Below are 106,790 nucleotides of genomic sequence, written 5' to 3'. Positions count from 1 at the left end.
CAGACGACGGACACTCGACGCCGCTCGGCCATCGACAGGCGAACGACGAGGTCCGCCGGATACGCCCTCAGCCAGCGGATACGGAAACGAATAGAAGAAGTCTGGGGCTGGATGAAGACGGTGGGCGGCTTCCGCAAGACGCGTTTCAAAGGCAGGGAGCGGACGGAGATGGCGGCCTACCTGGTGGGCGCCGCGTACAACCTGGTGCGGATGGCGCGGCTGGCTGCCGCATAGGCGCTCTTCGCCCTCCGCCTCCCCCCGATGACAAGGTTGAGAGCGGAGGACACGAGAAGCCCGGTCTCATGCCCACAAACCGGACTTCTTCAACAGCCTGCTAGAGGCGACAAGCTACTTGCGCTTGGGTTTCTTGAGGAAGCGGCTCAAGCGCACCTTCCCCAGGCCCCGGCCACCGAAGAGGTACCAGGTGATCGCCGCGCCGAAGAAGGCCGCCGCCACCGCGATGCCCACCACGCCGAGCACCGGCACGTTGCCGTACATCCACGGCTTGGGCGCGAAGGAGATGAACGCGCCCACGATGAACCCGCATGCGCACAGGCCCATGAAGGCAATCACCGCCGCGCCGCGCAGGTTCTCATTCAGCTTGTCGAACTGGTCCGCGCGCACCGTGACGGTGAACTTGCCGGACTCCATGTCCAGCAGGATCTGCGACAGCTGCGTGGGCAGGTCCTGCGCCATGGCCTGGAAGCGCAGCAGCGTGCGCATCAGTCCGCCCTGGAGCTGCATCGGATCGTAGCGCCCGGCGAGCAGCTCCTTGGCGTACGGGAGCGCCACCTCGATGATGTTCATCTCCGGGTACAGGCTGCGCAGCATGCCCTCCGTGGACACGGAGGCCCGGCTGAGCAGCGCGTACTCCTTGGGGATGCGGATGCGGTACTTCACCGCCAGGTCCAGCAAGTCCCTCAGCAGCGAGCGCGTGTCCACCTGGCCCAGCGTCGTGGCCAGGTGCTGGCCGAGCAGCGCCTCGATGTCATTGCGGAAGCCCACCAGGTTGGCGCGCGCGTCCGGCACGCCCACGCGGTAGAGGATGCGCGCCACGGATTCGCTGTCCTTGAGCGCCACCGCCAGGCACAGCATGACCAGCGTCTCCTGCATGGGGCGCGACAGCCGGCCCACCACGCCGAAGTCCAGCAGCGCCAGCCGGTGGTCCTCCAGCAGCAGCAGGTTGCCCGGGTGCGGATCGCCGTGGAACAGGCCGTCCTCGAAGAGCTGCCGGAAGGAGGCGTCCAGGATGTTCTGGGCAATGGCCTTGCGCTCGGGCTCGCTCAGCTCCGCGGGGTTGAGCTTCACGCCGCGGATGAACTCCATGGTCAGCACCGTGCGGCTGGACAGGCCGGAGTAGACGCGCGGAATCTTGAGGTAGGGCCGCTCGCGGTGGTTCTCCAGGAAGGCCCGGATGTTGGTGGCCTCGTTGATGAAGTCCAGCTCCTCGTGGATGGCCCGGTCGAACTCATCCACGATGCCGGTGGGCGTGTACACGCCCGTCTCCTCCACCACGGCCTCCAGCAGGCGCGCCAGGCTGCGCAGCACGCCCAGGTCGGAGTCGATGCGCTCGGCGATGCCCGGCCGCTGCACCTTCACCACCACCTCTTCACCCTCCAGCGTCATCGCGCGGTGCACCTGGGCGATGGACGCGGCGGCCAGCGGCGCCGGGTCGATGGTGGCGAAGAGGCTCTCCACGCTGGCCCCGAGCGAACCTTCAATCTGCGCGCGGACATCCTCCAGGGAGATGGGCTCCACGTGGTCCTGGAGCATCGCCAGCTCGTCGATGTATTCGGCGGGCAGCAGGTCGGCGCGGGTGGACAGCACCTGTCCCAGCTTGACGAAGGTGGGGCCCAGGTCGTTGAGCAGCATGCGGAAGCGCCGCGCGGTGGAGGCGCGCTGGGCCTCCGGGGAGATTTCCACCTTCTCCTTGCGGCCGAGGATGCGCCACAGCCCCGCGCGCTCCGCCAGCTCACCAAAGCCGTGGCGCGCCGCGATGACGGTGATTTGCCGCACGCGGTTGAGGTCTTGGAGAATCACGAGCGTTCCTGTCCTCTACGTTACGCCGGGACGGCCGGCTTCGCCACGAAGCGCAAGAGTGCGTAGCCCACCACCGCGGAAAGCAGCGAGCCCACCAGGATGCCCAGCTTGGCCTCCGTGAGCAGCTCCGGCTGGGTGGGGAAGGCCAGCCCCGCCACGAACAGGGCCACCGTGAAGCCAATGCCCGCCACCACCGCGACGCCGTGGAGCTGCGGCAGCGTCGCACCGCCGGGCCGGTCCGCCACGCCCAGCTTCAGCGAGCCCCAGGTGAACAGGAAGATGCCCACCTGCTTGCCCACGAAGAGGCCGGCGATGATGCCCAGCGGCAGCGGCCGGAGCAGGTCCGCCCAGCCCATGCCCTCCAGGGAGATGCCCGAGTTCGCCAGGGCGAAGAGGGGGACGATGCCGTACGCCACGGGCACGTGCCACAGGTGGACGAAGCGGTTGAGCGGCGGCTCCAGCTCCTCCAGGCGCTCCTCGAGGTAGAGAATCTGCGCGCCCCGCGTCGCCTCATCCATCGGCGTCTGGAGCGCCCGGTCCACGTAGAGGCGCAGCGCCTCCAGCACGTGGCGGCCCGGACGCAGGGGCCGTGCGGGCATGAACAGGCCCAGCACCACGCCCGACAGCGTGGCGTGGATGCCGCCGTGGTGCATCGTGTACCAGAGCGCCGCGCCCGCCAGCGCGTACGCCACGCCGTTGCGCACCTGGAAGTGGTTGAGGCACGCCAGCACGGCGAGCACGCCCAGGGCTCCCACGAGCCAGCTGACGTGGAGCCCCGAGCCGTAGAAGAGCGCGATGACGAGGATTCCGCCGATGTCATCGAAGATGGCCAGCGCCGTGAGGAACACGACCAGCCCGTGGCTCACGCGCGTCTTGACCAGCGTGAGGCAGCCAATGGAGAAGGCGATGTCGGTGGCCATGGGGATGGCCCAGCCCGCCTGGGCGGGCGTCCCCTGGTTGAAGGCGGCGTAGAGCGCGGCGGGGACAATCATGCCGCCCAACGCGGCGATGAGCGGCAGCACCGCGCGGGAGAAGGTGCGCAGCTCCCCCGAGCTCAGCTCGCGCTTGATTTCCATGCCGACGACGAAGAAGAACAGCGTCATCAGCCCGTCGTTGATGAACTCGCGGACGCTGAAGCCCGCGTGGACGCCCGCCAGCCCCACCGTCATGCGGGCGTCGAACACGGCGGAGTAGGTGGCGGCCCACGGCGAGTTGGCCCACGCCATGGCGGCCACGGCGCACAGCGCGAGCAGGATGCCGCTGGCCGCCTCCAGGCGGAAGAAGGCCTGGATGGGCGCCAGGGCCACGCGGAAGAGTGCGGGGACTGGAGGCCGGGGCCGGGCCTCTGAGGTAGGGGGTGTCTGCGCCATGCGGCGCGCACGATGCCCCGCGTCGCCGGGGCTGGCACCCGTTTTCAGCGGTGGGGTGGGTGGAATGTCGGCGGGGGGTGGTAAGGGAACTCGGCGGGTAGGGCGCCGGTTCGTTGATCCAGGGGTGGGGCCATGAGAGAAGGGCAGGGATGGCCGTGACGCAGCAGGCAAAGGCAGGCAGGACCGCAGCGGTGGATCTCCCCGGGGACATGACGCCCGAGGTGGGGCCGGTGAACGAGGGTGCGGGCGCCCGGGAGATTGCCTCCCTGACCCCCATGATGCGCCAGTACATGGAGGTGAAGGCGCTCCACCCGGACTCGCTGCTGTTCTTCCGGTTGGGTGACTTCTACGAGATGTTCTTCGAGGACGCGGTGAAGGCCTCGGAGATCCTCCAGATCACGCTCACCGCGAGGTCCAAGGGTGCGGACAAGGTGCCCATGTGCGGGGTGCCCTACCACGCCGCGCGGCGCTACATCGGCCGGCTCGTGTCGGAGGGCCTGAAGGTCGCCATCTGCGAACAGGTGGAGGAGCCGGGCAACGGGCCGGGCATCGTCCGCCGGGAAGTCACGCGGGTGATTACCCCGGGCATGGTGCTGGACGAAGAGGTGCTGGAGCCTCAGGCCAGCAACTTCCTGGCCGCCGTGTCCTGGAACGACAAGGGCTGGGGCGCGGCGCTGCTGGAGGCGTCCACCGGCGAGTTCATGGCCCTGGAGGCCCCAGGCATCGCGGAGCTGGCGGAGTCGCTGTCGCGCGTGGAGCCCCGTGAGCTGCTGGTGCCGGACGGGAAGCGGGACGCGCCGGAGGTGGTGCAACTGCTCGCCCGGCTGGTGCGCACGCCAGCGGTGGCGGAGGGCGAGGCCGCGTCGTTCGACCCCACGCGAGCGGCGGGCTACCTGCGCAGTCACTTCGCGGTGCAGTCGCTGTCCGCTTTCGGACTGGATGACGCGCCCCTGGCCGCGGGCGCCGCGGGCGCTGCGCTGCGCTACCTGAAGGACACGCAGAAGACGGCGGCGGCGCACGTGGACCGGCTGAGCCGGCAGGAGCGCGGCGGCAACCTCCTGATGGATGAGTCCTCCCGGGCCAACCTGGAGGTGCTGCGCTCGCTGCGGGACGGTGGGCGCAAGGGCTCGCTGCTGGGCGTGTTGGACAAGACGGTGACGAGCCTGGGCGCGCGCAAGCTGGCGCGGTGGCTGGCGTCTCCGCTGGGCTCCCTGCCGGAAATCCACGCGCGGCTGGACGCGGTGGAAGAGCTGTCCGGGCGCAGCGTGTGGCGCGAGGAACTGGCCGGCATCCTCAAGGAAGTGGGAGACCTGGAGCGGCTGTGCGGCCGGCTGTCGCTGGGCGCGGGCAATGCACGGGACTTGCGCGCGCTGGGCTTGTCGCTGGCGCAGCTTCCCCGGGTGGTGGCGGTGCTGGCGCGGTGTGAGTCCCCGCTGCTCAAATCCCTGTCGGGGCCCCTGTCCGCGCTGCCGGAGCTGGCGGAGCTGCTGTCGCGCGCCGTGGCGGAGGAGCCGCCGGTGACGCTGAAGGACGGCGGCATGATTCGCGCCGGCTTCCACGCGGAGCTGGACAAGCTGGTGGCGCTGTCCACGTCCGGAAAGGACCTGCTGCTCCAGATCGAGCAGCGGGAGAAGGAGCGCACTGGCATCTCCTCGCTGAAGGTCCGCTACAACAAGGTCTTCGGCTACTACCTGGAGGTGACGAAGTCGAACCTCGACCGGGTGCCCAAGGATTACATCCGCAAGCAGACCACGGTGAACTCCGAGCGCTTCGTCACCCCGGAGCTGAAGGAGTACGAGGAGCAGGTGCTCACCGCCGAGGAGCGGCGGTGCGCGCTGGAGATTCAGCTCTTCGAGGAGCTGCGCGCGCAGGTGGTGTCGGCGGCGCCGCGCATCCGGTCCGCCGCGGAGGCGGTGGCCACCGGGGACGCGCTGCTGTCCTTCGCGCGGTGCGCGGCGGAGTACGGCTACACGCGGCCGGAGGTGGACGCGTCCGTCGCGCTCAGCATCACCGCGGGGCGGCACCCGGTGGTGGAGCGCATGCTGGGGGCGGGGGATTCGTTCGTTCCCAACGACGTCCGCCTGGACCCGGCGGAGGACGCGCAGCTGATGGTGATTACCGGTCCGAACATGGCCGGCAAGAGCACGGTGATGCGGCAGGTGGCCCTGACGGCGCTGATGGCGCAGGCGGGCTCATTCGTCCCAGCGAAGGCGGCGCGCATCGGCCTGTGCGATCGCATCTTCACGCGCGTGGGCGCCGCGGACAACCTGGCGCGCGGTCAGTCCACCTTCATGGTGGAGATGACGGAGACCAGCCACATCCTCCATCACGCCACGAACAAGAGCCTCATCATCCTGGATGAGATTGGCCGTGGCACGTCCACCTTCGACGGGCTCTCCATTGCCTGGGCGGTGGCGGAGCACCTGCACGACACGGTGGGGGCGCGCGCGCTGTTCGCCACGCACTACCACGAGCTGGTGGACCTGGCCCGCGAGCGGCCTCGGGTGAAGAACCTGTGCGTCGCCGTGAAGGAGCAGAGCGGCAAGGTCATCTTCCTGCGCAAGCTGGTGCCGGGCGGGGCCAGCCGCTCCTATGGCATCGAGGTGGCGAAGCTGGCGGGCCTGCCTCCGGAGGTCGTGGGGCGCGCGCGTGAGCTGCTCCAGAACCTGGAGTCCGGGGAGCTGGATGACGCGGGCCGGCCCCGGGTGGCCGTGCGGCAGCCCCAGGGCGGCCGGCGCGGGGCTTCGACCGGGCAGCTGGGACTGTTCGGCATGGAGCCGGCGCAGGGCGGCGCCGGGGTGACGCCCGCGCAGCAGAAGGCGCTGGACGCGTTGAAGGGGGCGACCATCGACCGGATGACGCCCCTGGACGCGCTCAACCTGCTGGCGAAGCTCCAGCGCGAGCTGGAGTAGGGCGCGCCCGCCTGGGACGCCTGTGCTGTTCCTCGGTGAGGCCCTCGCTCGGGCGCAGGGCCTCGCCGCACCCGCGTATCCGGTCGTGTCCCGAGGGCACCGTCACCGCCCACATCGGAGTCCGTTGATGCGGCTCGGGTGGGAGGGAGGGTGCTCACGGCAGGGACTCGATGCTCGCGTCTACTACCGTGTATCACCCTATGACGGACCGGACGGTTGCAGGGCGCGACTCCCGTTGACGCGTCGGACCGGCGCTGACGTGTCAACGGACCGTCTGCCGTGTCAGTTCACAGCCTCACGGCGGATGCTCCCTGGGGACGGGCCACGTCTGACGTGTCAGTGACCTCTGTTGACGCGTCGGACGACATTTTGACGCGTCTGTCTTTGAGGTCTTGGGGTGTATGGATTTGATTGAATTTCTGTGTATGGTGTCTCACCTCATTTAAAAGGAGTCCTATGTCTGGACCTCTGCGTCGAGATGCCTCATGTCCTCCCCGTGCATTCCCCCGTGGCTCCAAGCTCGTGGCTGCACTCGCCCTCCTGTCGTCCTGCGCGGCGCCCATCGAGCGCGGCCCCGCAAGGCCTGGCGCCACCCTGTTTCTCGGGAAGGTGCTCACCATGGACGACAAGGGGACCATTGCCGAAGCCGTCCTGGTGGATGATCGAGGCCAGATCCTGAAGGTTGGCACCGCGCACGAGGTGCAGAAGGGCCTGGACACCTCGGTGCAAACCGTCCAGCTCGCGCCCGGGCAGGTCTTGATGCCGGGCTTCTTCGATCCGCACATGCACTTCCTGCCGACGCTCCTTCAGAGTGTGTTGGGCACGCATGACCTGGCGCCCTGCCTGCCTCCCCCGTACAGGGTGGACCCGTCCGCGGACTGCAGGCCCCGCAGGGATATCCTGAGCGCGCTCTCCTCGATGAAGGTGGAGGACGCGAGTGCCATCGGGAGCGACGTCTTCGTCCTGGGGATGAACCTGGATCCGTCGAGGCAGACGTTCGACAACACAACGGGCTGCGGCAAGGGCGGCCCTGCGAGCTTCATGACGAACCCGAAGTTCTACCTCGAAGCGTGTGTGCCCAAGGCCAAGGAACGGCCGGTGCTCATCGTGGACCAGTCGGGCCACCTGGCCTACGTGAACCAGAAGGCCTTCGAGGCTGTCTGTCCGAACGGAGTCGTCAAGGGCTGCAAGCCGCCTGAGTCCGTTGGCAAGGGCGGTGGCGAATGGGTCACGGATGCGGATGGCAACTTCACGGGCCTGCTTCGGGAGTCGTCCGCTTTCGGGCCGTTCATGAAGGCGATGCAGCAGAACCTCCCGATGACCCTGATGCACTCCGACCCGGTCAAGCTCGCGGAGCAGGGCGGCGCGGAGATTGATCGCGCCATCATGGCGCTGCGCAATGCAGGTGTCACCACCATCGCGGATGGTGGGCTCCAGAGCGTGGGGCAGATCAACGCCGTGAAGCGGTTCACCGAGCTGCCCGGGTTCCCCTTCCGCATCACGGGTGTCGTGGTGGCGGATGCCGCGATGGAAGCGGGGCTCAAGCCGACGGCCCCCGCCTGTGAGCCGAAGGCTGGCAATGACTGTGCGCTGCCGAAGTGGCTGGGCGCCGGTGGTATCAAGATCTGGGTGGATGGCTCCACGCAGGGCTGCACCGCGAAGCTCGATTCGCCGTATCAGTACCTGGAGGGTGGGCACTGCTCCGATGCAGGCGAGGGCCGGGCGGATTACGACAGCGCGCAGGCCATTGTCGACCAGTTGAGCCCGCTCTGGAATCAGGGGACGTGGCGGTTCAATCTCCACGCCAACGGCAATGGCGCGAACACGTGGGCGCTGGATGCGTTGTCGCGGCTCCAGCAGGCGAAGGAGAACCCCCGCCGCGTGCTCCTCATCCACAACACGGTGGGCCGGCCGGCGCTCTCCAAGCGCATTGGTGACCTGCGCAAGGGCGCGGGTGTCATGGATGGGAATCCGGTGTCGGCGCTCGACGTCCAGGTGACGCACCTGATTGGTCACGTGGCGTACTGGGGTGACGCCTTCGTGGGGATGCTGGGGCAGGAGGCAGCGAGCGAGATCGACCCCATCGCCTATGACCGTGAGAACGAAGTTCCGTTCTCGCTCCACAGTGATTCCATGGTGACCCCGACGCGTCCCCTCTGGTTCGTGGAGCAGGCCGTGACGCGGCGCACCTGGTCCTATCCGGACTTCACCAACACGTATGTGCTAGGGGCCCAGCATGCGGCGACCGTCGAGGAGGCGCTGCGCGCGATTACCATCGTGCCGGCCCGTCACCACGAGCTCGACAAGCTGATTGGCAGCATCGAGCCCGACAAGGTGGCTGACTTCGTCGTGCTGAGCGCCAACCCGCTCGATTTCGACCCGGCCAAGAAGGGCGACCCGACGAAGATCAGCCAGATTCAGGTGATCCAGACCTACCTCAACGGACGGCCCACCGGCAGCCAGCACTGAACGGCGCTCGAGCGCCCAGTCCAGACGCCTCCCACAGGGGACTCCTGTGGGAGGCGTTCGTCTTGGCGTCCGGTTTTGCGCCGCGAAATCTCCCGACATTTCCGAACAGCGAGCTGCCGAGGTGCGCCTCGCCTCAGGGCGCGCCTCAAAAGGGCTGAGCGATTGCGTCGCCGCGGGGCGGCAGGGATTGGCTCAGGCCGCCACCACCAACCACACGCCCACCAGGAGCATCCAGCCGAAAACCGTCGCCTCGATGAGGCGCTGAACAAGTCCTCGCACGGGCGATTCGAAGGACAGCACGAAGATTCCGGCGAGGACTCCCTTGCCCAGCGCGGCAGTGAGCATCGCAAGATTGGACAGCATCGCCGTGTCCTCGAAGGTGCGCCCAAGCTCGATCAACCCAGCGCCCGCGCCGAAGTAGCCGATGGCGGCGACGAGGTTGTGAATCTGGTTCCGCCAGGTCCCCCAGAATGGCGCCCCCGCGTCACACGGGAACACCGCGGCGCCGACGTAGCTCACGCCCAGCAACGATAGCAGGATGAGCCCCGTCGCAGCGTCCTCCGGTAGTCCCCCTCCGAGCAGCGCTACGAACACCCAGACCGCGAGGCCCAGGGGCGCAAAGGCGAGCCAAGCCACCCGGAGCGCATCGGGGGCCCCAGTCTCCCCGAGCTCGCTGATGGTGTTCCTCAGGTGGCTGTAACCAGGGCGTCGGCGCGCGAACCACCACGGTGGCACGGTGGCCAGCAACGCGGTGAGCACCGCCGCAACGACGATCCAGAAGCTCATTCCCCGGCATTAAGCGCGCGGCGCCCCTGGCGAAAACCCGTCCCGCGAGCGTGCCTCCTGACGCGATGGCTACTCCGTGATCTCTCGGATGACACGGCAGGGGTTCCCGGCGGCGAACACGCCGTCAGGAACGTCCCTCGTCACGACGCTGCCGGCACCGATGACTGCGCGCGAGCCGATTCGAACGCCCGGCAGGATGATCGCCCCGCCGCCCACCCAGACATCCGAGCCGATGGTGACGGGCTTGCCGTACTCCTCCTTCCGCCGCAGCTCCGCGTTGAACGGGTGCATGGGCGTGTAGATCTGCACCCCAGGCCCGAAGAGCGTGTAGTCGCCGATGTGCACCTTGCACACGTCCAGCACGACGCAGTTGAAGTTGAAGAATACGCGCTCCCCCAGCTCGATATTCGAGCCGTAGTCGCAGAAGAAAGGAGGCTGCATCCACACCGTTTCGCCGCCTGCGCCGACCAGCGCTTGGAGGATGCGCCGCCGCTCCTCCTGCTCGCCCTCGCGGGTGGCATTGAGCGATTGGCAGAGGTCCCGCGCGCGAATGCGAGCCGCTACCAGTTCCGCGTCAAACGGGTCGTAAAGCTCCCCATCCAGCATCTTCTGGCGCTCACTCTTCATGGGTGCTCCTCCTTCACGGGGCTCGTCGGCAGGGCGGAGCATCTCAGTCCCTCCGTTGGGTTGCGTCACGTGTTCCCGGCGCAGAACGTCCACATTTGTCAGGTCGCGCTCACGGGCCTGGAGCCGACGACCTGGCGGTGCTCACGCGCTTCCTGCATTGAGCCGCGGTAGCACAGGCTCCGTCTGACTTGGCGCGCTTGATGTCTGCAATTGCACGTCGGGACGGGCGGATCCTTCCCTCCATGCCAGGGGATGGTGTGTCGTCCGCGTGTTTCCTCACCAAGGAGGCATGATGGGCAAAGGCAACGGAAGCGGCGGTCAGGGTTCCGGTGGTGGCAAGGGCAATGGTGGAGGGCAGGGGGGCGGAGGTTCGGGCAAGGGAGGAGGAGGCGGCGGCGGTCATGGCAGGCCGGCCAATGCTCCGAGCACGACCGGGAACCCCTCTGGTGGAGGTCGCGGAAACAACCCTCCCAAGAAATGAAGGCTCAGGACGGCGCTGGCAACACATCACCTCTGGGGCCGGCACGGGGGTTCGTGTCGGCCCCACAGTCCCGGTGTCGCACAGCGCACAGTCTTCGCCACGGCACTCCCCACATGCGCTGCGCGTGACCAAGAGTGGGGCCATGAGGATGCTGCCTGTCTACATGGGAGTCCTGGTCTGTGGGTGCGCGGCGCACGGCGTGGGGGAGCGGCCAGACGCCGTGGCCGCCGCCTCCGTGGCGGGCCGCGAGGTGCTGCGCTTCGAGGGCATGTGTGATGCCTCCGGCGCGGTGGCGCTCGGCGGCAGCCTGTTCGTCGTGGGCGACGATGAGGACAACATCCTCCGTGTCTACGACGCGCGCCGGGGCGGCCCCCCCGTGCAGAGCGTGGACCTGTCCCCGGACCTGGAGCTGCCCGCGGCGAAGAAGAAGCCCCCGGAGGCGGACATCGAGGCGGCCACCGGGCTGGGCTCGCTGTCCTTCTGGCTGACGTCTCACGGCCGCAACAGCTCCGGGAAGAAGGCGCCCAGCCGGCTGCGCTTCTTCGCCACCGAGGAGACGGACGCGGGGCCCCGGTTGGTGGGCCGGCCGTACACGCAACTCCTGGATGACATGCTCGCGGCGCCGCAACTGGCGCGCTTCGGGCTGGATGGCGCGGAGGCGAAGGCGCCCAAGGCTCCGGGGGGGCTCAACATCGAGGGCATGACGGCCATGGCGGATGGGCGCACCATCCTCGTGGGCTTCCGCAGCCCCGTGCCCGACGGGAAGGCGCTGCTGGTGCCGCTGCTCAACCCGGTTGCGTTGGTGGAAGAGGGCGCTCGGGCCCAGCTGGGCGAGCCCGTGCAACTGGACCTGGGCGGCTTGGGCATCCGTTCGCTGTCCTGGTGGCGCGGCCGCTACGTCATCATCAGCGGTGGCACGGCGGGAGAGGGCACCTCGCGGCTGTTCACCTGGCGCGGCGGTGAGGAGGCCCCGGTCGCCGTGGAATCGGTGGACCTGGCGGGCCTGAACCCGGAGGCCTTCTTCACGCCAGAGGACGCCGAGGAAATCCTGCTGCTCAGCGACGACGGCGCCGCGCCCGTGGACGGCGTCGAGTGCAAGCGGCTGAAGGACCCGGCGCGCAAGCGCTTCCGGGGCGTCTGGGTGCGGCTGCCGGAATCGCCGTGAGGCGGCGGGTGCGTCCGTCCGCAGCGCTTGGGGTAGGCTGCGCGTCCATATGCAGCTGGCCATTCCGCATGCTCCCCGGCAGGTCCGACTGACGCAGGTGCCCGGCGCCGTGGGGCGCGTGGTGCGAGGCGTCCTCCTGGGACTGGTGGCCGTGGCGCTCCTGGGCACCGGCGCCGGCTGGGCGGGACGCTACTTCGTCGAAGAGCAGGGCTTCGCGGCGCGGGCGGAGGAAGTGGAGGGGCTGGTGGTGGCCTCCCGCCTTCCGCCCCTGGACGCCCGGGATGGCGCGGAAGCCGCCCTGGAGGTGCTCTATACCTTCGCGGAGGCGGAGCACTCCGTGTCCGGCGTCCGGACCTTCGCGGAGTACGCCGAGGGCCTGGGGCGGGGCGCGCGGGTGACACTGCTGGTGGACCCCGCCATGCCGGACCGGCCGCGCGAGGCCGGCTTCGCTCGCTCCCGGGCGATGCGCGTGGGGCTGCTCCCCTGGGGCATCGGCCTGGGCGTGCTGGTGGCCGTGGGGTACTTCGCGTGGGAGATGCGGCGGCTGTGGCGCTCAGAGGTGGAGCCGCTGCGGCTGGGCGCGCTGGTGTGGCTGACGCCGGACGGGCCCCTGCCGGAGGCCCGAGGCGAGGTGTCCTTTCCGGCCCACTATTTCCGGCAGGATGTGAAGCACGCGGTTCGCGCCCGGGTCCGGCCGGGGCGGGCGCCCGTGCGCAACGGGGAGAAGGTGCTGGCGGCGGTGGTGCCCCGGCAGCCTGGGTGGGCGCGCGTCATCGACCAGGACCTCGCGGGTGTGCTGGGGTGGCTGCGCTGAGGCAGATGGTGGGGGCCGAAAATTTGCCGGGGAGGTGGGGCTGTGTGACACACGCCTGTAGCTCGCGCCCACCCGGAGGAACCCCATGCACTCGCGCCTCGTCATCGTGCTGCCCGTGCTGCTGCTGCTCGTCCCGAGCGCGGTGGGGGCCGCCAAGCGAGACGAGGCCGAGGAGGCCTACCAGGGTGCTCGCAAGGTCTATTACGCGCTGAAGGACGACGCGGCCCGGCGCAAGCTGCGCCATCACTGGCTGAACGTGGTGGCGCGCTTCGAGTCCGTGGCCGCGCGCTTCCCGAAGTCGGACCGCGCGCCGGATGCCCTGTTCACGGCGGCGGAGATGCTCCAGGAGCTGAGCCGCATCTCCTTCGTGGAGGACGACCTCAAGGCCTCCATCACCGACTACACCAAGCTGTTGGAGGGCTACCCGAAGCACCGGCTGTCGGATGACGGTGCGCTGGCGCTCGCGAAGATTCACGTCCACCGGCTGGACCAGCCGGAGTCCGCGCGCAAGGTCCTGACGGAGACGCTGGCCGTCAACGGCAAGGGTGACCGGGCTCGGGAGATGCGGGAGCTGCTGGCCTCGCTGCCGTCGCCCAAGGCCCCGCCGCCGCCCCCACGCAAGGCCGCGCCCGCGGTGGCCAAGAACGATGCGCCCCCGCCGGGCAAGTCGGGCGCCTCCGGCAAGGGCGGCGCGTCCGCTGATTCGTCCGTTGCGGGCAAGGGTGCCGCGCCGGCCAAGGCCGTCGCCTCGGCCGATACGTCCTCCGCCGGGAAGACCTCCACGTCGGACGACGCGCCGGGGGCGGGCAAGGGCGGCGCGTCCAGCGACGCGTCCGGTCCCGCCAAGGCCGTTGCCTCGGTGGATGCGTCCAGCGAGGCGTCCGGCCCTGGAAAAGCCGTTGCCTCGGCCGACGCGCAGCAGGCTCCGGCCGTGGAGGCCTCGGCCCCCGCGGAGCGCCCTGCGGCCTCCCTGGTGGCCGCCATCGAGAAGATGGCGCGCGAGCCGTCGCCCACCATTCCCCAGAAGGAGCCGAGCGCGCCCGCGAAGGCGGACGCGCGCGAAGGCAGCCTGGACGCGGCCGTCGCCGCCGCCCTGGCCTCGAAGACTTCCCGCACCGAGCCGCCCGCGGCCGAGCCCCCGCGCCCCATCACCCGTCCGGTGGACGACAAGGTGGCGCAGGCCCGGCTGAAGGCCGTGGCCAAGCAGTCGCGCAGCATGGAGCTCACGCTGGCGGAGCAGCTCGGCCTGAAGGTGCGGCGCGTGGTCATCGACCCCGGCCACGGCGGTCACGACACGGGCGCCATCGGCAAGGGGGGGACGCGCGAGAAGGACGTGGCGCTGTCCATCTCCCTCAAGCTGGCGGAGGAGCTGCGCGAGAAGGGCCTGGAGGTGGTGCTCACCCGCGACGATGACCGGTTCATCCGCCTGGAGGACCGCGCCAAGTACGCCAACGCCGAGCACGGAGACCTGTTCATCTCCGTCCACTGCAACGCCGCGGAGAAGCGCACGCTGCGTGGCATCGAGACGTACACCCTCAACACGTCGGCGGACCGCTACTCCATCCGCCTGGCCGCGCGGGAGAACGCGTCCTCGGAGAAGGGCATCAGCGACCTCCAGTTCATCCTGGCAGACCTGGCCACCAAGGCGAACACCGAGGAGTCGACGCGGCTCGCCACCCAGGTGCAGCGCAGCCTCGTGGGGGGCCTCTCCCGCAAGTACAAGGGCATCCGTGACCTGGGCCACAAGGAAGCGCTCTTCTATGTGTTGTTGGGCGTGAAGATGCCGGCCATCCTGGTGGAGACATCGTTCCTCTCCAATCCAGACGAAGAGGCACGTCTCAAGTCCAATGCCTACCAGACCGAGGTCGCCAAGGCGATCGCCCAGGGCGTGGAGGAGTTCCTCGGAGACCGCCGCCGCGTGGCGAAGGTGGACTGAGCGCGTCCGGCGCTTCGCCAGAAGTGGGTAGCAAGGACGGACGTGCTGGGCAGTTCAGTTCCGTTCGCCTGGGGAACGCGCGTGTCACCGGGTAGACGCCGCCGGACACCCTCGCGCTTCTCGTTCCAGGGGTGGGTAGAGTCTTGCCCAGCGTGGGCAATGAACTTACGCCCCCTGGGTACATCCTGTCACACGATGCCACATGCCAAGGACCTGGCGCGGGCCGCGAAGCCTGTCCGTCCCTCCCTGAAGGGCTCCCTCCAGGGACATGTGTGCGTTTCGCCGTAAAAACAAACAAGAAACAACTTCCACGTATTGCCTGGAAGCGCACGCGAGGCGTTGGTGCGACATGCGCTGAAGGGAGGGGTCCGCTGGACCGCTCAGCGGACGGCGAGCGGGTTGCAATGCCCTGACGCAGCCGGAATCAACCGGCCGCTCGATGGAGCACGCAACTCAATGAATGCAATCAAGACTGCCGTTGCCGCTGTCACCGCCGCCGCGTCCCTCGTCGCCTTCTCGCCCGCTGAGGCCGCCACCTCCACCGCCAACCTGAACGTCACCGCCAACGTCGGTGGCTCCTGCTCCATTGGCGCCGGCGGCGGCGGCGGCACGCTGAACTTCGGCACGTACGACCCCATCATCGTCAACTCCGCGCTGGGCATCGACCTGTTCGGCACGGGCGCGCTGAGCGTGCAGTGCACCCTGCTCGGCACCGCGGTCATCACCCTGGGCCAGGGCCTGCACCCGGCCGCGGGCTCGACGGACGCGGCCCCGCTGCGCCGGATGCGCAACACGGCGTCGGCGGACTACCTGGCGTACAGCCTGTACCAGGACGTCACCCGCCTCATCGTGTGGGGCAACACCGCTGGCACGGGCCTCCCGTTCCTGGGCACGGGCCTGCCCGTCCCCGTGCTGGTCTACGGCACGGTTCCGCGCGGCCAGAACGTTCCCTCCGGCACGTACAACGACACCGTCGTCGCCACCATCACCTTCTGATTCGGGGCGATAACACATGCGTAACCGTCTTCTGTCTTGGACTGGCGGCCTGATGTGTGCGGCTGCCTTGGAATGGATTGCCATGGGGACCGCGAGCGCGGCTGAGCTCGATGTCAGTCCGGTTCGGCTTGAATTGGATTCAAGCGCCCGTGGCGTGGTGATGAACGTGAGGAACAAGAGCAGCGAAACCACACGCTTCCAAGCCTCTGTCTATTCCTGGGTTCAGGACGAAGAAGGGCGCATGTCGCTCGCGCCGACTCAGGATTTGTTCTTCTTCCCGTCCATGTTGACGTTGGAGCCCGGGGAGTCCCGCCCCATCCGGGTGGGGAGCTCCTCGGCTCCACAGGATACCGAACGCTCCTTCCGAATCGTCGTGGAGGAGCTTCCCCCGCTGCAACCGTCCACCCAGTCAACTGGGTTGAATGTCCTCACCCGAGTCTCAGTGCCTGTCTTTGTCGCCCCCAAGAAGAAGACCGTTCAAGGCCAGATCGCGGAAGCGGTGCTGCGCGAGTCGAAGTTCCACGTCCGGGTGCAGAACCCGGGCACGGTGAACTTCTTCATCCGGAACCTTCGGGTCCGGGGGCTCGACGCCAAGGGCAAGCGGCTGGTCGAGAAAGAGGAGCCCGGCTGGTACGTCCTCGCGGGCGACGCGCAGGTGTATGCCATGGAGATCGCTGGCAAGGCCTGCCGCAAGGTCCGCACGGTGGAAGTGGAGATGGAGACCGACCAGGGCGTGCTCCGTCAGACCTCCCCCGTGGATTCTCCCGCTCCCTGCGCTCGCTGACCGACGCACCATGGCCCCCTCTCGGCTTGCAGCAACCCGCGCGCCCTCATGCACGGTGCTGGCGTTATCCTTGTCGTTGGGGGCCTTGCCGGTGGCCGCGCAAGGTCCCGTGGCCGACAGCCCCTCCGCGCCGCCGATGCCCATCGTCGCGGACTTCACCCTGAACGGCGTCCCCCGCGGCGCCACCTTCCCCATGCTGCGGGGCAGTGACGTGCTGCTCCCCGCGGCCACGCTCGAGGCCCATGGTGTGGATCTGGTGGCGCTCGGGGGCCGCCAGGAAGTCATCGAAGGAAAGACATACATCTCCGCGCGGTCCCTGGAGCCCGAAGGGCGCTGCTCCCTGAACGAGCGGACCGTCAGCCTGGCGTGCGAGCTGCCCGCTACCGTCTTCGGACAGACGCGCATCAACCTGGGGCCGCAGGCGCCGTCGGACTACTCCGTCCGCGGCAGCCCCAGCGGCTTCATCAACTACGCGGCCCACGCCCGCAACACCTCGCTGACCTTCTTTGGAGAGGCCGGCGCGTCGGTGGGGCGGGGCCTGTTGACGACGCAGGCGCGATGGCGGCCCGGCTCCGTGCCCCTGCGGGGGCTCACGCAGCTGTCATTGGACTTCCCCAAGCACATGGTGCGCGCCATCGCGGGTGAGTCCACGGGCTTTGGCGGCGTGCTGGGAGGAGGCGCGGTGGTGGCCGGCTTCCACCTCATGCGCACCTTCGAGCTGAATCCGTACTTCGTGCGCAACCCGATGCAGGACTTCGCGGGCGACGTCACCACGCCGTCCACGTTGGAGGTCTACGTCAACAACCACCTGGTGAAGCGCACCGAGCTCCCGCCCGGTCCCTTCCGGCTGGAGAACCTCACGGTGCCCCGGGGCGAGGGCAACACGCGCTACGTCATCCGGGACGCGTTCGGCCGGGCGAGCGAGGTGAACACGTCCTACTATCTCAGCGGGCAGCAGCTCTCTCCGGGCGTGGTCGACTACCGGCTCTCCGCGGGCATCGAGCGGGAGTCCGTCAATCTCTACAACTTCGCCTTCGGCCGGCCCATGCTCCTGGGCAACTTCCGCATGGGCCTCACGTCGTGGCTGACGCCGGGCGTGCGGCTGGAGCTGGCGCCCAACGTCGTCAGCACCGGCGCCATGCAGCTCATCCAGTTGCCTTTCGGCGAATTGGAGCTGTCACAGGCGATCAGCCGCAGCGAGCGGCGAACGGGGCTGGCGGCGGGCATCGTGTACGCGCTCCAGCGCCGCTGGGTGGGCGGCTCCGTCTTCGGCCGGGGCATGAACGAGTCCTACACGCACACCAGCCTCGAGCTGGATGACGACCACCCCACCGTGGAGACGGGCGGCTCGCTGTTCCTGGCGCTGGGGGAGAGTGTCAGCGTGGGCGGGCAGGCGATGCTGTCACGCTACCAGCGGGACGGGTGGACGACGTGGCTGGGCGCCACCACCTCCGCGCGGCTGACGGACTGGTCGACGTTGTCCTTCTCTGCCAGCCGCAGCAACTCCGAGCGAGGCGGCTCCGCCATCGAGGGGATGGTGTACCTGAACGCCATCTTCGATTCCCGCACCACGGGCACGGTGGGGCACTCCCAGGCGCTGCGCGGGGAAGGCACCACGTCGGTGGACATCGCGCGCTCGGTGCCCATGGAGGGCGGCCTGGGCTACCAGGTGCAGGGCCGGGTGGGGGCAGTGGACCAGGCGATGGCGCGCGCCGACTTCGACTCCAACGTGGGCCGCGTCAGCGCGGGCGCGGAGTGGTTCGAAGGACGGATGGCGGGCATGGCCGAGGTCGCCGGCGGCCTGGTGCTGATTGGCGGACGCGTGCGCCCCACGCGCGCGGTGGACCAGGGCTACGCGCTGGTTCGCGTGAAGGGCGTGGAAGGCGTGGGCGTGCGGCTCAACAACCACGAAATCGGGCGCACGGACTCCAGCGGCGAGCTGGTGGTGACGCGGCTCCAGGCCTACAACGCCAACCGGCTCTCGCTGGCGGACCATCAGGTGCCGCTGGACGTCTACATCCCCTCCACGGAGCAGGTGGTGGCCACGTACCAGCGGGGCGGCGTGGTGCTGGACTTCAAGACGCAGACGATTCGCGCCTACCGGGGCAAGGTGACCATCGACTCGGCGGAGGACACGCGCTGGCTGTCCTACGGCGAGCTTCGCGTCGAGAAGGACGGAGAGAAGTGGAGTTCACCCATCGGGTGGAATGGTGAGTTCGAGCTGGTGGGCCTGCCCGAAGGGCGTCTGCCGGCGACAGTCGTCTACCCCAAGGGCCGTTGCGCGACCTCGCTGGAAGTTCCATCCCTCGAGGGCAAGGTCATTGACCTGGGAACGGTGAGGTGTGTCCATGACGAGGCGAAATAGGGCGGCCGCGTTCGCGGTGGCTGGCGTATGCGGGCTGCTGCCTGGACTGGCGGGGGCCGTCTGCCAGATACGCAGCACGATGGGGGTGAGCTTCGGCACCTACCTCACCACCGACCTGTTGCCCCGGGACTCCGCCGGGAGCATCACCTACCGGTGTGAAGGTCAGGTCACCCCGATCACCATCGACTTCAGCGCCGGTGGCTCCGGCACCCCCCTGGCGCGCAGCATGGCGGGGCCGGGCGCGCAGCGCTTGGAATACAACCTCTACGTGGACGCGACGCGCCTCATCGTCTGGGGTAACGGCACGTCGGGCACGGGGCGCTATGGGCCCGTCATCCCCTTGTTCGGCGTGGAGGTGACGGTGCCCATCTTCGGGCGCATCCCGGCCGGGCAGGCCATCCCCGCGGGGGCCTACGCGGACACCGTGGTGATGACGGTGACGTTCTGAGGGGCCGGGCCCTCCGTCACTGGAGCACCGCCAGCAGGTCTCCGCCCTGGACGGAGGCCTTGAGCACGGGGATGACCTCCGACACCGTGCCGGCGCGCGGGGCCCGCACCACCGTCTCCATCTTCATCGCCTCGAGGGTGACGAGGGGCGCGCCCGCCTCCACGGTGTCTCCCGGCCTGGCATGCAGGGCGATGACGGTGCCCGGCATGCTCGCCGCGACGTGGCTGGGATTGGCGCGGTCCGCCTGACGCCGCGCCTCCACGGTGGCGGCGCGGCTGCGGTCCCTCACGTGCACGGTGCGGGTGTGGCCGTTGAGGGCGAAGTAGACGGTGCGCACGCCTTCTTCATCCGGCTCGCCCACCGCGGACAGGCTGATGACCAGCGTCTTGCCCGGCTCCAGGTCCACCCAGACCTCCTGTCCCACCTCCATGCCGTAGAAGTAGTTCGGGGTGTCGAGGATGGACACGTCCTCGTAGCGCCCCAGGTCTTCCAGGTAGCCGGCCATGACGCGCGGATAGAGCGCGCTGGAGATGGCGTCCACGCGGGTGAGCGCCTGTCCTGTCTTCGCGGAGAGCTCCCGTTGGAGCGCGTCCAGGTCCAGCGGCGGCAGGCTGGCGGAGGGCCGTCCCTCCACGCGGGGCAGGCCCTTGAGCACGGCGGCGCGCAGGTCCTCGGGGAAGCCGTTGGGCGGCTGGCCCAGCTCACCCCGGAAGTAGCCCACCACGCTGGTGGGGAAGTCCAGGCGCGGCGCCTGTTCGATGAGCTTCTGACGCGTGAGCGCGGCTGCCTCCGCCAGCGTGGAGGCGCGCACCGTGAGGTCGTTCTTGAGCAGGAAGATGGCGAAGTCACCGACCATCTTCGACGACGGCGTCACCTTCGGGATGTCGCCCACCAGGACGTTCACGAGCGCGAAAGCGTCCTTCACGTCGTTCCACCGGGCCAGCAGGCCCAGCTCCGCCACCTGCGGCCGGAGGTTGGAGTACTGGCCGCCCGGAATCTCGTGGTAGTACACCTCGCTGGTGGTGCTCTTGAGGCCGGCCTCGAAGGGGGCGTAGTACTCGCGCACGTCCTCCCAGTAGTTGGCCAGCGGCTGAAGGCGCGCGTTGGCCAGACCCGTCTCACGGGGGTGACCGCGCAGCGCGCTGACCAGCGCGTTGAGGCTGGGCTGGCTCGTCAGGCCCGCCATGCTGCCCAGCGCCACGTCCACCACGTGCACGCCCTGCTCGATGGCTTCCAGGTAGCTGGCGATGCCATTGCCGGACGTGTCGTGCATGTGCAGGTGGATGGGCAGCCGCGTCACCTCGCGCAGGCGCCGCACCAGCATGGCCGCCGCGCGCGGGCGCAAGAGGCCCGCCATGTCCTTGATGCAGAGGAAGTGCGCGCCGGAGTCTTCAATCCGCTTCGCGAGGTCCGCGTAGTAGTCCAGCGTGTACTTCGTGCGCTTGGGGTTGGCGACGTCGCCCGTGTAGCAGATGGCCACCTCCGCCACCTTGCCCGTCGTCAGCACGCGGCGGATGGAGACCTCCATGCTGCTCAGATCATTGAGGCTGTCGAAGATGCGGAACACGTCCACGCCCGCCTCGGCCGCCTCGTCGATGAAGGCCTCCACCACGTTGTCCGGGTAGCTGGTGTAGCCCACGGCGTTGGCCCCGCGCAGGAGCATCTGCTGGAGCAGGTTGGGCGCGGCGGCCTTGAGCGCGCGCAGGCGGGCCCACGGGTCCTCGTTGAGGAAGCGGTAGGTGGTGTCGAAGGTGGCGCCGCCCCAGCTCTCCAGGCTGAACAGCTCGGAGGCCAGGTGCGCGGTGGCCGGGGCCACGCGGAGGATGTCCCGCGTGCGCATGCGCGTGGCCAGCAGGGACTGGTGCGCGTCCCGCATGGTGGTGTCCGTCAGCAGCACGCGCTTCTGGGCCAGCACCCAGTCCGCCAGTCCGCGCGGGCCCTTCTCCGCCAGGATGTGCGCGGTGCCACGGGGCACCGGGCCGGAAGGCGTCACCGGCAGCCGCGGCTCCAGGAACTGCGTGGGCTTGAGCCGCTGGTCCTTCTTGATGGTGGGGTGCCCGTTGACGATGACGTCGCCCAGGTACTGGAGCAGCTTGGTGGCCCTGTCCCTGCGGGGCTCCAACTGGAACAGCTCCGGCGTCTCGTCGATGAAGCGCGTGTACGTCTCTCCCTGCTGGAAGGCGGGGTGAGCGAGCACGTTCTCCAGGAAGGGCAGGTTCGTCTTCACGCCGCGGATGCGGAACTCGCGCAACGCGCGCTGGCCCTTCATCACCGCGCCCTGGAACGTGGGCGCGTAGGCGATGACCTTCACCAGCATGGAGTCGTAGTAGGGGGAGATGACGGCGTTGGTGTAGCCGTTGGAGCCGTCCAGCCGGATGCCGAAGCCCGTGGCCGCGCGCCAGGCGGTGATGACGCCCGCGTCGGGCATGAACTGGTTGGCGGGGTCCTCGGTGGTGACGCGCAGCTGCACCGCGTAGCCCCGGGGCACCACGTCCTCCTGCCGGGAGATGCCCACCTCCGGCGCGTCCAGCCGGTAGCCCTCCGCGATGCGAAGCTGGCTCTGCACCAGGTCCACGCCCGTCACCTGCTCGGTGACGGTGTGCTCCACCTGGAGGCGGGCATTGCACTCGATGAAGTAGAAGGCGTCGCCCGCCACCAGGAACTCGGCGGTGCCAGCGCTGGTGTAGCCGGCCTTGCGCGCCAGCCGCACCGCCGCGTCGCAGATGGCCTCCTTCACCGCCGGGGCCAGGTTGGGCGCGGGGGCAATCTCAATGACTTTCTGGTGGCGCCGTTGCACGGAGCAGTCCCGTTCGTGCAGGTGGACGATGTTGCCGTGCAAATCTCCCACCAGCTGCACCTCGATGTGGCGCACGTGCTCCAGGAAGCGCTCCAGGAACACCGACGACGAACCGAAGGCGCTCTTCGCCTCCGAACGCGCGGAGGCCAGCGCATCCTCCAGCGCCTTCGCCTCGCGCACCACGCGCATGCCTCGGCCGCCGCCGCCATGGGCCGCCTTCACCAGGATGGGGCCACCCTGCTTCGCGAAGAAGGCACGGGCCTGCTCCAGCACCTGCGCGTCGTCGCCCTCCAGGGTGATGCCGGGAACCACCGGGACGCCGCACGCTTCGGCCAGGTGCTTGGCGGCGACCTTGTCGCCCATGGCGCGGACCACGTCCGAGCGCGGGCCGATGAAGCGGATGCCACGCCGCTCACACGCCTCCGCGAAGGCGGCGTTCTCCGACAGGAAGCCGTAGCCGGGGTGGATGGCGTCCACGCCCGCCTTCACGGCCACGTCGAGGATTTCGTCGATGCCCAGGTAGGCCTCCACGGGCCGCTTGCCCCGGCCCACGAGGTACGCCTCGTCGGCCTTGTGGCGGTGCTCGTGGGTGCGGTCCTCGTCGCTGTAGATGGCGACGGTGCGGATGCCCAGCTCGTTGCACGCGCGGAAGACGCGAATGGCAATCTCACCGCGGTTGGCGCAGAGGACCTTCTGGATGGGACGCAGCGACACAGGTTCCATGTGCGCGCTGTATGCATCCGGTAGGCCCCGGAGCAACGGCTGCCGGGGCGAACGTCCGATTCAGGGCGCGGCGCCCACACGGCGCCGCGCCGTGCGTCAGGTGCCGGACTGCGAGGGCTGGGCGGCCGGCTGTGGGCCGGTCGCCGTCTCCTCGTAATCCAGGTCCCGGTGGAACGTCTCTTCCAGCCGGGTGAGGGCCAGCAGCGCCAGGCCGAAGCAGATGCTGCCGACGATGAGCGCCGCGGTGGACACCGACACCTCGCCCTTCAGGTAGGCGAAGCCGCTGGCCGCGAGCGCCGCCGAGCCACGCACGAAGTTGGGGACGGTGGTGGCCACGGTGCCGCGGATGTTGGTGCCGAACTGCTCGGCGGCCATGGTCACCAGCACGGCCCAGTAGCCCACGGTGATGCCAATCAGGAAGCTCAGCCCGTACACCATGGTGCTGGTGAGGCCCGGGGTGAGGCCGTAGACGAGCATCAGCACGAAGCCCGCGGTGAGGTTCATCGCCACCGCGCGCTTGCGGCTCTTGAGCCACTGGCTGAAGACACCCGCCAGCAAGTCACCCAGCGTCAGGCCGATGGAGCCATAGAGGATGGCGTTGCCGGCCGTCACGGTGCCCTGGACGTTGAGGCCGGCCGTCAGCTCGGGCGCGAAGGTGAAGAGGATGCCCGTGGTGAAGTAGATGGGCACGCCGATGAGGATGCAGCAGATGTACTTGAGGAACCGGCCCCCGGTGAGGAGCAGCAGCGGGTTGGCGCGCGCGGGGTCCATCTTCTTGGCGAACAGCTCCGACTCCGACACCTTGAAGCGCGCGAAGAGCAGCGCGAGGCCCATGAAGCCGCCGGTGAGGTAGGCCGTCTTCCAGTGCATGTGCTGGCCCAGGAAGGCCGCGGCGACGATGCCGAGCATGCCCAGCGTGGCGACGATGGTGGTCCCCAGGCCGCGCTTCTCCTTGGGCAGGGACTCCGCCACCAGGGTGATGGCCGCGCCCAGCTCACCCGCGAGCCCCACGCCTCCGAGGAAGCGGAGAACGGCGTAGCTGGTGACGTCCCAGGCGAAGGCGTTGGCCAGGTTCGCGAAGGAGTAGAGCAGGATGGAGCCGAACATCACCGACAGGCGTCCGCGCTTGTCGGCGAGCACGCCCCACAGCAGGCCACCCACCATCATGCCCACCATCTGCGCGTTGTAGATGAGCAGGCCGCTCTGGAGGATGTCGGCCGGGTCGGTGACGCCGATGTCCTTGAGCGATGCGACACGCACCACGCCGAACAGCGTGATGTCGAAGAGGTCGACGAAGTAGCCGAGCCCGGCCACCAGCACGGTCAGGTTGAGGACCGAGCGGAGCTCTCTCAGGAATTTCATACGCCCGATTAACGGACTTTGGCGCGCGAGGAGCAAGCGCCCCGCGAAGCGGCATGCATGACGCACTGCATGAACCTGAATTCACCTTCAGGCCATGGCCTGGGCGAGCGCCTGCTCGATCTGGGACAGGCCGTAGGGCTTGGGCAGGAGGACGGCGCCGGCGAGCGGCCCCTTGTCACCGGTGTCCACGTTGGTGCCGTGGCCGGACGCGATGATGACGCGAAGGCCGGGCACGTCCTGGACGGCCTGGTGGGCCAGCTCGATGCCGGACTTGCCGGGCAGGCTCACGTCGGTGAACAGGAGGTCGAACGCCTGTGCGCGCAAGAGGGGCGTGGCTTGTTCCGCGCAGGTGACGGCCGTCACGGTGTGGCCCATCGTCTCCAGCAGCTCGCAGGCGGGGAGGAGGATGTTCTCGTCGTCCTCCACCAGGAGGATGCGCAGCGCGGTCTGCTTCACGCGATGGGGGGCCGGCGTGGTGGCGCCGCCTCGGGTCGGCCGGGGGGCCTCGCGCTGGGCGATGCGTTGCTGCCGGGCGGCCAGGAGCTGGCGGATCTTCCGCGCCAGGTCCTCGCGGCGGTAGGGCTTGCTCAGCAGTTGGACACCCGGATCCAGCCGGCCGCCGTGGACAATGGCGTTCTCCGTGTAGCCAGACGTGAAGAGCACCTCCAGGTCCGGGGAGAGGGCCTTGGCCTGCCGCGCCAGTTCGGGGCTGCGGACCGGGCCGGGCATCACCACGTCGGTGAAGAGCAGGTCGATGGGGATGCCGCTCTGGATGACCGCGAGCGCGCTCTGCCCGTCAGAGGCCTTGAGCACGCGGTAGCCCAGCTCCGTCAGTATCTCCACCGCGGTGGCCCGCACCTCCGCGTCGTCCTCGACGACGAGCAGCGTCTCTGTGCCGCCTTCGACATGTTCGGAGATGACCTCGGCGCGAGGCATCTCCGCCTGGAGCGAACGGGGGAGGTAGATCTTGATGGTCGTCCCGTGGCCGACCTCGCTGTAGATCTTGACGTGGCCGCCCGTCTGCTTGACGAAGCCATACACCATGCTGAGCCCCAGGCCCGTGCCGCGGCCTTCGGGCTTGGTGGTGAAAAACGGCTCGAAGGCGCGCTCCAGCACTTCGGGCGGCATGCCGCAGCCGGTATCGGAGATGGCCAGCAACACGTGCTGGCCCGGCACGACGTCCGGGTGGAGCTGGGCGTAGTGGTCATCCAGCATGGCGTTGCCGGCCTCGACGGTGAGCTTGCCTTCGCCCGCCATGGCGTCACGCGCGTTGATGGCCAGGTTGAGGATGACGTTTTCGAGCTGGTTCGGATCGGCGAACGTGTTCCAAAGCCCGCCGCCGATGATGGTCTCCAGCGCCACGTCCTCGCCGAGCGCGCGCCGCAGCAGGTCGTCCATGTCGCGGACCATGCGGCCCAGGTTGATGACCGTGGGATTGAGCGGCTGCCGCCGGGCGAAGGCCAGCAACTGGGACGCGAGCCGGGCGCCGCGCTCCACCGCGCCCACCGCCGTGGTCAGCCGGCGCTGCGCCTGGGCGTTGTCGCCCACATCCCGGAACAGGAGCTGCAGGTTTCCGCTGATGACCTGGAGCAGGTTGTTGAAGTCGTGCGCCACGCCGCCGGTGAGCTTGCCCACCGCTTCCATCTTCTGGGCCTGCCGGAGGGCGGCCTCCGCTTGACGCCGTTCGGCCTCGCTCTCCTCCAATGCGCGGGTGCGCTCCCGGACGAGCTCCTCCAGGTGGTCCTTGTACTGGCGCAGCTCGTCCTGGGCGCGCTTCTGCTCCGTGATGTCGTGGCCCTGGACGAAGATGCCGGAGATGGACCCGTCCGGCTCGATGATGGGCTGATACACGAGGTCGACGTAGCTCTCCGCCAGCGTGTCATCGGGGGTTCGCTGGAGGGAGACTTTCATGCCCCGGCCGACGAATGCCTGCCCCGTGGTGAAGACGCGGTCCAGCAGCTCGAAGTACCCCTGGCCATCCAGTTCGGGAAGGGCGTCCCGGATGTGCTTGCCGAGGATGTCCCGGTGTCCGACGAGCTGCATGTAGGCCGTGTTCGCCAGCTCGAAGACATGGCCCTGGCCGCGAAGGAAGCACATGAAGCCGGGCGCCTGCTCGAACAGTCGACGGAGGTGGCGCCGCTCCTGGTCCAGGTTCTGGTTCGCTTCCTGGACCTGCAGCGCGCGCTGGAAGACGCCGGCTTCCAACTGCGACGGTGGAGGCTTGCTGGTGCCCGTGGAGCCGGTCGCGGTCTGGACGGCCTCCTGCAGCCGCTGGAGCTCCGTGACGTCCATGGTGTGCTGGAGGATGTAGGCCACCTCGCCCGAGGCATCGAGCAGGGGGATGTGGGTGGCGCTCCAGTACCGGTACGTCGGGACGACGCCCTGGTTCGTCAACTTGGGGACGCGGTAGGGAATCAGGGCCAGGATGTCCGGCGCCCGCTTTGTCAGGACGCGCAGGAAGGACTCCCGGAGCTGCCGGAGATTGGCGCTGTTCGGGTCCGAGGGGTCGTCCGGGAAGGCCTCGAAGACGCTTCGGCCAAGCAGCTCGTCCAGCTTGCTGGCCGTGACGTGCAGGTACGCCGGGTTGGCGGCGACGAAGCGCAGCTCGCGGTCGAGCAGCATGTACGGGTTGGGTGAGACGTCGAAGAGCGTCTTGAAGTCGATGGTGGGGTGCATCGTGCGAGGGCAGGGCGAGCTACCCTTGACTGGTCTGCCACCAGGACGCCATTGCCGCTGCCGCTGGGACGGTACCTCTGTCGCTCAGGCGACACACTGGGATGGCGACGACGCACGGCCTCAGGACGGATGTCCCCAGAACCTGAGGCACGGATGTGCCATGCCTACATGAACGAACCTTCAGGAAGTTTTCGCGGGTCCTGATGCCGGTCGCCCGCCTACCTGGCAGGTTTGCGCGCGGCCAGGCGCCGGAGGAAGACGTGTAATGCCTACATGAACACGTCATCAGTGGTTTTCAGGAGCCGCTGGCCTGCCTCCTCGCGAGGAAATGCGCCTCATCCGGGAGCGCAATGCCTACATGAAGTTCTTTTCAGTGGTTTTTGGCACCCTCCGGCAGGTGATGCGCGGACGGCAAGGGGCTTCGCCAATGACGGAGTCTGCCATTGCAAGTGCAAAACACAGACATAAAAGACTGCCTTTGTGTGTCTGTGTTTGATTGTCTGTGATTATTGACTGTGTTTCACGCGAGGCCCCGGTTGTCTCCGGGGCCTCGATCGGTACCGCAGGATTACGCGCCAGCGCGCTGGCGGTTCAGCCGGTCGTAGTGCCGGTAACCCAGCTTGTCGAGCGCGCTCGCGGGCGCAAGGCCGATGTCCACGAGCGTCTTGATGTCATACGTCCCCGCGAGCACGGGCGGCGCGTAGTTCCGGACGGCATCCGCGCTGCGGAACTTCTCCAGCGGGAAGAGCACGGTGTTCGTGTGCACGTGCATGAAGTGCGCGGCGGACTGGCGCTGCCAGCCCGGCACGCCCGGGGCGGTGATGACATGCGGCGTGGCGAGGAAGGTGCCACCCGTGAGGATCTCCAGTTGCTGGCCCACCTGCGCCACGATGCAACCCGCGGGCGCGGTTCCCCGCACCTTGAGTCCGTTGGGCGCATCGGGCGTCGCGCGGGTGCGGAGGTAGAGGCCGCTCTTGTTGTCGGGGCCGGGCGCGGGGCTGCCGTCCGGGTCCAGGAAGCGGCCGCCCGGGAGCAGGGTGAGCAGGTTGAAGTCGGTGTGCTCCTCGCCCCAGACGATGTCCGTGTTCACCTGCGCGTTGGTGAGCGGCAGGTACTGGAGCGCGCGGGTGACGTGGGCACCCCGGTCGCACAGGTCGGTGAACAGCGTCTCCGGCAGGCCCAGGGCCACCGCGGAGCCACGGAGCAGCTTCAGGCCGGCCTCATGGAGGGAGCGGCCCAGCGTCATGATGCCGTCCTCGAAGTAGGGCGGCGCGTTCTGGGGCCACACGTTCTCCGGGTACAGCTCCGGGAACTCGAGCGCGGACTGCGCGTCGTTGGGGTAGGGCGCGACGAAATAGCACTCCTTGAAGTCCGGCTGGCCATTGCTGGCGACCGCGACCTCGGTGTTCGGAGGCGTCCAACCGCGCTGGTACCAGATGTCCGCGCGGCCGTAGGGCTTCTTCTCCTCGGCGGGCCGGGCGATGAACGCCGCGAACGCGTCGTAGAACCGGTTCAGCGCCTGGGTGTCGACGCCGTGGTTCTTCAGGTACACGAGGCCAAAGACGCCAAAGGCCTCGCGGATCGCCGCGGCGGCGCGCTCGACGCGAGCGGAGTCATCCGACGCGAGGTCGGCGAGGTCGACAGTGGGGATGTTGAGCGAAGAGGTCTCGGCCATGATGGGGCCCAGGTGTACCGCTCCTCGGGAATAAATGGGAGGCCCTGTTGCTCTGTGGCGTCCCGCCGGGGCCGGTCGGACGCTGCAAAACCCGGATCCCGGGCGCGGGCACCCCTGGCGCAAATTCTGCGCTTCCCCCTGCGCGGCCTGGGGCCTGGGGTTATCGTCCGCCGCCCGCTGTCGAGAGGTCTCCCCCCGTGAAGAAGCTCGTCTCCGCCTGGTTCCGCATTCCCTTCTGGCAACGTGTCCTGGGGGCGTTCGTGCTCGGGGCCGTGGCCGGGTGGCTCGTGGGGGAGCCAGCGGGGCCCTGGTTCCAGCCGCTGGGCACGCTGTACGTCAACCTCATCAAGATGATCGCCACACCGCTGGTGTTCTTCGCGGTCATCAACGCGGTGGCGGCGCTTCACGGGCAGAAGAGCATGGCGGTGCTCGGCGGCAAGACGTTCCTCTGGTTCGGCGTCACCGCCGCGCTGGCGGTGGGGGTGGGCCTGGGCGTCGCCGCGCTGCTGCGTCCCGGGGAGGGCGTGGGCCAGCTCATGGCCACCGAAACCTACAAGCCACGGGACGTGCCGGGCCCCATCCAGGTGTTGCTGGACGTGGTGCCCACCAACCCGTTCGCGGCGCTCGCGAATGGGAAGATCCTCCAGGTCATCTTCTTCGCCGGTCTGCTGGGCTTCGCGCTGGTGAAGCTCGGCGCGAAGACGGCCCGGCTGCGCGAGCTGGTCCGCGAGGCCAGCGACGCGATGATTCAGGTCACCCGCTTCGTGCTGGAGCTCACGCCGCTGGGCACCTTCGGCCTCATCGCCGCGCTGGTGGGCACCTACGGCTTCGAGCGGCTGTTGCCGCTGGGGAAGCTGGTGCTGGCGCTGTACGTGGCGTGCGCGCTGCACATCGTCTTCGTGTACGGCGGCCTCCTGATGACGCACGGGCTCAATCCGCTGCGCTTCTTCCGGGGCGCCGCGCCCGGCATGCAGGTGGCCTTCGTCAGCTCGTCGAGCTTCGCGTCCATGCCGGTGGCCCTGCGCGCCGTGACGAACAACCTGGGCGTCAACAAGGACTACGCGGCCTTCGCCGTGCCGCTGGGGGCCAGCATCAAGATGGATGGGTGCGGTGCCATCTACCCGGCCATCGCGTCGCTCTTCGTCGCGCAGTACTTCAGCCTGGAGCTGTCCGCGTCGCAGTACTTCATCATCCTGCTGGCGTCGGTGCTGGGCAGCTTCGGCACCGCGGGCGTGCCCGGGACGGCGGTGGTCATGGCCACGGTGGTGCTCAGCTCCGCGGGCTTGCCGCTGGAGGGGCTGGGCTACCTGCTCGCCATCGACCGCGTCCTCGACATGATGCGCACGATGACCAACGTCACGGGCCAGATGCTGGTCCCGGTGCTGGTGGCGCGCGAAGAGGGCCTGCTGGATGCCGCCGTCTACAACGGTGCGGCCCCCGCCATCGCGCTGGAAGAGGACGCGGTGAAGGCGGACTGAGCTGCCTCCATCCAGAGGGCACGCGCGTGTGCGCTCTCCGACGGGCGTCCCTCCCTGGCTTGGAGTAACGGACACGCCGCGAGGTCCGCGCTACCGCCCCCAAACGCCGCTCCGCTAGGTGCGGGCCTCGTGCCTGACTGGGCGGTGTATGGGTCTCTTTCCACCGGCGACTGATGGAGTCCTGCGAGCCGTGCTCGGCCTGATGGCCGTGCTGCCGGTGGCCACGCCCGTGGCGTTGCTGCTGCTGGCCCGCAGTCCCCTGGGGACGGGGGCCTTCGAGCCCGTGCAGCAGCCGGTGCAGTTCGACCACCGCCACCACGCGTCGGACGAGGGCATTGGCTGCCGCTACTGCCATGACGGCGCGTGGCAGGGGCCTTCGGCGGGCATTCCACCCACCAGCCGGTGCATGGGCTGTCACGCGCAGATCTGGAACGAGAGCGCGCTGCTGGCGCCCGTGCGCCAGAGCTACTTCGAGGACCGGCCCATCCCGTGGAACAGGGTCCACCGGCTGCCGCAGTACGTCTTCTTCAACCACGCCATCCACGTCCACAAGGGCGTGGGGTGCGTGAGCTGCCACGGCCGCGTGGACCAGATGCCGCTGGTGGAGCAGGTCGCGCCGCTCACCATGGGCTGGTGCCTGGAGTGCCACCGCGACCCGGCGCCGCACCTGCGGCCCCCGGAGCACGTCGCGGACATGACGTGGAGCCCGCGGGGCCCAGCCCGCGACGTGGGGCTGGCGGTGATGCGGACCCTGGATGTCTCGCCCCGGACCGAGTGCTCCACATGCCACCGCTGACCGACCGATATCCGCTCCCCGTCCTGGAGGGAGCCGAGCCCTGGCGCAGCCTGGAGGCGAGACAGGGCGCCGCGCCCGCGCCGTCGCCGGGTGAGTTTCCCTTGGATGCCGATGCGCCACCTCGGGGGCTGTCCCGGCGCGTGTTGCTGGAGTTGGCCGCGTTCGGCACCGCCGCCGCGGGCCTGACGGGCTGTTTCCGCGCGCCGCCGGAGAAGGTCCTGCCGTATTCGCGGCCACCGCCAGACGTCACTCCAGGCATCCCGCTCCACTACGCCACGGGGCTTTCTTTGGACGGCTACGCGCGGGGCGTCCTGGTGCGCAGCCAGGAGGGGCGGCCCACGCTGGTGCAGGGCAATCCGTCCCACCCGGAGAGCCTGGGAGCGGCGGGCGCGCACGAACAGGCGTCGCTGCTGGGCCTGTATGACCCGCACCGTGCTCGGGCCGTACGCCACCGTGGCGCGCCCACCTCCCTGTCCCAGGTCTTCCAGATGGTGCGCCGTCGCGCCGCGCGCCAGGACGGAGGGGCGGGACTTCGCCTGCTGGTGGAGCCCACCGCGTCACCGCTGTGGACCCGGACCTTCGAGCGCATCCTGGCTCGCTTCCCGAAGGCCCGGGTGGTGCCCTTCAGCGCCACGCAGACGGGGAACGCGCACGAGGGCGCCCGCCTGGCGTGGGGCCGGCCCCTGCGCGCGATGCCGGATTGGGGCTCCGCGCGCGCCGTGGTGGTCCTGGATGACGACTTCCTGTCCACGCTGACGGGAGGACTGCGCGCGCCACGTGAATTCGTCTCCGCGCGCATGCCGCCGGCGCTCAATCGCCTCTGGGTGGTGGAGAGTCGCTTGAGCCTCACGGGCGCCTTCGCGGACGAGCGGCTCCGGGCGCGCCCGTCTCGTGTGCCGTGGATTGCCCGGGCGCTCGCGGCGGAGTTGGGGCGACTGCTGGGGCACGATGCGTTGAGGGGGATCGGGCGCGGGGTGCTGGAGCCCGCGGAGCATCGCTGGGTGGCAGGGGCCGCTCGGGACCTGGCGGAGCAGGGGGACGGGGCGCTCATCGTGGTAGGAGAATCCCAGCCCGCGGCGGTGCACGCGCTGGCGCACCTGCTCAACGCGACCTTGCACGGTGGAACGGTGCGGTGCGTGGACTCGCTCCTGGTGCCCGCGCCGGACGAGGCGGCGTTGCCGGCGCTCGTCGCGGACATCCGTGCGGGCGTGGTGGACACGCTGCTCATCACCGCGTGGAACCCCGTCTACCGCGCGCCCACGGACGTGCCCCTGGGGGAGGCGCTGGGGCTGGTGGAGGACGCCGTGTACTGCGCGCTCCACGACGATGAGACCGCCGCGCGGGTGTCCTGGTCCGTCCCCTCCACGCATCCGTTCGAGGCCTGGGACGATGGGCGCGCGGTGGATGGCACCGCGACCATCTTGCAGCCGCTCATCGCGCCGCTGGTGGAGAGCGCCGTGCCTCCGCTGGAGCTGCTGGCGGCCTTCGCCGGAGCGCTGGCGACCACGCCCTACGAGCGACTGCGGGCCCAGTGGCGCGAGCACGCCGCGGCATCGGGACGCTTCGAGGAGGAATGGGAACGCTGGCTCGCGGAGGGCGTCGTTCCTGGCACGCGGCTGCCGGTGCAACAGGCCGCCGTGGATGCCGCGTCGGTGCTCGCGGCGGTCCAGTCGCTGCCGCCCTCGGGGGACGGGCTGGAGCTGCACTTCGTCACGGACACCAAGGTCCATGACGGTCGCTACGGCGCCAATCCCTGGCTCCAGGAACTGCCGGACCCGGTGACGCAGCTCACCTGGGACAATGCCGTGTGGGTGAGTCCCGCCACGGCTTCGCGCCTGTCGCTGGTGCGAGGCGACCGCGTCCGCCTGGAGCTTCGCGGCCGTTCGATGGAAGCGCCCGTGCTGGTGGTTCCCGGGCAGGCCAATGACACGCTCACGCTGCCGCTGGGGTACGGCCAGCGCCTGGGCAGTCCGGTGGCGCGCGGCGTGGGCTTCGACGCCCAGGTGCTGCGCTTCCAGGACGCGCCCTGGTGGGCCTCCGGCGTGCGGCTCACGCGCGTGGAAGGCCACCACGACTTCGCGCTGACGCAGGAGCACTGGCACATGGAGGGCCGGCCCATCGCGCTCCAGACGACGGCCGCCCGCTTCGCGGCACAGGGCGATGTGCGGCTCCCCGCGCTCCAGGCATCGGAAGCACACCTGTATCCGCCTCGGCCGGTGTCAGACGCGCCGGGCCATCGTTGGGGCATGGCCATCGACCTGCACCGTTGCACGGGGTGCAGTGCGTGTGTGGTGGCGTGCCAGGCGGAGAACAACATCCCCGCCGTGGGGAAGGACCAGGTGCGGCGCGGGCGGGAGATGCACTGGCTGCGCATCGACCGCTACTTCATGGGGGACGCGGACAACCCCGCCGTCATCACCCAGCCGCTGATGTGCGTGCACTGTGAGTACGCGCCTTGCGAGTACGTGTGCCCCGTGGCCGCCACCGTCCACTCGGACGAGGGGCTCAACCAGATGGTCTACAACCGCTGCGTCGGCACGCGGTACTGCTCCAACAACTGCCCCTACAAGGTCCGGCGCTTCAACTACCTGGAATACAACCGCGGCGGGCCCCTGGACCGGATGTACCGCAACCCCCAGGTGACGGTGCGTTCGCGCGGGGTGATGGAGAAGTGCACGTACTGCGTGCAGCGCATCGAGGCCGCCCGCATCACCGCGCGCGTGGCTCATCGTGCCATCCGGCAAGGGGAGGTGCGCACCGCGTGTCAGCAGGCGTGTCCCACGGAGGCCATCGTCTTCGGTGACTTGAACCAACCGGAGGACCCCGTCACGCGGCTGCACCAGGACCCGCGCCACTACGCCTTGTTGAACCACCTGGGGACGCAGCCGCGCACCGTCCACCTGATCCGGCTGAAGAATCCAAGCGAGGCCACGGGATGAGCGAGCCCCTGCCCCTGGCTCCGGTGACGGCGGATCCGCTGGTCGTCCACCCGTTGCTCGAGGAGCGACGCCCGGACGCGCAGCTCGGCGAGGCACTGCTGCGGCCGGTGCTCACCGCGCCGGGCATGGGGTGGTGGGCGCTCGTCGGCGTGTGCGCGGCGCTGACGGTGCTGCTGGTGGTGGCCATCACCATCACCTTCGTCACGGGCGTGGGGATGTGGGGCAACAACATCCCGGTGGCGTGGGCATTCGGCATCATCAACTTCGTCTGGTGGATTGGCATTGGCCACGCCGGCACGCTCATCTCCGCCATCCTTCTGCTCTTCGGCATGAAGTGGCGCAGCTCCGTCAACCGCATGGCGGAGGCGATGACGCTGTTCGCCCTGGTGTGCGCGGCGCTGTTCCCCCTGCTGCACCTGGGCCGGCCCTGGAAGTTCTATTACCTGGTGCCATACCCCAGCTCGCTGCGCATGTGGCCGCAGTTCCGGTCACCCCTCACGTGGGACATCGTGGCCATCACCACATACCTCACCGTGTCGGTGCTGTTCTGGTACCTGGGCCTGTTGCCAGACCTGGCCACCGCGCGGGACACCGCGAAGCAGCCCTGGCGGCGGCGCGTCTGGGGCCTGCTGTCCCTGGGGTGGCGGGGGAGCGCCCGCCACTGGCGGCACTGGCGCACCGGGTACCTGCTGCTCGCGGGGTTGGCGACGCCGCTGGTCGTGTCGGTGCACACCATCGTCTCGTTCGACTTCGCCGTGGCGCAGCTTCCGGGCTGGCACAGCACCGTCTTTCCTCCGTACTTCGTGGCGGGCGCCATCTTCTCCGGGCTGGCCATGGTGCTCTCGCTGTTGATTCCCGCCCGACGGGCGCTCCACCTGCACGCCGTGGTGACGCAGGCGCACCTGGACGCGCTGGCGCGACTGCTGCTCGTCTCCGGTCTCTTCGTGGCCTACGGCTACGTTCAAGAGCACTTCTTCGGCTGGTACAGCGGAAACCCCTACGAGATGCACGCGATGAACATCCTGCGCACCGGCCCCTATGCGCCGGCGTTCTGGACCGTCTTCGCCTGCAACGTGCTGGTGCCACAGCTCTTCTGGGTCGCCCGGCTGCGCACCCAGCCGGTGGTCCTGTGGTGCGCGGCGCTGCTCGTCAACGTGGGCATGTGGCTGGAGCGCTTCATCATCATCGTGTCTCCGCTCAGCGAGGACTTCCTGCCTGCGAGCTGGCGGCACTACGCGCCCACCTGGGTGGACCTGAGCCTGCTGTCTGGAACCGTGGGGCTCTTCGGGCTGGGCTTCCTGCTGTTCCTTCGCTTCCTGCCGCCGGTTCCCATCAGCGAGGTGAAGGAGCTCCAACACGAGCTCGAGGCCTCCGAGGCCTTCGCCCACGACGTGTCGGCACGGGAGGGAGGCGCGCGATGAGCCGCTGGGTGCTGGGAGAGTTCCGCTCGCCGGAGCGGATGGTGGAGGCGGCCCGGGCGCTGCGGGCGTCGGGCTTCCTCCGGTTGGACGCGCATACCCCGTATCCGGTGGAGGACGTGGACGCCGTGCTGGGAGTGTCCGGTTCGAGGCTGCCGCTGCTGGCGTTGATTGCCGGGGTCGGCGGCGCGGCGGGCGCCTACGTCGTGCAGTGGTTCACGCAGGCCGTGGACTGGCCGCTGAACGTAGGCGGCCGTCCGCTGCACAGCGGCCCCGCCTTCATTCCCATCACCTTCGAGTCCGCGGTCCTGGCGGCGGCGGGTGCCATCTTCCTGGGGGTCATCGTGGCGTGTGGCCTGCCGCGCGTGACGCATCCGTTCTTCGACCTGGAGGCGTTCCGCAGCGCCAGCATCGACGGGTTCTGGCTCGCCGTCGCGGTGGACGGTTCGGAGGGCGTGGACGCGGTGGAAGGCGCCCTCCGCCAGCTCGGCGCCGCCGTCGTGCTCGCCGTGGAGGGCCGGCGATGAGGGTGCGTCTTGCACAGGTCGCCTTCGGGCTCACGGTGGTGGCCGGCTGCGAGGACCTGGACCCGATGCGGGTGCAGGCTCGCGACGGGGCCTTCGTCGCCAACCCGTACTTCGCGGACGCGCGAGCGATGCGGCCCCGCGTCCCCGGGACGGTCGCTCGCGAGTGGTACTTCCAGGAGGCCGCGTATGCCCGCCGGGGCTCTCCGGATGGCGGCTGGGTGGAGGTGGCGCGGCTCCCCGTGCCGTTCACGCGCGACACGCTGCGGGAGGGCCGTGCCCACTTCGAGACCTGGTGCGCGCCGTGCCACGGACTGCTCGGTGACGGGCAGAGCATCGTCGCCCAGAACATGGGCGAGCGGCCGCCTCCCTCGCTGTACGGCGAGGCGCATTCACATCCCGAACATGGAGGTGAGGGGCCGGTGGACGCAGGGGAGGGCGCCCGTCCGGTGCCACCTGGATGGGAGGCGCTGCCACACCCGCCGGGCTTCTATTATTCGGTCATCACCGGCGGCTACGGGTTGATGCCTTCCTACGCGGATGCGCTTACGCCCGAGGCGCGCTGGAAGGTCGTGGCCTGGCTACGGGTCCTGGCGTACAGCCAGCGCGCACCGCTGTCCGCCGCGCCCGAGGACGCACGCGATGAACTCATGCGGGCACCCGTGGAGGGTGCGCCATGACGGCCGCGGTGCTGACACGCCTGACGGAAGGCCGGCGCGTGGTCTGGGGCGCCGCCGCGGTGGGGAGCCTGGGGCTCCTGGCCACGCTGCTGGGGGGATGGACCGCGCCCCGGGAGGCCGCCCACGGCTACCTGTTCGCCTTCGCGTACTGGCTGTCACTCAGCCTGGGGGCGCTCATCATCCTGGCTGCGTTCCACGCGGCGCGCGCGCGGTGGCCCACCGTGCTGCGGCGGTCTCTGGAAATCATGGCCGCGAGCTGCCCGCTGTTCGCGTTGCTCTTCGTCCCCGTAGCCCTGACGATGCCACACCTGTTCCCCTGGGTGGCGCTTCCGTCCAGCTTGAGCGGGCATGACCTTCAGTTGCTGGCGCACAAGCAGCCGTACCTCAACGTGCCCTTCTTCCTGGGCCGGGCCCTTCTGTACTTCGCCGTCTGGGGCGCGGTGGGCGTCCTCCTGTTCCGCTGGTCGGTGCGACAGGACGCGGAGCCGGGAATTACCGAACGGGCGGTGCGCATCACCCTGTACCAGCGGCGGCTGGCCTCGGGTGCGCTGCCGCTGATGGTGCTGTGCCTGTCCTTCGCCAGCCTGGACTGGCTGATGTCGCTGGAGCCCCTGTGGCAGTCCACCGTGTACGCGCTCACGGTCGGGTGTGGCGCGGTTGTGGGCGCGCTCTCCACGGTGGCCCTCACCGCCGCGCTGGCGCGAGGCGCGGGACAGTTCGGCGCGTTGATGGGGCCGGCGCACTTCCTCCGGTTGGGAACGCTGCTGCTCGGCTTCATCTGCCTGTGGGCCTACTGCGGCTTCTCGCAGCTCCTGCTGATGTGGATTGCCTCGTTGCCGGAGGAGGTGACGTGGTACCGCGCCCGCCTGGACGGAGGCTGGCTGGCGGTGGCGGTGGCGCTGGCCGTGGGGCACTTCGGCGTGCCGTTCTTCCTGCTCCTGCTCCGTCGCGTGAAGCAGCACGCGGGCGCGCTCGCCGCGGTGGGCGCCTGGCTGCTGCTCATGCGGGCACTGGACGTGTACTGGCTGGTGTGGCCCGCGCTCTCTCCTGGGACGGCGACGTTCCACTGGACCAGCGCCACGGCGTGGGCCGGCGTGGGGGGATGGACGGTGGCCGCGTGGGTGCTGCTCGCGCGCGGTGGCTACACGGTGCCAGTGAGAGACCCCTTCCTGCCCCATTCGCTGCGGGTGCCCCGCTCATGAGCACCGGCTTCACGCCACCTCCGCCAGAGCACCGGCAGCTTCCAGGGCGGCGCCTCGCCGGGGTGGGGGCCGCGTGGCTCGCCCTGGTCGTGGGGGCGCTGCTCGTGGTCCGTTGGGGAGAGGACTGGTACGCGCCCGTGGCAAGCGCGGGGTTTCCCCCGTCCCTGGGGGCGCCCGAGGTCGCGGACGTCAACCAGCGGCCCTTCGCCCTGGAGGACGGCGCGCCTCGGCTGCGCGACGCACAGCAGGCGCGGTTGCAGACGTATGGCTGGGTGGACCGGGACGCGGGCGTCATCCACCTGCCGGTGGAGCGGGCCATGGAGCAGGTCCTCTCCGCAGAAGAGGGGGCGCGGCCATGAGTGACCTGATGCGACGAATCCTCTTCCTCCCGGAGGCGGCGTCGTCGCTGGCCCCGCGCGTGGACCGGATGCACTTCTTCATCATCGGCACCACCTTCGTGGTGGGCGCGGGCATCGGTCTCACCGGGCTCTTCTTCCTGGTGCGCTACCGCCGTGGGCGAGCCCCCGCGCAGGAGCCGGCGGTGGCCGCGCCCACCTGGATGGAGGCCGCGTTCGCCGGGGTGCCACTGGCCTTCTTCCTTCTCTGGGGCGCGCTGGGGTTCCAGGACTACGTGTGGGCGCGCACGCCGCCGCGCGACGCGCTGGACGTCTACGTCACCGGCAAGCAGTGGATGTGGAAGTTCGCGTACCCAGACGGGCCGGGCATGGTGGGCGTACTGCACGTTCCCACCGGCACGCCCGTGCGCCTGCTGATCACGTCGCGCGACGTCATCCACTCCTTCTACGTCCCCGCCTTCCGCTTGAAGATGGATGCGTTGCCTGGGCGCTACACGGAGCTCTGGTTCGAAGCCGTGAGGCCGGGCCGCTACCCGGTGTTTTGCGCGGAGTACTGCGGCCTGGACCACTCGCGCATGCGCGCGGAGGTGGTGGCGTTGGAGCCCGAGGCCTTCGAGTCCTGGCGGGCCCGGCAGTTGGCCCAACCCACCTGGGTGGCGGATGAATCCTCCGAGGAGGAGGGCGCCCGGGGACCGCTCGCGCGGCGAGGGGCGGTCGTCGCCACGCGGCAGGGCTGCTTCCAGTGCCACACCATCGACGGCTCGCCGCACATCGGTCCCTCCTGGCTGGGGCTGTATGGCCGCGAGGAGCCGCTGGCCTCGGGTGACAGCGTGCGAGCCGACGTCGCGTACCTCACCGAGTCGATGATGGACCCACTGGCGAAGGTGGTCGCGGGCTACGCGCCGGTGATGCCGTCCTTCCACGGGCGGCTGAGCGCTGGCGAGGTGGGCGCGCTCGTCGAGTACATCAAGTCCCTCCAGCCGGAGCGTCCGGAGCCGCCCCCCGCCCAGGAGCCCACGTATGGCCCCCTCCCACGCTGAGCCCTCCGTCGCCGGGCCCAGTTATCTGGACGTGGAGCGAGGGCTCTGGTCCTGGCTCACCACGCGCGACCACAAGCGCATTGGCGTGATGTTCCTGGCCGTGTTGCTGCTGATGTTCCTGCTGGGGGGCATCTTCGCCCTGGCCCTGCGCGTGGAGCTGCTGACGCCCGGTGAAACGGTGATGGGGCGGCTGGCCTACAACCGCGCCTTCACCGTGCACGGCGTCGTCATGGTGTGGCTGTTCCTCATCCCGTCCATTCCCACGTCCTTCGGCAACTTCCTGCTGCCGCTGATGATTGGCGCCCGGGACGTGGCCTTCCCCCGGCTCAACCTGGCCAGCTTCTACCTCTACGTGCTCGGCGCGGTGATGACGCTGTGGGGCGTGTTCCAGGGCGGCGTGGACACGGGGTGGACGTTCTACACGCCCTACAGCACCGCCACCGGGCGGGCGGTGATGCCCGTGCTCGTGGGCGTCTTCGTGGTGGGGTTCTCCACCATCATCACCGGCATCAACTTCATCACCACCGTGCACACCCTGCGGGCCCCCGGTGTGACGTGGATGAAGGTGCCCCTCTTCGTGTGGGCGCTCTACGGCACGTCCATCATCCAGGTGCTCGCGACGCCGGTGCTGGGCATGGTGCTGGTGCTCGTGGCGCTGGAGCGGGTGGCGGGCGCGGGGCTGTTCGACCCGAGCCGGGGAGGGGACCCGCTGCTCTTCCAGCACCTGTTCTGGTTCTACAGCCACCCGGCCGTCTACATCATGGTGCTGCCGGGCATGGGCGTCATCAGCGAGGCGGTGTGCGCCTTCAGCCGCAAGCGCCCCTTCAGCTACCGGGTGATTGTCTGGAGCACGGTGGGCATCTCCTTCGTGGGGTTCCTCACGTGGGGACACCACATGTTCGTCTCCGGCCAGTCCACCTTCGGGGCGGGCGCGTTCAGCGTGCTGTCCATGCTGGTGGCCATCTTCACGGCGATGAAGATCTTCACCTGGCTGGGCACCATGTACCGGGGGAGCCTGTGGGTCTCCACGCCGTTCACCTACGTGCTCGGCTTCATCTTCCTGCTCTTCTTCGGAGGCATGAGCGGGGTCGCCGTGGCCGTCACGTCCGCGGACCTGCACTGGCATGACACGTACTTCGTGGTGGCGCACTTCCACTTCATCATGGTGGGCGCGTCGCTGATGGCCTTCCTCGCGGCGCTGCATTACTGGTTCCCGAAGATGTCCGGCCGCATGTACCCGGAGGGCATGGGCATCGGGACGGCGGTGCTCATCATCTTCGGCTTCATCGCCACCTTCCTGCCTCAGTTCCTGCTGGGCAATCTGGGCATGCCCCGCCGGTACGCGGACTACCCGGAGGCGTTCCAGCCGCTGCACGTGGCGTCCACCGCTGGGGCGTCCCTGCTGGGCTTCGGCTTCCTCATCGTCGCCATCTACCTGGGCTGGTCGCTGCGGCATGGCCGGGCGGCGGGGCGGAACCCCTGGGGCAGCGAGGGGTATGAGTGGCTCAGCGACTCACCGCCCCCCGAATTCAATTTTCATGCGCCGCCGCGGTTTCCCAGGCCGCCGCACGACTACGCGAACCCTGGCGCCAACACGGAGGTGGAGCATGCGGCATGAGGCGAGCCCGCGCCCGGTGGAGCCTCGTGCCCTCCACTTTGGAGACGAGGCGTCCCGTCAGGACGCCGCGCACCTGGGCATGTGGATCTTCCTGGCCACGGAGGTGCTGCTCTTCTCGGTGTTGTTCACCGCGTATGCCCTGTACCGGCTGACGTATCCCGGTGTGTTCCAGCAGGCGCCCGCGCACATGGACGTGTTCCTGGGGACGCTGAACACCTTCGTGCTGGTGGTCAGCAGCATCCTCGTGGCGCTCGCGGTGGATGCCATCCGGAATGGACGCGACTTCGCCGCGGCGGCGTTGCTCGCGCTGTCGGTGCTGCTGGGCATCGCGTTCTTGTTCATCAAGGCCGCGGAGTACACGAAGCACGTGCATGACGGGGCGCTGCCCGGCGCCTGGTACGCCTATGAGGCGTTCGCCCTTCCCGGCGCCAACCTCTACTTCACGCTGTACTGGGTGATGACAGGCTTGCACGCGGTGCATGTGCTCGTGGGGGTGGGCGTGCTCGTCACGCTGGCGTTGCGGACGCTGGCGGGGGAGTTCGGGGCCCGCTTCCACACGCCCGTGGAGCTGGGTGGGATGTACTGGCACCTGGTGGACGTCGTCTGGTTGTTCCTCTGGCCACTGCTGTACCTGACGTGAGGAGGCGCGCATGCGGGGCGGGGTCCGGGTGCTGGCCGTCGGAGCCGTGTTGCTGGCGCTGGCCACGTTGTCTTTCGGGCTGTCGAGGCTGCACCTGGGGGCGTGGGCGGTGCCAGTCGCGCTGGGCATCGCGCTGTGCAAGGCCGTGCTGATTGCCTTCTTCTTCATGCACCTGGCGGAGCGGGCCGGCGGGCCCCGGCTCGTCATCGGCACCGCGGGTGTCTTCGTTGGCATCCTCGTGGGGCTGGTGTTGGCGGAAGCCGCGGCCCGGGCGTGGCCGACGCTGCCGCCAGGGCCCTTTCCCGTGTCGCGGTTGCCGGGCACCGAACGAAGCGGCCCCCCTCGCGTGGCGCCGCCCTGGCTGCCGCTGCCCTGATGCGCCCGAGCCGCGGGCTCAGTGCGGCGGTTCCGGGAGTGCCCGGACGCCACGGCGCTTCGCATCCAGAAGCAGCAAGGCCTTCCGGACAGGCGTCAGGACGCCCAGGCACGCGCCGAAGACCAGGTGCAGGAGCAGGAACGCGGCGATGGGCGGTCCCGCTCGCTCCAACGGTGGCGCGGCCCAGGGGACGACCAGCACGGGCATGACGGCCTGGAGCGTCAGGCCCGCGAGCAGGCCCAGCATCATGGCCGTCATTGCCGAGCCACCTCGAGGCACCAGCATCGCGAAGGCGGTGGCGAGCCCTCCCGCCGTCGCGAAATGCAGGGCGAAGCCGAGCACCACCGCCGCGGTCCCAACGGGCGCGTCCCTGAAGACCACGCCGCCCACCAGCCGTGGCGCGTACCAGAGGTCGCCCTGGGTGATACCGCCCAGCAGCAGGGCCAGCGCGGCCATGGCGCATGCGCCGAGCGTGCCCACCAGCCCTCCCGCGATGAGCACGTCCCGGACCAGGCTCCAGTGGGCCACGGCGTCCGCGTGTTCCGCCTGGAGCTCCCGCTGCCGCGTGCGGTCCATGGCGCCACCTTCCTTCTGATTCGTCCCGACCGATGACGGGATGGGCCTGGGCCTGGCGACAGTGTCGCTCGCGCTCGCGTGCCGCGCGTAGTGTCTCCCGGGCGCGTCGTTCGCGGCCTTGCGGGCATTGTGCCGGTCCAGGGGGCCGGTAGCCCCAGCGGCTGGGCGGAGCGGCCCGTCGTGGACCGGTGGCCCTGGGAGGCACGGCGTTCATTCCTCGCCGTCGGGCCCCAGGCGCGGCTCGTACGGACCTCCAGCGGGGTGGTGTTCCTCCAGGTCGTTCTGGTGCGTGCGCTCCCAGAGCGGGATGCCGGCGCGAAACGCGGCCTGCGCGATGAGCAGCGTGGCCACGGGCGTCATGACGAAGACGAAGGTGACGCCCAGCGCCGCGCGGGCCACCACGCTGACGTCTCCCAAGCCCAGCGCCGCCGCGCCCATCAGCAGGCCCACGCCCAGCGAGGACGCCTTCGCGGCCCCGTGGAGCCGCAGGAACAGGTCCGGCATCCGGAACAGGCCCAGCCCCGCCAGGAGCATCAGCAACGCCCCCAACACCAGCAACACCGCGGTGATGACTTCCTTCATGGCGTGCCCCTCTGCGCGCTGTAGAGGTACCTGGCGATGACGATGGTGCCCATGGACCCGATGACGGCCAGCACCAGGGCCACGTCCACCAGCTCGGGCTGTCCCATCCAAAGGGCGTAGACGGTGATGACCGCCGACGTCTGGAGCGAGAAGAGGTCCAGCGCCACCACCCGGTCCGTCAGCGACGGCCCCCGGAGCAGCCGGTGGAGCGAGAACAGCATCGAGACGGAGATGGCCCCGAGGGCCCCCTGGGTGATGCTCTGCAGCCAGTCGCTCATCGCAGTGCCCTCAACAGTGGAATCTCCACGCGCTCGCGGAGCTCCTGGCAGAACGCCTCCCGGGTGGTCGCGAACATGACGTGGACGTAGATGGCCTTGCGGTCCTCGGACACCTCCAGGGCCAGCGTGCCCGGCGCGAAGGTGACGATGAGCGTCAGCAGCGTGATCTCCGCGTCCGTGCGCGCCTCCATGTCGTAGCGGTAGATGGCGGGCCGGGTGAGGAGCTTGGGCGTCGCGATCTCGTAGGCCACCCGCACGTTGGCGACCAGCACGTCCCAGCCCACCCTCGCCACCAGCCGCACCACGTTCCACGCCTGCGTCCCATAGCGCGAGGGCCCATGCTGCGTGTCGATGAGGGCCAGCAGCACGAAGCCGATGACGAACCCCGTGAGGAGGTTCTCCGAAGTGACGTTCCCCAGCATCGCGGCCCAGAGGAGCGCCAGCATCAGGTTCCAGAGGAACGCGGTCATGGGCGTCCCCCCATCACCGCCCGCACGTACTCCTCCGGGTCCAGCAGCTGGCCCGCGGCGGCGTCCGCCAGCTCCAGCAGTGGCTCGGCGCCCAGGCCCAGGACGACCATGAACAGTGTCATCGCCATGCAGGGCCCGAGCACGCCGTCTCCCAGGCTCAGCGGCCGGGTGGGTTCCTGCGGCTGGTCCTCCGGCGGCGCCTTCCAGAAGGCCTCGCGCCAGATCTTCATCATGGAGAAGAGGGTGAGCAGGCCCACGACGACAGCCGTCCCCGCGATGATCCAGTTTTCGGCCCGCAGCGCCGCCTGGATGACGGCCAGCTTGGCGAAGAACCCGGAGAAGGGCGGCACGCCCGCGAGCGACAGCGCGGGGATGAAGAACAGCGCGGCCAGCAGGGGCTGGGTCCGGTACAGGTTGCCCATCTGGTGCAAGTCGTAGGTGCGGGTGACACGCGCGGTGGCCCCGCTCACCAGGAAGAGCGCCGACTTCGCGAAGATGTAGTGGATGAGGAAGGCGATGAGCGCCGTCAGCGCGCTCCGGGTGAGCAGCCCCAGGGCGGCGATGAGGTAGCCAATCTGGCTGATGATGTGGAAGGACAGCAGCCGGCGCATGTCGTACTGCGCCACCGCGCCCAGCACGCCCGTCACCATGGTGAGGCCGCCCATCACCAGCAGGAGGGTGCTGGTGAGCTGCGCGTCCTGCGTGAAGACCAGGGTGAACACGCGCGCCAGGGCGTAGACGCCGACCTTGGTGAGGAGCGCGGAGAAGAGCGTCGTCACCGCCGCCGGGGGCGTGTGGTACGAGGCCGGCAGCCAGAAGAAGAGGGGAAAGGCGCCCGCCTTCAGCGCGAAGGCCACCAGGAAGAACATGGACACGGCCGTCATCAGGTTCGGCGTGCCCAGGCCCGGCACCGTGACGGCCAGGTCCGCCAGGTTCAGCGTACCGGCCGCTCCGTACAGCAGGCCCACCGCGCACAGCAGCACCACCGAGCCCATGAGGCTCAGCGACATGTATTTGATGGACGCTTCGAGCTGCTCCTGTCGGGCCTCCAGCGCGAGCAGCACGAACGAGGCGCCCAGCATGACCTCGATCCACACGAAGAGGTTGAAGAGGTCTCCGGTCAGGAACGCGCCGCACACGCCGCCCACCAGCACCAGCACCAGCGGGTAGTAGGCGCCCGCCTCCTTCGACGCCGGGAGCGTGGCCGCGGAGTAGGAGACCACCGTCAGGCCCATCACCCCGGTGACGAGCACCAATAGAGCGCTCAGCAGGTCCGCGACCAGGGTGATGCCAAAGGGCGCCGCCCACCCGCCCACCTGCATGGACTGGATGCCTTCGCGGCGCACCGTCACCAGCAGCATCGCGCCCACCCCGGCGAGGGACACCATGGTCATCAGCGCCAGCCACCGGCGCGGCCACGCGCGTGACGGGGTGAGCAGCCCCGCGGCCGCGGCGCCCAGGCACAGGATCATGGGCAGGCTGAGCAGTGCGGAGGGCGTCATCGCTTGGAGTCCTTCAGCTCGGTGCGCAGGGCCCGCGTGTCATCGGTCCCCGTCTCCTGCGCGGCGCGGTGCACCAGCACCAGCAGCAGCGCGAGCAGGCCGAAGTTGATGACGATGGCGGTGAGGATGAAGGCCTGGGGCACCGGGTCCGCGAAGGGCGGGGAGAGGGCCTCCTGGCCTTCGGGCACCAGGGGCGCGAAGCCGCGCTGCAGCCCGTTGATGGTGAAGATCAGGAGGTTGGTGGCGCTGCCCAGCAGCACCAGCCCCAGCGCGATGCGGACGATGCTGTGGAGCATCAGGCAGTAGAACCCCGCCGCGAAGAGGCCGCCCACGGTGATCGCGAGGAACAGTTCCATGCCTAGCCCCCCATCTCCGGCGCCGTGGTGTCCTCGCCCCGGGCCATGCCCAGGATGAAGCACATGGCCGTCCCCAGGACGACCAGATAGATGCCCAGGTCGAAGAGCTGCGGGGTGCCCACCTTCAACCCATCCGTCCCCGGCACGGGCAACCGCCCCCAGATTCCAGACAGGAAGGGCCGGCCTTTCATCATCGGAGGGACGCCGCTGAAGAGCGCCACCAGCAGGCCCGCCGCGGCCAACCGGGTGGGGTGCACCCGCAATTGCTTGCGCGCCGCGGGCCGGCCAAACGCCACCATCAGCAACGCGAACGCCGTGGCCGCCATCAGTCCGCCGACGAAGCCGCCACCGGGGATGTCATGGCCACGCACGGCCAGCACCAGGGACACGAGCAGCAGCACCGGGGCCATCAGCCGCGCCACGGTGTGCATCACCACGGGGTTCATACCTGCCTCTTCTTTCGCTGCGAGCGCGTGCGGAACAGGAGAAAGACCCCCAGTCCGGACGTCGCCAGCACGGTGGCCTCTCCCAGGGTGTCGAACGCCCGGAAGTCCACCAGGATGACGTTGACGATGTTCAGCCCCTTTCCGGCGGGCACGCTCTGCGTTGCGTAGAAGTCCGCCAGCCGCGTGTGCGAGGGCGTCGAGGCCACGTGCAAGATGATCCAGGTGATGAGCCCGCCCACGGCCAGGGGCAGGGCCGCCGTCCACCAGCGGAAGCGGTGCTCATGCGGCTGCACCGGGAAGCGCGAGAAGACGAGCGCGAACAGGATGACGGTGAGCGTCTGCACCACGATCTGCGTCATCGCCAGGTCCGGCGCGCCGAAGAACACGTACAGCAGCGCCTCCGCCAGGCCCAGCGCGCCCAGCGCGAGGATGGACGTCAGCGCCGAGCGCGACACCACGGCCAGCACCGCCGCCGCCAGGATGCCCACCAGGACCACCACTTCATGAGACAGCACGTATTTGGAGACGCCCCGGGGCCATTCCCACAGCCGCAGGGCGACGGCCAGCGCCAGCAGTCCGCCGAACGTGGCCAGGGTGACGACGATGTACTGGTGCAGTGAGCCGTTCTGGATCACCCGTGTCATCGACGAGGACAGCTTGAGCAGGCCGCTCAGAGAGGCCTGGTAGAAGCGCTCCGGGCCGTGGTTGGACAGATTCAGGGCGCGCAGGCCCTTCAGCACCGGCTGGCGCAGCGCGAAGAGGCCCCCGCCGATGACGAGGCTCCCCACGCTCAACCCCAGGGCGGGCGTCACGCCGTGCCACAGCGTCAGCTCGAGGCCCCCCGCCTGGCTCCCCCCAATGTCCACCGCCGCCATGGCCAGCAGGGGCTGGATGGCCCAGGGAACCAGGCCCAACACCAGCCCCGCCGCGCCGAGCAGCGCGGGCCCCACCCACATGGCGGGAGGCGCTTCGTGGACCTTCGACTCCGGCTTGCTCGCGCGGAACGTCTTTCCCGCGAAGGGCTGCACGCCCACGCGCAGCGCCGCGGCCACCATGCCGCCGAAGCCCACCGTGGCCCCCATCGCCAGGGGCCAGCCCCCTGGGCCCTTCAGGCAGGCTTCGTAGATGAGCTCCTTGCCCACGAAGCCGAAGAGTGGGGGCAGGCCCATCATCGACAAGGAGGCGGCCGTGGAGGCCGCGGCCGTCATCGGCAGGCGCTTGCGCAGCCCGCTCAGGTGCGCCACGTCGCGCGTGCCCGTCTCGTGGTCCACCGACCCCGCCACCAGGAACAACGTGCCCTTGTAGAGCGCGTGCGCGGTGAGGAACGTCACCATGGCCTGGATGGAGGCCGCGGTGCCCTGACCCAGCAACATCACCAAGGCCCCCAGGACACTCACCGTCGCGTACGCGAGCACCAGCTTGAGGTCCGTGTGTCCCAGCGCCAGCAGGGCGCCCAGCACCATCGTCATCGTGCCCACGATGGTGAGGATGGTTTCCCATGGGGGCGTGCCTCCCAGGACGGGCGACAGCCTCGCCAGCAGGAAGACGCCAGCCTTCACCATGGTGGCGGAGTGGAGGTACGCGCTCACGGGCGTGGGCGCCGTCATCGCGCCCGGCAGCCAGGTGTGGAACGGCATCTGCGCTGATTTGGTGAAGGCGCCGCCCAGCACCAGCAGGAGGATGGCCAGGTAGCGGGGGCTGTCGCGCACGGTGTCCGCGGCGGCGATGGTGCCGGAGATGGACAGCGTGCCCACCACGTCGCCCAGCAGCAGCAGGCCCACCAGCAGGGACTGTCCGCCCAGCGCGGTGATGAGCAGGGCCCGCTGCGCGGATTCGCGGGCGGCGTCTTCCTTATGCTCGAAGCCGATGAGGATGAACGAGCTGAAGGTCGTCACCTCCCAGCAGACGAAGAGCAGGAGCGTGTTGTCGGCGAGGACGATGCCCAGCATCCCGCCCATGAAGAGCAGGAGCCAACCGTAGAAGCGGCCCAGCACCTCATGGTGGACCAGGTAGCGCCCCGCGTAGATGACCACGAGCGTGCCCAGGCCGGTGATGAGCAGCGCCATCAGCAGGGACAGGCCGTCCAGCCGCAGCGCGAAGTCGATGCCCAGGTCCGGCATCCACGGCAGCGTCAGCGAGGGCACCTCCCCCTGGACGCCGGCGGGAACCTGTGCGCCGAACCACACCGCCAGCCCCGCCGGAAAGAGGGCGAGCACCCAGCCTGCCCATGACTTGAACAGCCGGGTGATCAGCACGGCCAAAGCCGCGGCGATGAATGGAACGAAGAAGGCGATACCCAGAGCCATGACCGGGAGGCAGCAGGCCATTGCCCGGCTGCTGCCTCCAGGCTTCTTCCTTGCACGCTCCCCACGAGGGTCAGTGGTGGACACTCCCCCGCGGTCGCCCGGCCTCGAAGTGTCGATAAGTGCCCGGTCGCTGCCCCGGCCGCTGGACGGGCGGACGGGAGCTCCGCCGCAGGCGCCGGTGCCCGGGTGCCTAGCTTTGATGGCGTCCCCGAACCCGAGGAGCCGTCATGAGCGCCACCGTCTCCGACTACCTGCTCCACCGCCTGTCCCAGTGGGGCGTCCGCCGCATCTATGGCTATCCCGGTGACGGCATCAACGGCATCCTCGGTGCGCTCGGGCGCACGTCGGAGTTCCGCTTCGTGCAGACGCGCCATGAAGAGATGTCCGCGTTCATGGCCTGTGCGCACGCGAAGTTCACCGGCGAGCCGGGCGTGTGTCTGGCCACGTCGGGGCCCGGGGCCATCCACCTGCTCAACGGCCTCTATGACGCCAAGCTGGACCACCAGCCGGTGGTGGCCATCGTCGGACAACAGACGCGCGCCGCGCTGGGCGGCCACTTCCAGCAGGAGGTGGACCTGATGTCCCTCTTCAAGGACGTGGCCAGCGAATACCTCACCATGGTGACCAGCCCCTCCGCCATCCGCCACGCGGTGGACCGGGCGATGCGCGTCGCCATCTACGAGCGCACCGTGACGTGCGTCATCATCCCCAACGACGTCCAGGAAGAGGCCTACCAAAAGCCTCCGCACGCGCACGGCACGGTCCATTCGAGCGTGGGCTCCAGCGTGCCGCGGGTGCTGCCTCGCGAGCGGGACTTGCGGCGGGCGGCGGACGTGCTCAACGCCGGGAAGAAGGTGGCCATGCTGGTGGGCGCCGGAGCGCAGGCCGCGGCGGACGAGGTGATGCACGTGGCGGAGCTGCTGGGCGCGGGCGTGGCGAAGGCCCTGCTGGGCAAGGCGGTGCTGCCGGATGACCTGCCCTATGTCACGGGCTCCATCGGGCTGCTGGGCACCAAGGCGAGCTGGGACCTGATGTCGGACTGCGACACGTTGCTGATGGTGGGCACCAGCTTTCCGTACTCGGAGTTCCTCCCGAAGGAGGGACAGGCCCGGGGCGTTCAAATCGACCTCGACGGCCGGATGCTGGCCATCCGCTACCCCATGGAGGTGGCGCTGGTGGGGGACAGTCAGGAGACGCTGAAGGCGCTGATTCCCATGCTCGAGCACAAGAAGGACCGGAGCTGGCGCGACAGCGTGGTGAAGAGCGTGCGGCAGTGGGAGAAGACGGCGGAGGCGCTCGCGATGGACAGCGCGAATCCCGTCAACCCGCGGCGCGTGTTCTTCGAGCTGTCGTCACGGCTGCCGGAGGGCGTCATCCTGACGGCGGATTCGGGGTCGGGCACGAGCTGGTTCGCGCAGTACCTGAAGATGCGCAAGGGGATGATGGCCTCGCTGTCCGGGAACCTGGCCAGCATGGGCTGCGGCGTGCCCTATGCCATCGGCGCCAAGTTCGCCTTCCCGCACCGGCCCGTCATCGCGCTGGTGGGCGACGGCGCCATGCAGATGAATGGCAACGCGGAGCTCATCACCGTGGCCAAGTACTGGAAGGAGTGGAAGGACCCGCGCTTCATCGTCATGGTCCTCAACAACCGGGACCTCAACATGGTGACGTGGGAGCAGCGCGTGCTGGCCGGCGACCCGAAGCTGCCCGCGTCCCAGGACCTGCCGGACTTCCCGTACGCGGCCTATGCGGAGTCCCTGGGCTTCCTGGGCATTCGCGTGGACCGGCCGGAGTCGCTGGGCCGCGCGTGGGATGAGGCACTGAGCGCCAACCGGCCCGTCGTCTTCGAGGCCTACGTGGACCCGGACGTCCCACTGCTACCGCCCCACATCACCTTCGAGCAGGCGAAGCACTATGCCCAGGCGCTGGCGAAGGGCGACGTGGACACGGGCGGCATCCTGAAGCAGTCGCTCAAGGGCATGGTGGAGACACTGCTGCCCCGGGGCGGTGGCAAGTCCTGAGGCGAGGCGCCGTGCAGGTACGACGCGGTCGGCGCGGCGGTGCGTGGCCCCAGGGTGCGGCCGCGCTCCGGCATCGCTGTCTCGCCCCAGCGCCGTGGTGTCTCCCGCCTTCAGCCCCATCATCCGTTGCGTTAGATTTCCAGCATGGTGGTGAAGATTGCCTCGCGGCCGGAGCCTGTGCGTCACCCCGAGCCAGGCCGGCTGCGCGCGTGGCATCTCGTGTGCCCCTCCGAGGCGCTCCGGCCCGGGCAGGTGATGCGTTGGAGTACGGGCGCACGGGAGCTGGTCCTCTTCCGAGGACGGAGCGGCGCGGTCCACGCGCTCGCCGCCCATTGTCCCCACATGGGCGCGCACCTGGGGGGTGGCACCGTGGTGGGGGATTCGCTGCGGTGTCCGCTCCACCACTGGCAGTTCGACGGCAGTGGCGCCTGCCCAGGGAAGACGGCGCAGCGGGCGTTCCCCGTGGTGGAGCGGTACGGCGCCATTCTGGTCTTCAATGGCCCGGTGGTGCTCTTTCCTCCGCCAGAGGTGGGCAGCGGCGCGTTGCGCTGGGGCACGTCGGATCGCTTCGCGGTGCGTTGTGACTGGCTGCCCGTGGTGGCCAATGCCTTCGACCTGGAGCACCTGCGCACGGTGCATCATCGCGAGCTGCGGGACGCGCCGGTGGTGGAGCGCCCGGACCCGTTCACCTTGCGCGTGCGGTACACGTCCCGCGTCACGGGCAGCGGGCTCAGTGACCGGGTGATGAAGTTCCTGTCCGGCGATCGCATCGGTGTCACGCTCACGTTGCATGGCGGCACGCTCCTGTCCGTGGAGAGCGACCTGGGGCGCACGCGCAGCGCGTTGCTCGCGGGCCTTCATCAGCGCGAGGAGGGGTTGTTCGTGCGGCTGGCCTTCGCCGCGCGCCGCAGCCGGCTTCCGGGGGTGGACTGGTTGGCGCTCCAGGTGTCGCGGTGGCTGTTCACGTCGTTCCTGCGCCGCGACCTGTCCGTGCTCGACGGCATGCGTTTCAACCGGGCGGGGGCGGCGGCGGACCCGGTGCTGCGCCAGGTGCTCGACTTCACCGACAGCCTGCCGGAGGCGCCCGATGACGACCGCGGGTGAGGGCGAGGGAACCCCGATTCCAGCCGCGCTCAACGCCGTGCTCCTGGTCTGCGCCATGGCGGCCTGTGCCGGATGCTTGTGGCTGGCGTCACATGCGGAGCGGCTCGCGATCCAGGTACTGGCCGCCGTGGTTTTCTCCTTCGTCAACAACACCGTGTTCTCGCTACTGCATGAGGCCACGCACGGCGTGCTGCACCCCGTGCGGCGGGTGAACGACACGCTGGGCCGGGTCGCCGCGGCGTTCTTCCCCACGTCCTTCACGATGCAGCGTGCATTCCACCTGAACCACCACCGACACAACCGGACGCACCTGGAGCAGTTCGACTACTTCCGGCCCGGAGACAACCGCTTTCTGAAGCGGGCGCAGTGGTACTCCATCCTCACCGGGCTCTACTGGCTGTTCGTCCCGGTGGGGGCCGTGGTCTTCGCGCTCGTTCCCGGATTGCTGCACCGGCTGCGCGGCACGGGCACCCGGTACGGCGAGCAGACGGGCGCGGACGCGTACCTTGGACGCCTGGAAGCAGCGCCTGGAGGCGCGATCCGCGCGGAGGTGCTGCTGGCGGTCTGTGTGCAGGTCGGGCTCGTGGTGGCGCTGGATGTGTCAGCGACGGGGTGGGGGCTCTGCTACGCGGCCTTCGCCATCAACTGGAGCGCGCTCCAATACGCGGACCATGCGTGGTCACCGCTGCATGTCCGTGACGGCGCGTGGGACCTGCGCGTGGCCGCTCCGGTGCGGTGGCTGTTCCTCAACTACCACTATCACCGGGCCCATCACCGGCACCCGCACGTGCCCTGGCTCTACCTGGGGCGCTACGTGGACCCGGAGGTGGCGCGACCGTCCTTCCTGCGCATCTGGCTGTCCATGTGGCGAGGCCCTCGGCCACTGCCCGCCGCAGTGGAGGAGCGATGAGCCCGCGTCCCGCGTTGTTCGGGTGGCCTCGCAAGGAGGAGCTGGCCCTCACTGCCGCCATGGCCACGGGCTTCGCCCTGTTCTTCGTGGCGGTCTACGGCGGCGCGAGCTGGCTCACGGGCTTCTACACCGGGGGCCTCCGGGTGGAGCTGTCCTTCGAGCGCCACATCCCGTTCATGCCGTCCTGGGCGCTGGTCTACGTCAGCATGGACGTGCTGCTCCTGTTGTCCCTCTTCGTCTTCCGGACGTGGCGGGACATGGTGCCCTTCGCGCTGGCGCTGTGTGTGGAGACAGCGCTCGCGGCCGTGTGCTTCCTGCTCTTCCCGGTGGAGGTGGCCTGGCCGCCGCGCGCCGTGGAGGGGACCTGGGCGGGCGTCTTCCAACTGGCGGACACGCTGAACCTGGAGCGGAACTACCTGCCGTCCCTCCATGTGGCCTTCGCGTGCACGGCGGCCCTGGCCTACGCGGAGCGGGCGGGGGCGCTGGGGCGTATCCTCTTCGGCCTGTGGGCGCTGGCCATCGCGGCGTCGACGTTGCTCATCCACGAGCACCACGTGGTGGACGTGGTCGCGGGGGCGTTGCTGGCCTGGGGCACCTGGTCGTGGGTGGCTCCCCGGGCGCGCCGCACGGCGTTCCTCGATGCCCTGCGAGTCGAAGCCTTGTGCGCCCGGGAGTCCTATCGCTTCGCGCGGCGTCACCTGCGTTACGGGCTGATTGCCCTGGTGCTCTACCGCTACGCGGTGAGCCGGTGGTGGCGCGAGGCACGGGTGGCGCGGGTGGGCTTCTGTTTCCTCCAACTGGTGGACGACGTGCTGGATGGGGACCGCGCGGTGGACGGAGAGCCGCTCGACTGGGTGGACGCGCTCCTCTTGGAGCTGGAGTCCGGGCGAGGGGAGGACCCGGGGACGGCGGCCACGCTGGGGCGCGTGCTGCTCGGTCGGCTGGGAGACGACACGGCCCGCGCCCAGGTCTTCGCGCTGGTGCGGACGATGCGCAAGGACCGGGAGCGGGTGAAGGCCGGGCAGTGGTGGAGCGAGGAGGCGCTTCGCGCGCAGCAACGCGACACGTTCTGCTTGTCGGTGGATTTGATGCTGCACGTCGCCGGGGCGGGCGTCCGGGCCGAGGACGCGCCCTCGCTGATGGAGGCCTTCGGCTGGTGCTCGGTGATGCGGGACCTGCGAGAGGACCTCGCCCAGGGGCTCTACAACGTGCCGGAAGAGGTCGCGGCGGCTGTCCGTGGCGACGGCGCGGACCCGACGGACATTGACGCCCTGCTGGGAACAGAGGCGGGCCGCGCGTGGATGACGGCGGAGCACGTCCGGGCCAGGGCGTTGCTGGATGGCACGGCCGGCCAGCTGGCGGCGCTGGAGGGCCGTCCGGGGCTGGCGTTGCTGCGCCTGTTCCATCGCTCCATCGAGTCCTTCTGGCGCAAGCGCCTTCCCCGGCGCCATCCCTTCCTGGCCGAGGTGACGGCCCGCCAGCTTCAGGGCGCGTGAGGGGCGGGCCCGGGGCTTCGGCGCCGCAGCCTCCGGCCGATGGCCGCGCCCGCCACGAGCGCGCCAAGTCCGATGACCGTCGCTCCCGCGACCGCGAGGTGCTTCACCCGCGTGAGGAGGGGATTGTCGAAGACGTTGGTGGAGTAGTGGAACGCGGCGATCCGCCAGCGGTCGCCCTCCCGGACCAGGGTGCAGGTCCACCGGCCGTCGATGACGATGTCCGTGCCGTCCGTGAGGACGTAGTGGTCCCGCGACGAGCCGCGCGCAATGCCGGTGTCGCCGTACAGGCGGGTCAGGTCATCCACCTCGAACTTCGCCTGGATGCGGTCCACGACGCGATTCGGTCCGCGCATCATCTCGTCGTAGTACGCGCGGATGGATTCCTTCCCCACGCGCACGTCGTTGTTCATCGTGGTGAAGGAGACGTCCGGGTGCAGGTGGCTCAGCAGCCGGTCGATGTCCTGGGTATTGAGCGCGTCCTCCATCTCCTGCTTGAGGACGCGCAGGGCGTCATGGGTGGCGGCGTCGGCGGTGGGCTGCTGGGCCAGCACCACGGACGGCAGGACCGCGAACAGCAGCGCCACCACGCAACAGCCAGGCAAGCGGATCATCGAGGCTCCGGAGGGGTGAAGCCGCCCATCCTAGAGAGCCTTCCGGCCGGTGGTGCATGGAAGTTGCCGCCCGAGGTGCCCCGGGGGCCCGAGGGACGGTGGACAGGGGCCCACGCCCCGGGGTGATTCCCGCCGCACTGGCACGCCCCTATCCATCTGCGCCAGGTCCATTTCCCAGGAGGCGTGCCATGAAGGATCGTCCCGCAACGCTCGTACTGTCCGGCGGTGGGGCCAAGGGAGCCTTCCAGGTCGGCGCCGAGCGCGTCCTCCGGGAGGTCCACGGCTTCCGCTGGGAGCGCATCTTCGGCGTGTCCGTGGGTGCCCTGAACGCCGCGCTGCTGGCCCAGCACTCCTACCGGGCGCTGAACGACATCTGGTTGAACATCCGCGAAGCAGACCTCTACCGGAAGCTGCCGTGGCCGCTCGTGGCCCTGCGCGTGGGCCTGTTCCGCAAGCTGGGGCTGTACGACAACACGCCCATGCGGGAGCTGATCCAGCGGCACCTCGCCGGACACCGCTTTCGGGTGCCCGCCCACGTGGGGCGCGTGTCCCTGGTCTCTGGCAACTACGAGCTGGTGCCCAGCGACTCGAGGGACTTCCTGGACGCCGTCTGGCAGAGCTCGACGTTGCCCATCCTCTGGGAGCCGGTGGGCGCGACGGCCCTGGTCGACGGAGGACTGCGCAACGCCACACCCCTGGGGGATGCGCTGGAGTTCGGCCCGACGGAAATCGTCGTCATCGTCTGCTCACCCTCCCAGATCGAACGGGCGAAGCCGCCGGCCAATCTCCTGGAGGTGGCCACGCGCAGCCTGGCCGACATCACCCTCAACGAAATCCTTCTCAATGACGTGGATGCCTTCGTGCGCATCAATGACATCGTCCGTCAGGCCTATGACGCGGGGCTCACCGTGCGGCGTCCGGATGGGGTGCCCTACCGGTACTGCCGCATCACCGTCATCGAGCCCTCACGGCCCATGGGGGACATGTTGGACTTCGCGCCGGAGGTGATCCGGATGCGGCTGCGGCATGGTGAGGAGATGGCCCGGGCCGTCTCGCTGCCCACGGGCGTGGGCCCAGGCGAGCGCGTGCAGCGCCGCGTGGAGCTCTTCCCGGAACCCCCCATGCATGCCTAGAACGCCGCGGGCTTGGCCGTCGCTTCGGAATGACCGATGGGGCGTCGCGTGGGCGGCGGCGGCTCCGCGCGTGGCTTCGGCGCGTCTTCGTTGATCTCCTTGTAGAAACGCCGCCCGATGTAGCCGCCGAGCACCAGCGACACCACCAGGCCCGCGGCGGCGACCGCCGTCATCGTCGTGCGGCCCTGGGCCAGACCACTGCCGAGCTGCGCCGTGAGGAAGGTGCCTGGAAGGGTGCCAATCAAGACGCCGGCCAGCGTGGGCATCAGCCGCGCGCCGCTCGCCGCCGCCGCCGCCAGCATCACGTCGGTGGGGCACAGCGGATTGATGCAGGCGGTGAAGGCGAAGAGGAAGTCATGCCGCCTCGCCGCCCGCACCAGTGCGGGATACTTGCTGCCAGCCAGGCGCTTCATCAGCCCGGTGCCCAGCTTGCGCGCCGCCGCGAAAAGCAGCAGGCCCGACAGCAAGCCGCCCGTTAGTGAATAGAGGGTCGCTGCGAGCGTGCCAAACATCATCCCGCCCACGGCCGTCAGCAGCTGACCCGGAAGCAGTGTCACGGGCCGGATGGCAAGGAAGCCGATGTATGCAATGGGCGCCCACTTCCCGAAGGGCTCCAACCAACTGGCGAGGCGCTGCTGGTCGACGAAGTCCGGTCCGAGCAGCCGGAGTGCGACAAGCCCCCCCACTGAGACGAGCATCGGGGCCAACACCCGGAGCCAGGTCTTCACCGACTGCGCCACGCCGTACCTCCCCCGCGGCCCCACTTCCGCCGCGCCGTGGGCCTGAAAGTGAAGGTGGTTTCGGGAATCCGCAATGTGCAGTGGGGTGTTTCCAACATGAAAGCATCCGGCCGGGCAGCCCGCCGCCCGGTCCGAAAGCTCGGCAGGCGTTGCGAAACCCACGAAATCACAGGTGTTTTCGTGTGGCGTATCAGGCGTGAACGGCTGGCGGTGTACGGAGCTTGCTTGCATCGGGGCGCTTCCGTCCCAAGGTTTCAAGCAAGGGGCACCAAGGCGAGGGCTGGGGTAGTCACGAGAGGAGATAGGGAAATGTCGGACAAGGACAACAAGGGCAGCATGACGGTGGCCGAAGCGGGTCGGAAGGGTGGCGAGACGGTCCGGAACGAGCGCGGACGCGAGTTCTACGAGACGATCGGCCGCAAGGGCGGCGCCACGGTGAAGGCCGAGCGCGGTCGCTCCTTCTACGAGGAGATCGGCCGCAAGGGCGGCGAGACGGTGAAGGCCGAGCGCGGCGCCAAGTTCTACGAGGAGATCGGCAAGAAGGGTGGCGACCGGGTGAAGGCCACCCGAGGGCCGAACTTCTACGAGGAGATTGGCCGCAAGGGTGGGCAGAAGGTGAAGAAGCTCATCGAAGAGGGCAAGCGGGCCGCGCGGGCCGCCATGGCGGCGCAGGAGGGCGCGGCAGGTGCTCCGCCCCAGGAGGGTGCGGCGCCATCCACCCCCCCTTCTTCCGGAGAGCCGGCGGGGCCGGGTCAAAACGAGTAGCACCGCGAGCGTGGCGCCAGACTCGCGGACCGACTAAGAGGGCCGCGTGTACCTGGTCATCACGTTCCTTGAACAGTTGGAAGGAACCGAGCGGGCCATCCGCCGGCTCCGGGAGTTCGGTATCCCGGAGCCGTTGGTGGTGCGGGCTCGGAGCGCGGCGGCGGCGTTATCCGCCGAGGTCCCCGTGTTCGCGGGGCTCCGCAGTCTGGCGTTGGGCGCCGATGACGATCGCGTCATCCTGGTGAGCTTGTTGCCAGGCCTGCCCCCCGAGGAGATGGAACGGTTGGTGCAGCGCGTCCAATTGGAAATGGACGCGGACGAGCCGCCCATGGGACGGCTGGTCGCCATGCCAGTGATTTCCGCGCCCACGCATCGCCGGTCGTGACGGGAAGCGTCCCGTCGTTATAAGCACGGGCTGTGCAAGCGCTGCTCGTCTTCCTATCCATCGCGGCGCTGTCGCTGCTCGCCTCCAGCCGTGCGCTGGACCCGGGGCGCTTTCCGGCGCTGGCGAGACTGGCGGCCAGCGGCTTCCTCTTCGTTCTGCTCGGCATCTTCCTGGGGCCTTCCGTGGCGGGGGTGCTCACCGAGCGGCACCTGGAGGCCATGCGCCCGGTGATGGCGCTGGGGTTGGGCACCGCGGGCGTGCTGCTGGGGCTGAACCTGGAGCCTCGGCTGCTGCGCCTGTTGCCGCGGTCCGTCTACCTGTCGGGGCTGGCGCACTCCGGAACGGCCTTCTTCTTCGTCGCGCTGCCATTGCTGGTGCCGCTCGTCTTCACGTCCGCCCGGGGCCTGCTCGGCGCGGTGGGCGCGGCGGCGATGTTGGGGGCGGCGGCCAGCCTTTCTTCGGGGCACTCGGCCGTGCTCGCGTGGCGCGCGGGGCGCCTGGACCGGGCGCGCGGCCTGGGCGTGGCGCTGCTCACCATGCTGGATGACGCGGTGGGTCTGGGCGTGCTGGCGCTGGCGTTGATCATCGGCGCCGCCAGCAACGTGGGCGAAGGCCTGGGGCTGGTGTGTCTGGCCTTGCTGCTGGGCGTCATGTGTGGGGCGCTGCTGGCCTTCCTCACGCATTCGTTGAAGGACCTGGCGGAGCTGACCACGGTGACGCTGGGCGGCGTGGTGCTGGTGAGCGGCGCGGCGGCGTACCTGCGGGTGTCGCCCTTGCTGGCGGGCGTGGCGTGTGGGGCGACGCTGGCGGTGGTGGGAGGCCGCACCTCGGAGCGCGTGGCGCGCGCGCTGGGCCGGGTGGAGCGGCCCGTGTTCCTGGTGCTCGTGTTCCTGGTGGGCTGCGCGGTGCACGCGCGGGACTACTGGGCCTGGGTACTGATGCCCGCCTTCGTGGGCCTGCGCTTCCTGGGGAAGATGCTGGGCGGCCGGTTCGCGCGGCGGTTGGCGCAGCAGACGCTCGTGCTGCCACCCCGGCTGGGCTACGCGCTGATCGCCCAGGGCGGCCTGGCGCTGTGCCTGGTGGCGGAGTACGGGATGCTCGTGCCGGGAGGGCTGTCGCGGCGCGTGCTGGACGTGGTGGTGATGGGCGCGGTGGTGAACGAGCTGCTGGCGGGCCAGGCCTTCCAGTACGTGGTGGACCCGCCTCGCAGCATGTCCGAGACCCCGGCTGACAGCGACAAGGTGGCGGCATGAAGGGCGCGGTCATCCGACTGCTGCTGTTGATGGTGCTCCTGGCCATCATCAGCCGGGCACAGGTGCTCCGGGCGGACTCGGGGACTCCGGTGATGCTGGCGGCGGGCGCGCTGCTGTTGTGCGGCCTGTTCGCGGGAAAGGTGGCCAAGGGCCTGGGCCTGCCTCGCCTCACCGGTTACCTGCTGGTGGGCGTGGCGGTGGGGCCCTATGCGCTGGGCTTCATCCCGAACGCGGGCGTGAAGGGGCTGGAGCTGGTGAAGGGGCTGGCGGTGAGCCTCATCGCGCTGGTGGCCGGCACGGAGCTCCGGTTGGGGCTCATCCGCCGCGTGGGCGCGCGCGTGGCGTTGCTGTGCGCGGCCGTGTGCGGCGTCACCTTCCTGGTGTGCTTCGGGGCCACCTTCGCGCTCAAGCCCTTCCTGCCCTTCCTGGCGGACATGACGGTGCCCCAGGCGCTGGCGGTCAGCGCGCTGCTGTCCACGGTGGTGGTGTCGTTCTCACCCACCGTCACCATCGCCATCGTCCAGGAGACGAGCGCGCGCGGCGCCTTCACGGAGTTCCTGATGGCGCTGGTCATCATCGGCGACTTGCTGGTGATGGTGGCCTTCGCGCTGGCCGCGGGCCTGACGAAGGCGAGCTTCGGCGGCGGGCTGGACGTGACGGAGCTGCTGGGCGGGGTGGGGTGGGAGCTGTTCGGCTCGGTGGTGGTGGGGCTCGTGCTGGCCGTGGGCATGCTCATCTACATGCGCGGCGTGAAGCAGGAGCTGCCGCTGTTCCTGGTGGGCCTGTGCTTCGCCGCGGCGGAAGGGGGCACGCGCCTGCACCTGTCCCCGCTGCTGGTGTCGCTGGCGGCCGGGGCGCTCATCGCGAACCTGGACGAGCACGCGGGCGAGCGCATCCACAACGCCATCCAGCAGGCGGGGCTGCCCGTGTTCGCGCTCTTCTTCGCCGCGGCGGGCGCGGGGCTGAAGCTGGACTCCCTGCTGACGGTGGGGCCGGCGGCGATGTTGCTGGTCGCGCTGCGCGGCGTGGCCATCTGGCTCTCCTGCCGCCGCTTCGCCCCCGCGGACGACCCGCGGCTCAAGCGCTACCTGTGGATGGGACTCATCTCCCAGGCGGGCGTGACGTTTGGCCTGGCGGCCCTGGTGTCCAGGACATTTCCGACCTTTGGACCCCAGGTGGAGGTGCTCATCGTCGCCATGATTACCGCCCACGAGCTGGTGGGGCCGGTCCTCACCCGGCGCGCGTTGGCGGCCTCCGGGGAGATCCGCGCGGACGACGCGCAGGGAACGGCATAGGCTGTCAGGCATCCACACCTTCAGCAGCAGTCACAGGAGGCACGGAGGACATCATGGCCGCACCCATCCTCGAGGTGGACACGGAGCACCCTTCACCCCGCCACATCCAACGAGCGGTGGAGCTGCTGGGGCGCGGCGGCCTGCTGGCCTACCCGACGGACACGTACTTCGGGCTCGGCTGCGACTTGAGCTCCAAGAAGGGCATCGAGCGGCTGTACCAGCTCAAGGGACGCGACAAGAAGAAGCCCCTGTCCTTTCTCTGCCCCGACCTGTCGGACGTGGCCCGCTACGCGCACGTGAGCAACTTCGCGTACCGGACCATGAAGAGCCTCACTCCGGGTGCGTTCACCTTCATCCTGGAAGCGACGCGTCTGGTGCCGGACCTGATGATGTCCAAGCAGAAGCAGGTGGGCATCCGGGTGCCGGACTCGGCGCTCGTTCGCGAGCTGACCCGAGCCCTGGGCCGCCCTCTGGTGACGACCTCCGCGACCAATACGGAGGGTGAGCCCCTCACGGACGCAAAGGATATCAAGGAAGCGCTGGGCCACGGCCTGGACCTCATCCTTGACGGGGGCGTGACGCTCAATGAACCGTCGACCGTGATTTCACTCATCGGCGATTCACTTGAAATCCTCCGGCAGGGGAAGGGTAGGCTGGAGGACTAGAACCCGAGAATAGGGGGATTTCTTGGCACAGGGGGGAACACGGCCGAGCTCCGTGGATGCACCGGAGCAGGTCCCAGGGCTGCTCAAATTACTGCTGTTGCTCCTGTTCCGGCCGGTGGACCTGCACTACCGGCTGCGAGCCGCGGGCATCCGCGTTCCGGGCGCACGGCTGGGGACGTTGTGTCGCGAGCAGTCCGAGGGAGACCGGGCCACGGCCGTCTATGTCCGGCGCATGCTGCTGTTGCTGCTCGTCGGCGCGCCGGTGGTGACGCAGGTGCTGGGCCTGGCGCTCGTGACGGCGGGCCTGCCGCTGGAGCGAGGCTGGGTGTTGTCGGCGCTGTTCTGCTCGGCGGTGGGGCTGCTGGTGGCGCAGGTGTTGGGGCTGGCCGCGGGCGTTCTGCTGGGCTCGCTGTCCAGTCTGGCCACGCTGCTGGGGCTGCACGCCACGGCCGCGGATGCCTTCGGGCCGGAGCTGGGTGGGGTGGCGGGCATGGTGGTGGGGGTGTGCCTGGGGAGCGTGGCTGGGTTGGCGTGTGGGAGCATCAGCGGCATCGCCATTGGCCGGGGCCCCTCCGTGGTGCGGGTCCAGATGGCGGCCATCCTCGCCAGCCTGACGCCGATGCTGCTCTGGAGTGGGACGACGAATCCGTCCTACGCCGGCGCGGTGGCCGCCAGTGCGTTGGTGGCCTTCCTGGTGAGTGCGTTCCGGCTGCCGCTCTATGCGCTGGAGGTGCTGGCGTCCGCGGTGGCGTACGCCGTGGAGCGCTGGACGGGGCGGCCCACGCTGGGCTGGGTGCCGGTGCGTCACCACAACCTCAGCTATCTGCCGCATCCCTTCCTGGGGCGGCATCTGGCGCTGGCGGTGCGCTCGCGGCCGGCGGAGGTGCTGGCGGTGGCGGATGCCTGCCTGCGCTCGCCGGGGAACATCGTGGTGGGCTGGCCGTGGGTGGTTCAGGCGCTGGAGTCGGCGTCGCCGGAGGGGGCGAGGGAGCCCCGGGCCTGAGCCGCTGAGTTGCCTCGCCGCGCGCCTCCGGTAGCCTGCGCGGCGATGGAAGGAATGCTCGATGCGTTCATCGCCTTCATCCGCGCGGAGCGCGGACTGTCCGGCAAGACGGTGGACGCCTACGCCGCCGACATCAACGTGTACTTCGAGGACCTGCGCTCCCGCGGCGTCTCCGACGTGACGCAGGCGCGGCAGGAGGACGTGTCCGCGCACCTGGCCTCGCTGGGCAAGCGGGGCTTGGGCAAGCGCAGCCAGGCCCGTCACCTGGCGGCCCTGCGCGGCTTCCACCGGTTCCTCGTCGCCGAGCGCATGGCGGACAAGGACCCGACGGAGGACCTGGACACCCCCCGGTCGGCCCGGAAGCTGCCGTCGTTCCTCACCCTGGAAGAGGTCGAGCAGCTGCTGGCGGCCCCGGACGAGCGCACGTCCACGGGCGTGCGTGACAAGGCCATGCTGGAGGTGCTGTACGCCACCGGCCTCCGCGTGAGCGAGTTGTGTGGGCTGGGCATCAACGACGTGCAGCTCACGGCGGGCTATCTGGTGGCGAAGGGCAAGGGCGCCAAGGAGCGGCTCGTCCCGCTGGGGAGCGTGGCCATCGAGAAGGTCCAGGCGTACCTGGCGGACTCCCGGCCGGCGGTGCTGGGGCAGCGCAAGTCCCAGGCGTTGTTCGTCACGCCGCGAGGTTCTGGCTTCACGCGGCAGGGCTTCTGGAAGCTGCTCAAGCGGTACGCGCTGAAGGCGGGCATCGTGAAGCCGCTATCGCCCCACAAGCTGCGGCATTCGTTCGCCACGCACCTGGTGGAGCGCGGCGCGGACCTGCGCGCCGTCCAGCAGATGCTGGGGCACGCGGACCTCGCCACGACGCAAATCTATACCCACGTGAACGCCGCCCGGCTGCGGTCCGTGTACGACGAGTTCCACCCGCGCAGCGACGTCTTCGTCCCCAAGGCGAAGAAGACGCGGGCCGCCGCGCGGTAGGGGCGGTCCGGGGCCTCGGCGCCGTGGGCGGAACGTTCCGTCCGCTGGCGCTCAGCTCCCCACGCCGTGGATGGGGAGGCCGAACGGGTCCGTGTGGGCCCGCCGGGGCCCGCTCCCTGGCAGCGGGGCCACGCGAATCAGCCCGGACGCCATCAGCCGGTGTACGGAGCGGGACGCGGCGAGCTCGCCCATGGCCGCCGTGCGCAGGGCCTGCCGGATGCTCCGGCTGCCGCGCAGCTTCGAGTACAGGTACAGGTCATCCGCCGTCAGGTCGGGCGGGGTGGGGCGCGGAATCGGCTCGAACACCAGGCGCCCGTCGAGCGCGAAGAGCTCGTCACTGAGGGCCAGCGTCAGGCGGATCTCCGCCTCGCGGTACAGGGCGTGGGCTTCGGGGACGGGGCCTTGCTCCAGGATTTGCGCGGCCAGGGCGACGGCATGGTCATACTGGCCGGCTTCCAGGAAGCGCTTCACCAGGGTGAGCAGCTCCTCCAACTCGGCGGCTTCACCCAATCGGGGGCCGAGGGCCTTGCGCGGGGCCAGGGCCCCCCGCCGGTACAGGTGCAGCACCCAGCGCGCGGCGAAGAGTGGGGCCTCCCGGGCGCTCGCCAGCAGCTCTCCCAGCGTGGCGCCGCTCGCGGCCAGGTCCAGCAGGACGTCCTCCTCCTCCGAGTACGTCTCCACGGCGAACTCGCGGAAGACGCGGAACGTCGTGTCCATCCGAGGGAAGATGTCGCGGAACATGCTCCACTCGCGCTGCCGCGACACCGCGTCACGGTGCAGGGTGGACAGCGACAGCTTGAGCCCAATGGCCCGGGTTGAGGGCGGCAGGCCAGGGGTGAACCCCACCTCGCCGGACTCCCAGGCGTAGCAGTCGAACAGGGACTCGCGCGCCTTGTGCTCCAGGGCCTCAATGAGGCGGGGCAGCTCCACGAAGCAGCGCTGGACCAGGAAGGTGCCGTAGGGCATGCCCGCCCCCTCGGCCGCTTCGAAGGCCGCCGCGGCGCGGGGGGCGTCCAGGATGCGGAGGTTCACCAGGATTTGGGCCAGGTGCTCGCGTGGGTCGTTGGAGCTCTCGCCCACCAGGTAGCCGTCCTTGACGTGGAAGCAGCGCCGCACCGCGCCACGTTCCACGCTCAGCACCCCTTCAACCCCGGGCGCGCTGAACAGCGGCGGCATCACCAACTGCAAGCGATAGTTGGCGAGACTTCCGTTGAATGGCTCCATGCAGGTGCTTCCTCCAAGGTGGGTTGGCCCGCGTGAGGAACCCCAAGGGTACCGGCGCACCCCACTGTGATTCAATTGCAAGTGCCTGAATTTGCTCGGGATTTCCTGGCGGGACGCAAAGTTCCAGGGAGAGTCCGTCTTGACTTCGGATACTGAACGGGCGCAGGACACGGGCAACGGACGGTTGCAGGGCCGCGTCGGGTGTGCGAACGAGCCCCGTCCGATTCCCGATTCCGCCCAACCGAATCAGAGCGAGTCCATGCGAATTCTTTCAGGAGTGCAGTCGTCCGGCAGGCTGCACATCGGCAACTACTACGGCGCGCTCCGCCAGTTCGTGCAGCTCCAGGATGAAGGCGAGGGGTACTACTTCATCGCCAACCTGCACGCGCTCACCACCGTGAGGGATCCCAAGGCCGCGCTGGCGCTGACGCGCGAGGCCGCCATGGCCTACCTGTCGCTGGGGTTGGATCCGAAGAAGGCCGTGCTCTTCCGGCAGAGCGACGTGCGTGAGGTGCTGGAGCTGTACTGGATTCTGGGCACCGTGACGCCGCACGCGCACCTGGAGCGGGCCCACAGCTACAAGGACAAGGTGGCCAAGGGCATCAGCCCGGACTTCGGCCTCTTCGCCTACCCGGTGCTGATGGCCGCCGACATCCTGCTCTACAGCGCGGACTTCGTCCCGGTGGGCAAGGACCAGATTCAGCACATCGAGTTCGCGCGCGACTGGGCGGTGAAGTTCAACACCCAGTACGTGCCCGGCTACGACCCGGCCGACCCGGAAGGCAAGGAGCGGGGCCATGCGCCCGGCATCCTCAAGCTGCCCGCGGCGCGCATCCAGGAGACCACCCAGACGGTGCCCGGCGTCGACGGACAGAAGATGTCCAAGTCCTACGGGAACACCATCGAGCTGTTCGGGGACGAGAAGGAAATCAAGAAGCGCATCATGTCCATCAAGACGGACTCGACGCCGGTGGACGCGCCCAAGCCGCTGCCCACGCAGTCGCCGCCGCCCGGGCTCGTCAGCGATGCGCCGCTCTACGACTTGCTGAAGCTGATGCTTCCCGAGTCCGAGTTCGCCGAGGTGGACGCCACCTGGAGGGCGGGCGGGAAGGGCTACGGCGACTACAAGAAGAAGCTCCTGGAGGCCTACCATGCGGCCTTTGGCCCGGCCCGTCAGCGGTACGCCGAGCTGGCGGCCGACCCGGGCGAGGTGGAGCGCATCCTCCAGGACGGCGCCAGCCGGGCCAGGGCCGAGGCGAGCCGCCTCATGGACCAGGTCCGCAAGGCCGTGGGAGTCCCATGAGTCCGTGTGCCTGAACGGGCTTTCACTGCCGATTGTTTGACCCTCCTGGGGGCCACTGGTATGGGTGTGTGTCCTCCAGGCTCGTGCCCGCTGCCTAAGAAAGTCGGGCCCTTACGCGATGACGCGCCCCCACCCACACCGTTGACGCCATCCAGGACATCCGGTGAGTGAGGACCGTCGCTCGCCGACCGATGAGGCCCCTCGTGAAGGGGAGTTGCCGCGGAGTCCTGGCGACAACTTCCGCATCGCGTTGCCCAATTTCGAAGGTCCGCTGGACCTGCTGCTCCATCTCATCAAGGAGCATCGGGTCGACATCTTCGACATTCCGCTGGCGCTGATTACGGAGAAGTACCTCGAGCACCTGGAGCGGATGCGGGAGATCAACCTCGACATCGCCGGGGAGTTCCTGGTGATGGCCTCCACCCTGGCGCACCTCAAGAGCCGCATGCTGCTGCCCCGGCAGGACGTCGTCTCGGCGCAGGAGGGGGCGGAGGTGCTCGCGGTCGCCGAGGAGACCGAGGACCCGCGCGCGGAATTGGTGCGGCGCCTGCTGGAGTACCAGAAGTACAAGGACGCCGCTGAACAGCTCGCCACGCAGGACCTGCTCGGCCGCGACGTCTTCGCCCGCAACGTCCCGGTGGAGGCGGTGCCCATCCCCGAGGAGGAGGTGGGTCTCCAGGAGTTCAGCGTCCTCAAGCTGGTGGAGGCGCTCGACCGGGTGCTGGAGCGGTTGCAGCCCAAACTGCAGCACGAGGTGGTCCGGGAGCGCGTGACGCTGTCCGAGGCCATCCTCCGCGTAGTAGAGCGCCTGCGCCCGCATGGACAGGTTCTGTTCGAGAGCTTGTTCACGGAAGAGGAAACCCCGTCGCGACAGGAGGTGGTCATCACCTTCCTGGCCATCCTGGAGATGGTGAAGCGGCGGCTCATCCGGGTGGTGCAGGACGAGCCGCTGGGGCCCATCCTGCTGCTGCCCAACGGGGACGCGCTGGAGAAGCTGGCTCCCACGGAGGTCGACGACAGTGACTACCGGTAGCAACGGACCGCAGGACGAGACTCCCGAACCGGGCACGCCCGGTGGCCCTGGCCCGTTCTCCGAAGAGGAAATCGCTGCTGTCACGGGCCCCGGCCCGGCGGATGAGCTGGACGAGCTGGAAGCGGCCTCCATCGAGGAGGACTCGGACGAGGCGCCTCCGGACCTGGAGACGTCCTTTGAGAAGCTCCTCTCCAAGAGCCGCAAGCTGTCCACGGACCGCATCCGCACCGTCATCGAGAGCGTGCTCTTCGTGGCGGAGCGTCCGCTGTCAGTGGACGAGCTGTACATGGCCACCGGCATCGAGCGGGAGCTCATCGCCGAGGCCCTCAACCAGCTCTCCGGCATCCACCGCGACGGCATCAGCGGCATCGTGCTGTACGAGGTTGCGGGCGGGTGGCAGTTCCGGACGGACCCGCATTCGGGTGAATATGTCCGGCGTTACCTGCGGGTGAAGCCACAGCGGCTGACCCGGGCGGCGGTGGAGACGCTGGCCATCATCGCGTACCGGCAGCCGGTGACCCGGCCAGAAATCGAGGACATCCGCGGCGTGGACTGCGGCGCGGTCATCAAGGCGTTGATGGACCGCAAGCTGGTGAAGATCCTGGGCAAGCGTGAAGAAGTGGGGCGGCCCATCCTCTATGGAACGTCGCGCGAGTTCCTGGAGTTCTTCGCACTGAAGGACCTGTCTGCCCTGCCCACGCTGCGTGAGTTCCACGAGCTGACGCAGGAGCACCGGGAGATCGTCGAGAAGGAAGACAAGCCGGCGCCCCCGGCTGCGGGGACGGTGGAAGCGCTGTCGGACCCGGCATTCACGAAGCGGATGGAGAAGAGCGCGGCGGCCAGTGAAGCCGCGCTAGAGGACCTGGAAGAGGCCATGGCGGCCGCGGACCGGACACAAAAGGTCAGCTCCAGCGTCCTGGACACGACGCCCCCGAAACCCGAGACGGGTGATACGACGGGGCCCAAGCCCGAGTGACGGGCAGCATGGAAGAAGGATGGTATGGCGGCCGAACGACTACAGAAGTACCTGGCCCGCGCGGGAGTTGCTTCGCGCCGGCATGCAGAAGAGCTGATTACCGCGGGCCGCGTCGCGGTGAACAACAAGACGGTGACGGAGCTGGGCAGCCGGGTGGAGCCCGGTACCGACCTGGTGACGGTGGACGGGACGCTCGTCACGCCTCCGGATGAATCCTCCTACTTCCTGCTCTACAAGCCCGTGGGCGTCGTGACGACGCTGTCGGACCCGCAGGGCCGGCCCACGGTGGCCAACTACGTGGAAGAGACGGGCAAGCGCCTGTTCCCGGTGGGCCGGCTGGACTACGACGCCGAAGGCGCGCTGCTGTTCACGGATGATGGGGCGCTGGCGCACAAGCTGACGCACCCCAGCTTCCAGGTGCCGCGCACCTACCTGGCGAAGGTGAAGGGCGCTCCGGACACGGCCACGCTGGACAAGCTGCGCGGCGGCGTGCGGCTCGAGGACGGCATGGCCACGCCGGTGTCGGTGAGCGTGTTCGAGGCGGCGGAGCGGAACACCTGGCTGAAGATTGTCGTGGCGGAAGGACGCCCGCACCTCATCAAGCGGCTGTGCGCGGCGGTGGGGCACCCGGTGGTGCGCCTGTTCCGTCCGTCCTACGCCGGCGTGGGCGTGGAAGGCCTGCGCCCCGGTGAGCTGCGCCCGCTCAAGACGAGCGAGGTGGAGCTGCTGAACGCGGTGTCGGATGGCAAGGCCGCGCCGCCGACGGGGGAGCTGCGGCTGCCTCCGCGCCGGCATGGCCGGGCGGCTCCGGGCTTCGACTCGGACGATGAGGCGGAGCTGTCCATGGATGATGATGCGCCCGTGGCCGCCAAGCCCGCGCGCAAGGCGCCGGCCCGTGCGGCCAAGGCCGCGTCCGCGGGTGGTTCGAGCCTGGCGCGTTTCGGTCGGCCCAAGGCGGGTTCGGCCGAGGGCAAGCCCGCGCGCCGTTCGTTCGGTGGCGATGAGGGCGCGCCGCGTGGCCGTTCCTTCGGCGGTGACAAGGCTGGCGCGCCGCGTGGCCGCTCATTCGGTGGTGACGAGGGTAGGCCCGCGCGCCGCTCCTTCGGCGGTGACGAGGGCAAGCCCGCGCGTCGTTCCTTCGGCGGTGATGAGGGCAGGCCCGCGCGCCGTTCCTTCGGTGGTGACGAGGGCAAGCCCGCGCGCCGTTCCTTCGGCGGTGACGAGGGCAGGCCCGCGCGCCGTTCCTTCGGTGGTGACGAGGGCAAGCCCGCGCGCCGTTCCTTCGGCGGTGATGAGGGCAGGCCCGCGCGCCGTTCCTTCGGTGGTGACGAGGGCAAGCCCGCACGCCGCTCCTTCGGCAGTGACGAGGGCAGGCCCGCGCGCCGTTCCTTTGGTGGTGACGAGGGCAAGCCCGCGCGCCGCTCCTTTGGTGGTGACGAGGGCAAGCCCGCGCGCCGCTCCTTCGGCGGTGACGAGGGCAGGCCCGCACGCCGTTCGTTCGGTGGCGATGAGGGCGCACCGCGCGGCCGTTCCTTCGGCGGTGACAAGGCAGGCGCTCCTCGGAGCCGTGGTCCGGGCCGCTCCTTCGGCGGCGATGCGGGCAGCGGTCCGCGGAGCCGTGACACGGGCGCTCGCGGTGCGGGGCGCGCATTCGGTGGTGCCGGCGGCGCCCGTCGCTCCTTTGGCGGTGACGAGGGCGGAGCCCCCAAGAGCCGTGGCGCGGGTCGTCCGGAGCGCCGTGAGTGGAGCGCGGGCGGAGACGCCGCGCCGCGGACTCGCGCACCGCGCGCGGGTGGCGAAGGCCGTCCGGAGCGCAAGTCGTGGGGGGCTGGCGGCGGCGCCAGCCGTGCCCCGCGGGGTGAAGGCCGTCCGTACTCGCCCCGTTCCGGAGGCGCGGGTGCGGGCCGCCCGGAGCGCCGTGAGTGGAAGCCTCGCGCCGAAGGGGCAGACGCTCCGCGTGGCCGAGGTGGTCCTCGCCGTGAGGGCTCCGAGGGCGGACGCCCCGCACGCAGCACCTGGACGCCCACCGACGAAAGCGGGAATCCCCGTGAACGCGTCGTCCGGGCCGGGGCTCGCAAGGGTCCTCCCGCCGAGAAGTCCGGCGGATTCCAGGACTGGGGCAAGAAGAAGGAGCGGGCAAGCGCCCCGAGCTGGAGCAATGAGCGTCCCCGAGGCGGCGCGGGCCGGCCGCCTCCCCGGGGGCCTCGCCGTCCGCGTTGATACATGACGCGGTGGATTGGGCGGGAATCGAGGGGGATTGATATAACCGGCGCCAACTCCTACACCGTTTCCCTCACCGGAGACCGATGCGAACCGGCGCACGCCCCCTCATTCTCGCACTTGCCCTGCTCCTCGGCTGCAACGGCAGCAGGGACCAGCTTCTCGCGGACCTTCAGAGTCCTCGTCCGGAGGTCCGCGCTCTCGCGGTGAAGAAGCTGGCCGGGCAGGGCAACCCGGATGACCTCGTCCTCTTCACCCGCGCGGCGAAGGACTTCGCCGCCATCGTCCGGGCCGAGGCCGCCGTGGCGCTGGGAGAGAGCCAGGACGCCCGCGTCGTGGACCTCCTGGGCGAATTGCTCGAGGACCAGGACGAAGAGGTCCAGGGCCGCGCCGCCATGGCGCTGTCCAAGGTGAACAACGAAAAGGCCAAGGCGTACCTCACGCTCCAGTACGGACGGCGGGGCCGGGCCACGCGTCAGGTCATCGTCCAGGCCCTGAAGAACGCCAACGTTCCGGGGGCCATGGCGGAGGTGGTCGCCGCCGAGGCCCGCTCCCAGTGGGACCGCAACCAGCTCGCGTTGACCGAAGGCGCGTTGCCCGAGCGCGTGGGCGCCGCCGAGGAGCTGGGCAAGAGCGGCCGTCCCGACGCCGTCAACCGGCTGCTGCCCTTGGTTCGCGACAGCCAGGTCATCCTCGCCGCCGCCGCCGTGCGCGGGCTGGGTGACGCCGGCGACAAGCGCGCGGTGAGCCCCATCGCGCTGCTGCTGGAGGAGAACTTCCCCGAGCTGCGCGAGTCCGCCATCCACGCCCTGATGAAGCTTCAGGATCCGGTGGCCACGCAGCGCCTCCAGTTGGTGGCGGTGGAGAAGAGCGCCGTCAGCCCGCTGGCCATCGACGCCATCGTGTCCTTCCCCCGAACGCCGCAGACGGATGCTGCGCTGTGCGCCATCGTCATGGAGGGCGCACCGGCGGAGGCGCTCGTCGCGGGCCGGAGCATGCGCTCACGCGGCGGCTGTCCGGTGGACGCCATTGGCGAGCGGCTGGCACGTCCGGCCACGGCCGCCAGTGGCCTCCAGGCCGTCGAGGGGCTGGGACCCGCGGCGCTGCCGCTGCTCGGCAAGGTGGTGCCGTGGCTGAGCCATCCCGACGCCACGCTGCGCCTGCTCGCGGTGGAGGCCGTGGCGGAGGTGGGGGATGCCTCCGTGGTGCCCGCGTTGCAGAAGCTCTACGAGCAGGAGGTCAAGGGACTGGAAGCGCTGCGCGCCGACTGGGTGACCCAAGCGCTCCCAGAGAAGTTCGGCGTGGGGTTCGACCCTTCGACCATGCCGCCCCCCCCGTCGACGCCTGGCCTGAAGGATGATCGGCCGTCGCGGCACGCGGACCTGCTGGGGCGGGTGAAGGAGCTCAATGCTGCCCGGGTGCGTGAGTCCGGGCGGGACGTGGTGCGGCACCGCGTGCCCACCGAGCTGTACGACGACGTGGCGCCGGAGCGGCTGGTGCCGCTGGCGACGCTGCTGCGAGCGTTGGGGGCGCTGAAGGCGCCCGGCGCCCTGGAGCTGCTCACCGGCTACACCCAGGATTCCAGCGCCGCGCTGCGCGTGGCGGCCCTGGTGGGACTGGCGCGGCTGGGCCCCGAGGGCGTCAACGTGGCCAAGGCCGGGCTCGTCGAGCCGGACCGCGACCTGCAAAAGGCCCTGGCCCAGGCGCTGGCGGAGGCCGGCGAGGCGGGGCAGGCCGCGCTCATCGAAGTGCTGCCGAAGATGGGGAGCGAGAAGCTGCTGGTGTTGGATGCGCTCACGCGCGCCGGCGCGGTGCCGGGCTCCGCTTCCGCGCAGCTCCAGGCCGTGGTGCGCGAAGGTGGACCGGAAGCGGCGCTCGCGGCAGCCCTGCTGGGACGGATTCAGGCGAAGGACGCCGTGCCCACGCTGGTGAAGGCGCTGGACGAGCCCAACAGCGTGGCCCGCCGCGACGTGCTGCTGGCGCTGGGGAGCATCGGCGACGCGCAGGCGGCGGACGCGGTGGCCAAGGACCTGTTCCACGACCTGCCCGAGATTCGCGCCGCGGCGGCCTCGTCGCTCCGGAAGCTGGGCAGCGCCGAGCACGCGGACCAGCTGGAGGCCCTCAAGGCGGACTACTTCCGGACGGTGCGTGAGGCCGCGGGCGCCGCACCGGCGTCCGCGAGCACCGCGTCGGAGGGTGCTCGCTGATGGAGTTGCGCAAGCTCAAGGACAAGGCGTCCGAGGCATTCACCAAGGGACGCTTTTCCAAGGCGGCGGAGCTCTACGAGGACTACTGCCGGGCCGAGCCCAAGGACCATCAGTCACGCCTGCGCTCCGGGGATGCCTGGGTGAAGGCGGGGCAGCGGGACCGGGCCATCTCGGCGTATCAATCCGCCGCGGAAGGCTTCGCGCGCGAGGGGTTCCTTCCGCGCGCCATCGCCGCGAGCAAGCTCATCCTCGAGCTGGACCCCGCGCACCGTGGCGTGCAGCAGATGCTCGCGGACCTGTACGCGCGCCGGGGAACGCCCATGGGCGCACGGGCCCGGGGGCCGATGAGCAGCGCGTCGTCCGTGACGGTGAAGGCGTCCTCCGAGCCTGCTGGGGCGTCGCGCCTGCCCGAGACAGTGCGCGCGTCCGGCGCCGCCATTGATGTGGGGGAGGCAGAGGACACTGCTTCGCCAGCCCCGTTGGAGGCCGGCGGTCCCGCGGTGGACCTGTCCGCGGAGCTGCCTCCAGAGCTGTTGTTGTCCACCGAGGCGTCCACGCGTGGCACCGAAGAAGTCGTCCACTCAGTCGAGGTAGGACTGGCGTCGGAAGAGGGGACCGCTGGCGTGGAGTTGACGCTGGACCTGGAGCCCGTCGTGGCGGCCTCAATCCCGCCCGCGATGGCCATCCGTGAGCCAGAAGCGCCGCCGCTCGCGACCCGGATTCCCGCTGTTCAACCCGGAGGTGCGCGTCCGGCGACGAGCGCGTTGCCGCCAGGACTGGCACCCCGCGCGTCGCAGCGGCTGCCCGCGGTGGGCGCTGCTCGCGCGCCCGAACCCGCGCCGTCCGCACCGCCACGGTCCGTCTCGAACAGCGGCCGCTGGCAAGCCCTGTCGTCGCCCATCACCGCGCAGGCCGCGCCCGCCGGTGCTGAAGCCGCGGCCTCCTCCGCGCCCCCAGGACTGCGGTCGCGCCGTGCCGACCCACCGGTCCCCGCGGGCGCCACCGCGCTCCCGGGCCACGACCTGTCACCCGCGCTGGGCGCCTCCTTCCGGACGGCGACGCGTCCGTCCTCCTTCACCGAGTTGGAGCTGGAAGCCGACTCCCTGTTGCACGCGGTGGAGCTGGCCGCGCAGGCGGGCTTGGATCGACAAGGCCTGAGGGGCACGTCCATCAGCGACGGCCTCGAGGATGAGATCTACAGCCTGACCGAGGAAGTCCCTCCCGAAGCGGGTTCCCTGGACGCGCTGCCCACGATCCCGCTCTTCTCGGATCTGCCTCGCGACGCCTTCATCGAGCTGTTCGAGCGCTGCCCGCTGCGCCGCTTCGGCCCGGGCGAGCGAATCATCGAGCAGGGAAGCCACGGAGATGCCTTCTACGTCATCTGCGAGGGCGCGGTGCGCGTCTTCCGGACGGAGGAGGGCCAGCGCCAGGACATCGCGACGCTCGAAGGAGGCACCTTCTTCGGAGAGATGGCCCTGCTGTCCGGCGCGGCGCGCACGGCCTCGGTGGAGTCCGCGTCCGACGACACCCAGCTCCTGGAGATCTCCGCCAGCGTGCTCGGCGAGCTCTCGGGAAGCCACCCGCAGGTGGCCCAGGCCCTGAAGAAGTTCTGCCGGCAGCGCATGCTGACGAACGTGATGAACACGTCGGAGCTGTTCCGCCTCTTCGGGCGGAAGGACCGGCGCGCGCTCGTGGAGCGCTTCCGCTCCCGGGACGTGGAGCGTGACACCGTCATCATCCGTGACGGCGACGCGACGGACGGCCTCTACGTGGTCCTGTCCGGCGAGGTGGAGGTTCGCAAGGACGGCCACCTGCTGACGCAGCTCCGGGAAGGGGACGTGTTCGGAGAGATTTCCCTGCTCCAGAAGACGCCTGCCACCGCGACCGTCACCGCCACCCGGCACACCACGCTGCTGCGGTTGCCGCGCGCCGACTTCGACGCGCTCATCTCCAGCCATCCGCAGATCCTGGCCCTGATCTCCGACCTGAGCGACGAACGGCTCCGGCGCACGCAGCGCGTGCTGACCGAAGCCGGCGTCGAGGAAGACCTCATCCTCGTCTGAGGTCAGCGCACCTTGGCGAGGTAGTCGTCTCGCGTCACCAGGCCGCGCGTCTCCAGGAGCTCCAGCATGGCCCGCAGCGAGCGGGCCTGCTGGGCCACCATCCGCTCCAGCCCCGCCACCTGCTGCGTCAGCTCCTCCACGCGCTGGGTGAGCTCCGTCTCACGGCCGGGCTGCGCCAGGGTCGCCGAGGCCGCGCGCACGGCCATCGACACGGGAGCGCTTTCGGCCGGGGGCGCCAGCTCGAAGGTGGGCTCGTCCATGCCGAAGGACAGCGGGGTCGCCGTCGTGGAGGTGACCTCCCCGTGGTAGTGGCGGCGGATGGCGCGCTCGATGGACGAGGCGCTCGAGACGACCACCTGGATGCGCTGGCCACAGTGGAAGGCCAGCTCCTGGAACGCCTCCACGTTGGTGGGGTCGGCGGTGGCGACGGTGAGCGTCTTCGTCGCCGGATCCGCGGCGATGGGGAAGACGGTGTAGCGCTCGGCGATGTCCGCCCGGAGCGCCTGCAACGCCACCGCGGACGCAGTGTGCTGCTCCAGATCCACCGTGGGAATGGCGAGCTGCCGCGACAGGGCGTGGACCATGGAGCTTTCGTCCACGTACCCCATCTGCACCAGGGTGAGGCCCAGCTTGCCGCCCCATTTGCGTTGTTCCGCGAGGGCGGAGCGGAGCTGGGTTTCCGAGAGGAGCCCGGCGTCCATGAGAATCTCCCCAAGCCGGCGTTTGCGGCCAGGGAGCGAGACAGAGGGTGTGACAGGCGGCTGTTTCACAGCTGTGAAGCATAGCAGCCAGTCAGGCACGACCGCAGACCCGCCAACACCCAGGAGGCCGGGGAGGAGCGTGAGGGACGGGAATGGGGTAGAACAGTCCCTCCATGACGCAACGGATACTGCCGTTTCTCGCACTGCTGCTGGCTTCGGGCTGTGCGTCGCAGCGCCTGGCTGGCGCGGACCTGGACCGCGTCCAGCGTCCGGCCTTCATCTCTCGCATCGAGGACGGGGCCGGTCCCAAGAGCCACGTGTTCCGCGACGACTCGGCGTACCGGAACAAGCTCAAGAAGCTGGAGCCGGTGGAGGCGGACCGGCGGCTGACGGTGAAGTTGCTTCAAGCCGTCACGCGCTTCGAGATCTCCGAGCGCCTCCGGGTCACCACGTTGTCGCAACTGCCGCGTGAGTTCCCGTGGACGCACGTGGTGGACCCCGCGCGGGTGGCCTCGGTGCTGGAGAGCTTCCTGGTGGAGGAGGTGCCGGCCAACGCGCCGGACTACGACCTGGTGGCGTCGCTGGGCGCGGACACCATCGTCGAGTTCGTCATCCAGGACTACGGCATGCGCAGCGAAGACGGCCGAGCGGGCGCGTACCTGCGAGGCTATGGCCGCATGTTCACCCTGGACGGGCGCACGGAGGTGTGGCGTCGCCCGTTCGCCATGGACCAGGTGGCCGAGGGCAAGGAGCACCTGGACCCGTTCAAGGTGGGCAAGGACCCGTCACTCTTCCGCGCGGCGATGACGTCCATGCTGGACGAGGTGGCGCGAATGTTCGTGAAGGACCTGACGCCCACCGACCGCGGTGGCGCGCCGCCGCCCCGGGCTTCCGCGGCGGCTTCGGACGTGGTGCCCGGCAAGGCGGGCGCCTCGGCTCCGGCACCCGAGGCGACGAAGCCTCCGGAAGACGAGCTGGCGCCCGGCGAGCTGCCGGACCCCGACCCCTGAGTCACACGGCCTGCTTCAGAACAGCGCGTGCTCCACCAGGAGCACGCTCAGCCCGACGACGAAGCTGACGAGCGTCACCGGGAGGCCCACGCGGAGGAAGCGGAGGAAGCTCATGTTGACCTTCCCGCGCGCGGCCTCGAACACGATGAGGTTGGCCACGCTCCCTACCAGCGTGAGGTTCCCCGCCAGCGTGGAGCCCAGCGCGAGCACGTGCCAGCCCAGCTCCACGTCGTGCAGCGTGGGCACCCACGTCCGCGCCAGCATGACGAAGGGCACGTTGCTGAACAGGTTGGACGCCACCAGCGTCAGCCCCGCGAAGCCCAGCGTCTCCCGCAGGGGCGGGCCCGCCATGAGGGGCTCGAACAGGAAGCGGATGTCCTCCGCGTAGCCGTGCTTGTTCACGCCATAGACGACCACGAACAGGCTGGCGAAGAAGAGCAGCAGCACCCAGTCCACGCGCTCCAGCGCCTCGCGGGGCTCGCGGCGGGCCAGGGCCATCACCAGGGCCGCGCCGGCCAGGGCGCTCCAGCTCATGGGCAGCCCGGCGAAGAAGGCCACGACAACCCCGGACAGCACCGTCAAGGTGAGCACCATCATGCCCCGGTCCACGGGCGGAGGCGGAGGGTTGGGCTCGAATTGCTTCACAGGCAGGTCATGCCGGAACAGGTATAGGAGTCCGGCGGCGACCACCGCAGTGGAGAGCAGGGCAGGCAGGGCCATGTACGCCGCGAAGCTGGCGTAGGACAGCCCGGAGGCCCCCTGGATGAGCATGTTCTGCGGGTTGCCGGTGAAGGTCGCCACCGAGCCGCTGTTGCTGCCCATGCACACCGCGAGCAGGTACGGAGCTGGTGGCAGGCGCGCGTCCTCCACGGTGGCCAGCACCAGGGGCGTGAGCATCAAGCACACGGTGTCATTCACCAGGAACGCGGACAGCGCGGCCGAGATGAACGTCACGGCGAGCAGCAACCGCCGGGGCGTGTGCGCCCTGCGCACGGCCCACGCGCCCGCGGTGCGGAAGAAGGACGCCTGGGACATGTACGCCGCCAGCAGCATCATCCCCAGCAGGAGGACGATGGTGTCCGCGTCGATGGCGTGACGGTTCGCGTCGGCGCTGTGGTTGTAGACCTCGGCGGGAGTGACGACGCCGAAGACGACCATCAGCACGGCGCCCAGCAGCGCGCCCCCGGGGCGGTCCAGCTTCAGGTACGGAAGGCGCGCACCGGCGATGAAGACGTAGGTGAACAGGAAGATGGCGAGGGCCACGGCGCGGCACACTAGTGGAGTGCCCGCACGTCCGCCTCTGTGCGTATTGGCTGGAGCTCAAACCAATGAGGTGCGCTCCCGCGTTGTTTGCCTCGGTATACGTCTGTACAGTGCCCGGCCCATGAAGCCAGAGAAGGAACCGGGCGCTTTCGGAGGGGCCCGTCGCACGCCGTGGAACGCGCCTCGCGGGTTGGACTCCGTGCTGGAGGGGTGGCGGTCGGACCGGCAGCTCCGCTCCTGCTTCGTCCTGGATGAGGCCACCCCCGCGCGGGCGGGCGTCTTCGCGCCCATTCCGGAAGAGGTGGCGCCCCAGGTGCGCGACGCGCTGGAGAAGCGGGGCATCCAGCAGCTCTTCTCGCACCAGGCGGAGGCGTACCGGCTGGCGCGGGCGGGCCAGAGCCTGGTCATCGCCACGCCCACCGCGTCCGGCAAGAGCCTTTGTTACAACCTGCCGCTGCTGGACCGCTTCGCGCGGGAGCCCCAGGCGCGGGCGCTGTACCTGTTTCCCACCAAGGCCCTGTCCAGAGATCAGGAAGAGTCCCTGCGCGCGCTGATGCGCGAGGCGGGCCTGTCCCACGGCGCCATCACCTTCGATGGTGACACGCCGGCGGATGCGCGCCGGGCCGCGCGGGAGCGCAGCGGTGTGCTGCTCACCAACCCGGACATGCTGCACACGGGCATCCTCCCGCACCATGCGAGCTGGGCGCGCCTGTTCTCCAATCTGCGCTACGTCGTCATCGACGAGCTGCACACGTACCGGGGTGTCTTCGGCTCTCACCTGGCCAACGTGCTGCGCAGGCTCCAGCGCGTGGCACGCTTCCACGGCGCGGACCCGGTGTTCGTCGCGGCGTCGGCCACCATTGGCAATCCAGAAGCCCACGCGCGGCGGATGCTCGGGCGGGACGTGACGCTGGTGTCGGAGAGCGGAGCGCCTTCCGGCGAGCGCCGCGTCATGGTGTTCAACCCGCCCGTGGTGAACGCGGAGCTGGGCATCCGGGCCAGCTATCTCAAGACGGCGGTGCGGCTGACGGCCGACCTGGTGCGCGCGGGCGTGTCGACGCTGCTCTTCGGGCAGTCGCGCAACAACATCGAGGTGATGCTCAAGTACCTCCGCGACCGCTTCGTCGAGGAGAAGTTGGACCCGTCCCTCATCCAGGGCTACCGCGGTGGGTATCTGCCGGGCACGCGGCGCGCCACGGAGGCGGCGCTGCGTGCGGGTGAAGTGCGCTGCGTGGTGGCCACCAACGCGCTGGAGCTGGGCATCGACATCGGCTCGCTGGACGCGGTGGTGTGCGCGGGCTACCCGGGTTCGGTGGCGGCGCTGATGCAGCGATTCGGCCGGGCAGGGCGGCGCGGAGAGGGGAGCCTGGCCCTGCTGGTGACGTCGAGCGCGCCGCTGGACCAGTACCTCGCCGGCGACCCGCGCTTCCTCGTGGGCTCGCCGGTGGAGCACGCGCGCATCGACCCGGACAACGTGGAGATTCTGGTCCAGCACCTCAAGTGCGCGTCCTTCGAATTGCCGTTCGAGGAGGGAGAGCCCTTCGGGGACGTGCCGCCGGAGTCCACCACGGAGGCGCTCGGGTTCCTCGCGCAGCACGAGGTGGTGCACCCCACCGTGGGCGAGGCGGGCCGTCGCGTGTTCCACTGGTCCACGGATGCGTATCCGGCCAACCACGTGTCACTGCGCAGCGTGGGCTGGGACAACGTGGTCATCATCGAGAAGGGGACGGACCGGACGCTGGCGGAGATGGACTTCCGTTCGGCGCACACGATGCTGCACGAGCAGGCCATCTACCAACACGAGGCCGAGCAGTATCAGGTCGAGCGCTTCGACTACGAGAACCACAAGGCCTTCGTGCGGAAGGTGGCGCCGGACTACTTCACCGACGCGATGACCTACGTGCGCGTGCACGTCATCCAGGAGGACCAGGCCGCGCCCATGGGCCCGGACCTTCAGGCGGGCATGGGCGAGGTGAGCGTCATCGAGAAGGTCGTGGGGTACAAGAAGATCAAGTACCACACGCATGAGAACGTCGGTTACGGCGACGTGGCGCTGCCGGAGATGCAGATGCACACCACGGCGCTCTGGCTGACGGTGCCGGAGACGGTGGTGCGCGCCATGAAAGCGCCGCGACCGGCGGTCATCGACGCGCTTCGCGGCCTGACCACGGCGCTGCGCACGGTGGCGTGCGTGGGGTTGATGATCGACCCTCGGGATATCGGCAAGACACTGGGGAGCCGGGATGACGCGGAGGGACCGCCCCGCAAGGATGGTGGCGTGGGCTTCGACCCGACGCTGTTCTTGTACGACAACGTGCCCGGCGGCGTGGGGCTGGCGGCGCGGCTGTATGACCAGCGGGACGAGCTGCTGAACCGCGCGCGCCGGCTGCTGGAGTCGTGCACGTGCGAGGATGGCTGTCCGGCGTGTATCGGCCCTGCCGCGGGGGCGATGCCGGGGCAGGCGCCCGTGGACCCGCATCCGCGCAAGCGACTGGCGCTCGAAGTGCTATCGGCGCTGGGCGTCGCGGGAATGCAGTAACCGGGAGGCGCGGCCGTGGACCTCAAGCGCAAGCTGGCGCGCCTGACGAGCGTGGGCCCCGGGGGCAAGTCACCCCCGAAGCCCCCCGTGGCGGAGCCACAGGCCGAGCCCGCCGCGCGCGCGGATTCCATGCCCGCGCCTGGGGCCGAAGCGGGCGTGCCCGACGCGCTCGCCGCGCAGTTGGCGAAGCTGGTGCAAGCCCGGCGCATGGAGGCGCCGTCCACGCCCGCCGACGCGGAATCGCAGGTCGCCCGCGCGGAGGGCACGGTGGAGGCCCCGGCAGCACGCCCCGTCACGGCCTCGACTCCACCCGCCCCCCGAGATCCCCGCGTCGACAGCCTGCGCCGGATGCTGTCGGACTGGTCGGAGCGTCAGGGCCTGGCCGCCGCGCGCCGGGGCACGCCACCGCCAGCGCCCCCTGGCCCGCTGCCCGTGGAGTCCCGTGCCACGGCCCACGGCACGGTCCACATCTCCGAGCGCATCCTCTCCCCGGAACACCACCACGGCTCCGCGCCTCTCGCCGCGGCCCTGGACGTGGAAGGCCCCCTGGTCGCCAGCCTCGCGCTGCACGCGGACCTGGCCGGCGTGGACTTCCAGCGGATGCTCTTCCTGGACACGGAGACCACCGGGCTCGCCGGAGGAACGGGCACCGTGCCATTCCTCGTGGGGCTGGCGTGGTTCGAGGGCCGCTCGCTCAAGGTGCACCAGCTCTTCCTGCGGCGCCTGGGAGAAGAGGCCCCCATGTTGCGCTCGCTCGCCGAGCGCATGGCCGCGTCCTCCTGCCTCGTCACCTTCAACGGCAAGAGCTTCGACTGGCCGCTCCTGCGGACGCGCTTCGTCCTCAACCGAGTCCCCGCGCCCGTGGAGCTGCCCCACCTGGACCTGCTCCACTGCGCCCGCCGCGTCTTCAAGCACCGGGGCGCCGGCACGCGACTGGTCCACCTGGAAGACCAGGTCCTCGGCTTCCGGCGCGTCGACGACGTGGACGGCTCGCTGATTCCCGACCTGTACTTCCGCTACCTGCGCGGCGGAGACGGCTCGGCGCTGACGCCCGTGCTGGAGCACAACGTCAACGACCTCCTCCTCCTGGCGGCCCTGCTCGGTGAGCTGGTCCGCCGCTTCCGAGCAGGGGGCGCAGGCGCCTCCGTGCCCCGGGACGCGGACCCTCGCGACCTGCTCGGCTTCGCGGGCGTGGCGCTCCGGGCCCGCGACTACGAGCGCGCCCAGGCCTTCGCCCGGGCCGCGGCGGCGGGGGACACCGGCGCCGTGGGCATCGAAGCCCTGGCCCTGGCCTCCCGGCTGTCACGCAAGGCGGGTGACGCCTCGGCCGCTGCGGCGCACCTGCACCAGGCACTGCAGACCGCCCAGGGCTTCCAGGCCGCGACGCTGCACCTCCAGCTCACCAAGCTGTACGAGCATGGCCTCAAGGACCTCGCGCGGGCGCTGCACCACGCGAAGCTGGCCTCGGCGGCGGAGCTGCCCGTGGACCACCACCGCCGAATCCTTCGCCTGGAGACGCGCCTGGCCCGGAGCACCCGGGCGGCCTCGCTGGACCTGGGAATGGGGAGCCCGCGCTCGGGAACCTGACGCTTCTGGGCTTCCGCACCACTGGAATCGGACAGTCGATCCAGGCGGGACGCTCGCCTCATTGTCAGACAGGCACATGATTGAGGCACACGCCACGGCCGTGCGCTATGAGGGCCCCATGAAAATTACCAAGGACAGCGTCGTCTCCATCGATTTCCGCCTCCACCTCGGCGACGGCAAGGCCGTGGACGAGAGCGAGCCGGGGGAGCCGCTCGTCTATCTGCAGGGGCACGAGGAAATCGTCCCGGGCCTGGAGAAGGCGCTCGAGGGCAAGTCGCGCGGTGACACCCTCCAGGTGACGGTGGGTCCCGACGAGGGCTACGGCGACTACGACCCGGAAGGCATCGAGGAAGTCCCGAAGACGGAGTTCCCGGAGGGCCTGGAGCTGGTGGCGGGCGGCGTGCTCAGCGCCACCGACCCGGACGGGGACGAGGTGGACTTCTTCATCAAGGAAGTGAAGGCCGACTCCGTGCTGGTGGACTTCAACCACCCGCTGGCCGGCAAGACGCTGCACTTTGAGGTCACCGTGCGGGACGTCCGCGCCGCGACGGCCGAGGAGCTGGAGCACGGCCACGCCCACGGACCCCACGACGAGCACTGATTCGGACGGGCGCCTTCGCGGGCCCCTCCTTGCTTCGATGCCGGGCGTCCCCAAGACAGGACGCCCGGCGGAAGTCCTCCGCCTAGCCGCCCAGGAAGTCGGACGTGAAGGCGAAGGCGCCCATCATGTAGGGCAGGGCGCCGCCACGGTTCGGGTGGTTCAGGTACCACGCGAAGTTCAGCAGGATCGTCGGCCGGTTGAACGACGAGCCCTCGCGCGTGTTCAGGGCGTACGCCAGCATGGGGCCGATGCGCGTGTGGCTGTTGTCCACGTTCTGCGCGCCACCCGAGCCATCCTGGTAGCGCGGCCACACACCGCTGAAGCGGGCCCCCAGCGTGAGCTGCGGCGTCGTCAGCATCATCAGGTCGGTGTCATTGGTGAACACCCAGCCCCGGCCGGGGATGAGCGTGTCCAGCAGCGCGTCGTAGAAGGACGCGCCGTTGCCCTCGCGCAGCGCCACGTTCCAGTACTCGATGGACGCCTTGCTCCGCACCACGAACGAGCCGAAGCGCGCCTGGAGCGTGGGCTCCACCATGTAGTGGTGACCCGAGGTGCTGTACGCGGCGTCCTCCGTCAGGTCGCGCGCGTCGTCGGAGAAGTCCAGCATCGGGTTGTTGTACGACTGGAGGAACCCGAAGGTGCCGAAGTACCGGACGTACTCATAGGTCGCCCGCAGGTTGAAGATGGCCAGCGGCTGAATCTCGAAGACGGGGCCAATCTTCACCGAGGCGGGGTTGGCCTTGATGGCGAACGCGCCGTTGACGAAGTTGTCGCGCGTCAACATGGACTCGCCGTCGAACATCCGCTTCTGGAGGATGATCCGGTTCTGGGTCTCCATGCCCAGCGGGTTCCAACGCAGGAAGTTGATGTTGGCGAAGTACAGACGGGTGTCGGGCCCCAGCGGCGGGAGCGTGGGGGCCGTGGGGGCGTCCGTGGGCTTGGGGGCTGTCTGCGGAGTCGACGGCAGGGCAGCGGCTTCGGGCTCTTCGGCGGCGGCTGGTGCGGAGAATCCCAGGCAAAGTGACAGGGAAAGCACGGACAGCGGTCGACGCAGCGTCATCGAGACACCTTCTCGGGAAGTGACGTGGGGGTGCGGTGTACAGCGGGGTCCTGCTCATCCGCGTAGCGCCGGCTGACATAGAAGCCGAAGGCCGCCGCGGTGAAGTACATGATGAGGCTGTAGATGGCCGGGGGAATGGCCATGGTCGAGTTCGCCAGCAGCGTCGGGCTGAGCGCGATGGCAATCGCAAGCATTCCGTTGTGAATGCCAATCTCCATGCCAATGGCAACCGCTTGCCGCCGGGGCAGGCGCAGCAGGATGGGCACGAAGTAGCCCACCGCGAGGCTCACCAGGTTGAAGGCCAGCGCCGCCGGGCCCACCTGGCGGAAGAAGCTCAGCGCATTCGCGCGCTCCGTGTACACGGACGCTGCAATCACCGCGACGAGGAAGAGGGTGGACAGGATGCGAATGGGCTTGTCCATGCGCTGCGCCACGGCCGCGCTGCGCGAGCGGATGAACATGCCCAGGCTCACCGGCCCCAGCACGATGAGCACCACCTGCACGATCTTCGCGAACTGCATGGGGACCGCGCGGCCCTCGTCCATGAAGTGCGCCAGCGACAGGTTGATGATGAGCGGCAGCGTGACGAGCGACAGCGCACTGTTCACCGCCGTCAGCGTGATGTTGAGCGCCACGTCACCGCGGGCCAGGTGGCTGAAGAGGTTCGCCGTCGCGCCGCCAGGGGACGCCGCCAGCAGCATCAGCCCCACCGCCAGCTCCGGCGGCAGACTGAAAGCGTGGGCGATGAGCAGGCACGCCACCGGCAACACCAACATCTGGCAGCCGAGGCCCACCAGGATGGCGCGCGGATAGACAATGACCCGCTTGAAGTCCGCCAGCGTCAGCGTCAGGCCAAGCCCGAGCATGATGACGGCCAGCGCCAGCGGCATGAGGACCGCCGTGAAGACATTCGACTGCATTCGCCCCCCGGATGGAGTGTCCAGCGTTGAGCATTAGCGTCGCGCAAGAGTGCGGGGCGCTTCAAGCGTCTCCGCTCTCAAAGGTTGCTAAAAGTGGAGGCTACCCATGACGCCGTATGTCATTGATGCACTGCGGCGCTGCGCATGAGCCGTCTATTCTCATCGTGAACCGACACGGCTTCGCGGTCGGGCGGGACCCGGCATGGGACCAGGGACGGGGCGCCGCTTCCCGAGACACCGGTGCCCTGGTCGATTACGACAGGGGCCATGAGCCGAGTCCTGGATGAGCTGTTGTCGCTCCTTAAACTGGAGAAAATCGAGGAAAATCTGTTTCGTGGCCGGAGTCAAGACCTGGGGTTCCGCCAGCTCTTCGGCGGCCAGGTGCTGGGGCAGGCGCTGTCCGCGGGCAGCCAGACGGTGCCCGCCGGCCGGCATGTCCACTCTCTGCACGGCTACTTCCTGCGCCCGGGCGACGCGACGCTTCCCGTCGTCTACACGGTGGACCGGGTGCGGGACGGCGGCAGCATCACCACGCGTCGCGTCGTGGCCGTGCAGAAGGGCGAGCCCATCCTGACGATGATCGCCTCCTTCCACGGGGACGAAGAGGGCTTTTCCCACCAGGCGCCCATGCCGGAGGTGCCAGGCCCGGAGGCGCTGGCCTCGGAGCAGGAGCTGCTGAGCCGCTTGTCTGCCCGCATCCCGGAAGCCCTGCGAGAGAAGTTCCTGGGGGAGAAGCCGATTGAGATCCGGCCCGTGGCGCCGGTGGATCCGTTCAACCCGGAGGCGAAGGCGCCCATCAAGCACGTGTGGTTTCGCGCCAACGGCGACCTGCCGGAGGATCCGCAGGTGCACCGGTACGTGCTGGCCTACGCGTCCGACTTCAACCTCATCAGCACCGCGCTCCTGCCCCACGCGGCCAGCTTCTTCCAGCCCCGCATCCTGGGCGCCAGCCTGGACCATGCCCTGTGGTTCCACGGAGACCTGAAGGTGAGCGACTGGCTGCTGTACTCCATGGACAGCCCGTGGGCGGGCAACGCGCGCGGCCTGTCGCGCGGCAGCGTCTACACGCGTGACGGCCGGCTGGTGGCCTCGGTGGCCCAGGAAGGGCTGCTGCGCATCCGCAAGCCCAAGGCCTGAGAAACGGGGACGACACCCCACACCGGCGTGTGGGGGCGAGCCCCCCACCGCGCCCTCGGGAATCCACGAGGGCTGCAACTCTCCGGAATTCCTTCTGATGTGCGACCTCATCGATCAGGCCTGGGCCCGAGACGGCGCCGCCAGCGCCGGAGGTGGCACCGTTCGCATCGAGGCCGAGTCCGCCAGCGCCACCACCGGTGCCAGCGAGCAGAACGGCACCGTGTGGAACCTGTGGTCCAACGGCGACCTCTCCGCCACCTTCACCTTCGCGCAGGCCGGCGAGTACCAGCTCTCCGTGCGCGCGTGGGGCACGCAGGCGCCGCCCGACCCGGTGCGGATGCAGTGGCTGCTGGATGGCATCGTGGTGGCGTCGCTCGACGTGCCGGCCACCACGCCCACGGTGTACACGCAGCCGGTGCGGGTGGACTCGCCGGGACAGAAGCGCTTCACGGTGCGCTTCACCAACGACACCTACGACCCGGCCACGTTCACGGTCCGCAACCTCCTGCTGGATTGGATGGAGGCCCGCTCGCCCGCGCCCACGTCGGTGGCCACCCAGCGCCACCTGCGCGTGTGCGAACCGGCCACCACCGGGGAAGAAGCCTGTGCCCGGCAGATGGTGGAGTCGCTGGCGAACCGCGCCTGGCGGCGTCCCGCGAAGCCGGACGAGGTCGCGGAGTTGATGAGCGTCTACACGCTCGTGCGGGAGTCGGGGGACGGCTTCGAGCTGGCGGCGAAGTTCGCGCTCCGTTCGGTGCTGCTGTCGCCGCACTTCCTCTTCCAGGTGGTGGAGACGGAGGCGCCTGGGACGGGCAAGAGCGAGCTGTCCGCGCGCGAGCTGGCCCGGTGCCGGCCGCGGAGTAGAACGACGCACGGACCGTGAATACGGCGTTCGGACGGCCGTCGGGAGCAAGCGGGCATCCTCCGCTTGCTCCCGAAAGGTGTTTCGATGCGTACCCGTCTCTGGCCCGCTGTCCTTGCCCTGCTCGCGCTGGGAAGCAGCGCCTGTGTCATGGCGCCCCTTCAGCCCGGGTACACCGAGTGCGGGGACTTCATGGGCGATGACCCCTGCCAGCCGGGGCAGTACTGCGCGGACGCCACGCTCAGCTATTGCGAGCCCGGCTGTACCAGCGACGTGAACTGCGCCTCCAACCAGGAATGTGTGAAGGAGTACAGAGAGCAGGTGGGGACCTGCCTCAACATCTGCACGTCCTGCGAATACGATTGAGCCGGTGGGCAGGGCGCCCGCGGCTTGGGAGGTGACGTCGATGCGCGCGGTGGTGTTCCAGCACGAGGAGCACGAAGGGCCCGGCCTGCTGGGGCCGGTGTTGCAGGCGGCGGGCTTCACGCTGGTGAACCGCTTCCGCGCCGTGCGCCGGGAGGACGTGGACGCGGAGCTGCTGGTCGTCATGGGCGGCCGCATGGCCGTCTACGAATCCGAGCAGCATCCCTTCCTGCGGCAGGAGCTGGGCATCCTCATGGAGCGGCTCGCCTACGAGCGCCCATGCCTGGGCATCTGCCTGGGCGCCCAGATGCTCGCGGCGGCGGCGGGCGCGGACGTGTTCCCCGGGAAGAATGGCTTCGAGGTGGGCGTGGGCCCGGTGCGATGGACGCCGGAGGCGCAGAAGGACCCCGTGGTGTCCGGGGCCCGTCCGCGCACGGTGGTGGCACACTGGCACGGTGACTCCTATGCGCCCGTCCCGGACGCCACGCTGCTGGCGTCCACGGACCGGTACACCCAGCAGGCCTTCCGGCTGGGCACGTCCTACGGCTTCCAGTTCCACCTGGAGCTGACCGCCAGCGAGCTGGGGCGATGGATTGAACTCGAGGCGGACAGCCTCCAACAGCGCGGGAAGAACCTCCAGGAGCTGAAGGCGCAGCTGCCCAAGCTCAAGGCGGCGGAGGCTGACAACACGGAGGTGCTGCACCGCCTCGCGCACCACTTCGCGCGCGTGGCGGCAGGCCGCTGACGTGCTCGAGGGCTCGGACTAACGGAGCCCCTTGGGGCGGCGGGCCGCGCTCGCGGACGGTGACTCCATCTGGGAGGTGATGTCCGCGTCGCTGCCATCACCCCCTGGGACACCGTCCGCGCCATACGACAGGATGACAGGGCTGCCGCCCTCATTCATGTACACGTAGTCGCGGTTCCACGGGTCCTGGGGCAGTCGCTCCAGCGAGCGCGCCTGGAGGAGTTCTTCCAGACCAGCCTGGGTCTCCGGAAAGCTGCCGGTCTTCATGTAGTGGAGCTTGAGCCCCGTCTCCAATGTCTTGATGTCCAGGGCGGCGGTCTTCTGCTTGGCCTCCTCCAGGTTCGACATCACGGAGACGCCCACCGCCGCGGCGATGAGCCCGAGGATGGTGATGACGACCATGATTTCAATCAGCGTAAATCCGCGAACGTGACGACGCCGAGCGTTCAGCTTCTGCTGGGTTGGATTCATCTTTGAGTTGTGACCTCGTGTGACGTTGTGTCCGGCGCGTGCGTGGCCGACGTGTCGTCATGTCTGCCGGTGCAAGGGCGTTGCACATGCCGCGGGTTGCGTGCGCCTGGAGCAGGACTTCGGCGCCAGGCGCGGACGTTCGCCAGTGCAGTCGCCGTGCCTGGATGGAGCGCCGCGCTCTCTGCCCGCGCCGCGTGAACGACTGTCGCTTTCCGCCCGCGGAGTGCCACTCCTGCGCAGGTAGATGCGGGTACGCATGACTCTCACCCTCCGGATTCGGCGCGGATGGACCGCGCCTTCAACGGAGGCCGTCATGAAGCCCCATCTTCCATTGCTCATTCTCCTGGGCGCCGCGGGTTGTGGCACCGAAGTCGATGATGCTGACGCCACGAGCGATGCCGACTTCACGAGTCAGGAGTCCGCCCTGAGTCAGAAGTGGGAGCTGTGCGGGAAGGAGGCCGTTCGATTGGCGGACATCCACCCTGGCCCCGTGGGGTCCAATCCGGCCGATCTGATCCACGGCGACCGAGTCCTCTTCTTCACGGCGGACGACGGGGTGCATGGACGCGAGTTGTGGCGAAGCAGCGGAACGGAAGGAAGCGGCACGTCGCTGGTGAAGGACATCTACCCAGGGCTGGCGGGGTCGGAGATCTCGAATCTCACTCGGGTGGGGAACCGGGTGTTCTTCGCCGCGGATGACGGCGTCCACGGCTACGAGTTGTGGGTGACCGACGGGACGTCGGGCGGCACGTCGATGGTGAAGGACATCTACCCGGGGCCGGAGGATGGGATTCGCCGTCCGTCCCCCTTCATCAGGCGGAGCGAGCCCCTTCTGGTTGAGTTCGGTGGTGTCCTGTACTTCGGTGCGAACGACGGCGTGCACGGAAACGAAGTGTGGCGCAGTGATGGAACAGACGCGGGGACGTACCTCTTCGAGGACATCGAGCCCGGACCCGCCAGCTCCTTCCCGCGAAGCTTTGTTCGCGTGGGCAACGACGCCTTCTACTTCGTCGCGGGCAAGGACGGGCCCATGAGCGAGGAGGTTCATCTCTGGCGTAGCACCGGAGTGCCAGGCGCCATTCCCGTCCTCACCCGGGCGGGCGACAACGTTCTCTTCAATTTCCTGGCCGTGAAGTCACGCCTCTACTTCCTCGTGGACAACGACGAGGGCGAGGCCAGCCTGTGGAAGACGGATGGGGCCGCCTCGAACACGCACCAGTTGCGGTACTTCCTCGGAGAGTATCCGCACGACCTGGTCGCGCTGGGCTCGCGTGTCGTCTTCAGCGCCGGGGCAGGTGAGCCAGAGGGTGACGAGCTCTGGAGCAGCAACGGCACAACCTCAAGCACGAAGCTGGTGAAGGACATCTGGCCAGGGCCCATGAGCTCCTCACCGAGCGCTCTGGCGGTTCTGAAGTCGCGAGTCTTCTTCGCTGCGAATGATGGCTCCGGGGAGGGACGTGAACTCTGGGTGAGCAACGGCACCGGTTCGGGGACCAGACTCTTCAAGGATCTGGCGCCCGGTGGTGGCTCATCGGATCCCGAAGCGCTGGCCTCCATTGAAGGCACGCTGTTCTTCTCCGCGAGCGATGGGGTGCATGGGAACGAGCCCTGGGTGAGCGATGGCACCCGTTCGGGAACCAAGGCGCTGCGAGGTCTGGCGCACGGGAGCGCTTCCTCATGGCCGCGCGACTTCGTGCGCTCAGGCTGGGACGTGTTCTTCTCGGCGGATGACGGGAAGACTGGACGCGAGCTGTGGGCCTTGCCGTTCCGTCCGAAGGGGGAGTGCAAGCAACACCACGCCTACTGAGCTTCAGCGCCCACGCCCAGCCCCTCTTGGTAACAACGATTCCAAGGGGTTGGGTTCCCCGGATGGGTGGAGGTCGAAGGATCAGACCCTCGTGCGTTAATAAAGTGTCAGTTGAAACCTGCCGCGGGGACAGGTCTCGACGAGGGGGAACATGGCGCCGACGTACGACGCGCTGGTCATTGGCACCGGCTTTGGGGGAGCGGTGGCGGCGTGCCGGCTGGCACAGGCGGGCCTGACCGTGCGCGTCCTGGAGCGGGGCCTGCGCTACCCGAAGGGGAGCTTTCCCCGCAACTGGAGCAACCCGCTCAATGGCTGGCTGTGGCGGTACGGCCAGGGCCTCTTCGACGTGAAGCTGCTACCGGGGATGAGCATTGTCCAGGCCGCGGGCTACGGCGGCGGCTCGCTCATCTACGCCAACGTCCACCTGCGCCCGCCCGCGGAGACCTTCGACACCGACTGGCCGGAGGGCTACAGCCGCGCCGCGCTGGAGCCGTACTACGACCTGGTCGCGTACATGCTGGACCTCCAGCCCATCACCGCGTCCGCGCGTGGCCTGCCCACCAAGGCGAAGCGGATGCGGGAGGTCGCGCGCAAACTCGGCCGCGAGCAGCAGTTCTTCTACCCGGACCTCGCCGTGCGCTTCGCCCCCGCTGGCGAGCCGATGGCCAACAAGTTCGGCGTCGCCCAGGAGGGCTGCAACTACTGCGGTGAATGCGACATCGGCTGCAACGTCCGCGCGAAGAACACGCTGGACCTGAACTACCTGGCCGTCGCTGAACAGCAGGGCGCGGAGATGACCACCCAGGCGGAGGCCACGCGAATCGAGCCGCTGTCTCCCGCGGGCTATCGCGTCACCTATACCGACCATGCCGCGGGCGGCGCCGAGCGCACCGTGGAGGCTCGCCGCGTGTTCCTGTGCGCCGGCACGGTGAACACCACGGAGCTGCTGCTGCGCTGCCGCGACCAGTGGGGCACGCTCCCTCGCATCAGCGACCGGCTGGGGTGCCGCTATTCGGCCAACGGCGACTTCCTGGCCTTCGCCTTCGAGACGCGCGAGGTGTGGGAGCCGTCCGAGGGCCCCACCATCACCACCAGCCTGGTGGTGGACCAGGGGCAGGGCGCGGACAAGACGTGGTTCCTCTTCCAGGAGGGCGGGCACCCCGGGCAGGCAGCAGGGCTGCTTCAGGTGCTGGACATGGGCCGGGACTTCCGTGTCCCCGCGGACCTGCTCCAGAAGCAACTGGTCCGCGCCCTGCGCCGGCGCTCCCAGCCTGAAACCGTCATGGGCAAGGAGCGCGGACGCTTCCAGGCCGTGTTCCTGGCCATGGGGAGGGATCGCGCCAACGGGCGGCTCGCGCTGCGGCCTTTGACTCGGGACATGGAGGTGCGCTGGGACGTGCCTTCCAACCTGCCGCTGTACCGGACGCAGGAGCAGCTCTGCCAGGACATCGCTCGGGCGCTCGGGGCGCGCGCCGTCTTCAACCCCCTATGGGATCGGCTTCACATCCCCGTGTCCGTCCACAACCTGGGCGGCTGCACCATGGCGGAGGAGCCGGCCTACGGTGTGCTGAACCCGGACGGTGAGGTGCACGGCCACCCCGGGCTGTACGTGCTGGATGGCGCCGCGCTGCCCGCGAGCACCGGGGTGAACCCGTCATCCACCATCGCCGCGGTGGCGGAGCGCAACGTCGAGGCCGCCATCCGGCAGGTGCTGGGGAACCCCACCTGGACCGCCCCTGAGCGGGCCGGAACGGCTTCGGGCCGGGCGGCGGCGGAACCGTTCCGCGCGTCGATGCGGATGAGCACGAGTGTGGCACCCACGCGGGTGGTGCCAAGAGAGGATCCGATGCGGAGCGTGGTGATTCCAGAGGGAGGCACGGTGTTGTCGCCAACGCCGGTGGTGGGGCTGCGCTTCACCGAGCGGATGCGCGGCTTCATCAACCACGGCCACCTGCCGGACACGGATTACGCGGGCGCCGAGGAGGAGGGCAAGTCAGAGGGCAGGGTGGCCGAGTTCATCCTCACCATCACCTTGCCCAACCTGGACCGCTTCCTCGCGGAGAAGGCCCACTCCGGCATCGCGCAAGGCACCGTCCACGTCCACGGCCTCACGCCTCCTGGCGGAGCGAAGGTGGACCACGGCGTCTTCAACCTCTTCGTGGACACGGACAGCTACTACGAGCGGCGGATGCTCTACCTGTTGCCCTTCACCGGCATGGACGGCCAGCAGTACCTGCTGGATGGCTACAAGCATGTCCGGGACGACGACGGCTTCGACATGTGGTCGGACACGTCCACGCTCTACACCGTCATCCGCCGGGGCAGCGACCGGCACGCGCCCGCGGTGGCCAGCGGCATCATCCGTCTGGGCATGCCGGACTTCCTCCAGCAGCTCACGACCTTCGCCGTGCTGGGAACGACATCACCGCTGGCGAAGGCCCAGGCCCTGAAGCGTTTTGGGAGCATGTTCATGGGCAACCTCTGGGACGTCTTCGCGCGAACCAAGCTGGAATAAGAGAGGCGCATCGTGGCGAAGGCATCGCGGTACGACGTGGTCGTCGTGGGCTCCGGCTTTGGGGGTTCCATCAATGCGCTGCGCCTGGCGCAGGCGGGCAAGTCCGTGCTGGTCCTGGAGCGCGGCAAGCGCTACCGGCCCGGTGACTTTCCCAGGGACGTGACGCGAACGGACGAGGTGCTCTGGCGCCATGCCACGCGGCGCAAGGCGCAGGGCCTCTATGACGTGCGCTTCCTGTCCGGCATCGGCACGGTGACGGCCAGCGGCGTCGGCGGCGGCTCGCTCATCTACGCCAACGTCCACGTGCGGCCGGACGCCGAGGTGTTCGAGGATCCGCGCTGGCCCCGGGCGTACCGTCGGGACTCGCTGGAGCCTTACTTCGACAAGGTGGCGCGGGAGCTGCGGTTGAATCCGGTGCCGCCCTCGATGCCGCTGCGCAAGCGCGACCTCTTCCAGCGCGCGGCCCGGGGCATGGGGCGCGAGACGTTCGATCCGCCCGTGGCCGTGGCCTTCTCGGAGCCGCCGGGACCGGGCCGGCGCGTGTGCCAGCTCTGCGCCGAGTGCGAATTCGGCTGCCAGCACGGCGCGAAGAACACCATGGACCTGACGTACCTGGCGCGGGCGGAGGCGCTGGGGGCGCTGGTCCTCGCCCGTACGCTCGTCTCCCACGTGGAGCCGGTGCGGGATGGGTACCGCGTCCACTGCCAGGACCTGGTGTCGGGGGAGCGGCACACCGTGGAGGGCTCGCGGGTGGTGCTGGCCGCGGGGACGCTGGGCACGGTGGAGATATTGCTGCGCAGCCGGGACGTCGCGCGGACGCTGCCTCGGGTGAGCCGGCGGCTGGGCCATGGCTATTCGGGCAATGGGGACTTCCTGGCGTCGATGCAGGGCGCGCGCGAGGACATCCAGCCCTGGGTGGGCCCCGACGTGTCCACCGTGATGCGCTTCACCGACCGGCAGCCGCGCTTCACGCTGGTGACGGCCACGTTCAACCAGCCCGCCACGGAAGTCCTCGCGGGCCTGGGGCAGCCGAACCTCGGACGGCTCCAGGGCCTGGGGGCACCGCTGTGGACCTGCCTGGGTCCAGCCGTTCACGCGGCGCTCAAGAAGGGGCTGATGAGCCGGCCCCTGCGTACCAACGTGGATGCGGCTCGCACGTCCAACCTGTTCGGCATCGGCCAGGACAACGCCAATGGCCGGATGCACCTCGATGACGGGCAGCTCGACGTGTCGTGGGATTTCGCCGGGGAGAACGCGGAATTGGTGCGGCGGATGACGGACGCGATGCGGGACCTGGCGGCCCAGTACGGTGCCACCTTCGCGCCGCTGATCACCTGGCAGCTCTTCAAGCGGCCTTTCACGGTGCATTCGCTTGGCGGTGCCCATCTGGCGGAAGCTCCCGAGCGCGGCGTGGTGTCCACCGAGGGAGAGGTCTTCCACTATCCCGGGCTGCACGTGGCGGACGGCTCCGTCATCCCGACAGCCATCGGCTTCCACCCGGTGATGACTATCAGCGCGGTGGCCGAGCGCATCGCCGAGGCCGTGGTGCACGGATTCTCATCCCATTCGAGGAGCGCTTCATGAACACGCTTCCTTCCGCCGAGAGGCACGACTTTCCCGCGGGCGACGGCGTCCCGTTGCAGCTCACGCGTTACCAGGGCGGCGCGAAGGGGCCCGTCCTCCTCGTCCATGGCGCGGGGGTGTGGAGCGGCATGTTCATGCTGCCCACGGTGCGGGAGAACTTCGTGCAGCACCTGGTGCGCCACGGCTACGACACCTGGCTTTTGGACTGGCGCGCCAGCGTGGAGTTGCCGCTGCGGCAGTTCACGCTGGATGACGCCGCCCGCCACGACATGCCCGCTGCCGTCCGGTGGGTCCTCGAGCGCACCGGCGCGGACTCCGTGCAGGCGGTGGTGCACTGCGCGGGCTCCGCGACGTTCTTCATGGCGATGGCGGCGGGGCTGCTGCCGGACGTCCAGAGCGTGGTCGCCTCGCAGGTCGCGCTGCATCACATCGTCCCGCCTTCGACGCAGCTCAAGGCAATGCTGCGGTTGCCGGACGTGCTGGACATCACCCGCGACTATCTGACGCCGGATGAGGACCCGAGCAGCCCCTTGTTCCAGGCCGCCTTCGGCGCCTTCGTGGACCTGTGGCGTCATGAATGCGACAGCACCGTCTGCCGCCGTCTGACGTTCATGTACGGGCAGCTCTTCCGGCACGCGCGCATCAATCGGGAGACGCATGACCGGCTCGACGAGCAGTTCGGCCCCTGCAACATGCTGACGTTCCGTCACCTGGCGCAGATGGCCCGCTCGGGCTACGCGGTGGGCTTCGACCATGGCCGGGAGGAGAACCTCCGGCGCTACGGCCGTGAGCGGCCGCCGTCGTACCTGCGCGCGGAGCACCTCAAGCGTCCCATCACCTTCGTGTCCGGAGAACAGAATGGCACCTACATGCCCGCGTCCACGGAGCTCACCTACGAGTGGCTGCGCGAAGAGAACGGTGCGTCGTATTACCGGCGGAAGGTTCTGGCGGGGTACGGCCACCTGGACACCTTCATGGGGAGCACTGCATCGCAGGATACGTACCCCGTGATACGCGACGCGCTGGAGGCCATGGCCTGAGCGGGTGAGGCGCCCTGCGCACTCGCGCCGCTACGCGCCTTTGGCCACCGCGGGCGGTGCCTCGCCCGGTGCCTCCGAGACTGACGTCTCATCCCACCCGATGTAGCGCACGCCCTCCAGGGGCTCGGGCGCGTGGAACTCCAGGGCGCCCACGGTGGACGTGAGCCGTCCGTCCGGTCTCCACGCCGCGAAGGGATGGGGGCGGGTGAAGCGCTCCAACTCACAGGTGGCCACGTCGCTCTGGGCCACGTGGACGTCCCAGCCCGTCGGGTCCCGGTAGACGTAGCCCACCAGTGTCTTGGGATCGCACCACGCGCGGCCCTTCACGGCCACGGTGGCCGAGCGGGCCTGGAAGCACAGCTCCCCCGGCTGCGGCGACTGCAGGCGTGTGAGCAGCATGTCCGGGGCCTCATGGAACCGGTGTTCCCGCCGCGCGGTGCGCAGGTAGATGGGCGACAGCCGGGGACTGAGCGGATGCTGGCGGGAGCGCACGGACAGCACCTCCAGGCGGGCCTCTGGGTCCTCCTGGAAGCGTGGCACGTAGAGCCACGTCAGCTCCTCCAACCGGCGGTGTCCCCACAGGTGCTTCTGGAGCCCCGGCGCGCCCTGGACGTCATACCGGTGCCCGTCCACGGTGACGGCGCCGGTGAAGGCGATGTCGTCATGGGCATGGGCCACGTGCGTCGTGAGTGGAAGCAGGTCGGCGCCCCGAGGAGCACGCCGCACCGCCTCCGCGGTCTCCGGCGTGTAGCGCAAATCCCATTCGATGGAGTGGCCTCCCGAGGCGACGCGACCATGGCACCGGCCCGGCGCGAGCTCCGCGTCACCAATCCGGATGCCGAAGCGGCCCGGGGCCTCGGTGGAGAAGTGGGAGAGGGGATGGATGGCCTTCAGCCCCAGCGCGGGCGTGGCGGTGGCGCAGTCGAAGGCCGCCGCCCATAGCAGGGCGCGAGGCTCACCAGGTGCTCCCGGCGCGGGGGTGAAGATCGTGTAGCGGAACCACCAGGCGCGCTCGCCCCCAGGGTCGAGCACACACAGGAACCAGATTTCGAAGAAGCCTTGCTGCCCCTTCCAGCGCGGAAGATTGGCGCGCTCGCTCGACGGCATATCGTCCCCCCCTCACCAACGGCGCCAGAGCGCCATCGCGGGACTACCGTCGCAGAGGCGCGGCCCCCAGGGCAAGCCGCCTCAGCGGCCCGAGTCCTTCCAGGAGACGCGGTACGTGACGCAGTGTTCGTCGAAGGAGCGGACGTCCACCGACGCGGCCACGCCACCGGCGGCCCGGGACATGGCGAGCATGACGCCCTGCTTGAAGTAGCGCAGCATTCCGGGCTCGTTGAGCCAGACCTCGGCCTCCGTTGGGCCCGTCTCCGTGATGCGGACCTCGGTGTAGTTGTTGCTCGTCCGGAATCCGTGCTGTGCCTTCGACAGCATCCGCCAGGGCCCCAGCAGCTTCATCACCCCGAGCAGGGCGCGGCCCATCAGCGTGTCGCGGTATCCGTCAATCATCCGCTCGCCGAGCATCCGCCACGCCACCTCGTCGGGCTCCTGGGGGTGCAGCGCCTTCGCTGTCAGCGTGACGCAGCGAATCCACGACTCCAGGGAGTAGGCGGGGAGGAGTGGCCGGTCCAGGTCCAGTCCCTCGCTTCGCAACTGCTCTTTGAGCAGGGGCGTCACCCGCCCGGAGAGCCCCCGGACGAAGAGCCCTTCCACGATGGGCGGGAAGACGAGTCGTTCGGCCATGGCGTGCATTCCAGCCCGGGCTGTACCGGCTGGGTCAAGCCAGGCCCCTGACGTTCTGTGCGGCTCTGACATACGTGGTTTGCGCACCTATCACAGTGCCGGTCCGCCGGGGATGCGCACCGGGGCCTACGCGGCAGGTTGTCCCGCCGGGCGCTTCGCGTAGCGTTCCGCCAGGAGCGAGCACACGAGGAGTTGGGCCTGATGATAGAACATCAACGGTAGGACGATGAGACCCAGGGCGGGATTGGCGCCGAAGAGCAGCCGCGCCATGGGCACCCCTGAGGCCAGTGTCTTCTTCGACCCACAGAAGACCACCGTGATTTCGTCCTCCTTGGAGAAGCCCAGCGCCCGAGCCGTCCGCGTGGTCAGCATCAGCACGATGGCCAGGATGATCATCGCGCCCACGAAGGCCACGCCCAGCACCGCCGCGCCGTAGTCGGAGAACAGGCCCGAGGTGATCGAGTCACAGAACGACGAATAGACGAGGAGCAGGATCACGACCCGGTCGAAGGCATTCGTGTAAGGCCGGTAGCGGGCGAACCAGCCGCCCACCAGCGGGCGCAGCAATTGCCCCAGCGCCAGGGGGAGCAGCAGGAGGAGCGACAGCTTGAGGATGGCCTGGCCCATGGGCAGGGAGTGCCCGGTGGCGCTGGCGAACAGGCCGATGATGAGCGGCGTCAACACGATGCCCAGCAGGCTGGACAAGCTGGCGTTGAAGATGGCGGCGGGCACATTGCCTCGAGCGACGCCCGTCATCGCGACCGAGGAGGAGATGGTCGACGGTACCGCGCAGAGATAGAGCAGCCCCAGCGACAGGTCCGCTGGCATCCAGCGCCCCACCAGCACGTCGCCCAGCCACCACAGCAGTGGAAACACCACGAACGTGAAGACCTGAACCACCACGTGGACCCGCCACGTCACCACGCCCGCGCGGAGCTGGGCCGCGGGCAGGCCCAGGCCGTGGAGCAGGAACACCGCGAAGATGCCCACGTCGGCGACGACGTCCGCGTGCATCGGTCCGCCCGACGTACCGAACTCCGGGAAGAGCGCGGCCAGGATGACGGCGCCGAACATCCCCAGCAGGAACCAGTCCCGGGCAAGTCGTTTCACGAGGCGAAGGGGCATGTTTGCCCCCCTTACTCCGGGCAGCGGCGGACCTCTACCGCGGAGTGCGCGAGGCGGGTAGGTGGAGACATTGCCGGCGCCAGCGCCGTGCTCCACCATTCCGACATGAACATGACGCCGCATTCATGTTGGTGCCCCCTGGTTACGGGTGCGGCTCACGGAAGCGGCCTCGCGGTGACGGAAGCCCTCACGGCGCAAGGAGTGGGCACCAGCGGCCTGTCTGGCGTGCCCAGGGCCGGCTGCACGCCAACGTGTCTGGCCGGCTGCTTGCGGCGACGCGCGACTGCGTTACCTGAAATACATGACCGAAGTGAACGCAAGCTCGCGTGACTACACGCTTCCCGAGGGGTGCCCCGTCTGCGCGGCGGACCTGCCCGTGCGCGTCACCGCCTCCGGTCCCAGCGCCGTGTGCCGCCATTGTGGCTGGCTGGGCCGCCCCCTCATCACCGTGACCCATCGAGGCCTGCGCGTCAGCTACGACGGCGCGCAGGCTTGAGCATCGCGGGCCATCAACTCGCGGGCGCCGCTGGAGGCTCCTTCGTCTGCGCGAAGGACTCCAGGCGGTCCACCCGCCGCAGCTCGGGGAAGGCCCACGCCCAGAGCGCGACCACCGCCAGCGTACCCACCGCGCCCGCGACCACCGCGGGTACGGCGCCCACGTACTCGGCGAACCCGCCCGCGCGGAACTCGCCCAGTTCGTTGGAGGCGCCAATGGCCATCATGTTCACCGCGCCCACGCGGCCGCGCATGTCGTCCGGGGTGGCCATCAACTCCAGCGTGTGGCGGACCACGACGCTGATCATGTCCGCGGCGCCTGCGATCGTCAGCGCCGCCAGCGACAGGGGCAACGAGCGGCTCATCCCGAAGACGAGCGTGGCCGCGCCGAAGATGGCGACCGCGATGAACATCTTCCGGCCGGTGTTGCCGCCCATGGGCCGCATGGCCAGGAAGACGGCCACCACCGCTGCGCCGAACGCGGGCGCACAGCGCAGCAGCCCCAGTCCCCATGGCCCTGTGTGCAGGATGTCCCGCGCGTAGATGGGCAGGAGCGCCACCGCGCCACCGAAGAGCACGGCGAACAGGTCCAGGGTGATGCTGCCCAGCAGCAGGCGCTGCCGTCGAACGAAGCCGAGTCCCGCGACCAGGGTCGACAGGGAGAGGGGCTCGGCGGACGCGCGCCCGGTCCGCACCGTGAGGGTGAGAATCCAGATGACGGAGAGGGCGCACAGCGTCGCGGAGGCCGTGTAGGCCCCCGCGGCGCCGATCCAGCCATAAAGGATGCCGCCCACGGCCGGGCCGCCAATGGTGGCCACCTGCCACGTGGTGGAGTTGATGGCCACGGCGCGAGTCAGGTGCTCGGGCGGCACCAGATGCGGGGTGAGCGCGGAGCCCGCCGGGGCATGGAACGCGCGCGCCGCGCCGAAGAGCACCAGGACGCCATAGACGAATCGCACGTCGCGGATATGGCCCAAGGTGAACGCGAGCAGCAGCAGACTGCAGATCAGCATCACCGTCTGACACACCGCCAGGATGGTCCGCCGATCCACGCGGTCCGCCACCTGGCCGCCCACCAGACACAGCGACAGGAACGGCAGGAACTGCGCCAGCCCCGTATATCCGAGCGCGAGCGCGCTGCCCGTGAGCTCGTAGACCTGCCAGCCAATGGCCACCGACTCAATCTGGACGGCCAGCACCGCGCACAGGCGCGCCAGCAGATAGAAGCGGAAGTCTCGATGTTGGAAGATGGAGAGCCCGGAAGCCGCAGCCTGATGAGTCATGCTGGCGGCGCTGTAATCCACGGGCCCGTCGCGCGCCACCGTCTGCCTGTGTCGGCGCCCAAGGCGGCAGGGGCATGGGTACGCCAAGGTCGCCGTGATACCTTCCTTTCCCGATGAACAAGGACGCGAAGGACGGGGTGAACCAGGTCTCCACGCCACGCTCGGCGCCACGCCTCCTGGGACGCGTCATCGCCGTGATGCTGCTGACGGTCCTGGGCGGCTGCCGCAAGTCCGATGCGGAGCGAGCCGCACAGGAGCGGGAGGAAATCGAAGCGCGCATTCGCGACGCCTACTCGCTGGTCCCGTACCGGGCGCTCAAGCTGACGATGCGCGCGGAGGGTCAGCCGAACGCTCCCGCCGAGATCGCCGCGCTCTGGCAGACGCTGGAGGACACGCGGGAGCTGCCGGCGAAGGCTGCCTCAGAGGAAGAAGCGCTCCGCGTGGCGAAGGCGTACCTGGACCTGGGCGTCGCGTTCTACAAGGCCAAGAAGACGCTGGAGCAGCGCGACGAGGACGAGTTCCCCCTCCTATGGAACCGCTTTCAGCCGGACCAGCCGCCTCCGCTGCCGGGCTACGACGCGGGCCAGGAGCACGCGTTCCTCTCCGCGCTGTGGTTCGTGCTGGACGCGGCGGACTCGGGCAACCGTGTCCCCGCGACCGACCTGGTGCTCTACGAGCTGTCACGCGCCACGCCTCAGCCCGCGTGGCCGCCAGGGCTGCGCGTGTCGGTTCGCGGCAGCCGGGGGATGGCCTTCTGCGGCGCGGGCTATCACTACGCGGCCGAGGAGGAGCTGAATGCGTTCCTGTCCGAAGCCGAGGCGCTGCCCGCCAGCGACTTTCCAGCGATGCGGAATGCCACGCCTGCACAGGTCCGCGAGACGCTGCTCGCCACGGGCTACTTCCTGCGGGCCTGGAACCGCATGGGGCTCAAGCGCGAACGTGCAGCGGAGGACGACCTCGAGCGGGGCCTGGGCTCCCTGGAGAAGCTTGGCATCGAGAATGAGCTGACGTGGTGGGGCTGGGCCTTCATCCACTTCCGCCGGGAGCGCTACGACGAATCCGCGCGCTACCTCGACACCCTGGCGAAGAGTCCGTACCTGGGCGAGACCGAGCGGCGTGACCTCCAGGCCAGCGCGGACGCGATGCGCAAGCACGGCGAACGGCTGCCCATCTTCCTCCAGGCGCGGGCCGCCGCCATCCTGGGACAGGCGCTCGTGGCGAGGGCAGGGGGCCCGGAGAAGATCCTCGTCACGCTCCTGGGACCGGAGCGGGCAGGGCAGGTCCTGGCGCCCGTCCTATGGATGGACCGGGTCCGTCAAGGCCTCGCGCAGCGCTCCATGGACGACTTCGCCCGAGAGGCGGGGGATTCCTTCGAGGGCGTGCGGGCCGCCGGTAGCAAGGGCCTGAGCGCATTGAAGGAGAAGCTGCTGGGCGGCGGGGGAGACACGAAGACGGCGGCGGAGAGTCCTCCGTAGGTTGTTGGCGGGGCGCTGGCGGCTCGTGCTATCCGCTGATGCCACCATGAGTCCAACGAAGAAGGCCGCCGCGAAGAAGGCGCCCGCCGCTGAGCTCCCGACGATTGCCTTCGCGTCGCCCGCGGAATGGGCGTCCTGGCTCGAAGCGAACCATGCCTTGTCGCGCGGCCTCTGGCTGAAGCTGGCGAAGAAGGGCTCGGGCATTGAATCCGTCACCTACGCCGAGGCGCTCGACGTCGCGCTCGCGTGGGGCTGGATTGACGGTCAGAAGAACGCCTTCGACGACACCGCGTGGCTCCAGAAGTTCACCCCCCGGGGCGCGAAGAGCGTCTGGTCCAAGATCAACTGCGAGAAGGTGGAAGCGCTCATCGCCGCGGGCCGGATGAAGCCGTCGGGCATGGAGGTCGTGGAGCTCGCCAAGAAGGATGGCCGCTGGGACGCCGCCTACGCGTCGCAGAGCAAGGCCACTGTGCCCGAGGACCTGGCCCGCGCCCTGGCCGCGAATGCGAAGGCGGCCGCGTTCTTCGCCACGCTCAACGCGGCGAACCGGTACGCCATCCTGTGGCGCGTCCACTCCGCGAAGAAGGCGGAGACGCGGGCTCGGCGAATCGAACAGTTCATCGAGATGCTGGCCCGGCACGAATCGCTGCACGCCTGAACGGGGACGAGCCCCGGCAAGTCCCATGCCGCTACCCGGCACCGCCCGTGTGCCGGAGGGCCGTGCGACGGACCTGCCGGAAATCCGGCACCCTGCCGGAACCCCGGCGGTGACCCGACCCCTCGGGGTGGTTTCCCGCGCACGTCACCTCCGCGCTTGCCTCACGCAACTTCATCCTTTTTCACGAAAGTGCGCCTGGAGCCCATGGCACGGTGCGTTTCGCCGCTTCCTCGCGAAGTGGCGCGCCCCGGTGAATGGCCGGACAGCCGGTGGCATCACCATTGCTCCAGGCCGGATGCGTTTCAGCGTCCACGCATCCGCCAAGGGGAAGTCAATCCATGTTGCTCGACATGTACCTGTACTTCGGCTTGCCACTGCGGCCCGCGCCGCGCCGCGCTGCGTCCCAGGCCAGCCAACCCCGCACTTCCTCCACCGAGCGCTCGGTGACGGGAGGGCAGAGCGTGTCCGGGGCCCGCGCCCCGGAGCGAAAGGCGGCGCCCCAGTTGACGGTCATTGAGGGGGGCGCGGCTGACATACGATGAGCGGGGAGGCGTGAGCGGGAGAGGCCCCATGGACTCGCGGACCCAGCGCTACTTCGAGGACATCCAGCTCAAGCACTTCGGGCGCCTGTTCGGCCGGCTCGTTCGTGTCCGCCTGTTCCTGTCGCTGTTGCTGCTGCTGTCCGCCGTGTGTGTCGCCGTCATCGACGGCGCACCCTGGCGATGCGTGTTCATGAGCGTGGTGGGGGTGGGCGCCTTCACTTACTTCTTCCATGAGTTCCGCCGCTTCCAGCGCGACGGCGTTGACGCGCGCAGCGTGCCGCTCAATCTGTGGATGGGGCAGATCATCCTGACGAGCATCATCGTGGGGACAGGCGGCATCGCCAGCCCCGTGCTGCCCGCCGCGCTGCCCCTGGGCTTCTTGTCGAGCCTGGCAGCGACGCCCCGGGATCGCTCGCGGCTGTTGATGGCGCAGCTGTCCACGCTGATGGCCGTCTCCTTCGTCCAGATTTCCGGGCTGGTTCAGGGGCTGCCCCTGTGGTTCCTCGGCGCGCCGTCGTCCGTCCTGCTCGTCGCGGGCGCCCTCGTCACCGCCATCATGCTCTGCGTGTGCAGCGCGGCGGGCGGCGCCATCCGGACGACCTTCGACAACATGCTGAGCGAAGCGCTCGCCAGCCGCGACGAACTGCTGGCCACGCATCGCTCGTATGCGGGCGCCCTGGAGGCCATGTCCGGAGAGATTGCCCACGAGCTGAAGAACCCGCTGGCCACGGTGAAGGGCCTCACCCAGCTCATGGCGCGCGAAGCAGGTCGCGCCCAGCCCGCCGAACGCCTGCAGGTGCTGTCGGGCGAGGTGGTGCGGATGCAGGGCATCCTGGAGGAGTTCCTCAACTTCACCCGGCCGCTGGTGCCTTTGACGGTGAGCCCCGTGGACCTGGGCGCGCTGTGCGACGAAGCCCTGGTGCTGCACGAAGGACTGGCGGCGGGCCACGGCGTGCGGCTGGAGCGCAAGGGCACGGAGGGCGTGGAGGCCGTGTGTGACTCGCGCAAGGTGAAGCAGGTGTTGATGAACCTGCTGCACAACGCCATCGAGGCCTGTCCCACGGGCGGGCGTGTCACCGTGGAGGTCCGCGCGCTGCCCGTGGGCGAGGCCCGCGTCTTCGTGCGCGACTCAGGGCCCGGACTGGCCTCCGAGCTCGAGGCCCGTGTGTTCGACGCGGGCGTGACGACCAAGGCCAGGGGCTCCGGCTTGGGCCTGACGGTGGCACGCGCCCTGGCGAGACAGCACGGCGGAGACGTCACGCTGACGAATACGGTAGGAGGCGGATGCGAGGCGGCGTTGACGCTTCCGCGAGAGCTGCCAGCGGAGATCCTGCGGCCACTGCACGGAGTCGCGAATGTGGGATGAGGCCAGGGAGGGTGGCACCACGCGCGTCCTGGTGGTGGATGACGACGCGGGCGTTCGCTTCACGCTGCGGGAGATGCTCAAGAGCCTCTCCGGTGTCGAGGTGGATGAAGCCGTGGATGGCGAGGATGCGCTGGAGAAGCTGTCGGCGCGGCCCTACGAGCTGGTCATCTCTGACCTGCGCATGCCTCGGATGGACGGCATGGCGCTGGTTCGCCGGCTGAGTACGTTCCCCCGGTCGCCTCGCGTCATCGTCATCACCGCGCATGGTTCCGAGCGCTTCGCGGTGGAGGCCATGAAGGCGGGGGCCTACGACTACTTCCGCAAGCCCTTCGAGGTGGATGAGCTGCTGGCGGTCGTCTCCCGCGCGCTGGAGTCGGTGCGGCTCCGCGAGGAGAACGCGCGGCTTTCGGGTGAGCTGAACCTGTCCCGCTCGCTGGTGTTCGTCTCGGAGCCCATGGCCCGGCTCGCGCAGCTCGTGCAACTGGCGGGCTCCCGGGACGTGACGGTGCTCATCACCGGGGAGAGCGGCACGGGGAAGGAGCGGGTGGCGGACGCGCTCGTCCGGGCCTCGCCGCGCGCGAACCGGCCCTTCCTGCGCTTCAACTGCGCGGCACTCACCGAGGAGCTGGCGGAGGCCGAGCTGTTCGGCCACGCCCGGGGCGCCTTCACTGGAGCCCACCGCGCGCGGCCCGGACTCTTCCGTGAGGCGGATGGCGGCACGCTGCTGCTGGACGAGGTGGGCGAGCTGGCGCCCACGCTCCAGGCCCGGCTCCTTCGCGTGATTCAGGAGGGCGAGGTTCGCCCGGTGGGGGAGGACCGGCCGGTGACGGTGGATGTGCGCATCATCGCCGCCACCCACAGGGACTTGCGGCGCCTGGCCCTGGAGGGCGCGTTCCGCGAGGACCTCTACTACCGGCTCAACGTCGTCCAGCTCCGGGTGCCGCCGCTGCGCGAGCGCCCCGAGGACATCCCCGTGCTGGCGCGGGTGTTCCTGGACCGCTTCATCGACCGGTTCCACACGGGCCCGCTGAAAATCCCCGACGGCTTCTTCGAACAGCTCCGTGCCTTCCCGTGGCCGGGTAACGTGCGCGAGCTGGAGAACACGCTGGAGAGCCTGGTCGCGCTGTCCAGCGAGGGGCGGCTGGACCTGGGCCAGTTGCCTTCCGCCGAACCGGCAGGCGCGGATAGTGGATTCCCGGGGGCGTCACTGGACCCGGTCCGTCCAGGGCCGCAGGACGAGGCTCCCGGCGCGGGGCTCAAGGAGCGAGTGGAGGCGTACGAGCGCGGCCTGGTCCTGGACGCGCTGCGCATGGCGGGCGGAAACCGCAGTGAAGCGGCGCGGCGGCTGGGCATTGGCCGGGCCACCCTGCATGACAAGCTGCGCAAGTACGGGCTGGACGACGGCGGGGAAGAGCGGACCTGATTCCGGGAACAAGCGGGCCGCTCGCGGTGTTGCGGGCCGGCCTTCCAGCGTCATCGTTCCAGGAGCGTGCATGCATCCCGTGACCCGATGCCTCGCGGCTGTCCTGCTGGCCACCGTCGCAGGCCCGGCGCAGGCGCAGTCCACCCCGCCAGCCCCGAAGCGCACCTACAGCATCTCTCCCGAGCGCACCGAGCGCGTCCGCTCGAAGTACACCAAGTTCGAGTACCGCATTCCCATGCGGGACGGGACGCGCCTGTTCACCTCCGTCTACGTCCCCGCGGACGCGTCACCGGGGAAGCGCTATCCCATCATCCTGGTGCGCACACCCTACAGCGTCGCGCCCTATGGCGTGGACCGGTATCCCCCCGCGCTGGCCCCCACCGAGGCGTTCGAGAAGGACGGCTTCATCTTCGCCTTCCAGGACGTGCGCGGGCGCAACATGTCCGAAGGCGAGTTCGTCAACGTCCGCCCCCACAAGCCGAAGAAGGCCGGGCCCAAGGACTTCGACGAGAGCACCGACACGTACGACACCATCGAGTGGCTGGTGAAGCGCGTGGCGAACAACAATGGCCGCGTGGGCCAGTGGGGGATTTCGTACCCCGGCTTCTACGCGTCGGCGGGCGCCATTGATTCGCACCCGGCGCTCAAGGCGGTGTCGCCGCAGGCCCCCATCGCCGACTGGTTCTGGGATGACATGCACCGCCACGGCGCCTTCAACCTGGCGCTGGCGTTCAACTTCTTCTCCACGTTCGGCAAGCCCCGGCCCCATCCCACGGACAACGAGGAGTGGCAACGCTTCGAGCACGGCACGCCCGACGGCTACCAGTTCTTCCTGGACCTGGGTCCCCTGGGCAACGCGGACGCGAAGCACATGAAGGGGGACGTCGCCTTCTGGAAGGACGTCACCGCGCATCCCAACTACGACAGCTTCTGGCAGGCGCGGAACCTGCTCCCGCACCTGAAGAACATCAAGGCGGCGGTGCTCACGGTGGGCGGCTGGTACGACACCGAGGACCTCTACGGCCCCCTGCGGACCTACGCCGCCATCGAGAAGCAGAACCCCGGCATCTCCAACAGCCTCATCATGGGCCCGTGGCCGCACGGCGGCTGGCAGCGCGGCGGAGGCGAGTCCCTGGGCGACGCGGACTTCGGCTTCGCCACCAGCGAGGCCTACCAGACGCTGGCGCTGGACTTCTTCAAGCACCACCTCAAGGGCGGCGCGAAGCCGGACGTGCCGGAGGCCATGGTGTTCGAGACGGGCGCCAACCGCTGGCGCCGCTTCGACACGTGGCCGCCCAAGGGGCTGCGCGAGACGCGGCTGTACTTCCAGCCCAAGGGGGGCCTGGCCACGACGGCGCCGAAGACGACGGGCGCGTCCTTCGCCGAGTACGTGAGCGACCCAGCCAAGCCCGTGCCGTACACGCAGGAGATGATGACGGGCTGGAGCAAGGACTACATGACGGAGGACCAGCGCTTCGCCGCGCGCCGGCCGGACGTCCTGGTGTTCGAGACGGAGCCGCTGGAGCGCGACCTCACGCTGGCGGGACCGCTGGAGGCGGAGTTGTGGGTTTCCACGACGGGCACCGACGCGGACTGGGTGGTCAAGCTGGTGGACGTCAACCCGGGCAAGGTGCGCGGGTGGCGCAAGGGCGATGAAGAGCAGGGGAAGAAGAACCGGGGCCATCAGCAGACGCTGGTGCGCGGCGAGCCCTTCCGTGGCCGGTTCCGCGACAGCTACAGCGAGCCCAAGCCCTTCAAGCCCAACGAGGTGACGAAGGTGCGCTTCGTCATCAACGACGTGTTCCACACCTTCCAGCGTGGGCACCGCGTGATGATCCAGGTCCAGTCGAGCTGGTTCCCGTTCATCGACCGCAACCCGCAGACCTACGTGCCCAACATCTTCGAGGCGAAGGAGGAGCACTTCACGCGCGCCTTCCACCGCGTCTACCACTCCGCGGCGAACCCCAGCTTCATCAAGGTGGGCGTGCTGCCCTCGTTGGACGAGTAGCGCGAGGGCCCCCACGCGGCCCCCTCCGTTCGTCGCCATCAGGGCTGCTTCTGTGCAGCGGCGAAGGGAAGGGTGTTGTCGTGGGGGTGCCGGCCTTGCGTTCCTGTTACCCTGGGGCTTCATTCACGCGGTGGCACCTGAAACGGGAGGGACATGACCGGCACCCAGGGGCCCGACACCGGGCTGGTGCGGCTGGATGGGAGTGAGGGCGAAGGGGGCGGCCAGATTCTCCGCTCCGCGCTGTCGCTGTCGCTCATCACCGGCCGCCCGTTCCACATCACGCGCCTGCGCGAGCGACGTGATCCGCCCGGTCTGCGTCCCCAGCACCTGGCCTGCGTCCGCGGCGCCGAGGCCCTGTGTGGCGGCGCCGCTTCTTCCGAGGGCGCCACCGTCGGCGCCTCCGAGCTCTCCTTCACCCCGGCCCCCGTGCGCGCCGGCGACTACCTGCTGGAGGTGGGCACCGCGGGCAGCACGCCGTTGCTCTTCCAGTGCCTCGTCTATCCGCTGGCCCTGGCCGGCGGAGGACGGCTGACCTTGCGAGGCGGCACGCACCTGTCGCACAGCCCCAGCTTCCACTACGTGGCCACCGTCTGGCAGCCGGTGGCGCATGCGTATGGCTTGCCGGTGTTGCTGTCCCTGGTGCACGCCGGCTTCTACCCGGAGGGCGCGGGGGAGATTGTCGCGGAGGTGGGGCCGCCGCAGGAGCCGCCCCGGCTGGTGGAGCTGCCCGCGCGAGGCATGTTGCGCGAGGTCCGCGTGTCGTCCTTCACCGGCGGGCTGCCGTTCACCATCGCCGAGCGTCAGTCGCGGGCCGCGGTGGGGGCGCTGCGTGAGCGAGGCATCCTGGCGGAGGCGGACAACCGCCCGCTGGCGGTGACGCGTTCGGTGGGGACCGTCACTTTCGTCCTGGCCCAGTTCGAGCACACCATCGCGGGCTTCACCGCGCTGGGAGAGCGGGGCCGCCCCGCCGAGGACGTGGGCCGCGAGGGAGGCGAGGCCCTGGCGCGGTTCATGGAGACGGGTGGGGCGCTCGATGAGCACCTCGCCGATCAGATTCTCCTGCCCGCCGCGCT

General features: G+C 69.5%; 88 protein-coding genes (1 of these 88 only partly in view). 59 read left to right on the top strand and 29 right to left on the bottom strand.

Translation table 11 applies throughout. The annotated features are described in order from the left end of the window. Nucleotides 1–234, top strand: a 234-nt coding sequence (locus BLU09_RS32725; protein ID WP_143043240.1) for a transposase, incomplete at its 5' end; no start/stop codon positions are given. Nucleotides 235–348: 114 nt separating this feature from the next. Here BLU09_RS32725 and BLU09_RS32720 read toward each other — a convergent pair. Further along, nucleotides 349–2,040, bottom strand: coding sequence for an ABC1 kinase family protein (locus tag BLU09_RS32720; protein WP_090494546.1), 1,692 nt, complete (start codon nucleotides 2,038–2,040; stop codon nucleotides 349–351). A 20-nt stretch (nucleotides 2,041–2,060) separates the two neighbouring features. Beyond that, nucleotides 2,061–3,410, bottom strand: coding sequence for a Na+/H+ antiporter NhaA (gene nhaA / locus BLU09_RS32715; protein ID WP_090494544.1), 1,350 nt, complete (start codon nucleotides 3,408–3,410; stop codon nucleotides 2,061–2,063). A 209-nt stretch (nucleotides 3,411–3,619) separates the two neighbouring features. Here nhaA and mutS point away from each other — a divergent pair, with 209 nt between their 5' ends. Both mutS and BLU09_RS32705 read left to right on the top strand, forming a co-directional pair. Then, entirely contained in the window at nucleotides 3,620–6,322 is a 2,703-nt protein-coding gene (mutS, locus tag BLU09_RS32710) for a DNA mismatch repair protein MutS (RefSeq protein ID WP_186817837.1), read from the top strand. 456 nt (nucleotides 6,323–6,778) lie between these two features. Then, the gene (locus BLU09_RS32705; RefSeq protein ID WP_090494540.1) at nucleotides 6,779–8,791 is read left to right on the top strand and encodes an amidohydrolase; all 2,013 of its coding nucleotides are present in this window, start codon (nucleotides 6,779–6,781) and stop codon (nucleotides 8,789–8,791) included. Between the two features lie 192 nt (nucleotides 8,792–8,983). Here BLU09_RS32705 and BLU09_RS32700 read toward each other — a convergent pair whose 3' ends face one another. Then, on the bottom strand, nucleotides 8,984–9,577 hold the full coding sequence (locus BLU09_RS32700) for a DUF998 domain-containing protein (protein WP_090494538.1): 594 nt from the start codon (nucleotides 9,575–9,577) through the stop codon (nucleotides 8,984–8,986). Nucleotides 9,578–9,646: 69 nt separating this feature from the next. Further along, entirely contained in the window at nucleotides 9,647–10,204 is a 558-nt protein-coding gene (locus BLU09_RS32695; protein ID WP_090494536.1) for a sugar O-acetyltransferase, read from the bottom strand. Nucleotides 10,205–10,827: 623 nt separating this feature from the next. Between BLU09_RS32695 and BLU09_RS32685 the strand changes: the two genes are divergently transcribed. From BLU09_RS32685 to BLU09_RS32655, 7 genes are all read left to right on the top strand, one after another. Beyond that, a complete protein-coding gene (locus BLU09_RS32685) occupies nucleotides 10,828–11,850 on the top strand; it encodes a DUF3616 domain-containing protein (RefSeq protein WP_244172216.1) in 1,023 nt (340 codons plus the stop codon). Nucleotides 11,851–11,899: 49 nt separating this feature from the next. Beyond that, nucleotides 11,900–12,664 (top strand): DUF3592 domain-containing protein, encoded by a 765-nt coding sequence (locus BLU09_RS32680; RefSeq protein ID WP_090494534.1) that lies wholly within the window; start codon nucleotides 11,900–11,902, stop codon nucleotides 12,662–12,664. Between the two features lie 85 nt (nucleotides 12,665–12,749). Next, nucleotides 12,750–14,600: an N-acetylmuramoyl-L-alanine amidase gene (locus tag BLU09_RS32675; RefSeq protein ID WP_090494532.1), complete on the top strand. Its 1,851-nt coding sequence runs from the start codon at nucleotides 12,750–12,752 to the stop codon at nucleotides 14,598–14,600. Nucleotides 14,601–15,056: 456 nt separating this feature from the next. Beyond that, on the top strand, nucleotides 15,057–15,596 hold the full coding sequence (gene pru / locus BLU09_RS32670) for a fruiting body development fimbrial-like coat protein PRU (RefSeq protein ID WP_090494530.1): 540 nt from the start codon (nucleotides 15,057–15,059) through the stop codon (nucleotides 15,594–15,596). Nucleotides 15,597–15,612: 16 nt separating this feature from the next. Then, on the top strand, nucleotides 15,613–16,380 hold the full coding sequence (locus tag BLU09_RS32665) for a fimbrial biogenesis chaperone (protein ID WP_090494528.1): 768 nt from the start codon (nucleotides 15,613–15,615) through the stop codon (nucleotides 16,378–16,380). A 91-nt stretch (nucleotides 16,381–16,471) separates the two neighbouring features. Further along, nucleotides 16,472–18,745 (top strand): fimbria/pilus outer membrane usher protein, encoded by a 2,274-nt coding sequence (locus tag BLU09_RS32660; protein WP_244172214.1) that lies wholly within the window; start codon nucleotides 16,472–16,474, stop codon nucleotides 18,743–18,745. Then, complete coding sequence (locus BLU09_RS32655; protein ID WP_244172213.1) at nucleotides 18,729–19,193, top strand: Csu type fimbrial protein; 465 nt, start codon at nucleotides 18,729–18,731, stop codon at nucleotides 19,191–19,193. The genes BLU09_RS32660 and BLU09_RS32655 overlap by 17 nt, the downstream gene beginning before the upstream one ends. Nucleotides 19,194–19,209: 16 nt before the next feature. On the opposite strand, the gene BLU09_RS32650 is transcribed toward BLU09_RS32655, so the two are convergent. The 4 genes from BLU09_RS32650 to BLU09_RS32635 form a co-directional block, all read right to left on the bottom strand. Then, entirely contained in the window at nucleotides 19,210–22,713 is a 3,504-nt protein-coding gene (locus BLU09_RS32650; protein ID WP_090494521.1) for a pyruvate carboxylase, read from the bottom strand. Nucleotides 22,714–22,809: 96 nt separating this feature from the next. Next, nucleotides 22,810–24,075, bottom strand: coding sequence for an MFS transporter (locus tag BLU09_RS32645; RefSeq protein WP_090494519.1), 1,266 nt, complete (start codon nucleotides 24,073–24,075; stop codon nucleotides 22,810–22,812). An 87-nt stretch (nucleotides 24,076–24,162) separates the two neighbouring features. Beyond that, complete coding sequence (locus BLU09_RS32640; RefSeq protein WP_090494516.1) at nucleotides 24,163–26,751, bottom strand: response regulator; 2,589 nt, start codon at nucleotides 26,749–26,751, stop codon at nucleotides 24,163–24,165. A gap of 568 nt (nucleotides 26,752–27,319) precedes the next feature. Then, nucleotides 27,320–28,426, bottom strand: coding sequence for an isopenicillin N synthase family dioxygenase (locus BLU09_RS32635; RefSeq protein WP_090494514.1), 1,107 nt, complete (start codon nucleotides 28,424–28,426; stop codon nucleotides 27,320–27,322). 197 nt (nucleotides 28,427–28,623) lie between these two features. On the opposite strand from BLU09_RS32635, the gene BLU09_RS32630 reads away from it, so the two are divergent. The 12 genes from BLU09_RS32630 to BLU09_RS32575 all read left to right on the top strand — a co-directional run bounded on the left by BLU09_RS32630 (nucleotide 28,624) and on the right by BLU09_RS32575 (nucleotide 41,493). Beyond that, entirely contained in the window at nucleotides 28,624–29,904 is a 1,281-nt protein-coding gene (locus BLU09_RS32630) for a dicarboxylate/amino acid:cation symporter (RefSeq protein WP_090494512.1), read from the top strand. A 148-nt stretch (nucleotides 29,905–30,052) separates the two neighbouring features. Beyond that, entirely contained in the window at nucleotides 30,053–30,700 is a 648-nt protein-coding gene (locus tag BLU09_RS32625) for a cytochrome c3 family protein (protein WP_090494510.1), read from the top strand. Continuing rightward, the gene (locus tag BLU09_RS32620; RefSeq protein WP_090494508.1) at nucleotides 30,679–33,639 is read left to right on the top strand and encodes a 4Fe-4S dicluster domain-containing protein; all 2,961 of its coding nucleotides are present in this window, start codon (nucleotides 30,679–30,681) and stop codon (nucleotides 33,637–33,639) included. The genes BLU09_RS32625 and BLU09_RS32620 overlap by 22 nt, the downstream gene beginning before the upstream one ends. Then, the gene (gene nrfD, locus BLU09_RS32615) at nucleotides 33,636–35,060 is read left to right on the top strand and encodes an NrfD/PsrC family molybdoenzyme membrane anchor subunit (RefSeq protein ID WP_090494506.1); all 1,425 of its coding nucleotides are present in this window, start codon (nucleotides 33,636–33,638) and stop codon (nucleotides 35,058–35,060) included. The genes BLU09_RS32620 and nrfD overlap by 4 nt, the downstream gene beginning before the upstream one ends. After that, nucleotides 35,057–35,584, top strand: coding sequence for a DUF3341 domain-containing protein (locus BLU09_RS32610; RefSeq protein WP_090494504.1), 528 nt, complete (start codon nucleotides 35,057–35,059; stop codon nucleotides 35,582–35,584). Before nrfD ends, BLU09_RS32610 begins: the two co-directional genes overlap by 4 nt. Next, the gene (locus BLU09_RS32605) at nucleotides 35,581–36,261 is read left to right on the top strand and encodes a c-type cytochrome (RefSeq protein ID WP_090494503.1); all 681 of its coding nucleotides are present in this window, start codon (nucleotides 35,581–35,583) and stop codon (nucleotides 36,259–36,261) included. The genes BLU09_RS32610 and BLU09_RS32605 overlap by 4 nt, the downstream gene beginning before the upstream one ends. Beyond that, nucleotides 36,258–37,463, top strand: a complete 1,206-nt coding sequence (locus BLU09_RS32600; protein WP_090494501.1) for a hypothetical protein — start codon at nucleotides 36,258–36,260, stop codon at nucleotides 37,461–37,463. Before BLU09_RS32605 ends, BLU09_RS32600 begins: the two co-directional genes overlap by 4 nt. Continuing rightward, nucleotides 37,460–37,822, top strand: coding sequence for a hypothetical protein (locus tag BLU09_RS32595; protein WP_090494500.1), 363 nt, complete (start codon nucleotides 37,460–37,462; stop codon nucleotides 37,820–37,822). The genes BLU09_RS32600 and BLU09_RS32595 overlap by 4 nt, the downstream gene beginning before the upstream one ends. Continuing rightward, the gene (coxB, locus tag BLU09_RS32590) at nucleotides 37,819–38,859 is read left to right on the top strand and encodes a cytochrome c oxidase subunit II (protein WP_090494499.1); all 1,041 of its coding nucleotides are present in this window, start codon (nucleotides 37,819–37,821) and stop codon (nucleotides 38,857–38,859) included. Before BLU09_RS32595 ends, coxB begins: the two co-directional genes overlap by 4 nt. Next, nucleotides 38,840–40,477, top strand: a complete 1,638-nt coding sequence (locus BLU09_RS32585) for a cbb3-type cytochrome c oxidase subunit I (RefSeq protein WP_090494498.1) — start codon at nucleotides 38,840–38,842, stop codon at nucleotides 40,475–40,477. The genes coxB and BLU09_RS32585 overlap by 20 nt, the downstream gene beginning before the upstream one ends. After that, complete coding sequence (locus BLU09_RS32580; protein WP_090494497.1) at nucleotides 40,467–41,117, top strand: cytochrome c oxidase subunit 3; 651 nt, start codon at nucleotides 40,467–40,469, stop codon at nucleotides 41,115–41,117. Before BLU09_RS32585 ends, BLU09_RS32580 begins: the two co-directional genes overlap by 11 nt. 10 nt (nucleotides 41,118–41,127) lie before the next feature. After that, complete coding sequence (locus tag BLU09_RS32575; RefSeq protein WP_090494495.1) at nucleotides 41,128–41,493, top strand: cytochrome C oxidase subunit IV family protein; 366 nt, start codon at nucleotides 41,128–41,130, stop codon at nucleotides 41,491–41,493. 18 nt (nucleotides 41,494–41,511) lie between these two features. On the opposite strand, the gene BLU09_RS32570 is transcribed toward BLU09_RS32575, so the two are convergent. The 8 genes from BLU09_RS32570 to mbhE all read right to left on the bottom strand — a co-directional run bounded on the left by BLU09_RS32570 (nucleotide 41,512) and on the right by mbhE (nucleotide 48,009). Next, a complete protein-coding gene (locus tag BLU09_RS32570; protein ID WP_090494492.1) occupies nucleotides 41,512–42,069 on the bottom strand; it encodes a hypothetical protein in 558 nt (185 codons plus the stop codon). Between the two features lie 210 nt (nucleotides 42,070–42,279). After that, nucleotides 42,280–42,651, bottom strand: coding sequence for a monovalent cation/H(+) antiporter subunit G (gene mnhG, locus BLU09_RS32565; RefSeq protein WP_090494490.1), 372 nt, complete (start codon nucleotides 42,649–42,651; stop codon nucleotides 42,280–42,282). Further along, on the bottom strand, nucleotides 42,648–42,929 hold the full coding sequence (locus BLU09_RS32560; protein WP_090494489.1) for an MrpF/PhaF family protein: 282 nt from the start codon (nucleotides 42,927–42,929) through the stop codon (nucleotides 42,648–42,650). Before BLU09_RS32560 ends, mnhG begins: the two co-directional genes overlap by 4 nt. Further along, a complete protein-coding gene (locus BLU09_RS32555) occupies nucleotides 42,926–43,399 on the bottom strand; it encodes a Na+/H+ antiporter subunit E (protein WP_090494487.1) in 474 nt (157 codons plus the stop codon). Before BLU09_RS32555 ends, BLU09_RS32560 begins: the two co-directional genes overlap by 4 nt. Then, complete coding sequence (locus BLU09_RS32550) at nucleotides 43,396–44,901, bottom strand: proton-conducting transporter transmembrane domain-containing protein (protein ID WP_090494485.1); 1,506 nt, start codon at nucleotides 44,899–44,901, stop codon at nucleotides 43,396–43,398. The genes BLU09_RS32555 and BLU09_RS32550 overlap by 4 nt, the downstream gene beginning before the upstream one ends. Further along, a complete protein-coding gene (locus tag BLU09_RS32545; protein ID WP_090494481.1) occupies nucleotides 44,898–45,257 on the bottom strand; it encodes an NADH-quinone oxidoreductase subunit K in 360 nt (119 codons plus the stop codon). The genes BLU09_RS32550 and BLU09_RS32545 overlap by 4 nt, the downstream gene beginning before the upstream one ends. A 2-nt stretch (nucleotides 45,258–45,259) precedes the next feature. Continuing rightward, the gene (locus tag BLU09_RS32540) at nucleotides 45,260–45,703 is read right to left on the bottom strand and encodes a Na+/H+ antiporter subunit B (protein WP_090494479.1); all 444 of its coding nucleotides are present in this window, start codon (nucleotides 45,701–45,703) and stop codon (nucleotides 45,260–45,262) included. Beyond that, nucleotides 45,700–48,009, bottom strand: a complete 2,310-nt coding sequence (mbhE, locus tag BLU09_RS32535) for a hydrogen gas-evolving membrane-bound hydrogenase subunit E (protein ID WP_244172211.1) — start codon at nucleotides 48,007–48,009, stop codon at nucleotides 45,700–45,702. Before mbhE ends, BLU09_RS32540 begins: the two co-directional genes overlap by 4 nt. A gap of 227 nt (nucleotides 48,010–48,236) precedes the next feature. Here mbhE and BLU09_RS32530 point away from each other — a divergent pair, with 227 nt between their 5' ends. The 4 genes from BLU09_RS32530 (at nucleotide 48,237) to BLU09_RS32515 (ending at nucleotide 53,540) form a co-directional block, all read left to right on the top strand. Then, nucleotides 48,237–50,030 (top strand): thiamine pyrophosphate-requiring protein, encoded by a 1,794-nt coding sequence (locus tag BLU09_RS32530; RefSeq protein ID WP_090494476.1) that lies wholly within the window; start codon nucleotides 48,237–48,239, stop codon nucleotides 50,028–50,030. 144 nt (nucleotides 50,031–50,174) lie between these two features. Then, on the top strand, nucleotides 50,175–51,134 hold the full coding sequence (locus tag BLU09_RS32525) for a Rieske 2Fe-2S domain-containing protein (protein ID WP_090494473.1): 960 nt from the start codon (nucleotides 50,175–50,177) through the stop codon (nucleotides 51,132–51,134). Then, nucleotides 51,118–52,044, top strand: a complete 927-nt coding sequence (locus BLU09_RS32520) for a fatty acid desaturase (RefSeq protein ID WP_090494471.1) — start codon at nucleotides 51,118–51,120, stop codon at nucleotides 52,042–52,044. The genes BLU09_RS32525 and BLU09_RS32520 overlap by 17 nt, the downstream gene beginning before the upstream one ends. After that, nucleotides 52,041–53,540 carry a phosphatase PAP2 family protein gene (locus BLU09_RS32515; RefSeq protein WP_090494469.1) on the top strand — a complete coding sequence of 500 codons (1,500 nt, stop codon included), beginning with the start codon at nucleotides 52,041–52,043 and terminating at the stop codon, nucleotides 53,538–53,540. Before BLU09_RS32520 ends, BLU09_RS32515 begins: the two co-directional genes overlap by 4 nt. Here BLU09_RS32515 and BLU09_RS32510 read toward each other — a convergent pair. After that, the gene (locus tag BLU09_RS32510; RefSeq protein WP_090494467.1) at nucleotides 53,528–54,151 is read right to left on the bottom strand and encodes an SgcJ/EcaC family oxidoreductase; all 624 of its coding nucleotides are present in this window, start codon (nucleotides 54,149–54,151) and stop codon (nucleotides 53,528–53,530) included. The two genes, BLU09_RS32515 and BLU09_RS32510, sit on opposite strands and share 13 nt — an antisense overlap. 188 nt (nucleotides 54,152–54,339) lie before the next feature. Here BLU09_RS32510 and BLU09_RS32505 point away from each other — a divergent pair, with 188 nt between their 5' ends. Beyond that, a complete protein-coding gene (locus BLU09_RS32505; protein WP_244172210.1) occupies nucleotides 54,340–55,284 on the top strand; it encodes a patatin-like phospholipase family protein in 945 nt (314 codons plus the stop codon). Here BLU09_RS32505 and BLU09_RS32500 read toward each other — a convergent pair. Beyond that, on the bottom strand, nucleotides 55,281–56,048 hold the full coding sequence (locus tag BLU09_RS32500) for a TVP38/TMEM64 family protein (protein ID WP_090494463.1): 768 nt from the start codon (nucleotides 56,046–56,048) through the stop codon (nucleotides 55,281–55,283). The genes BLU09_RS32505 and BLU09_RS32500 overlap by 4 nt on opposite strands. Nucleotides 56,049–56,333: 285 nt before the next feature. On the opposite strand from BLU09_RS32500, the gene BLU09_RS32495 reads away from it, so the two are divergent. Genes BLU09_RS32495 through xerD form a run of 7 tightly spaced genes read left to right on the top strand, consistent with a single transcriptional unit; the run spans nucleotide 56,334 to nucleotide 62,368 of the window. Continuing rightward, nucleotides 56,334–56,789: a general stress protein gene (locus BLU09_RS32495; RefSeq protein ID WP_090494461.1), complete on the top strand. Its 456-nt coding sequence runs from the start codon at nucleotides 56,334–56,336 to the stop codon at nucleotides 56,787–56,789. Between the two features lie 46 nt (nucleotides 56,790–56,835). After that, the gene (locus BLU09_RS32490; RefSeq protein WP_090494459.1) at nucleotides 56,836–57,174 is read left to right on the top strand and encodes a hypothetical protein; all 339 of its coding nucleotides are present in this window, start codon (nucleotides 56,836–56,838) and stop codon (nucleotides 57,172–57,174) included. Between the two features lie 32 nt (nucleotides 57,175–57,206). Then, nucleotides 57,207–58,427, top strand: a complete 1,221-nt coding sequence (locus BLU09_RS32485; RefSeq protein ID WP_090494457.1) for a sodium:proton exchanger — start codon at nucleotides 57,207–57,209, stop codon at nucleotides 58,425–58,427. Next, nucleotides 58,424–59,722 (top strand): cation:proton antiporter, encoded by a 1,299-nt coding sequence (locus tag BLU09_RS32480; RefSeq protein WP_090494455.1) that lies wholly within the window; start codon nucleotides 58,424–58,426, stop codon nucleotides 59,720–59,722. The genes BLU09_RS32485 and BLU09_RS32480 overlap by 4 nt, the downstream gene beginning before the upstream one ends. Nucleotides 59,723–59,775: 53 nt before the next feature. Beyond that, complete coding sequence (locus tag BLU09_RS32475) at nucleotides 59,776–60,387, top strand: L-threonylcarbamoyladenylate synthase (protein ID WP_090494453.1); 612 nt, start codon at nucleotides 59,776–59,778, stop codon at nucleotides 60,385–60,387. A 22-nt stretch (nucleotides 60,388–60,409) separates the two neighbouring features. After that, nucleotides 60,410–61,390 (top strand): hypothetical protein, encoded by a 981-nt coding sequence (locus tag BLU09_RS32470; protein ID WP_090494451.1) that lies wholly within the window; start codon nucleotides 60,410–60,412, stop codon nucleotides 61,388–61,390. A 45-nt stretch (nucleotides 61,391–61,435) separates the two neighbouring features. Further along, a complete protein-coding gene (xerD, locus tag BLU09_RS32465; RefSeq protein WP_090494450.1) occupies nucleotides 61,436–62,368 on the top strand; it encodes a site-specific tyrosine recombinase XerD in 933 nt (310 codons plus the stop codon). A gap of 51 nt (nucleotides 62,369–62,419) precedes the next feature. On the opposite strand, the gene BLU09_RS32460 is transcribed toward xerD, so the two are convergent. Then, nucleotides 62,420–63,592: a DUF4388 domain-containing protein gene (locus tag BLU09_RS32460; protein ID WP_090494448.1), complete on the bottom strand. Its 1,173-nt coding sequence runs from the start codon at nucleotides 63,590–63,592 to the stop codon at nucleotides 62,420–62,422. A 259-nt stretch (nucleotides 63,593–63,851) separates the two neighbouring features. Between BLU09_RS32460 and trpS the strand changes: the two genes are divergently transcribed. The 6 genes from trpS (at nucleotide 63,852) to BLU09_RS32430 (ending at nucleotide 73,394) form a co-directional block, all read left to right on the top strand. Then, entirely contained in the window at nucleotides 63,852–64,895 is a 1,044-nt protein-coding gene (gene trpS / locus BLU09_RS32455; RefSeq protein WP_090494446.1) for a tryptophan--tRNA ligase, read from the top strand. Nucleotides 64,896–65,058: 163 nt separating this feature from the next. Beyond that, on the top strand, nucleotides 65,059–65,928 hold the full coding sequence (locus BLU09_RS32450; RefSeq protein WP_090494444.1) for a segregation and condensation protein A: 870 nt from the start codon (nucleotides 65,059–65,061) through the stop codon (nucleotides 65,926–65,928). Further along, nucleotides 65,915–66,904 carry an SMC-Scp complex subunit ScpB gene (gene scpB / locus BLU09_RS32445; RefSeq protein WP_090494442.1) on the top strand — a complete coding sequence of 330 codons (990 nt, stop codon included), beginning with the start codon at nucleotides 65,915–65,917 and terminating at the stop codon, nucleotides 66,902–66,904. The genes BLU09_RS32450 and scpB overlap by 14 nt, the downstream gene beginning before the upstream one ends. Nucleotides 66,905–66,928: 24 nt before the next feature. Next, entirely contained in the window at nucleotides 66,929–69,124 is a 2,196-nt protein-coding gene (locus tag BLU09_RS32440; protein WP_090494439.1) for a pseudouridine synthase, read from the top strand. A gap of 86 nt (nucleotides 69,125–69,210) precedes the next feature. Next, on the top strand, nucleotides 69,211–71,331 hold the full coding sequence (locus BLU09_RS32435; RefSeq protein ID WP_090494437.1) for a HEAT repeat domain-containing protein: 2,121 nt from the start codon (nucleotides 69,211–69,213) through the stop codon (nucleotides 71,329–71,331). Further along, nucleotides 71,331–73,394, top strand: a complete 2,064-nt coding sequence (locus BLU09_RS32430; protein WP_090494435.1) for a cyclic nucleotide-binding domain-containing protein — start codon at nucleotides 71,331–71,333, stop codon at nucleotides 73,392–73,394. The genes BLU09_RS32435 and BLU09_RS32430 overlap by 1 nt, the downstream gene beginning before the upstream one ends. Before the next feature lie 2 nt (nucleotides 73,395–73,396). Here the strand turns inward: BLU09_RS32430 and BLU09_RS32425 are convergent, their stop codons facing one another. Next, nucleotides 73,397–74,164, bottom strand: a complete 768-nt coding sequence (locus BLU09_RS32425; protein WP_482805283.1) for a GspE/PulE/PilB domain-containing protein — start codon at nucleotides 74,162–74,164, stop codon at nucleotides 73,397–73,399. Between the two features lie 104 nt (nucleotides 74,165–74,268). Between BLU09_RS32425 and BLU09_RS32420 the strand changes: the two genes are divergently transcribed. After that, nucleotides 74,269–75,105: a hypothetical protein gene (locus tag BLU09_RS32420; protein ID WP_186817836.1), complete on the top strand. Its 837-nt coding sequence runs from the start codon at nucleotides 74,269–74,271 to the stop codon at nucleotides 75,103–75,105. 15 nt (nucleotides 75,106–75,120) lie between these two features. On the opposite strand, the gene BLU09_RS32415 is transcribed toward BLU09_RS32420, so the two are convergent. Beyond that, nucleotides 75,121–76,368 (bottom strand): ArsB/NhaD family transporter, encoded by a 1,248-nt coding sequence (locus tag BLU09_RS32415; protein WP_090494552.1) that lies wholly within the window; start codon nucleotides 76,366–76,368, stop codon nucleotides 75,121–75,123. 121 nt (nucleotides 76,369–76,489) lie between these two features. Between BLU09_RS32415 and BLU09_RS32410 the strand changes: the two genes are divergently transcribed. From BLU09_RS32410 to BLU09_RS32400, 3 genes are all read left to right on the top strand, one after another. Next, nucleotides 76,490–78,907, top strand: coding sequence for a DEAD/DEAH box helicase (locus BLU09_RS32410; protein WP_244172209.1), 2,418 nt, complete (start codon nucleotides 76,490–76,492; stop codon nucleotides 78,905–78,907). Between the two features lie 15 nt (nucleotides 78,908–78,922). Beyond that, nucleotides 78,923–80,494, top strand: coding sequence for a ribonuclease H-like domain-containing protein (locus tag BLU09_RS32405; RefSeq protein ID WP_090494429.1), 1,572 nt, complete (start codon nucleotides 78,923–78,925; stop codon nucleotides 80,492–80,494). Nucleotides 80,495–80,612: 118 nt separating this feature from the next. After that, complete coding sequence (locus BLU09_RS32400; protein ID WP_167371207.1) at nucleotides 80,613–81,095, top strand: FKBP-type peptidyl-prolyl cis-trans isomerase; 483 nt, start codon at nucleotides 80,613–80,615, stop codon at nucleotides 81,093–81,095. Nucleotides 81,096–81,177: 82 nt separating this feature from the next. Here BLU09_RS32400 and BLU09_RS32395 read toward each other — a convergent pair whose 3' ends face one another. Further along, nucleotides 81,178–82,155 (bottom strand): hypothetical protein, encoded by a 978-nt coding sequence (locus BLU09_RS32395; RefSeq protein ID WP_090494426.1) that lies wholly within the window; start codon nucleotides 82,153–82,155, stop codon nucleotides 81,178–81,180. Further along, the gene (locus BLU09_RS32390; RefSeq protein WP_090494425.1) at nucleotides 82,152–83,075 is read right to left on the bottom strand and encodes a bile acid:sodium symporter family protein; all 924 of its coding nucleotides are present in this window, start codon (nucleotides 83,073–83,075) and stop codon (nucleotides 82,152–82,154) included. The genes BLU09_RS32395 and BLU09_RS32390 overlap by 4 nt, the downstream gene beginning before the upstream one ends. Before the next feature lie 267 nt (nucleotides 83,076–83,342). Here BLU09_RS32390 and tesB point away from each other — a divergent pair, with 267 nt between their 5' ends. The 4 genes from tesB to BLU09_RS32370 all read left to right on the top strand — a co-directional run bounded on the left by tesB (nucleotide 83,343) and on the right by BLU09_RS32370 (nucleotide 86,182). After that, nucleotides 83,343–84,212 (top strand): acyl-CoA thioesterase II, encoded by an 870-nt coding sequence (tesB, locus tag BLU09_RS32385; RefSeq protein ID WP_090494423.1) that lies wholly within the window; start codon nucleotides 83,343–83,345, stop codon nucleotides 84,210–84,212. A 97-nt stretch (nucleotides 84,213–84,309) separates the two neighbouring features. After that, entirely contained in the window at nucleotides 84,310–85,095 is a 786-nt protein-coding gene (locus BLU09_RS32380) for a DUF1595 domain-containing protein (RefSeq protein WP_244172208.1), read from the top strand. 66 nt (nucleotides 85,096–85,161) lie between these two features. After that, nucleotides 85,162–85,440, top strand: a complete 279-nt coding sequence (locus tag BLU09_RS32375; protein ID WP_244172207.1) for a hypothetical protein — start codon at nucleotides 85,162–85,164, stop codon at nucleotides 85,438–85,440. A 40-nt stretch (nucleotides 85,441–85,480) separates the two neighbouring features. Continuing rightward, nucleotides 85,481–86,182 (top strand): glutamine amidotransferase-related protein, encoded by a 702-nt coding sequence (locus BLU09_RS32370; RefSeq protein ID WP_090494421.1) that lies wholly within the window; start codon nucleotides 85,481–85,483, stop codon nucleotides 86,180–86,182. Between the two features lie 18 nt (nucleotides 86,183–86,200). On the opposite strand, the gene gspG is transcribed toward BLU09_RS32370, so the two are convergent. Next, nucleotides 86,201–86,653 (bottom strand): type II secretion system major pseudopilin GspG, encoded by a 453-nt coding sequence (gene gspG / locus BLU09_RS32365; RefSeq protein WP_090494419.1) that lies wholly within the window; start codon nucleotides 86,651–86,653, stop codon nucleotides 86,201–86,203. Between the two features lie 313 nt (nucleotides 86,654–86,966). Between gspG and BLU09_RS32360 the strand changes: the two genes are divergently transcribed. The 4 genes from BLU09_RS32360 (at nucleotide 86,967) to BLU09_RS32345 (ending at nucleotide 93,599) form a co-directional block, all read left to right on the top strand. Then, the gene (locus BLU09_RS32360) at nucleotides 86,967–88,460 is read left to right on the top strand and encodes an ELWxxDGT repeat protein (protein ID WP_090494417.1); all 1,494 of its coding nucleotides are present in this window, start codon (nucleotides 86,967–86,969) and stop codon (nucleotides 88,458–88,460) included. 151 nt (nucleotides 88,461–88,611) lie between these two features. Beyond that, complete coding sequence (locus tag BLU09_RS32355) at nucleotides 88,612–90,975, top strand: GMC oxidoreductase (protein WP_090494415.1); 2,364 nt, start codon at nucleotides 88,612–88,614, stop codon at nucleotides 90,973–90,975. A gap of 12 nt (nucleotides 90,976–90,987) precedes the next feature. After that, nucleotides 90,988–92,559 (top strand): GMC family oxidoreductase N-terminal domain-containing protein, encoded by a 1,572-nt coding sequence (locus BLU09_RS32350; RefSeq protein WP_090494413.1) that lies wholly within the window; start codon nucleotides 90,988–90,990, stop codon nucleotides 92,557–92,559. Next, nucleotides 92,556–93,599, top strand: coding sequence for an alpha/beta fold hydrolase (locus BLU09_RS32345; protein ID WP_090494411.1), 1,044 nt, complete (start codon nucleotides 92,556–92,558; stop codon nucleotides 93,597–93,599). Before BLU09_RS32350 ends, BLU09_RS32345 begins: the two co-directional genes overlap by 4 nt. 30 nt (nucleotides 93,600–93,629) lie before the next feature. On the opposite strand, the gene BLU09_RS32340 is transcribed toward BLU09_RS32345, so the two are convergent. From BLU09_RS32340 to BLU09_RS32330, 3 genes are all read right to left on the bottom strand, one after another. Further along, nucleotides 93,630–94,706: a hypothetical protein gene (locus tag BLU09_RS32340; protein ID WP_090494409.1), complete on the bottom strand. Its 1,077-nt coding sequence runs from the start codon at nucleotides 94,704–94,706 to the stop codon at nucleotides 93,630–93,632. An 81-nt stretch (nucleotides 94,707–94,787) separates the two neighbouring features. Next, complete coding sequence (locus BLU09_RS32335) at nucleotides 94,788–95,342, bottom strand: DUF2378 family protein (RefSeq protein ID WP_244172206.1); 555 nt, start codon at nucleotides 95,340–95,342, stop codon at nucleotides 94,788–94,790. A gap of 126 nt (nucleotides 95,343–95,468) precedes the next feature. Beyond that, complete coding sequence (locus BLU09_RS32330) at nucleotides 95,469–96,467, bottom strand: bile acid:sodium symporter family protein (RefSeq protein ID WP_090494405.1); 999 nt, start codon at nucleotides 96,465–96,467, stop codon at nucleotides 95,469–95,471. Between the two features lie 301 nt (nucleotides 96,468–96,768). On the opposite strand from BLU09_RS32330, the gene BLU09_RS32325 reads away from it, so the two are divergent. Further along, nucleotides 96,769–96,963: a hypothetical protein gene (locus tag BLU09_RS32325; protein ID WP_090494403.1), complete on the top strand. Its 195-nt coding sequence runs from the start codon at nucleotides 96,769–96,771 to the stop codon at nucleotides 96,961–96,963. A gap of 13 nt (nucleotides 96,964–96,976) precedes the next feature. On the opposite strand, the gene BLU09_RS32320 is transcribed toward BLU09_RS32325, so the two are convergent. After that, on the bottom strand, nucleotides 96,977–98,245 hold the full coding sequence (locus tag BLU09_RS32320) for an MFS transporter (protein WP_373284020.1): 1,269 nt from the start codon (nucleotides 98,243–98,245) through the stop codon (nucleotides 96,977–96,979). 113 nt (nucleotides 98,246–98,358) lie between these two features. Between BLU09_RS32320 and BLU09_RS32315 the strand changes: the two genes are divergently transcribed. Beyond that, complete coding sequence (locus BLU09_RS32315; RefSeq protein WP_090494399.1) at nucleotides 98,359–99,720, top strand: hypothetical protein; 1,362 nt, start codon at nucleotides 98,359–98,361, stop codon at nucleotides 99,718–99,720. A gap of 46 nt (nucleotides 99,721–99,766) precedes the next feature. After that, nucleotides 99,767–100,378, top strand: a complete 612-nt coding sequence (locus tag BLU09_RS32310; protein WP_090494548.1) for a YdeI/OmpD-associated family protein — start codon at nucleotides 99,767–99,769, stop codon at nucleotides 100,376–100,378. Nucleotides 100,379–100,709: 331 nt separating this feature from the next. Here BLU09_RS32310 and BLU09_RS39090 read toward each other — a convergent pair whose 3' ends face one another. Then, the gene (locus BLU09_RS39090) at nucleotides 100,710–100,892 is read right to left on the bottom strand and encodes a hypothetical protein (RefSeq protein WP_186817835.1); all 183 of its coding nucleotides are present in this window, start codon (nucleotides 100,890–100,892) and stop codon (nucleotides 100,710–100,712) included. Between the two features lie 56 nt (nucleotides 100,893–100,948). On the opposite strand from BLU09_RS39090, the gene BLU09_RS32300 reads away from it, so the two are divergent. The 4 genes from BLU09_RS32300 to rtcA form a co-directional block, all read left to right on the top strand. Next, nucleotides 100,949–102,286: a sensor histidine kinase gene (locus tag BLU09_RS32300; RefSeq protein WP_090494395.1), complete on the top strand. Its 1,338-nt coding sequence runs from the start codon at nucleotides 100,949–100,951 to the stop codon at nucleotides 102,284–102,286. Beyond that, nucleotides 102,276–103,709, top strand: a complete 1,434-nt coding sequence (locus BLU09_RS32295; RefSeq protein ID WP_090494393.1) for a sigma-54-dependent transcriptional regulator — start codon at nucleotides 102,276–102,278, stop codon at nucleotides 103,707–103,709. Before BLU09_RS32300 ends, BLU09_RS32295 begins: the two co-directional genes overlap by 11 nt. A gap of 70 nt (nucleotides 103,710–103,779) precedes the next feature. Then, on the top strand, nucleotides 103,780–105,717 hold the full coding sequence (locus BLU09_RS32290; protein WP_090494391.1) for a CocE/NonD family hydrolase: 1,938 nt from the start codon (nucleotides 103,780–103,782) through the stop codon (nucleotides 105,715–105,717). Nucleotides 105,718–105,870: 153 nt separating this feature from the next. Beyond that, nucleotides 105,871–106,790: the 5' portion of an RNA 3'-terminal phosphate cyclase gene (gene rtcA / locus BLU09_RS32285; protein WP_090494389.1), read on the top strand. 163 nt of this gene lie beyond the right edge of the window; 920 of the gene's 1,083 nt are visible here — the first part of the coding sequence; its start codon is at nucleotides 105,871–105,873; its stop codon lies beyond the right edge, outside the window.

This window comes from Myxococcus virescens (genome assembly GCF_900101905.1).
GTDB lineage: Bacteria > Myxococcota > Myxococcia > Myxococcales > Myxococcaceae > Myxococcus > Myxococcus virescens.
Note: the sequence above shows the minus strand (reverse complement) of the source record. Positions and strands in the feature narration are given on the sequence as shown.

Excerpts from the sequence above, each read along its gene's own strand:
- gspG (WP_090494419.1), bottom strand. The coding sequence starts at position 86,653 with ATGAATCCAACCCAGCAGAAGCTGAACGCTCGGCGTCGTCACGTTCGC.
- BLU09_RS32400 (WP_167371207.1), top strand. The coding sequence starts at position 80,613 with ATGAAAATTACCAAGGACAGCGTCGTCTCCATCGATTTCCGCCTCCAC.
- BLU09_RS32545 (WP_090494481.1), bottom strand. The coding sequence starts at position 45,257 with ATGGAACTGTTCCTCGCGATCACCGTGGGCGGCCTCTTCGCGGCGGGG.
- BLU09_RS32570 (WP_090494492.1), bottom strand. The coding sequence starts at position 42,069 with ATGGACCGCACGCGGCAGCGGGAGCTCCAGGCGGAACACGCGGACGCC.
- BLU09_RS32655 (WP_244172213.1), top strand. The coding sequence starts at position 18,729 with ATGACGAGGCGAAATAGGGCGGCCGCGTTCGCGGTGGCTGGCGTATGC.
- BLU09_RS32555 (WP_090494487.1), bottom strand. The coding sequence starts at position 43,399 with ATGACCGCGTTCCTCTGGAACCTGATGCTGGCGCTCCTCTGGGCCGCG.
- BLU09_RS32340 (WP_090494409.1), bottom strand. The coding sequence starts at position 94,706 with ATGCCGTCGAGCGAGCGCGCCAATCTTCCGCGCTGGAAGGGGCAGCAA.
- BLU09_RS32380 (WP_244172208.1), top strand. The coding sequence starts at position 84,310 with ATGTGCGACCTCATCGATCAGGCCTGGGCCCGAGACGGCGCCGCCAGC.
- BLU09_RS32600 (WP_090494501.1), top strand. The coding sequence starts at position 36,258 with ATGACGGCCGCGGTGCTGACACGCCTGACGGAAGGCCGGCGCGTGGTC.
- BLU09_RS32505 (WP_244172210.1), top strand. The coding sequence starts at position 54,340 with ATGAAGGATCGTCCCGCAACGCTCGTACTGTCCGGCGGTGGGGCCAAG.
- mnhG (WP_090494490.1), bottom strand. The coding sequence starts at position 42,651 with ATGAAGGAAGTCATCACCGCGGTGTTGCTGGTGTTGGGGGCGTTGCTG.
- BLU09_RS32310 (WP_090494548.1), top strand. The coding sequence starts at position 99,767 with ATGAGTCCAACGAAGAAGGCCGCCGCGAAGAAGGCGCCCGCCGCTGAG.
- mutS (WP_186817837.1), top strand. The coding sequence starts at position 3,620 with ATGACGCCCGAGGTGGGGCCGGTGAACGAGGGTGCGGGCGCCCGGGAG.
- BLU09_RS32685 (WP_244172216.1), top strand. The coding sequence starts at position 10,828 with ATGAGGATGCTGCCTGTCTACATGGGAGTCCTGGTCTGTGGGTGCGCG.
- BLU09_RS32295 (WP_090494393.1), top strand. The coding sequence starts at position 102,276 with ATGTGGGATGAGGCCAGGGAGGGTGGCACCACGCGCGTCCTGGTGGTG.
- BLU09_RS32290 (WP_090494391.1), top strand. The coding sequence starts at position 103,780 with ATGCATCCCGTGACCCGATGCCTCGCGGCTGTCCTGCTGGCCACCGTC.
- BLU09_RS32540 (WP_090494479.1), bottom strand. The coding sequence starts at position 45,703 with ATGAACCCCGTGGTGATGCACACCGTGGCGCGGCTGATGGCCCCGGTG.
- BLU09_RS32360 (WP_090494417.1), top strand. The coding sequence starts at position 86,967 with ATGAAGCCCCATCTTCCATTGCTCATTCTCCTGGGCGCCGCGGGTTGT.
- BLU09_RS32645 (WP_090494519.1), bottom strand. The coding sequence starts at position 24,075 with ATGAAATTCCTGAGAGAGCTCCGCTCGGTCCTCAACCTGACCGTGCTG.
- BLU09_RS32475 (WP_090494453.1), top strand. The coding sequence starts at position 59,776 with ATGGCCGCACCCATCCTCGAGGTGGACACGGAGCACCCTTCACCCCGC.
- BLU09_RS32515 (WP_090494469.1), top strand. The coding sequence starts at position 52,041 with ATGAGCCCGCGTCCCGCGTTGTTCGGGTGGCCTCGCAAGGAGGAGCTG.
- BLU09_RS32595 (WP_090494500.1), top strand. The coding sequence starts at position 37,460 with ATGAGCACCGGCTTCACGCCACCTCCGCCAGAGCACCGGCAGCTTCCA.
- BLU09_RS32665 (WP_090494528.1), top strand. The coding sequence starts at position 15,613 with ATGCGTAACCGTCTTCTGTCTTGGACTGGCGGCCTGATGTGTGCGGCT.
- BLU09_RS32530 (WP_090494476.1), top strand. The coding sequence starts at position 48,237 with ATGAGCGCCACCGTCTCCGACTACCTGCTCCACCGCCTGTCCCAGTGG.
- BLU09_RS32525 (WP_090494473.1), top strand. The coding sequence starts at position 50,175 with ATGGTGGTGAAGATTGCCTCGCGGCCGGAGCCTGTGCGTCACCCCGAG.
- BLU09_RS32650 (WP_090494521.1), bottom strand. The coding sequence starts at position 22,713 with ATGGAACCTGTGTCGCTGCGTCCCATCCAGAAGGTCCTCTGCGCCAAC.
- BLU09_RS32495 (WP_090494461.1), top strand. The coding sequence starts at position 56,334 with ATGTCGGACAAGGACAACAAGGGCAGCATGACGGTGGCCGAAGCGGGT.
- BLU09_RS32420 (WP_186817836.1), top strand. The coding sequence starts at position 74,269 with ATGACGCAACGGATACTGCCGTTTCTCGCACTGCTGCTGGCTTCGGGC.
- tesB (WP_090494423.1), top strand. The coding sequence starts at position 83,343 with ATGAGCCGAGTCCTGGATGAGCTGTTGTCGCTCCTTAAACTGGAGAAA.
- BLU09_RS32510 (WP_090494467.1), bottom strand. The coding sequence starts at position 54,151 with ATGATCCGCTTGCCTGGCTGTTGCGTGGTGGCGCTGCTGTTCGCGGTC.
- BLU09_RS32460 (WP_090494448.1), bottom strand. The coding sequence starts at position 63,592 with ATGGAGCCATTCAACGGAAGTCTCGCCAACTATCGCTTGCAGTTGGTG.
- BLU09_RS32330 (WP_090494405.1), bottom strand. The coding sequence starts at position 96,467 with ATGCCCCTTCGCCTCGTGAAACGACTTGCCCGGGACTGGTTCCTGCTG.
- xerD (WP_090494450.1), top strand. The coding sequence starts at position 61,436 with ATGGAAGGAATGCTCGATGCGTTCATCGCCTTCATCCGCGCGGAGCGC.
- coxB (WP_090494499.1), top strand. The coding sequence starts at position 37,819 with ATGAGTGACCTGATGCGACGAATCCTCTTCCTCCCGGAGGCGGCGTCG.
- BLU09_RS32300 (WP_090494395.1), top strand. The coding sequence starts at position 100,949 with ATGGACTCGCGGACCCAGCGCTACTTCGAGGACATCCAGCTCAAGCAC.
- nhaA (WP_090494544.1), bottom strand. The coding sequence starts at position 3,410 with ATGGCGCAGACACCCCCTACCTCAGAGGCCCGGCCCCGGCCTCCAGTC.
- BLU09_RS32605 (WP_090494503.1), top strand. The coding sequence starts at position 35,581 with ATGAGGGTGCGTCTTGCACAGGTCGCCTTCGGGCTCACGGTGGTGGCC.
- BLU09_RS32435 (WP_090494437.1), top strand. The coding sequence starts at position 69,211 with ATGCGAACCGGCGCACGCCCCCTCATTCTCGCACTTGCCCTGCTCCTC.
- BLU09_RS32395 (WP_090494426.1), bottom strand. The coding sequence starts at position 82,155 with ATGACGCTGCGTCGACCGCTGTCCGTGCTTTCCCTGTCACTTTGCCTG.
- BLU09_RS32355 (WP_090494415.1), top strand. The coding sequence starts at position 88,612 with ATGGCGCCGACGTACGACGCGCTGGTCATTGGCACCGGCTTTGGGGGA.
- mbhE (WP_244172211.1), bottom strand. The coding sequence starts at position 48,009 with ATGGCTCTGGGTATCGCCTTCTTCGTTCCATTCATCGCCGCGGCTTTG.
- BLU09_RS32560 (WP_090494489.1), bottom strand. The coding sequence starts at position 42,929 with ATGAGCGACTGGCTGCAGAGCATCACCCAGGGGGCCCTCGGGGCCATC.
- BLU09_RS32440 (WP_090494439.1), top strand. The coding sequence starts at position 66,929 with ATGGCGGCCGAACGACTACAGAAGTACCTGGCCCGCGCGGGAGTTGCT.
- nrfD (WP_090494506.1), top strand. The coding sequence starts at position 33,636 with ATGAGCGAGCCCCTGCCCCTGGCTCCGGTGACGGCGGATCCGCTGGTC.
- BLU09_RS32335 (WP_244172206.1), bottom strand. The coding sequence starts at position 95,342 with ATGGCCGAACGACTCGTCTTCCCGCCCATCGTGGAAGGGCTCTTCGTC.
- BLU09_RS32640 (WP_090494516.1), bottom strand. The coding sequence starts at position 26,751 with ATGCACCCCACCATCGACTTCAAGACGCTCTTCGACGTCTCACCCAAC.
- BLU09_RS32345 (WP_090494411.1), top strand. The coding sequence starts at position 92,556 with ATGAACACGCTTCCTTCCGCCGAGAGGCACGACTTTCCCGCGGGCGAC.
- BLU09_RS32410 (WP_244172209.1), top strand. The coding sequence starts at position 76,490 with ATGAAGCCAGAGAAGGAACCGGGCGCTTTCGGAGGGGCCCGTCGCACG.
- BLU09_RS32705 (WP_090494540.1), top strand. The coding sequence starts at position 6,779 with ATGTCTGGACCTCTGCGTCGAGATGCCTCATGTCCTCCCCGTGCATTC.
- BLU09_RS32430 (WP_090494435.1), top strand. The coding sequence starts at position 71,331 with ATGGAGTTGCGCAAGCTCAAGGACAAGGCGTCCGAGGCATTCACCAAG.
- BLU09_RS32680 (WP_090494534.1), top strand. The coding sequence starts at position 11,900 with ATGCAGCTGGCCATTCCGCATGCTCCCCGGCAGGTCCGACTGACGCAG.
- BLU09_RS32580 (WP_090494497.1), top strand. The coding sequence starts at position 40,467 with ATGCGGCATGAGGCGAGCCCGCGCCCGGTGGAGCCTCGTGCCCTCCAC.
- BLU09_RS32480 (WP_090494455.1), top strand. The coding sequence starts at position 58,424 with ATGAAGGGCGCGGTCATCCGACTGCTGCTGTTGATGGTGCTCCTGGCC.
- BLU09_RS32695 (WP_090494536.1), bottom strand. The coding sequence starts at position 10,204 with ATGAAGAGTGAGCGCCAGAAGATGCTGGATGGGGAGCTTTACGACCCG.
- BLU09_RS32585 (WP_090494498.1), top strand. The coding sequence starts at position 38,840 with ATGGCCCCCTCCCACGCTGAGCCCTCCGTCGCCGGGCCCAGTTATCTG.
- BLU09_RS32370 (WP_090494421.1), top strand. The coding sequence starts at position 85,481 with ATGCGCGCGGTGGTGTTCCAGCACGAGGAGCACGAAGGGCCCGGCCTG.
- BLU09_RS32625 (WP_090494510.1), top strand. The coding sequence starts at position 30,053 with ATGGGTCTCTTTCCACCGGCGACTGATGGAGTCCTGCGAGCCGTGCTC.
- BLU09_RS32520 (WP_090494471.1), top strand. The coding sequence starts at position 51,118 with ATGACGACCGCGGGTGAGGGCGAGGGAACCCCGATTCCAGCCGCGCTC.
- BLU09_RS32635 (WP_090494514.1), bottom strand. The coding sequence starts at position 28,426 with ATGGCCGAGACCTCTTCGCTCAACATCCCCACTGTCGACCTCGCCGAC.
- BLU09_RS32675 (WP_090494532.1), top strand. The coding sequence starts at position 12,750 with ATGCACTCGCGCCTCGTCATCGTGCTGCCCGTGCTGCTGCTGCTCGTC.
- BLU09_RS32315 (WP_090494399.1), top strand. The coding sequence starts at position 98,359 with ATGAACAAGGACGCGAAGGACGGGGTGAACCAGGTCTCCACGCCACGC.
- BLU09_RS32390 (WP_090494425.1), bottom strand. The coding sequence starts at position 83,075 with ATGCAGTCGAATGTCTTCACGGCGGTCCTCATGCCGCTGGCGCTGGCC.
- BLU09_RS39090 (WP_186817835.1), bottom strand. The coding sequence starts at position 100,892 with ATGACCGTCAACTGGGGCGCCGCCTTTCGCTCCGGGGCGCGGGCCCCG.
- BLU09_RS32575 (WP_090494495.1), top strand. The coding sequence starts at position 41,128 with ATGCGGGGCGGGGTCCGGGTGCTGGCCGTCGGAGCCGTGTTGCTGGCG.
- BLU09_RS32550 (WP_090494485.1), bottom strand. The coding sequence starts at position 44,901 with ATGACGCCCTCCGCACTGCTCAGCCTGCCCATGATCCTGTGCCTGGGC.
- BLU09_RS32320 (WP_373284020.1), bottom strand. The coding sequence starts at position 98,245 with ATGACTCATCAGGCTGCGGCTTCCGGGCTCTCCATCTTCCAACATCGA.
- BLU09_RS32375 (WP_244172207.1), top strand. The coding sequence starts at position 85,162 with ATGCGTACCCGTCTCTGGCCCGCTGTCCTTGCCCTGCTCGCGCTGGGA.
- BLU09_RS32325 (WP_090494403.1), top strand. The coding sequence starts at position 96,769 with ATGACCGAAGTGAACGCAAGCTCGCGTGACTACACGCTTCCCGAGGGG.
- BLU09_RS32700 (WP_090494538.1), bottom strand. The coding sequence starts at position 9,577 with ATGAGCTTCTGGATCGTCGTTGCGGCGGTGCTCACCGCGTTGCTGGCC.
- BLU09_RS32610 (WP_090494504.1), top strand. The coding sequence starts at position 35,057 with ATGAGCCGCTGGGTGCTGGGAGAGTTCCGCTCGCCGGAGCGGATGGTG.
- trpS (WP_090494446.1), top strand. The coding sequence starts at position 63,852 with ATGCGAATTCTTTCAGGAGTGCAGTCGTCCGGCAGGCTGCACATCGGC.
- pru (WP_090494530.1), top strand. The coding sequence starts at position 15,057 with ATGAATGCAATCAAGACTGCCGTTGCCGCTGTCACCGCCGCCGCGTCC.